This window comes from Micromonospora orduensis, assembly GCF_006228125.1.
Lineage (GTDB): Bacteria > Actinomycetota > Actinomycetes > Mycobacteriales > Micromonosporaceae > Micromonospora > Micromonospora orduensis.
Map to the genome: position 1 here is coordinate 1 of NZ_VDFY01000230.1, position 96832 is coordinate 96832.

The window sequence follows — 96832 nt, forward strand, 5'->3', positions numbered from 1 at the left end:
GCCCGGCCCGGCGGACCCGTACGCGCCGATCGACCCGTACGCCGGCGCGCAGCCCCCACCGGGCCAGCCGGTGCCCGGCTACGCCTCCCCCGGATATCCCCCGCCGGGGTACGCCCCGCCGGGTTATCCGCCGCAGTACCCCGGTTACGGCTACCCGCCACAGCCGAAGACCAACGGGATGGCCATCGCGGCGCTGGTGCTGGCCCTTGTCGGTTTCGCGTCCTGCATCACCGCGCCGGTCGGCGCGATCCTCGGCCACGTGGCTCAGAAGCAGATCCGGCTCACCGGTGAGGGCGGCGAGGGGATGGCGAAGGCGGCCATCATCATCGGCTGGATCCTCACCGGGCTCCTGGTGCTGCTCATCATCTTCTACGTCGTGGTGATCGTCCTCGCGATCACGACCGGTGCCAGCAGCGACAGCGGCTACTGACGGCGCAGCGCCGAGAGGTCGGGGTGGTCACCAGTGGTGCCCACCCCGACCCCGCCGGTCACTCCGGTGGGGTGAACGACGAGTTACGGCTCATGCCGGCGGCCCGCCCCTTGGCGGCGATCACGAGCGCCATCTTGCGGGACGCCTCGTCGATCATCTCGTCGCCGAGCATCACCGCACCCAGCTTGCCGCCGGCCTCCGAGGTGTAGTGCTCGTACGCGTCGAGGATCAGCTCGGCGTGGTCGTAGTCGGCCTGCGCCGGCTGGTACACCTCGTTGGCGGCGTCGATCTGGCCCGGGTGCAGCACCCACTTGCCGTCGAAGCCCAGCGCCGCCGAGCGCTTCGCCACCTCGCGGAACCCGTCCACGTCGCGGATCTGCAGGAACGGGCCGTCGATGGCCTGCTTGTCGTGCATCCGGGCGGCCATCAGGATCCGCATGAGGATGTAGTGGTACGGGTCGCCCGGGTAGTCGGGGATCAGCGCGCCCACCACCAGCGACCTCATGTTGATCGAGGCCATGAAGTCGGCGGGACCGAAGATGATGGTCTCCACCCGGGGCGAGGCACCCGCGATGGCGTCCACGTTGACCAGGCCGGCGGCGTTCTCGATCTGCGCCTCGATGCCGATCCGGCCGACCTCCAGGCCGAGCGTCTTCTCGATCTGGGTGAGCAGCAGGTCCAGCCAGTGCACCTGCTCGGCGTTCTGCACCTTGGGCAGCATGATGCAGTCCAGGTTCGCGCCGGCGCCCTCGACCACCTCGATGACGTCCCGGTAGGTCCACGGGGTGGTCAGGTCGTTGACCCGGACCACCCGGGTCTTGCCGGCCCAGTCGCCCTCGTTGAGCGCGGCCACGATGTTCTTGCGCGCGTCCGGCTTGGCCAGCGGGGCGACGGCGTCCTCCAGGTCGAGGAAGACCTGGTCGGCCGGGAGGCCCTGCGCCTTGCCGAGCATCTTGACGCTGGAACCGGGTACGGCGAGGCAGGACCGGCGGGGACGACCGACTGCGGCCATGGATGCACTCCTTCCAGCGTCCGGCGGGCACGCCGACGCCACCTGACGACAGATCCGAGAAACTTAACGATCCCAAAGGGCGTAGTGACGCCACGGTAACCTCGCGCCATGACCGGGGTGAATGGACCTGTGGAAGATCTCACTGGGCGTCGACTGGTGGTGGTGACCGGGGCCAGCTCCGGCATCGGGCTGGCCGCCGCCGAGCACCTGGCGTGCCGTGGTGACCAGGTGGTGCTTGTCGGGCGCGACCCGGCCCGCCTCCAGGCCGCCGCGGAACGCGTACGGGAGGCCTCGGGTGAGCGTCCGGAGCTGTTCCGGGCCGACTTCGCGGTGCTCGACGACGTACGCGGGCTCGCCGAGCGGCTGCGCGACGCGTACGACCGGATCGACGTGCTCGCCAACAACGCCGGCGCGATCGCGCTGCAACCGCTCACCACCGTCGACGGCTTCGAGATGTCGATCCAGGCCAACCACCTGGCCCCGTTCCTGTTGACCAACCTGCTCGCCGACCGGATCGGCCGGATCGTGGTCACCGCCTCCGGCGCGCACCGCTTCGGCAGGCTGAACCCGGACGACCTGAACAGCCCGCTGCGCCGCTACCGGCCGATGGGCGCGTACGGCACCAGCAAGCAGGCGAACATCCTGTTCACCGCCGAGGCGGCCCGCCGCTGGCCGCACATCCCGGCGTACAGCTTCCACCCGGGCGTGGTGCGCACCCGGTTCGCCAACGACAGCAGGCTTGTCGCCTTCGGCATGCGGGTCCTGCCGTTCCGCAGCCCGGAGAGGGCCGCCGGGACCCTGGTCTGGCTGGCCAACCAGGACCCGGCCCGGCTGGTCCAGGGCGGCTACTACTACAACCGCCGACCCCGCCGACCGTTCCGCAAGGCCGCCGACCTCCGACTCGCGGCCCGGCTCTGGGCCGCCAGCGCCGAGGCGGTCGGTATCCCCGCGTAGCCGGAGCCTCACAGGGGGTGTGTTCACAATGGACTTACTGATACGGTCGGTGCGGTCCAGTGATCAACGCCGATTTGTGAGGGAGACCCGCATGACCGAGCAGGTTGAGGCCTTCGAGCCCGTGGCATCGGACGACTACGACCAGGAACTGACCTGCCTGGAGCCGCCGGTCGAGTCCTGAGCAGTCGTGCGTGTCCGTGTGTCGCGGCTGGTCGTCTTCCTGTGGCGCGATGGTCAGCTCGTCTGTGACGATCCGCTGCGGCACCGGCAGATCGCGTTGACTGTCGAGGCGGAGCGGCTGCTGCGCGACTACGCCGACTGGGCCGAGCCCACCGGCAGGCTCGCGCAGCAGCTCCTCGCCGCGCACGTCCTCGTCGCCGAGGGTTCGTCGGAACACGCCCAGGAGGAACGTCTCGCCGCCTGGCGCGACCTGGGCCCGGCGGCCACCTACTACCACCTGGCCAGCCGCACCCTCGGCAGAGACGTCTTCCGCTCCGCCGCCGAGGACGCCGCAGTACTGCGCGCCAAGACCACCCAGCCGGATCCGGTCAAGGAATACGAGGGGCCCCGCACCGCCCTGCCCCGCACCGACCCGCCGGCCGTCGACTTCACCCGGGTCCTCGACGCCCGGCGGTCGACGCGATGGTTCGATCCCGAGACCCCGGTGCCGCTGTCGGCGTTCGCCGCCCTCCTGCGGTGGACGGCCGGGGTCCGGCGCGAGGTGGATGTCGCCGGAGTCGGGACGGCGTTGATGAAGACCGTGCCGTCCGGCGGATCCCGCCATCCGGTCGAGGTCTACCCGGTGATCCGCGACGTGGCGGGGGTGGAGCCCGGCGTCTACCACTACTCCGTACGCCGCCACGAGCTGGTGCGGCTCGCCGACGCGAGCGGCGAGGACCGGCTGCGCGAGTGGTGCGGTGGGCAGCCGCACGCCGCCCAGGCCGGCTTCCTGCTGATGTACGCGGCGGTCCTCGACCGGACCGTGTGGAAATATCCGGCGGCGCGGGCGTACCGGGCGCTCCTGCTCGACGTCGGCCACCTGAGTCAGACCGTGTACCTCACCGCGACCGCGCTCGGTCTCGGGACGTTCTTCACCGCCGCCACCCGCGACGAGCCCGTCGAGGACACCCTCGGGCTGTCCTGGTCGGAGGAGATCTTCCTCGGGGTGTCCGGCGTCGGCGTGCCGCATCCCGCCGAACGGGACCGGCAGGCGGCGATGCTCGACGGTGGCGAGGCGGCCTTCTCCTTCCCCCCGGACGCCTGGCACGGACGGGGCGAATGACGCCGAGGATCACCGTCGACCTTGCCCGGCTCGACGCGAACATCGCGCGGTATGGCGCCCTCGCCGACGAGGCCGGCGTCGCCCTGCGCGCACACGTCAAGGGGCACCGCACGCCCGAGATCGCCGCCCGGCAGGTGGCCGCGGGCGCGGTGGGCGTCGCCGTCCACTCCGCGGCCGAGGCCGAGGCCTACCTGGCGGTGGGCGTGACCGACGTCGTGGTGGCGTGGCCGTGGCGCGACCCGTGGCGGTGGGACAGGTTCGCCCGGCTCGCGCGGCGCTGCGCGGTGACGGTGCACGTCGACCACCCCGACACGGTGGCAGGCCTCGGCGCGGCGGCCGTGGCGCACGGCGTCGCACTCGACGTACGGATCGAGGTCGACACGGGCCTGCACCGCGGCGGTGTCGACCCGGAGGCGGCCGGGAAGCTGGCCGGGTCGATCGCGGGGACCGACGGGCTGCGCCTGGCGGGCGTGACCGGGTACGTGGGAATCACCGACCCCGCTGCCGCCCGCGGCCGCGTCGACCTGGGCCGCCACCAGGCGCAACTCCTGGTGTCGGTCGCGCGGCGCATCCGGGCCACCGGAGCGGCCTGCCCGACGGTGAGCGTCGGCGGTACACCGACCCTGCTCGGCGCGCTGGACGTCGCCGGCGTGACCGAGGTCTGCGCCGGCGCGTACGCCCTGCTCGACGGCGGGCTCGCCCGGCTGGGCGAGTGCGACACCGAGGCGGTCGCGATCGCCGTCACCGCGACAGTCACCGGTACCGACGGGCCGGTGCCGCGCACCGACGCCGACGAGCTGCTCGCGGGCGCCGACCAGACCTGGATGAGCGGTGTCGTGATGACGGGCCTCGACGGCATGCCGGTCCACGCGGGCTCGGTGTGCGTGGGCGACGAGGTGCGGGTGCTGCCCGGGCACGTCTGCCCGGTGGTGGCCCGCCAGCCGCTGCTGCACGTGCTCGACTCGGGCGAGCCGGTGGCACAGTGGCGGGCGCTGGTCCGCCCGGACCGGGCATGACGGACACGGTGGCCGGCGCTGGTCCACCCGGACCGGGCCTGAGCGACACGGTGGTGGCCGGGGATCGACAGGTGGATCCGCTGCGCGAGCGCCGGTTCGTCCTGTTCGCCGCCGCCAGGACGATCTCCGTCTTCGGCAACGCCATGGGCCCGCTCGCGCTGACCTTCGCCGTGCTCGACCTGCCCGACGGGTCGGCGCCGGCGCTGTCGCTCGTGCTCGCCGCGATCTCGGTGCCCAGGATCGCGTTGATGCTGCTCGGCGGCGTCATCGGCGACCGGCTGCCGCGCCACCTCGTACTCGTGGCGGCGGAGCTGATGTGCGGCACGGCGTACGCCGCGATGACGGTCCTCGTCCTGGCCGGGCGGGCGGGCGTCGCCACCCTCGCTCTCTGCGCGGCCGTCGCCGGCACCGCCTCGGCGCTGCTGCTGCCCTCGCTGAACGGGCTGACCGCCGAACTGGTCGCGTCCGGGGCACGGCAACGTGGCAACGCCGTGCTGCGGCTGGGCACGAACACCGCCACGGTGGCGGGCTTCGCCGCCGGCGGCACGCTGATCGCCTGGCTGGGGCCGGGCTGGGCGCTGGCGCTGGACACCGCGACGTTCGCCGTCGCCGCCGGGCTCCTCGCGCGGCTCCGCCTCGACCGGGCCCACCGGACGACCGGGCGGAACCTGCCCGCCCAGCTCCGAGACGGTTGGCGCGAGTTCGTCCGGCGGCGCTGGCTGTGGCAGATCGTGCTCGCCGCGGCGGTGGTCAACGCCGCCGTCGGGGTCACCTTCGGGCTCGCGGGGCCGCTTGTCGCCCGAACCCACCTCGGTGGCGCGGGCGCGTGGTCCGCCGTCCTCGCCGGGTACGCGGTGGGCATGTTCGCCGGGGTACTGGTCGCGATGCGGGTCCGTACGACCCGGCCGCTGCGCGTGGCCGTGCTCGCCGTGTCGATGCTGGGACTGCCGGCGCTGTTGCTCGGCTCCGGCGCCGCGCTGCCCTTCGTGGTGCTCACCGCCGTACTGGCCGGCGTGGCGTTCGACGTCTTCGGGGTGCTGTGGGAGACGACAGTCCAGTCCGAGGTGCCGGTCGAGGCGATGTCCCGCGTGAGCGCGTACGAGTGGCTGGGAGCGGTGGGTCTCGGGCCGCCGGTCATGATCGCCGCCGGCTTCGTCGTACCCGAGATCGGCGTACGGCCGGCCCTGCTCTGCCTGGCCGGGGTGATCTTCGTAGCCGCGCTCGTCCCGTTGGTCAGTTCCTCCGTCCGGCACTACGAAAGGCAACCCGATGGCCGAGTACATTGACGCCTTCGCCACGGCGTACGACCGCTTCTGGGCGCCGTACCCGGAGCGGATGGGCGAGGCGTGGCTGCGCCTGCACGCGCACCTGGCGCCAGGAGCCGAACGGAGCCTGCTCGACGTCGGCTGCGGCACCGGCATCGTGGCCGCCCGGTTCGCCGCCGCCGGCTACCGGGTCGTCGGGGTCGACGTCTCGGCGGCGATGATCGCCCGCGCCCGCGAACGGCTGGCCGGCACCGACGCGGTGCTGCTGACCGCGGACGCCACTGACTTCGAGGTGCCGCGCCCCTGCGCGTTCGCGCTCTCCACGTACGACATCGTCAACCATGTGGGTGAGCTCGACCGGGTCCGCGCCTACCTGCGTCGCGTCCACGCGGCGGTCCCCCCGGGCGGCTGGTTCGGCTTCGACATGTCCACCATCAGAGGCCTCAGCGCCGACGTCCCACCGGTCAGCCGGGAAGATGGCACGGCCTCCGTCGTGGCGGCCCGTGGCCCGCTCGACGGCGAGCGCCGCCCGCTGCACATCACCGGCGAGCTGCGCGGCGACGACGGCCGTACGACCCCCTTCGCCACGACGATCACCAACACCGCCCATCGGGTCGCCGACGTGCTCGCCGCCCTGACGGACGCCGGCTGGGTGCCGAAGCACGTCACCGCCGTCGACGACCTGCTCACCGACGTGCCGGACCCGGAGGCGCTGCCCCGGGTAGCGGTGATCGCCCACCGCGCCTGACGCCCCCGTCCCGCCGCCACCGGCACGGCTCGTCACCAGCGCCACGGCCGTCGGCATCGATGGGTAGCGTGGCCGCCATGCTCACTCTCGTCGCGGTTGTGGAGTACCCCAGCGGGGCCGAGGCCGCCGGTCAGCACTACGAGGACACCGTGCTGGCACTGCTCGGCCGGCACGGCGGCGAGTTGGAGCGGCGGCTGCGCGGCACCGACGGGCAGTGCGAGGTGCACGTCATCCGTTTCGCTGACCGGGCCGGGTACGAGTCGTTCCTCGTCGACCCGGAGCGGGCCGCGCTGCGTGCCGCCCTCGGCGAGGCCGCCCCGAACACCAGGGTCATCGAGGTGCACGAGGTCTAGGGGCTGGGAGAGCCGTCTCTTCCCTTACTTCATCACGGCTCAGCAGCAGAAACAAGACTTGATCTTGGCTGGTGCGGAGGCCAGGGTCGGTGCATGGATTTCGATGCGACAGCCACCGCCCGGCGGGCTCTGTGGATCGGGGGCGGACAGTGGGCCGGAAAGTCCACGGTCGCCGTCACGCTCGCCCTGCGGCACGGACTGACCGCCTACCTCTACGACAGGCACGACGCGCGCGGCCACGACGACCGGCGCATCGCCGACCGGGTCCGGCGCGGCGAACCGCCAGCAGGGCCCGACCCGGAGACCACCTGGGTCCGCACCGACCCGACCCGGATGGCGGCCGACACCCTGGCCGCCTTCCCCCGTCGCTTCGCCTGGGTGCTGGACGACCTGAGCGCGCTGGTGCCCGGCCGCCGCGTGGTGGCCGAGGGGTGGGGGCTACGGCCGGAGCTGGTGGCACCTGTCGTCGATTCGGTACGGCAGATGGTGGTGCTGGCACCCACCGACGAGTTCCGCGCCCACCAGATGGCGCGGCTGCCACGGGCCAGCTTCGCCGTACCGGGCCTCAGAGACCCCGATCAGGCCCTGCGCAACCGCTGGGCGCGGGACGAACTGGTGACGGCCGACGCGGTGGCCCAGGCCGAGCGGCTGGGCGTACGGGTGATCCCGGTCGACGGGACGCTCGACGGCGACCAGTTGACCGACCTGGTCGCTGAGCAATTCGCCGCGTACCTCTGAACGTCGTCAGCCGTCCAGCGGGGCCGGGTCGGCCGGTAGCGGCGTGGGTGGTGTGACGCGACGGCCGGCCCGGGCACCACCCAGCACCACCACCGCGACGCCGACCAGCAGCAGCGCCATCCCCAGCAGCGCGTACGGGCGGGGCAGCTGGCCCAGCCACGCCCACCCGAGCAGCGCCGCGCCGGGCACCTCCAGCAGGATCAGCACGCTCACCGTGGTCGCCGAGATCTTGTGCAGGGCGTAGTTGAACATCGAGTGTCCGAGCAGTTGGGCGCCGGCCACCAGGGCCAGGATGGCCAGCCAGGTGCGCGGGTCGAAGCCGACCAGTCGTACGCCACCGAGAAGGCAGACCACCAGCAGGATGAGCGCGCAGATGCCGTAGCAGATGGTGGTGTAGGTGGTGGTGCTGATGCTGGCCCGGGCGCGTTCACCGAAGGCCGTGTAGACGGCGGCGAAGATGCCGCCGGTCACCGCCAGCAGGTCACCGACGACTGCCTTACCGGACACGCCCACGTCGGCGCCGGTGGCGATCACCGCGCCGCCGGCCGCCACCGCGACGCCGATCCACACCACCAGGGGCAGCCGCCGTCCCTGGGCGCGGGCGATCAGCCCCTGCCAGATGGGCTGGGTGGCGCCCAGGGCGGTGGCCGCGGCGACCGAGGTGAGCTGCGCGCTCGGCACCCAGGTGGCGAAGTGCGCGGCCAGCGCGACCCCGGACAGGACACAGAACAGGCCCTCGCGCCGGCCGGCGCCGACGGTCAGCCGGCGGAACTCGGCCCGGCGCCGAGCCAGGGAGAAGGGGCTCAGCACGGCGACCGCGAGCAGGTTGCGCCAGAACGCGATGGCAAGCGCCGGAGCGGCGGCGTACGCGATCAACGGCCCGGACGACGACACGGCGACGACGGCCAGGCCGACCGCTCCGGTGGTCAGCGGGTCCAGGGACGGGCGGTCCGAAGGTGGGGGCACGGGGAGTAATCCTCACACGTATGACGGGCAACACGGACGGTCAGCGCTCCGTTACCATCACGCGGTCACGCCGGCGACCACGACCGCCCGGAGGCGTTCCCCCATGCCCAGCTACCAGGCGGTTCTGTTCGACTTCTTCGGCACGCTTACCCGTTCGGTGCAACGCGGCGTCGCCCACCTCGGCACCGCCGAGTTGCTCGGCTGCCCCACCGACACGTTGACCGAGGTGCTGGACCGCACCTACTACGAGCGGGCCACCGGCCGCCTCGGTGACGCCCAGGCGACGCTGCGCTGGGTGTGCGCCCAGGTGGGCGTACACCCCAGCGACCATGCGCTGCGCGCGGCCGTGGCGTCCCGGCACCGGGCCGTCCGCGCGGACACCCGGCTGCGCGCCGACGCGGTGCCGGTGCTCGCGGCCCTGCGCGGACGCGGCCTGCGCACCGGCGTGATCAGCGACTGTACGCACGAACTGCCGGCGTTCCTCCCGCAGCTCGCGGTCGCCCCGCTGCTCGACGTGCGGGTCTTCTCCGTGCAGGTCGGACAGTGCAAGCCGGATCCGGCGCTCTACCTGACCGCCTGTCGCCGGCTCGGGCTGGCGCCGGCGGACTGCCTCTACGTCGGCGACGGCGGCAGTCAGGAGCTGACCGGGGCAGATCGGGCCGGGATGACGGCCGTCCGGCTCGCCGCGCCCGACCTCGGCGAACACATGGTGTTCAACGCCGACCGGGACTGGCACGGGCCGGTGCTCGGCACGCTGCGCGAGGTGCTCGACCTCGTCGACTCCGACGTCGAGGTGGTCGGTGCGGCCTGACGGCCCGGCCACCGGTCTCAGCGGCGGCGGACCCGGTGCAGGCGGAACGGCTTGCGGGTGGCCCGCACCGCCGGTGTGGCGCGGGGCGACTCGGACTGCGCGTCGGACGGCAGGTCGGCGCCGGCCAGCGGCGCACCGGCCGGAGCGAGCCGGTTCACCGCGCAGCCGTCGGCGGCCCACCGTGCGACCAGGTCAGCGGTCGGGCCGGGCGCGTTCAGGCGCTTGCCCGCCACCAGCGGCGCGGTGGTGTCCCACGCCTCGGTGCCCGGGCGCACCCGGGACACCCGGGCCGGCCAGGTGACGATCCGGCCACCGTGGTCACCGCGCAGCGTGACCTGCGCCTCGGTCGCGTCGGCCAGGCCCGGCGCGGCCTGCTCACCCGGACCGCTGACCACGAAGAGCGCGCCCTCCAACGGGGCGCACCAGAGCGCGAGCGCCGGCCCGCCAGCCACGCTGACCCAGGCCACGGCGGCCTTCTTCATCGCCTCGTCGACCAGCGGCGTGCCGCCGGGGGCATCCTCGTCCGTCACACCCGCATTCTCCCGCATGGACGGCTGCCCGCCCGGTCAGCCCACGAAGGGCGGCACGGCGATCTCGCCCCGGGCCACCGGCATCACCTGGCCGGAGACCGTCGCGCCGACCACCACGCCGCCGGCGGCGGTGACCGTGCAGGCCAGCGCGGACGGACGGTTCATCTCCACACCCTGGCGGACCGCGTACTCCGACATCCCCTCACCGGGCAGCAGGCCACTCGCCACCAACCAGACACCGAGACCGAGCGCCGCCGAGCCGGTCGCCGGATCCTCAGGTACGCCGAGCCCCGGCACGAAGACCCGGGCGTGCGCGGTTTGCGCTGCGGCGTCCCAGGAGAAGACGCTGACGTGCGCCACCCCGTACCGCTCCGCCGCAGCCGGGTTCACCCGTGCCCGGGCCAGCGCCTCCGGCCGCACCGGCAGATAGGGGAACTCCAACCCGCAGCCGGCCACCCGGGGGGCCGGTCCGGCGTGGTCGTCCGCGTCCAGCCCGGCGATCTCCAGCAACGGCTCGGCGTCCAACTCGGGGCCGAGGGTGGGGGTCCCACCGGTAAGCGTCGCGCCGGACGCCGTCACCTCGATCGGCAGCACCCCGGCACCGCACTCCTGAGTGATCCGCCCCACACCGAACATTCCGCGTCGGCTCGCGGTCACCGCCGCGCCGACGCTGGGATGCCCGGCGAACGGCAACTCCTCGACCGGAGTGAAGATCCGGGCCCGGTAGGTGGCACCGACCTGCGTCGGGGGCAGCACGAACACCGTCTCGGAAAGGTTGAACTCCAGCGCGAGCGCCTGCATCTGCTCCGTCGCCAGCGCCTCCGCGCCGAACACCACGGCCAGCGGGTTGCCGGCGAACGGGCGGTCGGTGAAGACGTCCACGATCTCGTACGCCAAGGTCGACATGTTGATAAACACTAGGCGCTTAGGCTGGTGCCCGTGAGCACGCCGACCCGGGTCTACATCGCCCGCCTCGCCGGAGTCGCCGTCTTCGATCCGAACGGTGACCAGGTGGGCCGGGTTCGTGACGCCGTGGCCCGGCTCCGGGCGACCAAACGTCCCCCGGAGGTGGTGGGCCTCGTCGCCGAGATGCCGATGCGTCGACGGATCTTCCTGTCCATCAACCGGATCACGTCCATCGACGCGGACGCCGTGGTGCTCGGCTCCGGCACCCTCAACCTGCGCCGGTTCGAGAAGCGTCCCAACGAGCTGCTCGTCCTCCAGGAGCTGCTGGACCGGCGGGTGAGCCTCGATCCGGGCGGCCAGCCCGGCGCGGTGGTGGACGTCGCGATGGAGTGCAGCCGGGGCGGCGAGTGGTCGCTGAGCCGGGTCGCCGTCCGCGAGCAGACCGGCCGGCTCAGCCGCAGAGGCCACCTCCACCAGGTCGAATGGGACCGGGTGCGCGGCCTCAGCGGCATCGCCGACAACCGGGGTACGGCGAACCTGCTCGCCGTCCTGGAGGACATGCGCCCGGCCGACCTGGCCAACGCCCTTCAGGACCTGCCCGACTCGCGCCGCAACGAGGTCGCGGCGGCGCTCAACGACGAGCGGCTGGCCGACGTGCTCAGCGAGCTGCCGGAGCACGACCAGGTGGAGATCCTCGCCGCGCTGGACCGGGAACGGGCCGCCGACGTCCTGGAGGAGATGGACCCGGACGACGCCGCGGACCTGCTCAACGAACTGCCCCCGCCGGAGCAGGACGTCCTGCTGGACCTGATGGAGCCGGACGAGGCCGACCCGGTGCGTCAGCTGCTCAAGTACACGCCGGGCACGGCGGGCAGCGTGATGACCTCGGAACCGGTCATCCTGCCGCCGGACGCCACAGTCGCCGAGGCGCTCGCCCGGATCCGGGAACCGCAGCTCTCCCCCGCCGTCGCCGCCCAGGTCTTCGTGACCCGCGCCCCGCAGAACACGCCGACCGGCCGCTACCTGGGCATGGTGCACTTCCAGGCGCTGCTGCGCGAACCCCCGGCCGACCTGCTCGGCAAGGTGGTGGTCAACGACATCGACCCGCTGCGGCCCACCACCCCGCTGCCGGAGATCACCCGCCGGATGGCCACGTACGACCTGGTGGCCATGCCGGTGATCGACCGGAACAACCGGCTTGTCGGCGCCGTGACCGTGGACGACGTGCTGGACCACTCACTGCCCCGGGACTGGCGCGACCGGGACGCCCTGAGCGCGCCGGGCGCCACCGACGCGGCGTTGGACGGCGCGGATGGCTGAGCAGCGGCGGGCCGAGCGGCTTGACCAGCCGCGCGAGCCTCGAGGAGTCAAGCTGCCCCGGTTCGACGCGGAGGCGTTCGGCAGGTGGTCGGAGGGCATCGCCCGGGGCATGGGCACCGCGAACTTCATCGTGATCATGACGGTGGTCATCACGATCTGGTTCCTGTGGAACACGTTGGCCCCGGCGGAACTGCGCTTCGACCCGTACACCTTCACGTTCCTCACCCTGGTGCTGTCGTTGCAGGCCAGCTACGCGGCGCCGCTGATCCTGCTGGCTCAGAACCGGCAGGCCGACCGGGACCGGTTGGCGGCGGAGGAGGACCGGCGGCGGGCCACCGCGCAGAAGGCCGACACCGAGTACCTGGCCCGGGAGATCGCCGCGCTGCGGATCGCGCTGGGCGAGGTCGCCACCCGCGACTTCCTGCGCTCCGAGCTGACCCGGCTCGCCGAGGAGCTGGACGAGGCGGGGCAGCGCCGGCAGCGGCTGGAGCGCCGCCAGCAGGAGAAGGACAGCAGGCAGGAGCGGCGTGCCCAGCGGGCGACCGACGGTGTGGGGCTGGAGGAGCCGCGCGACGACCTGGACGGCGACTTCGCCCGTGACACCCGGCCGGACGGCACCGGCCCGCGCCGGTCGGAGAGCTGACCAACAGGTAATCGATTGGCTCACACCGCGCCGGGCAGAGGCGGCAGCGGATGCCCCTCGACGTAGCATTGCGGGCATGTCAGCACCCGTCAGCACCGTCGAGGACGCGATCCAGGCCGCCCTGGCCACCGTCAACGACCCGGAGATCCGCCGGCCCATCACCGAGCTGGGCATGGTCCGCTCGGCCACGATCGCCGACAGCGGGGTCGTACGGGTCGAGCTGCTGCTCACCGTCGCCGGCTGCCCGCTGAAGGACAAGCTGCGCACGGACATCACCGCCGCGGTCGCCGCGGTGCCCGGGGTGACCGGTGTGGAGATCGACTTCGGTGTGATGACCCCGGAGCAGCGGCAGTCGTTGCAGTCGCAGCTGCGCGGCGGCGGTGCCAGCGAGGAGCCGGTCATCCCGTTCGCCCAGCCCGGCTCACGGACCCGGGTGTACGCGGTCGCCAGCGGCAAGGGCGGCGTCGGCAAGTCCAGCGTGACCGTCAACCTGGCGGCTGCGCTCGCCGCCCGCGGGCTCTCCGTGGGTGTGGTCGACGCCGACATCTACGGCCACTCGGTGCCCCGGATGCTCGGCGCGGACGCCCGCCCCACCCGGGTCGAAGACATGATCATGCCGCCGCAGTCGCACGGCGTGAAGGTGATCTCGATCGGCATGTTCACCTCCGGCAACGCCGCAGTGGTGTGGCGCGGCCCGATGCTGCACCGGGCGTTGCAGCAGTTCCTCGCCGACGTCTACTGGGGCGACCTGGACGTGCTCCTGCTCGACCTGCCGCCGGGCACCGGCGACGTGGCCATCTCGCTGGCCCAGCTGCTGCCCAACTCGGAGATCCTGGTGGTCACCACCCCGCAGGCCGCCGCCGCCGAGGTGGCCGAGCGGGCCGGCGCGATCGCCCTGCAGACCCACCAGCGGGTGGTCGGCGTCATCGAGAACATGTCCTGGCTGGAGCTGCCGGACGGCTCCCGGATGGAGATCTTCGGCGCTGGCGGTGGCGCGCAGGTCGCCGAGTCGCTGACCAAGACGATCGGCGCGCAGGTGCCGCTGCTCGGGCAGATCCCGCTGGACACCCGCGTGCGGGAGGCCGGCGACGCCGGTAACCCGATCGTGCTGGCCGAGCCGGAGTCGCCGGCCGCGCAGGCGCTCGGCACGATCGCCGACCGGCTGGCGCTGCGCCGCGAGTCGCTGCTCGGCAAGCCGCTCGGCCTCAAGCCCGCCGGGCGCTGAGCACCCCCTGATCGACGGACGCCCCGCCTGCCACTCGGGCCTGCGGGGCGCGTTCGTGCAGATGCCGGGTCGGTGTCAGGTGGCGTCGTCGTAGCTGACCCGGGGGGCCGGCGCCGAGGGGGCGCCGGTGGCCGTGCCGGGACGCGCGCCGTTCGACCGCAGGTCGGCGGCGTTGGCCACATCCTTCAGGTCGTCGTGCACGCCGCTGACGTCCGCCCGCAGGTTGTCGTAGACGCCCTGCAACGGCTTGCGGATCGCCGCCTCGTCCTCCTCGCTGAGGAGGTGCTTGCGGATGAACGCCTTGGGATGCAGATCTTCCAGCTGGATGTCGGTGCCCAGCTCGCGGCTCAGGTCGCCGGTGGCGTTGCGGGCCATGTTGCGCAGGTTACGCACCAAACGCAGGCCGTCGGTGATCACCGCGGGCAGCCGGTCACCGAAGATCAACAGCGCCAGGAGCAGCAGCGCACCGATCTCCCACCAGTTCAGGTTGTCGAGCATCCCGCGGGCCTCCTCTCGGCGTCAGAGGCAAGACTACGCACGTGAGGCCGCTTTCGGGCAGGGGGTGCGCCGCTGTTCACTTGGCGTCCGCGGCGAGGGTGACAGACGTGTTCTGCCGATCGGAACCACGCCTGAACTCGACAGTCACCACCGAGCCGGGCGCGAACTTGCGGACCAGGGCGATCAGATCGGTCGGCTCGGTCATCGGTCGGCCGTTGAGCTTGAGGATCACGTCGCCGACCCGCAGCCCGGCACCGGCCGCCGGCCCGGACGGCTCGACCGCGGCCAGCCGTACGCCGCTACCGGCACCCGCCCCCGGGCCACCCACCTGGGCGCCGATCACCGTACGCCGGGCCTTGCCGGTGCCGATGATGTCCTGGGTCACCCGCTTGGCCTGGTTGATCGGGATGGCGAACGCGAGGCCGATGTTGCCGGCCTCCTGCCCCTCGGCGACCAACGACTTGATCGTGGAGTTCACGCCGACCACCCGCCCGGCCCCGTCGACAAGCGGGCCGCCCGAGTTGCCGTGGTTGACCGCCGCGTCGGTCTGGATCGCCGCGTAGTAGCGCACCGGCCCACCCGGCTCACCGGCCTGCATCGTGCGGTCCAGGGCGCTCACGATGCCGGCGGTGACCGTGTTGGCCAACGAGAGTGGCGAGCCGACGGCGAGCACCGGGTCGCCCACGGCCAGCGCGTCGGAGTTGCCGAACTCCACCGGCCGCAGCCCCGTCCGACTCACCTTGATCACCGCGATGTCCGATTCCGGGTCCTGACCGACAACTGTCGCCGGCGCGGTGCTGCCGTCGTTGAAGACCACCGAGGCCTTGCCGCTCCCTCCGGCCAGCACGTGGTCGTTGGTGATCACGTGGCCGTCGGCGCTGGCGATGAACCCGGAACCCTCACTCGTGCCGCCGAGGCTGCTCACCCGCACGGTGACCACGCTGGGCAGGACCCGTTCGGCCACCCCGGCCAGCGACTCCGGCCTGCGCTGGGCCAGCGCGGGCGGCTGCGCCGCCTCCTGACCGAGGACCGTCGCGGCGGCCCCGCCACGCACCGCGAACGCGTACCCCAAGGCGCCGCCGAGGGCGCCCGCGAGCAGGGCGGTGATCAGCGGGATGAGCAGCAGATGACGCAGCGCGGGGCGGCCCGGCGCCGCGTCCGGGTCGGTGACCGGCTCCGGTTCGGTGCCGGCTGCCACCACGGCGGGGACCACCACCGCGGCCGGCGCCGCCGGATCCCGCCACGGATCGGCAAGCGCGTCCGACCACCAGGGCGACGGGTCGACGCCGGACCCGCCCGGTGCCGGCGACCCGGCGTACGGGGCGGCCACCGGTGGCGGGCCCCCTGCCGCCGGTACGCCGCCCGGCGCCGCCACAGGGGCGCTGCCGGCCCCCGGCGCGCCCGGTGGCCCCACAGGCGGGACCCCTGCCCCGGGCGGTCGCACCGGCGCCGGAGTCTCACCGCCCCGGCGCCAGTCCCAGCCGTCGGTCACGTCGGTGCCTCCCAGTCCGTCCCCGGATCCCGCGCCGCGTCGCCCGGCCACGGTCCGGTGTGGGCGCGGCTGACGGGATACCGCCTCCAGGATTGCACGGATGCGCGCGGTGGAGTCAGCGGTTGCCCCCGGTGATCGCGTACGACGGAAGCCGCGGCTGCGTCCTGGAACGGTCGCCTCTACGCTCACAGTGCCAACCCGCCCCCGCACCACGCACCGCCCCCGGAGGTGCCCCATCGCCACGGTCGCCGGTTCCGGCAATTCGACGACCCAGGCTCAGCAGTTCGCCGAGTCGTACGTCACCGAGGATCTCGTCCTGCGTACCGCCCGCAGCCTGGCCCACGAGGTGGGCCTCGACGCGGTCACCCCCGGCGCCGGCGCGGCGCTGCGGCTGCTCGCCGCCGCTGGCAACGCCCGGGCGGTGGTGGAGATCGGCACCGGCACCGGGGTGAGCGGTGTGTGGCTGCTGCGCGGCATGCGCGCCGACGGTGTGCTCACCACCATCGACCTGGAGGTGGAGCATCAGCGGATCGCCCGGCGGATCTTCGCCGAGGCGGGCTTCGCCGCCGGCCGCACCCGGATCATCACCGGCCGCGCGCTGGACGTGCTCCCCCGGCTCGCCGACGGCGCGTACGACCTGGTCTTCGTGGACGCCGAGGCGACGGGATTCCACGCCTGCGTGGAGGCCGCGTTGCGACTGCTGCGCCCGGGTGGCGTGCTCGCGCTCAACGGCGTGCTGGCCGGCGGCCGGATCGGTGACCCGGCCGCCCGGGACGCCGAGACGGTGACGGTCCGCGAGACGATCAAGGCGGTCCGGGAGTCGGAGCACTGGATCCCGGCGCTGCTCCCGGTCGGGCACGGGGTGCTCGCCGCGGTGAAGTGCTGACTGTCAGTCGACGCTGGCCAGCCAGCGCAGCAGCGAGCGCACACCCCAGCCGGTGGCGCCGCGGCTGACCTCGGCCTGGTCGCCGTCCGCCCAGGACGGGGCCGACATGTCCAGGTGCAGCCAGCGGTCCCGCAGGTCGCCGGTGAACTCGCGCAGATAGAGCGCGGCGGTCACCGAGCCGGCACCCTGCGCCGGCGCGCTGTAGAGGTCGGCGATCTCGCTGCCCAGGTATTCGACGTAGTCGGTGTGCAGCGGCATCCGCCACGCGGACTCGCCGGCCGCCTCGACGGCCGCCAGCACGTCGGCGGCCAGCTCGTCGTTGTCGCTGTACAGGGCGGCGGTGCGCTTGCCCAACGCCACGGCGTTGGCGCCGGTGAGCGTGGCCAGGTCGAGCAGCAGGTCGGGCTTGAGCTGCTGCACCGCGTACGCCAGCGCGTCGGCCAGGACCAGCCGGCCCTCGGCGTCGGAGTTGGTCGTCTCACTGGTGATGCCGCCGTAGTGCCGGACGATGTCGCCGGGGCGGAACGCCGAGCCGCTGACCATGTTCTCCGCGAGCGGGGCGAGCATGGTGATCCGGATCGGCAGTCGCAGCTCGGCGGCGCCGAGGGTGGCCGCGACGACGGCAGCCGCGCCCGCCATGTCCTTGCGCATGAGCTTCATCGCCGGGACCGGCTTGATCGAGAGGCCGCCGGTGTCGAACGTGATGCCCTTGCCGATCAGCACCACGTGGGTGCGCGCGTCGGCGGGATGCCAGTCCAGTTCGACGAGGCGGGGACCGCTCGCCGAGCCGCCGCCCACGGCGAGGATCCCACCGAAGCCCTCGGCGGCCAGCTCGGCCGGGCCACGGACCCGCAGTCCCAGGCCCGGAAGGTCGGCTGCGGCGGCCGTCACCTGCTCGGCGAACCACTGCGGGTTCTTCTCCGAGGACGGCATGTTTGTCAGGTCGCGGGCGAGTCGGGTCATCGCCGCGGTGGTCCGGGCGGTGGCGACTGTCGACTCGTACGCGGCCGGGTCGGTGAGCAGCAGGTCGACGCCGCCGAGCGCGGGCGTGGTGCCGGCCTCGGTGAGCCGGAACCGGTACGAGGCGAGCAGCAGGCCCTCGGCCAGGCCACGGACGACCGCCGGGGTCACCTCGGTCGGCAGCGCGATGGTGATGTGCGTCTCATCGGCGCAGGAGCGCGCCAGTGCGGCCCCGGCGGTACGCCAGGCCGCCTCGTCGCCGTCGCCGATGCTGAGCAGCAGCAGCCGTCCGGGGGTACGCCCGGGGCGGAGCTGGGTGCGGATCTCGCCGGCCCGCCCGGTCAGCCGGGCCACCGGCGTCAGTGCGTCCGCCTCGTCGGCGGTGCCGTCCGGGGGTGCCACGGCGGTCGGCGCCGGCACTGCTGACGCCTCGCCCCCGGTGGCCTGACCGGCCGGACGGACGGGCAGGACGAGGACGTCGAGCCGATCGGACTCGGCGACGAGACGGATGTCGAGCACGCGGAACCGCACCTCCAGGAAGTGTCGCGGAGCGGATCCGGGCTGGCCGGTCCGCACCGATGAAGACCCTGAGCCACCGGCGGTACCGGTGGCTCAGGGTCTGGGGAATGATCCGGGCGGCGTGCACCGCCCGGGCCACTCCTCACTCAGCCGGCGGCTGCCTTCAACGCGTCACCGAGCGCGTTGGCCTCGTCGGGAGTCATCTCGACGACGAGCCGGCCACCGCCCTCCAGCGGGACCCGCATGACGATGCCCCGACCCTCCTTGGTGACTTCCAGCGGACCGTCGCCCGTCCGCGGCTTCATCGCCGCCATGTTGTCTCCCCTCAGACCTACACCAGGGTCGGTGGGTTGCCCCACAGCCACTTCGTCTCGACCGCCCGCAACCGTCGCGGAGGTGTCGACCAACGATTTTCCCTGATAAACACCGCCGGACCCAAACCGGAGCAGCATTGATGTAACAGCATCTAGCTTATCTTGAGAAGGCCTGTCACAATGTGCGGTCATGCAGGCACGGTCGGCACTCTTCGACCTGTACGGCGACCACCTCCGGCCCAGGGGTGGCCGGGCACCCGTCGCTGCCCTGGTCAAGCTACTGGCACCGTTGGGAATCGCACCGCCGGCCGTTCGCACCGCCGTGTCCCGGATGGTGCGCCAGGGCTGGCTCGACCCGCTCCGTCTGGCATCCGGACCGGGATATTCGATCACACCAAAAGCCGCCCGCCGACTCGACGAGGCCGCCGCCCGGATCTACCGGACCGGCCGCGTCACGTGGGACGGACGGTTCGATCTGCTCGTCCTGGAGGCGCCCGGCTCCCGCCGGGACCGGCAGCGGCTCGCCGCCACCCTGAGCTTCCTCGGCTACGGCACCCTCGACGAGCAGACCTGGGTCGCCACCCGGCCCGGCGAGGACGTCGACCTGCTGCTCGCCGAGGCCGGCATCCGGTTCGAGCGGTTCACCGCCTCGCACTACTCCGGCACCCCCGGGGCGATGGGCGTGGTCCGTCGGGCGTGGGACCTCACCGAGATCGGCCACGCCTACGAACGCTTCGTCGCCGACCAGCGCCCCCTGCTCGCCTCGGTCACCGTCCGCAGCAGCGACGAGGAGGCGTACGCGGCCCGGTTCCGGCTCGTGCACGCGTGGCGTACCTTCCTGTTCCGGGACCCGCAGCTGCCCCCGGCGCTGCTGCCCGAGCGCTGGTCCGGCACCGCCGCGGCCAGTTTCTTCGACCGGCACGCGGCCCGCCTGCGTCCGGCCGCCGACCGGTACGTCGAGCAGTGCCTCGACGCCGGCAACCGCATCGTCCGACAGAAGGGTCGTTAGACACGTGACCGAGCCGTTGCTCGTCGACCGGACCGACGCCGTCGTCACGCTCACGCTGAACCGGCCGAACGCGATGAACGCGCTCGACGTGGCGTTGAAGGAAGCGCTGCGGGACACGCTGGCGGAGCTGGAGACCGACAGGTCCTGCCGGGCGGTCGTACTGGCCGGGGCGGGCGGGTCGTTCAGCGCCGGTCAGGACCTGCGCGAGCACGTGTCGACGCTGGAGAACAGCTCCGCCGACCCGCTGGGCACCGTCCGCGCGCACTACAACCCGATCGCCGCGCGGCTGGCCAACCTGCCCAAGCCGGTCGTCGCCGCCGTCCGGGGGATGGCCGCCGGAGCCGGTGCCTCCCTGGCGTTCCTCGCCGACATCCGGATCGGCGGCCCGAGCACCAGCTTCCTGATGGCCTTCGCCAAGGTCGGCCTCGCCGCCGACACCGGCGCGTCCTGGACGCTGCCCCGGCTCGTCGGCCACGCCAAGGCGGTGGAGCTGCTGATGCTCGCCGAGCCGGTCCGCGCCCAGGATGCCTGCCAGCTGGGCCTGCTCAACCGGCTGACGGACGACGACGAGCAGGTGCTGCCGGCCGCGCAGGAACTGGCCGCACGACTGGCCGCCGGCCCCACCGTCGCGTACGGGGCGATCAAGCGGCAGCTCTCCATCGCCGACGCCGGCACCCTCGCCGACGCCCTCGCGGCCGAGGCGCAGGCACAGTCGATCTGCGGGGCCACCGACGACCACCGGGCGGCCACCCTCGCCTTCGTCGGCAAGCAGAAACCGGTCTTCGAGGGACACTGAACGCGATTCGCACCTCGGCCTTACCGTCCTCGAACACGGGCCGCCTAACGTCGGCGTCCATGAGCGATCGTGAAGCGGTGGCGCACCTGCTGCGCCGGGCCACCTTCGGGCCTACCGCCGACGAGGTGGACGCGGCCGAGCGGGCCGGACCGGCGGCGACGCTGGATCGGCTGCTCGCCCCCGGGCGGGTCGACCGGGGCGCGGCGGCCACTCCGCCGCCGGCGCTGCCCGCCGACCCGTACGCCGCGCTGAGCAAGGAGTCCACCCGCGAGCAGCGGCAGAAGGCCAACGCGGAGCGCCGCGAGCAGCTCCAGCAGGTCACCGAGTGGTGGCTGGACCGGATGGTGGCCGCCGAGGACGGGCTGAGCGAGAAGTTGCTCTTCTTCTGGCACGGGCACTGGGCCACAAGCGCGCAGAAGGTCAAGTCCGCGCGGACGATGCTGGGCCAGTTGGCGACGCTGCGCCGCCACGGGCGGGGGCCGTTGGGCCCGCTGGTCGCCGCGATGGTGCGCGACCCGGCCCTGATCATCTGGCTGGACGGGCAGAAGAACACCCGCAAGGCGCCGAACGAGAACCTGGCCCGCGAGCTGATGGAGCTGTTCACCCTCGGCATCGGCAACTACACCGAGGCCGACGTGAAGGCCGGCGCGCGCGCCCTGACGGGCTGGGTGGTCGACAGGCGTACCGGTGTCGCCCGTTTCGAGGCCAAGCGGCACGACCCCGGCGAGAAGACCATCCTCGGGCAGAGCGGCCGGTTCGACGCCGAGGCGTACGCCGGACTGCTGGCCGCCCAGCCCGCGGCCGCGACGTTCGTGGCCGGGCGGCTGTGGTTCCGCTACGCCGGCGCCGACGTCCCGGCGCCGGACGGCCTGGCCGGTACGGACACCGTCGCGACCCTGCGCGCGGTCCTCACCGCGCCGGCCTTCGCGCAGAGCCGGGGCACCCTGGTGAAGCAGCCGGTGGAGTGGCTGGTCGGCGCGCTGCGGCAGCTCGGCATCCGCCCGTCCGCGCTGCCCGAGCAGCAGCGCAGGCAACTGCTGGGCGGGCTGAACGCGCTGGACCAGGTGCCGCTGCGACCGCCCAGCGTGGGCGGCTGGCCGGCCGGGGCGGCCTGGCTGACCACGTCGTCGTTGCAGGCCCGGCTCCGGCTGGCCGGGATGCTGGCCGCCGCCGCGGCACCGGCGGTGCTGGACCGGCTGACCGCCGCGCCCGCCGCCGGCCGACCCGACGCGCTGGCCCGGCTGCTCGTCGTCGACGGCTGGGGCGCCCGCACCCGCGCCGCCCTGACCCCACTGGCCGGAGAACCCCGCAAGCTGCTGGCCGCCGGCCTGGTCAGCCCCGAATACACAGTCAGCTGAGCGGAGGAGTCGAGAGATGGACACCCTGACCCGACGGAGGTTCCTGCTCACCAGCGGAGTGGTCGGCGCGGGCGCGCTGGCCGCCGGGGCCGGCGCGTACAGCCTGCGGGACCTGCTGGACACCGCGGGCGACCACGACCCACAGTCGCACACGCTGGTGCTTGTCACCCTGTACGGCGGCAACGACGGCCTGAACACCGTCATCCCGTACGGCGACCCGGCCTACCTGGCGGCCCGCCCCGAGCTGGCGTACCCGGACTCGGAGGTACGGCGGTTGGACGACGGCTTCGGCCTCAACCCGGCCCTGGAGGGCCTGCACCAGCGCTGGTCCAACGGGGGGCTGGCGATCGTGCGTGGGGTCGGCTACCCGAAGCCGGACCGCAGCCACTTCCGCTCCATGGACATCTGGCACACGGCGCAACCGGACCGGCCGGGCACCACCGGCTGGCTGGGCCGTTGGCTGGACCGGGCGGGTGGCGACCCCCGGCTGGCGGTCTCCTTCGAGCCGGCGCTGCCGCCGCTGCTGGCCGGGGAGCGCAGCGCCGGCGCCGCGGTGCCGGTGGCCGACCGCAAGGCCGCCAAGGGACTGTCGGCGCAGACGCTTGCCGCGTTCGCCGCCCCGGAGGCGGGCGAGTCGGCGGCCCGGGGACGCGCCGCCGCCTGCTTCGCCGACCTGCGCTCGGTGGACGAGATGATCCGCCAGGTACGCGACTCGGCCGACCCGGACGCGGCGGACCCGGACGGCGAGCAGGCGCCCGCCACCGCCACCGGCGGTGCGCGCACGCCGCTTGACGCGCAGCTGGACCTGGTGGCCCAGTGCGTCGAGGCGGGGGTGTCCACCCGGGTCTTCTCGGTGTCGCTGGGCGGCTTCGACACGCACGCCGACGAGAAGCAGTTGCAGGCCGTCCTGCTGGGGCAGGTGGACCGGGCGTTGACCGGGTTCGCCGACCGGATGGCCCGCAGCGAGGCTGGCCGCAAGGTGGTGGTGGCGGTCTACTCCGAGTTCGGCCGCCGGGTGAAGGCCAACGCCTCGGACGGCACCGACCACGGCACCGCGTCGGACATGCTGCTGCTCGGCGCCGGGGTACGCGGCGGCTGGCACGGCGAGGCGCCCAGCCTCACCGACCTCGACGACGGCGACCTGAAATACACCACCGACTTCCGGGACGTCTACGCGACGCTGCTGGAACGGGTGCTGGGCACCGACCCGGGCCCGGTGCTCGCCGACTGGCGGGGGCGCCTGGACAAGCTGTTCTAGTCGTCCTCTTCCGGGTCCTGGTTGGCCTCCGCGCCCAGCACGAACGCCTGCATGGCCAGCTCGTCGCCAGACGGTGACACGAAGGCGGGCAGCTCACGGGGGCCCAGCTCCTGCACGTAGGACCAGAACAGGCGGACCGCCTCGGCCGGGGTGTCGGCCTCGATGGGCAGGTCGAGGCTGACCAGCCAGGTGCGTCGCGTCGGCGGCGGGCCGAGCTGGTCGGCCAGCGCCCGGAAGGCCGCCGGCTCCAGTGCGGTGACCGGCCCGTCGAGGGTGAGCAGGTCGGCCGGCACCGGCTCGTCGAAGGCCCGCCGGGTGTACGCGACGACGAGCGTCGCCGGCTCCACCGGGGCCTGCGGGTCGTCCGGGTCTTCGGAGTGTCGCTGCGCCGGCATGCTGACCCGGCCGAGCGCGACGAGCCTGGGCGGCGCGTCGGCGAGCACCGCCACCCGGTCACCCGGCCGGGGCCGGCCGACGTCGGTAAGCCCGGTCAGCTCCAGCGTGTCGTGGTGCACGAGCCGCTCGGCCTCGTACCGCTCGGCGGGCAGCAGCACGGCCCAGGTGCCCGTCCCGTCGGCGTTGCCGGCCGCACCGGCCCGGTGCGCGGTCTCGGTCGTCATGCCTGCCATCTCATCACGCCGCCGGGCCGAGGGTGACGTGACAGCCGACGATGTGATCGTCGACCATTCCGGTGGCCTGCATGAGCGCGTACGCGGTGGTGGGGCCGACGAACCGGAAGCCCCGCTTCTTGAGTGCCTTGGCCATCGCCGTCGACTCCGGGGTGATCGGCGCCAGCTCGGCGAACGAGGCGGGACGGGCGGGCCGCCGCTCCGGCGCGAACGACCAGAGCAGCGTGGACAGGCCCTCGGGCAGCTCCAACGCGGCGCGGGCGTTGGCGACCGCCGCCTCGATCTTGGCCCGGTTGCGGACGATGCCGGCGTCGGCGAGCAGCCGGGTCACGTCGGCGTCGTCGTACCGGGCGACGGTGGGGATGTGGAAGTCGTCGAAGGCGAGCCGGAACGCCGGACGCTTGCGCAGGATGGTCAGCCAGGACAGGCCGGACTGGAACGCCTCCAGGGTCATCCGCTCGTAGAGGGCGTCGTCGCCGTGCAGCGGCCGCCCCCACTCGGTGTCGTGGTAGACGGCGTAGTCGGGGGTGCTCGCTCCCCAGGCGCAGCGGGCCAGCCCGTCGGCGCCGATCACCAGGTCAGTCACCTCGACCACGCTAGGCCATCGCACCGACAGCCCATTGCCACCGGCCGCCCGGCTGCCTATGGTTCTTGTTACCGGCCGGTAGGACGGGTCACCCACAGGTGCTCCCCCGCCGCCGACGGGCACTGGAGGTGGCGCGATGAAGGAGTTCCCGGACGTCATCGCCTGGTCGATCCCGGCCTTCCTGCTGCTCATCGTGCTGGAGCGGGTGTCCTACCTGCTGCACCGCGACGACGACGAGGTCGGCTACGGCGGCGCGGACACCGCCACCAGCCTGGCGATGGGGCTGGGCAGCGTCTTCACCGACCTGCTCTGGAAGGTGCCGATCGCCGCCGCGTACGCGCTGCTCTACGCGCTCACCCCGCTGCGGGTGGCCGAGGTCTGGTGGACCTGGCCGCTGATCCTGCTCGCGCAGGACTTCTTCTACTACTGGTCGCACCGGGGCCACCACGTGATCAGGATCCTGTGGGCCTCGCACGTGGTGCACCACTCGTCGCAGCGGTTCAACCTCTCCACCGCGCTGCGCCAACCGTGGACCGGCCTGACCAGCTGGCTCTTCTACATCCCGCTGATCCTCATCGGCGTACACCCGGCGGTGGTGGCGTTCTGCGGATCGGTCAACCTGCTCTACCAGTTCTGGATCCACACCGAGCGCATCGACAAGATGCCGCGCTGGTACGAGTTCGTGTTCAACACCCCGTCGCACCACCGGGTGCACCACGCCTCGCAGGGCGGCTACCTGGACCGCAACTTCGGCGGCATCCTGATCGTCTGGGACCGCTTGTTCGGCTCGTTCGCGCCGGAGCGGGAGCGCTGCGTGTACGGGCTCACCAAGAACGTCGGCAGCTACAACCCGGTCCGGGTGGCCTTCCACGAGTACGCGTCGATCGGCCGGGACCTGCGCTCCGCGGCGAGCTGGCGGCAGCGCGCCGGGCACCTGTTCCGGGCGCCGGGATGGCAGCCGACGCCGGGCGCGCTCAGGGCAGCCGGCCCTGCTCGACCAGACGGGCGAACCTCTTCAGCGCCTGGGTGAGGCCGAGCTTGGAGCCGGGCCACAGCACCGGCCACGCCAGCCGGCCGGCCCGGCCGCCCGGCAGATGGAACCACTCGTGCCAGACGACCTGGGTGCGGGCCCGGTCCAGTTGGGTGCAGCGCAGCACACCCGGGCCGCGCAGCAACTGGCCGTAGTGCACGACGCCGATCTCGTACGGCTCGTCGACCCGGACGACCCGCATCTCGTCACGCAGGGTCGCCCGCCCGAGCGCGGTCACCGCCTCGATCCGGCTGCCCTCACGGCCGTCGCCCTCGACGACGCGCACCCGGGTGAAGGGGATCCAGTCGGACTGGCGCTCCCAGGCCAGCAACGCCGCGAAGACCCGTTCCGCCGGGGCGTCGACGATGACGGTGGCGGTCACCTCGCCGGCGCCGGGTTGGGCCGCCTCCCGGAGATCGTCGGCGCCCTCCGGGCCGGTCACGCCGACTCCGACCGGACCACCGCGTCGTTCCGGCTGGTGTCGTCGTCGGCGGGGGCCACGCCGTCCGCGTCCGCCGCCGAGGAGGTGGCGTCGGCCCGCCCGTCGGCGTCGGTCGAGCCGAGCGGGGCCGCCGGCTCGACGTCGTCGGCGGGAGTCGCCCCGTCGATGGGGGCCGCGCCGTCGGCGTCGGCCGGGGAGGAGGTGGCGTCCGGCTGCTCGGCCGCGCTGGCCGACTGTTCGCGGGCCTTGCGCAGCACGTCCGCGTCGGCGGTACGGCCCTCACGCAACGCGATGACCTCCGACTCCAGTACGCCGATCAGCTCCGACTTGTAGCCGATGTCGTACGCGGCGCGACGCATCGCCTGGTCGACCTGAGCCATCCGGTACCCGCGCAGGCCGGTGTCGAAACGGACCGCGCCCACATCGGATTCGCGCAACGGCCGGGTGCCGGGCAGCGGCACGGCCTGGGAATCCGGCTCGGCCGGCACCAGGCCGGGATCGCGACCGCTGACCAGCACCGTCACGCCGAAAACCACCGCCGCGACGGTCAACGCCACGACCAGGAGGAGCAGAAGCTGACCCATGCACTGATCGTGGCACGACCGCCGGCCGGTAGCGACCCCACCACCCCGATCACGATCGGCGTCCACGGCGCACTGCGGTGCGGCCGTCCGACCGGCTAGCGTCGGGACGCACCGACGCGGCGGCGCCGGTGCGGATCTTCAGGAGGCGGGCATGGCCGGGGCGCTTCGGCTGGGTGGGCGGACGTTCGCCCCGGACGAGCTGGTGGTGATGGCGATCGTCAACCGCACACCGGACTCGTTCTTCGACCGGGGCGCCACCTTCGCCGCCGACAGCGCGCTGCGCGCGGTCGAGCGAGCGGTGGACGAGGGCGCGGCCATCATCGACATCGGCGGGGTGAAGGCCGGCCCCGGCGCCGAGGTGGACGTCGCCGAGGAGATCCGGCGCACGGTGGACACCATCGCCGCCGTCCGGGCCGCGTTCCCGGAGGTGGTGATCTCCATCGACACCTGGCGCGCCGAGGTGGCGACGGAGGCGGTGGCCGCCGGCGCGGACCTGCTCAACGACACCTGGTCGGGCGCCGACCCGGCGCTGGCCCGGGTGGCCGCGCAGACCGGCGCGGGCCTGGTCTGCTCACACGCGGGCGGGCTGGTCCCGCGGACCCGCCCACACCGGGCCGCGTTCGACGACGTGGTGGCCGACGTGGTCGCGACGGTGGCCGGGCTCGCCGAGGGCGCGGTGGCGGCGGGGGTACGCCCCGACGGCATCCTCATCGACCCGGCGCACGACTTCGGCAAGAACACCCGGCACTCGCTGGAGATAACCCGCCGGCTGGACGAGCTGACCGGGACGGGTTGGCCGGTGCTGGTGGCGCTCTCCAACAAGGACTTCATCGGCGAGACGCTCGACCTGCCGGTGACCGAGCGGCTGGAGGGGACGCTCGCCGCCACGGCGGTCTCCGCCTGGCTGGGCGCCCGGGTGTTCCGGGCCCATCAGGTGGCGCCCACCCGCCGGGTGCTGGACATGGTGGCCTCGATCCGCGGTGACCGGCCGCCCGCGGCGACCCGCCGGGGTCTGGCCTGACCGGTCGTCGCCGTAACCGGCCGCGAACGGTCGGGCGGACCGGCACGATCGCCGGAGGCCACGACGGTCACGTCCAGCGCAGGATGTTCCTACGCCAGGCGTAGAGGATGCCCAGCGCCAGCACCGCCACGAACACCGCCATCTCCACCACCGTCACCAGGCCGAAGCCCGGCCGGTCGAAGACCACCGCCCACGGGAAGAGAAACACCGCCTCGACTGCGAACAGCACGTACAGGTAGGCGTACACGTAGTAGCGGATCTGCATCTGGGCCCAGTCCGCGCCGACCGGGTCGAGCCCGCACTCGTAGCTGGTCCGCTTGCCGGGTGGGTCGGCCGGACGCGCGGGCCGTAACACCCGGTTGGCCGAGAACGCCACTACAAAGAACAGGACGCTGGCGAGCAGAAGGAGCCCGAGCGTCGCGTACGAGCCCAGGTAACCGGTCACATCGGGCAGCCTACCGGTCAGCCGGAGCGGCCGTCCCAAACACGTTACGGATTTGTTTCCGGACGGGACTAGTGCACCGGGGCAACTGTTACCGAATACTGGACTCCCACCCATGTCACCGGAGGACAGATGGCCCGCGTGAAGGTCTCGCCCGATCGCCGGGCCGCAGGGCCGCGCCCCGCAACACTGCTGGCGGCCTCGCTGGCGGTGGGTCTGCTGGCGGCGCTCGCCGTGGCGCCGGCGCTGGCGAGTGCGGCGGCGCCGCGCGCGTACCCGGTCGTCGTGGCGGCGACCGACCCGGTGAGCGAACCGGAGACGAACCCGGAGACCACACCGGCGCAGGAGCCCACCCCGACCGGGGACCCGGGCGGCAATCCGGTGCCCACCGAGCCGGCCCCGGAGACCACCGCGCCACCGCCGGAGACGACCCCGCCGGCGCCGGTGACCACCGCACCGGAGGTGCCCCCGGCGCCGACGACCACCGCCCCCGCGCCGGGCGGCACGAACGGGCCCTCGACCCGTCCGCCGGCCCCGCCGGGACCTCCCGCCGGTCCCCCGGGTACGCCGCCGAGCCCGCTCGGCGTACAGGTCACCACCGAGGACATCACCCTCACCCGGGCGTACTGGAACGCGGCCAGCACGGCGGCCACGCTGCGCGTCACGCTTAGCAACACCGGCACGACGACGCAGCGGATTCGACTCTCGTACACCCTGCCCGCCGGCCTGACCGACGCCGGGACGAAGGGCTGCGCCGCCGTGGGTGGCGGCACCTACCGGTGCGGGGCCTGGACGGCCGGCGTGGGCGCGCGGTTCAGCAGCCTCCTGCGGCTCCGGGTGGCGGGCGACGCGTGGAAGCTGATGCCCCTGAGCGGCTCGGTCCGGGTCACCGCGGACGCGCCGGGCGTGACCGGCGAGGCGACCGACAACCAGGGCTTCGCGGTGCTCTTTCCGCCCGGCCCGCCGGTGCCCGGGATCTCGCTCGACGCCGACGAGGTGGCCTTCGACATCAGTGGCGCGGCGAGCACCCTCGCGGTCCAGCTCGGCAACACAGGCACGGTGGACGCCGCCGGCCGGATCGAGGTGGTCCTGCCGGCCGGGGTGAGCGTCCCGACCGCACCGGACGGCTGCGTGGCGGTCGACCTCACGCGGGTCCGGTGCGGCGCCGGCACGGTGCCGGCGGACGGGACCACCGAGCTGCGGCTCCCGGTGGAGGCGACGCCCGAGGCGCAGCGCGAGGCGCCGCTGTCCGGCGCGGTGATCGGCCAGCTCGACCCGCGCAGCGGCCCGACGCGTCAGGTGCAGATGAGCTTCCGGATCACGGCCGCGGCGGCCCTGGCCACCCCTGTGGTGTCGCCGCCCGCGCCGACCGGCTCGCAGGGCGTACTCCCGGCCGGAGGGGCCACCGGTAACGGCGGGATGTCGTCGGTGCAGCGCACCGCGATCATCCTGATCGCGGTCTCCGCGCTGCTGGTGGTGCTGGCCCTCACGCTCGCCACCACCTCGCTGCGGCGCCGGCTGCGTGACCCGGCGCCGGATCCGAGCCCCGCGCCCACGGACTGACGGACGTCGTTCGGCGCGGGATCCAGGTGATCTGGATTACGGCGTGCCGGGCGAAACGTCGTAATAGCGCGCAAATCACGGCCCATTCCGGTCCCAGTCGGCGGACCTCCGGGGAGGCTCGGGGGTCTGTTCGACGTAGGCTCTCGGGTGAGGAACGACAGCGACCGGACCACCTGGGGCGGTGCGGTGCAACGTTGCGTCAAGGAGGTCCCGTGGCCGGGCAAGGCGAGGTCACCATCATGTTCAGCCGCCCGCGCGACCGCGCGCAGCGAAGCGAGGTGCAGGCACAGTGACCAAGCAGATCCGTCAACTCGACCGGGTGGTCATCCGGTTCGCCGGTGACTCCGGTGACGGCATGCAGCTGACCGGCGACCGGTTCACCTCGGAGACGGCGCAGCTCGGCAACGACATCTCCACGCTACCCAACTTCCCCGCCGAGATCCGGGCCCCCGCCGGGACCCTGCCCGGTGTGTCCAGCTTCCAGGTGCACTTCGCCGACTACGACATCCTCACCCCGGGCGACGCGCCAAACGTGCTGGTGGCGATGAACCCGGCGGCGCTCAAGGCCAACCTGGCCGACCTGCCGCGCGGCGCGGACATCATCGTCAACACCGACGAGTTCACCAAGCGCAACCTGACAAAGGTCGGCTACCAGACCAGCCCGCTCGACGACGACTCGCTGGCCGGCTACGTCGTGCACCCGGTGGCGCTGACCTCGATGACGGTCGGCGCGCTGGCCGCGTACCAGGTGTCCAAGAAGGACGCCGAGCGGTCGAAGAACATGTTCGCGCTCGGCCTGCTCTCCTGGATGTACTCCCGGCCGTACGAGTCGACGCTGCGCTTCCTGGAGCGCAAGTTCGCGGCCCGTCCGGAGCTCGTCGCGGCGAACGTGGCCGCGTTCAAGGCCGGCTGGAACTTCGGCGAGACGACCGAGGACTTCGCGGTCCGCTACGAGGTCAAGCCGGCGAAGATGCACCCGGGCACCTACCGCAACATCACCGGAAACGCGGCGCTCTCGCTGGGTCTGGTGGCCGCCGGGGTCCGCTCCGGCCTGCCGGTCTTCCTCGGGGCGTACCCGATCACGCCGGCGTCGGACATCCTGCACGAGCTGAGCAAGCACAAGCGGTTCGGCGTGCTCACCATGCAGGCCGAGGACGAGATCGCGGCCGTCGGCGCCGCTCTTGGCGCATCTTACGGCGGGTCGCTCGGCGTGACCACCACCAGCGGCCCGGGCGTCGCGCTCAAGAGCGAGACGATCTCCCTCGCGGTGGCCCTGGAGCTGCCGCTGGTGATCGTGGACGTGCAGCGCGCCGGCCCGTCGACCGGTATGCCGACCAAGACCGAGCAGGCCGACCTCAACATGGCGCTCTACGGCCGCCACGGCGAGGCGCCCGTCGCGGTGATCGCGCCGAAGTCGCCGTCGGACTGCTTCTTCGCGGCGCTGGAGGCGGCGCGGATCGCGCTCACCTACCGCACTCCGGTGATCCTGCTGTCCGACAACTACGTCGCCAACGGCTCCGAGCCGTGGCTGTTGCCGGACGTGGAGTCGCTGCCCGACCTGCGGGTCGAGTTCGCCACCAGGCCCAACGGCGACGACGGCACCACCTTCCTGCCCTACCTGCGCGACCCGGAGACGCTTGCCCGCCCGTGGGCGATCCCCGGCACCGCGGGGCTGGAGCACCGGATCGGCGGGCTGGAGAAGGCCGACAAGACCGGTGACATCTCGTACGACCCGGCCAACCACGACTTCATGGTGCGTACCCGGGCCGCCCGCATCGAGACGATCCCGGTGCCGGACATCGAGGTGGAGGACCCGGACGGCGACGCCCGGGTGCTGGTGCTCGGCTGGGGCTCGACGTACGGGCCGATCGGCGCGGCCTGCCGCGGCCTGCGCCAGCGCGGCCTGTCCATCGCCCAGGCGCACCTGCGGCACCTGGCCCCGATGCCGGCCAACCTCGGTGAGGTGCTGCGCTCCTACGACAAGGTGGTCATCCCGGAGATGAACCTGGGCCAGCTCGCCCACGTCATCCGGGCCCGCTACCTGGTCGACGCGATCAGCTACAACCAGGTCCGCGGCCTGCCGTTCACGGCCGCCGAGCTGGAGACGACGCTGGAAGAGGTCCTGAAGAATGTCTGAGCCCGTCGCTCTCAAGCTCACCGCGAAGGACTTCAAGTCCGACCAGGAGGTGCGCTGGTGCCCCGGTTGCGGTGACTACGCGATCCTGGCGGCGATCCAGCAGTTCATGCCGGAGCTGAACATCCCCCGGGAGCGGACCGTCTTCGTCTCCGGGATCGGCTGCTCGTCGCGCTTCCCGTACTACATGAACACGTACGGGATGCACTCGATCCACGGTCGTGCCCCGGCGATCGCGACCGGCCTGTCGGTGTCCCGTCCGGACCTGTCGGTCTGGGTGGTCACCGGCGACGGCGACGCCCTCTCCATCGGTGGCAACCACCTGATCCACGCGCTGCGGCGCAACGTCAACCTCAAGATCCTGCTGTTCAACAACCGGATCTACGGCCTGACCAAGGGTCAGTACTCTCCCACCTCCGAGGTCGGCAAGATCACCAAGTCGACGCCGGCCGGCTCGGCGGACGCCCCGTTCAACCCGATCTCCCTCGCCCTCGGCGCGGAGGCCAGTTTCGTCGGCCGGACCATCGACTCCGACCGCAAGCACCTCCAGTCGGTGCTGCGGGCCGCCGCCGAGCACCAGGGCTCGGCGTTCGTGGAGATCTACCAGAACTGCAACATCTTCAACGACGGTGCGTTCGACCAGCTCAAGGACCCGACCACCCGGGACGACTACCTGATCCGCCTGGAGCACGGCCAGCCGATCACCTTCGGGGCCGACGGGCGGTTCTGCGTGGTGCACCCGCCGGGTGGCTTCGGCCTGGAGGTCCGGGAGACCAGCTCGGTCCGTCCGGAGGAGATCGTCGTGCACGACGCGACCGTCACCGACCCGGCGTACGCGTTCGCGCTGTCCCGGCTGCCCGGCCTGGACCTGCGCAACACCCCGATCGGGGTGTTCCGCTCGGTGGACCGGCCGTCCTACGACAGCGTGGTGCAGAGCCAGCTGGCCGCCGCGAAGGCGGAGGTCACCGAGACTCCCGAGCAGCAGCTCGCCGGGCTGCTGGGCAGCGGCGACACCTGGACCATCCTCTGACCCGCCCGACCTGACGAGAGCGGCCGTCCCCGACCCGGGGGACGGCCGCTCTCGGTTTTGACGGGCGCTGCCTCAGCGCTGGGCCGAGGCCGGCACCCAGAGGTTGTCGATCTCCTTCTCGGCCGCCGCGAGGCTCGCCTCGTGCAGCGGGATCAGCTCGGCCATCGCCGGTACCGAGGGCGCCAGGGTCAGCTCGGCGTGGATGAAGCGCGGCTCCAGGCCGGTCATCGACAGGCCGTGCGGGAGCCACTGCTCCGCGTGGTCCCAGCCGTGCCGGGGAGTGCCCTCGCCGTAGCCGCCACCCCGGCTGGCCAGCACCACGAACTCGCGTCCACCGAGCAGGCCCTCCTGCGTCGTCGGGTCGTAGGTGAGGCCGGCGACGATCAGGTGGTCGACCCAGGACTTGACGCTGCTGGGCGCGCCGTAGTTGTAGAGGGGCAGGCCGAGCAGCACCACGTCGGCCCGCTTCACCTCGTCGACCAGCCGCTCGCTGAGCTCCCAGGACTCGCGCTGGGCCGGGGTGTGCTGGTCCGGCGGCGTCATCCGAGCCAGTCCGCCGTCCGCGTCGAGGTGCGGAAGCGGCTCGGCGCCGAGGTCCCGGTACTCCACCGTGCCGTCCGGGTGGGCCGCACGCCATGCGGCGGCCGCGCGCGCGGTGAGCCGCCGGCTGATCGACCACTCGCCGCGGATGCTTGAGTCGATATGCAGTAGGTTCATCATTCCCCCTCTAGGGATCGTCTGTGTAGCGCCAACTATTTATAGCAGGCAGATGTTCCAACTCCTCGGTAGACTGGGTCACATGTCGGCCCTGGCCCCAGATCCCTCGGAGCACCGCTCGGGCGCGCTGCTGGACCACCTCGCCCGGCGAATGCGGCTGCGATCCGAGTCGGTTTTGGCGCCGCTGGGCCTGCGACCACGGCATCTGGTCGCGCTCACCGTGCTGCGCGACGGCGGCGGCAGCAGTCAGCAGGCACTCGCCAGCACCCTGGAAATGGACAGCACGAACATCGTCGGGCTGCTCAACGACCTGGAAGCGAAGCACCTGATCGAGCGTCGACGCTCACCCGAGGACCGCCGACGACACGTCGTCGAGCTGACCGAAGATGGTGCGAAACACCTCAAAGAGGCCGAATGCGCCCTGGCCAGCGCCGAGGACGAGGTGCTGGCCGCACTGGAGCCCGCCGAACGGGAGACGCTCTACGAGCTGCTCCGGCGGGCCGCCTCCACGACACCTGTCATCTGCACCGAAGCGCTCCGCGCGGACGTCGACAACTGCTGACGCCGCTGCGGCAGGGGGTCAGACCGTCGCGGTCGACTGGGGGCGGTCGTCACGTACGTGCACCAGCATGTCGCCGGTCTCGATCACCGCACCGGCCCGATCGGCCAGGGTGACCACCTTGCCCCGACGTACCAGGGCGATCACCAGCGACTCCAGCTCGCGGGGCGACCGACCCACCTCGTCCCGCTCCGCCGACCGCATCGCCAGCGCCATACCCTGACCCGGGGTGAGCAGGTCCTCCACCACGTCGATCAGCGGCGGCGCCGAGGTGGACAGGCCGAGCAGGCGACCCGCGGTGGCCGAGGAGACGATCACGTGGTGCGCGCCGCTCTGCTTGAGCAGCGGCGCGTTCTCCGCCTCACGGGCCGCCGCGATGATCCGGACCTGCCCGGCGGTGAGCTGCCGTACGGTAAGCGCCACAAGCACCGACGCGTCGTCGCTGTCGGTCGCGATGATCACGGCCTTCGCGTTGTGGACGTGCGCCTCGTTCAGCACCGACGACCGGGTCGCCGACCCCTCGATCGCCACCAGACCGGCCGAGGTGGCCTGCCGCAGGGCGGCGGCGCTGCGCTCCACCACGACGATGCGGGAGCGGTCCAGACCGTTCTCCAGCAGGGCGGAGACCGCGCTACGCCCCTTGGTGCCGTAGCCACAGATGATGACGTGGTCCTTCACGGTTCTCCTCCACCGCGACAGGCGACGGCCGGTCCGGTACTGCTCGGTCAGGACTTCCAGGGTGGTGCCGACCAGGATGATCAGGAAGAGCACCCGGGCGGGCGTGACGAAGAGGACGTTGACCATCCGGGCCGACTGGGAGGCCGGCGTGATGTCGCCGTAGCCGGTGGTGGAGAGCGACACGACCGCGTAGTAGAAGCAGTCGAGCAGGGTCAGGCCGTCCTCGTTGACGTCACGGTAGCCGTCCCGGCCCACGTAGACCGCGGCGACCACGGCGAAGACCAGGCCCAGGGCAGCGGCGAGCCGGAGGCTCAGCGCGCTCAGTGGGCCCCGGCGCTGCGCGGGAAAATGGATCACCGTCGAACCTGCTCCCCCGCCGTCGCATGCACGAGCACAACATAGCGGGTACGCCGCAGACCGCACGTCCGGGTTGCGCAGGGACAACCGAGCCCGGCCCCGCGCGCCGAGCGGCGGCGCGCGCCCGCACGGGCAGCCGGCTGGCCCGGCAACGGGCATGATGGGGATGTCCCCCGGACGACGACCGCGAGAGTGAGGCCCGCATGTCGTTGCTGCGACGAGTGATCGGCGGGGTGCTGCGGCGCCACCGCCAGCGTCAGGGCCGCACGCTGCGCGAGGTGGCCGAGTCGGCCGACGTCTCGGTGCCCTACCTCTCGGAGGTCGAGCGGGGCCGAAAGGAGGCCTCCTCGGAGGTGCTGGCGGCGATCTGCCGAGCGCTCGGCATCAGCCTCGCCGACCTGCTCGGGGAAGCCCGCGACGACATGCGCAGGGTCGAGCCCCGCCTCCCGGCCGCACCGCGCGCCGCGCTCACCCACCTGGAGCGGGTCGACGCGACTCGACGCGAGATCGGCAACGCCACCCTGCTGGTGGGTCCACTCGGCGGCAGGCTGGTCCTGCAGCGACTGCCCAAGGCCGGCGAGCCAACCATGCGTGTCGGCGCGACGGCCTCCGCTGGTGGCTCGCACCCCGGCCCGCGTACCCCTTGCCTGGCTGGCGGCGGGTCGACCTCGCTGGGCGCGCTGCGGCTGACCGCCGCGTAGGCCGCGCGGGTTCTGCCGTCGGCGGATCTGCCGGCGGCAGAATCACTGGGCCGGCCACCGCCGTCGCCCGCACGCTGGAGGGGCCGGTCCACCGGGCGGTCCCCACCGCCCGCCGGCACGGTGGAAGGCGGCGGCACATGATCGGGTACGGCGTGCGGATGCTGGACGGTGGGCAGCCGTCCTTCGGTGATCAGGTGTTCGAGCGGCTGCTGCGGGAGCGGATCGTCTTCCTCGGCACCGAGGTGACCGAGGAGTCGGCCAACCAGATCTGCGCGCAGATCCTGCTGCTCGCCGCCGAGGACGCCGATCGGGACATCTACCTCTACATCAACTCACCGGGCGGTTCGGTGAGCGGGGGGATGGCCGTCTACGACACGATGCGCTACGTCCGCAACGACGTGGCCACGCTGGCACTCGGGTTCGCCGGCTCGATGGGGCAGTTCCTGCTCTGCGCGGGCACGGCCGGCAAGCGGTACGCGCTGCCGCACTCGCGGATCATGATGCACCAGCCGTCCGGTGGGATGGGCGGCACCGCCTCGGACATCACCATCCAGGCCGAGAACATGCTGCACGTGAAGCGGACCATGCAGGAGCTGATCGCCCAGCACAGTGGACGGACGCTTGATGAGATCCAGCGGGACTGGGACCGGGACCGCTGGTTCACAGCCGAGCAGGCCCGGGAGTACGGGCTCATCGACCAGGTGCTCGCCCGGGCCGAACAGCTGCCGGGGGTCTGACGCGTGGCTCCTACGTCACCCGGCCCCGCGCGGTAGGCAACGACGCGATCACGCTGGCGCTCGGGTTCGCCCGCACGACGGGGCGGTTCCTGCTGTGCGCGGTCACAGCCGGCAAGCGGTACGCGCTGAGCGGGCCGTCGGCGGGAGGCTGCACCTCGACCAGGCGGGCAAAATAAGTGGCGGCGGCCCGTTAGGGTCACCTCCATGCGTCGATTGATCCCTGTCCTGTCGATCGCCCTCGCCGCTCTCGTAGCCGGCTGTGGCACCACCTCCTCGGGCGACTCCGCAGCGACCACGCCGAACGCGACACCGTCCAAGCTCGACCCGGTCGCCACGATCCAGCAGGCCATGAACCGCAGCTTCTCCGGCACGGTCACCATGGACGCCTCGGTCAAGGCCGGCTCCAAGGCCCTCACGCTCAACGGCAAGATGGACCCCGCCGCGAAGGCGCTCCAGGTCACCGGCGAGGCACCGGAGCCGATGGAGGCCCGGCTGATCGGCGACACCGCCTACATCAAGATGGATTCGGGTGACGGCGGCAAGCCGTGGAAGAAGCTCGACCTCACCAAGCTCAAGCCGGGCAGCTCCCTGCGGCAGTCCTTCGACCTGAAGACGCAGACCGGCATCGTCGGCGGCATCGTGTCCGCCGAGGAGACCGGCGGCGGCCGTTACACAGGCACCGCCGACCTGAACAAGGCAGCCACCGCCGCCGGCACCGACGGCGGAATGCGGGAGGGCCTCGAGTCGTCCGCGAAGCTCGCGAAGGAACCGACGGCGATTCCGTTCGAGGCCACTGTCGACGCCGAGGGCCGCCTCACCGCGCTCTCCTACACGATCGCCACGAAGAGCCTCGGTGACCTGGTCACCGACATGCGGATGAGCGGCTTCGGCGAGACCGTCACCGTCACCGCCCCGCCCGCCAAGGACACCGAGGCGGCCGCCGAGGAGATGTACAAGTACTTCTGACGCCGCTCGCCACGTCTTCGAGATCCGCGCGGTTTCGGGGAAGGTGTCGCCTCCGGCCATCGTGAGGCGGCACCTCCCTGACGTTACGCAGATCTTGTTCTGCCGTCAGCTACGTCGTCGCGCGTAACAATCCGCGGGGCCGGTTCGTCCCTGAGGCAACCAACCACAGGGAGAGCCCATGTTCGCCGCCTACGTAGCCGTCACGATCCTCGCCTCGGTCTTCACCGGCATCGCCGCCACCACGTACCTGATCGGCCACGCCTATCCGAAGGCCCAGGCCGACTCGCCGCCACCGGCCTCGTGCTGTACTTCGTCGGCGCCCTCATCGCGCACCTGCGCGTGGGTTCCCGCCAACTCGTCGGATGGGCCGTCTTCTTCACCACCGCCGTGGCCGCGCTGGCGGTGAACTGGCCTACCACTGGTGAACAGACCGACGTCGGTGGACGCCCTGTGGCACCATCGCGGGGTGCTCCAGTCGATCGAGATCACGGCCATCCTCGCCGTGCCGGAGTCACCGTTGCACAACCTCCACTGGAGCACGAGACTCGAACTGAGCATCGACTGCTTCATCTGCGAGCGCACCGGCCGCACCACGATCTTCGAACTGGGAGCGGAACGGGCCATCTGCTCCGGGGACAGCCGCACCGGACAGCACTACGCCGCCGCCCGAATCTCCGCCTTCGACCGCGGCGTAGGCAAGGACCAGATCAGCCTCCGGGCGGTCGTCGACTACTGGTGGGCACCGTTCCACGACGCCAAACGCGATGTCGCCGCCACGGCACTCACGCGTGCCGGTGGACCGCCGTGGGTCCGGCTCCACCTCGGCTACCACTGCCCCGAGCGCGCGGAGTCAGGCACCTTCTCCGACCAGACCAACCTCGTCCGGCCGTCGCCCACCTCCTGCGAGCACTGCTCAGCGCCGATCGCCGAGATGCGACAGGTGCCCCATGTCCGGCTCCTCGTCTAGTTTCGTCACGCTGTCGGCGGCGCTGTGACGCATCGGCGCCGAAGTGTCGGCCCTGGATACATCCGTTGCGTGAGGCATTTGTTGATCTTCGAGGTGCCCCCGGCAGGATTCGAACCTGCGACACACGGTTTAGGAAACGTACGACACACCCGGCCGGGAGGTCTCCGAGGAGGTCCCGTTGCGCCTGGTCGGAGGCTCGCGGCTTGCAGTCTTTGCAGGTCAAGCCGTGTCTCTGCACATCCTCGGCCGGTAGCCGTTTCCGATCGCTTCCGGCGGCTTCCGGAGACCTGTGCGGACCTCCGGCGGACCTTCGATCTTGACTGCAACGTACCGGGTAGGGGTATCGACCGTAAGTGACCTTGCCGCGATGGGCATGCGGGATCAGAGATCCCGATCTACCCCGTAGGCACGCAACAGCGCCTTGACGGCCTCGGTCGCTCTCAATGCCTGCTGGTGCGCTCGTATCTCGTTGGCCGTCAGAAGTTGCTGATACAACGCGAACGTTACGTCATCGGGATCTGCTTGGTCGGAATGAAGTCTCAGGAATTGATACCAATCCTTTATTCGGACGCCGAGCACCTCTATCTCGTTGGTCCGCTTAACCCAATCTGTCATGAGGCCCTCAGCGCGTGCCACGCGGCCAAAATTGCCGCCCCCATCATAGGCGGGTACGTCCGAGATCAGATCAGCTTTGCTGGGATATGGGTGGGCGCCATCCGGACTTGCAATACCGACATCACCACGGGTTCGCCGCAGGTGTTGCCAATAGTAGTTGCGGTATTCCGCTGCCCATTTGGCCGATGCCACGAAGGGCTCGGCGGCGACAGGCGAGCCCGAGAGTACGTTGTCCAGATACCAGGGCACGACCACTAACAAGTCGTGATCCGCACAGGCCGCTGCCGTTGTGATAAATCTGAAGCTGGGTTCGCCCTCCTTCGACAGCAGGAACCAGCCTTTAAGCTCAATTCCTAGAGCGATCTCGATTCCGGCCGAACTGGCTCCCTTTCGGACGAGTCGAACGTCGGGGAAAGCCTGAGACTGCCTTTCGAAGGTGTAGCCTAGCCACTCGTCATCCGGATCCCAGAGCGCCCGCTGCTGGTTGAGAGCCTTGACTACTTGGCCTTCAATGCTTGCGCCAAGGAGAGTGTTAAGGCTGTAGAGATCCGTCGCATTTACGCCACTAATATGATTGTTGAATTCGAAGAATGCGGGAAGTCCCAGCAGAACTGTGCGTAGCCGCTGCTGAAGTATGGTCTTTGCGTCATCCTGTCGGAGGACTGGCTCCAGCGGCGGGGCGACCTGCTCAGCTTCCACATCCGCTCCTTGTCGGGGATGAGTGGTGGCATGAGATGCTATCGCCCCGGACGGCGCAGCGTGGCCCGGGCTAGCCCTCAGTTGCTGCCGCGTCCTCCGCCGCTGGATCTGCCTGCACCAATGCAAGCGAGAGCCGCTCCTCGGCGAGTTCGGCGAACGCTGGGTCAATCTCGGCTACGTAGGCCTGACGCCCCAACGCAACGGCGGCGACAGAGCCAGAGGCCAGTCCCCCGAACGGCTCCCAAACGATGTCGCCTGGCTCTGTGACGGCGCGAACGATACGCTCCATGAATTCAAGGGGCTTCTGGTTGAGATGCGCCGCGCTGCCTGCGGTCGGCTTGTAAACCCGAGGAGCGGCCCGGCGCAGAGTTCCCTTCAAACGCTCTGCGTCGTGTAGCGATGGACGTTGCCAGACGTTAGTAATACCGTGCTGATGAGTCCATCGGTAACGGAGGCTATCCCACTCCTTGGCGGTTATGGCCGTCACGCCATCCAAGCTGAAATACGGCCATCCCGTGTTTGCGCCTCGTGCGTTGGCGTACTCGGCGAGTCGTTCGACCATCTCACCGGGAGGCCAGTACCACAGCCAGTCCTGCGTTAAGTATTTCCTGGTTGCGGCGTTCTTTACCCCACACGCCTCATTAGCTTTGTTGAGGGGGATTCCAGCTCGCTGCCACTCATGCCTAAGCCAGCGCTGCACTGGCATGGGGCCATCCGGGCAATTGACGGCGAATCGCCGCTGGTATAGGACGCAAACCTCCGAGACGACAGGAAAACGACGGATCGTTTTACCATTGACGTTGCCGGCGATGTGTCCAATGCCTTTATCCCACGTAATGGCCTGAACATAATCCCAGCCCATTGATTCAAGAAGTGGGTGAACGTTCGCCCAGCCTATCTCGGTGTTCCAAAACCATAGCGTAGTTGATGGATGCGCCTTAGAGGACCATGCCTCAACGTGCGGACGGTACCAGTCGGTTAAGCCTTCTGGTCCCACGGTGTCGCCGTGGAAGCCGCGTACACCGTAAGCGCCATCGCTAATGATGGTTCGTGGCGTCGGCCATCCATCGTAAGCGCCAAGAACGTCACCGTGATGAAGCCGATACCGACTGTTGGTCATGACTCTTCCTCCCGGCCTGCGATGAGCCTAAGGTCTCGCGGGATACCTATGGGGGCAGGGGCGCGGCGAGTCCTGCGGCTCATCGTGGTGTAGCCTCACCGTTCACTGACCCTAGCCTTTCTAGTACACATGTACGACACCTAGGTGGCGTCGAGTACTGGCGATGTCAGGGCCTTCTGCCCGCCGGTGCCCTAGCTCCACGCCTCCTGTGCCGGGAGCCGGTCCCGGTCGCTCCGCCCGCCCGGAGCCGATCGGCACGGTAGAGACCACGCTAGGGCTGTTAGATGTGGTGCCGCCTCCGGAGCGACCGGAGGCGGCGAGGTTTGGCCGGTGCTACTGTCCGGCGTCCACCTTCCGCGCCGCGAGCCGGAGAGCTTCCGAGACGTTGCGGACCTTGCGGGAGTTGAAGGTGCTCTCGGCGTAGACGTACCGCCCGCGCTCATCCCAGACCAGACGCAGTTCGGTGCCGCCGATCTTGGCGGTGAGGATCTCCTCGCCCTTGAAGCGCCGAATCTTGGACTCGACCTTCATCGCGGCCAACTTCTCGGCGACGGTAGCGGCCTTGGTCTTCCCGTCCGCCCGGAGCGGGACGTTGATCGTCATCCCGGCTCGGGAGGTGCCCGCACGGCCGACGTACTCGGCGGACGCCCGGTTGAGTCCCGGTCGGCAGATCCAGCACCCCGCCCGCTCCTCCGAGTCGGCCGGGAGCGAGTCGTGGCCCCGGTCGCTGTGCTCGTTCTCCCACTGCGCCTCCTCGTGGCACGGCACGCACAGCTCTACCGCCTTGGCGGTGTCCCGGTCGTTGGAGTCGCCGGAGCCGGAACCGATCGAGCGGGTACCGCACGAGCGGCAGGCGTTCTTGCGGGCGGGCTTGGCCGCAGCGGCGGATGCCGGCTCGGTCGAGGTCTCCGCCGGAGCCTCGCTCCCGGCACCCTCCTCGGTGGGCGTAGCGGGGGTGGTCTTCGCGTAGATCAACCCGATGAGCTTGTCCTTGGTCATCTTGGCCGATGGCGACAGCCCCAGCTTCCGCGCGGTCTCCCGGAGCTGCGCGGCCGTCTGCTGCGACAGCGGCGTCTCCGCCTCCTCGCGCGGGCCGGTGTTCTCCGGCAGGTTGCTCAGCTTGCGGATCCGAGCCTGGATCGTCTTGGTCTGCTCGGCGAGCGGTAGCGCGGTCAGCCGCTGGAACTCCTCCGCCGGAGTCTCCTTCCGGCCGTTCGGGAGCGGGGTGTGCTGCGCGGCCTTGGTCGTCTTGGCGGCTGCGGCCGGGCGGCCCGCTCCGCGCTTCACAGTCGTGGTCATGGTTGGCCCTCCTCAGAGATCGATGGTGTGGTGGCCGCAGTCGAGCACGTATGCGGCGGTGGGGTCAGTGGCTCGATTGGTCGTGTACTCCCGGACCACGCGCCGCTCGGTCGCGCATTCCTGGCAAGGCCGCGTCTCCTCCTTGGCGACGTAGCCGGGCGCTGGCGCGGTCTCCCGGAGCGCCACCTCAAAGGTCCGGCCGTCCGAGAGGAGGATGCCGAAGCAACGGTCACCCTCCTCGTGGGCCACGTCCCAGACGGTCACCTCGCCGGCAACCGGGAGCGGTCCGGCCGCAACGCGGTCCATCAGCGCGTACGCCAGGACCTCCGTCACCCGAGCTGTGTCGATCTTGTCCATCTCGGTCCCTCCTGAAGTTGATCTTGATCAGGACCGACTATCGACCAAATCTGGCCAGATGGAAACCGTTTCCATCAACGCTCGGCGCGTCGTGTGGTTTACCTGCACAAACAACGAACGCCACCGGCCGCAAGGGAACGTCTGCAAATGTGGGTCTCGTTGGCGAGGCTCCACGCTAGGGCCGTTTCCTGGCGCATGTGCTGCACCCCCAACCCGAGGCGGTTGGGGGTGCGAGCGTCAGCCGGTGTAGGTGCGAGCGCGGTCCGCCGCCACGGTGACCTCAAACTTGGAGGTCGGCACGGCGCTGTCCGCGAACGTCAGCACCAGCTCCTGCACGGCCGGGCCAGGGCCGTAGGTGGTCCGGAACTTGGCGCTGACCAGCGTCACGTTCAGGTTGACCTCGGTAACGGTCGGGTGGGTCTGTGCCATCTCTTTCTCCTTCTCTTGCGTTACTGCGTGCCGGTCGGCCGCAGGGGTCGGACGTTGCTGGGCTGGGGTTTGGGCGCCGCAGGTCGAGCCGCGAAGATGTGCGGCGCATCCTCATCCGGCGGGATCAGGTGGGCGTAGAACTTCTGCGTGGTCTCGTAGCTGGCGTGCCCCATCTGCTCCGACAGCCGCTCGATCTTTCCGCCCGCGTCGAGCCACAGCGCGGCGAACGTGTGGCGGAGGTCGTGCAACCGGGTGGCCTCCGGCAAGCCCGCGGCAGCCAACGCAGGCTTGAAAACGTTGCGGTAGAACGCACCCGGCTCCACCGGCTCGCTCCAGTTCAGCCGGAACCCACCCCGGACCTTCCGCCCGTCCGGCCCGGTCGTGTAGGTCGCTCCCGGCTTCCGGTTCGGGAACAGCGGAGCGCGCGGCTCCTCGGCTCGCTCGTGGGTGCCGGACAGGTACTCCGCGAGGTCCGCCGCGAGCCACGGCGGCAGCTCCACCCGACGGGTGCTCTCCTCGCTCTTGGGCGTGTCCTCGACCCAGCCGCTCTTGGTCTTCCGGCGGGTGCGATGCACGTCCACGTACCCGCGCCAGGTCTCCTTGGCCCGCCACAGCTTGACGTCCGCTACGTCCAGACCGGCCAGCTCTCCTGCCCGCAGCCCGGTGTACGCCAGGAACCGCACCATGAAGCCGTACGGCTCGGGTGCCGCTGCCGCGAGCGCTTCCACCTGGCTCGCGTCCAGGAACACCGCCCGGAACTTCGGTTGCTTGTTGGGCTTGCGGCCGGGAGTCCGCCGGAGGATCGCCGGGTTGGCCGGCAGCACCCCATCCTCCGCCGCTAGCTCCAAGACCGCTCGGAAGGCCGCATAGACGTTGCGGACGGAGTTGGCCCGGCTCATCCGGCGAGGCGAGCGGCTGTCTGCCGGAAGGCACCCGCCCTTCATCAGCCTCGCCCGGAACTCCCGACAGTCGCTCGCCCGGATCTCCGAGACCGGCCACCCCCGGAAGAACTCCCGCGCGTGGAGCAGCGCCGAGCGGTACCGCTCCGCCGTGTTGGCCTTGACCGTGGCGGAGACCTCCTCGATGTACTTGTCCGCGTAGGCATCAAAGGTGGTCTTGCGGTCGGTCGGGCTGACGCGACTCTCCGACTTGAGGTTGCGCAGGATCCAGTCGTTGGCCTCCGCCTCGGTGGTGAAGGTGCGGCGAGGTCGGTGCTCCCGGCCGTTGACCTTGTACCGCCAGCGGACCTCCCACTGCCCGCCGGAGGTCTGCTTGGGGATGGGTAGCTTCCTCATGCCGCGCTCCTCACGGTCGCCGGTCGCTCGCAGGTCGGGCACCAGACCGAGGAGCCGGGTACCGCTGCGGGGTAGTAGTCCCGGACGCACCCGCACGACAGGACGGCCGAAGTCGGGCGCTGCTGGCTGATCTGCTTGTTCTCCTTGGCCCGCCAAGGCGTGACGTTGACGGACCGCTTACTGGCGCGGGGGTTCATGCCAGACCTCCTCGCGTTGCGGCGTTGTAGATCCGGCGGACCGTCTTGGTGTGCCACGGTCGCCCGTTCGGGCTCGCGACACCCTCCCGATGGAGGCGAGCCGAGATGGCGGTGAAGGTCAGGCCCGCCCGGTGCTCGCGGACGATGCGGTCAACCAGGGCCGCGTCGAGGCTCACGACTCCACCTCCGCCGAGCGCTGGTAGATGGCGCGGACCGCTGCTGGGCGCCACCTCGGCGAGCCGCCGGGAGTCTCGACGTTGTCCGCGTCGAGCTTGGTGGCGATGCCCGCGTAGGTCTCGCCCGCTCGGCGTAGCTCCACGATCCGAGCGGCTACCTCCTCGGGCACGGTGGACTGCCGGCCGAGCCGCTTGCCCTCTGCCCGAGCGCGGGCCAATCCCTCCCGCGTCCGGCGGGAGATGAGCCGCCGCTCCTCCTGGGCTACGGCAATCTTGATGTTGGCGGTGAGCTGGGTCTCCTCATCGGCGCTGTCGTAGCCGTCGCAGGACAGGAGCCGCACGCCCGCGTCCCTGCACTCCGCTTGGAGGTCCGCGCCATCCTTGACCGAGCGGGTCACCCGGTCGATGGCCCGGATGAGCATCGCGTCCGCAGCGCCCATCTCAACGGCCGTGATCGTGGCCGCCCGCCCGAGCATCCGCGCGGTCCGTCGGGTCGAGACCACATCCATCATCACGGTCACGAGGTCCCAGCCGTTGGCCTCGCTGTACCGGCTGAGGTAGTCGATGCCCGCCCGGAGGCCGTGGCCGTGGCGGCTCTGCTCCTCGGTCGAGACTCGGACGTACCCGATCACGCGCAGAGGTGTGTCGGTAGGTGCGCCCGTTTGGCCTCTCCCGGCCTGCGGGCCGTTCCGGCTCCGCCCGGAGGGGGTCACCCCTCCCGCACCGCTACGGCCACGCGAGGCGGCCTCGGTCTTGCCCATCACTCCTCCTGGTCGGTAGACGGTAGACGTCAAGTTCGCAAAACGGACATCTACCGTCTACCGTACGCCACGTCCACTATGGACAGTTATGACCGGGCTCCGCCGCTGAAATCCGTGCAGGGCAAGGGATCTAGCGCCAGCTGTCCGGCAGCTTGTCGTCCGCCGGGACGACTCGGACCGGCTCGCCGCTCCGGTCGTAGACCTCACCGGAGACCGGCGTGCCGGGATCCTCGCTCCAGGCGAACGTCCCTTGCCGCCGCTCGACCGGCACGGGAGGTGCGGCGGTGGCCTCCGCCTTGACCGCAGCCTCCACCTCCTCAACAGATCCGGAAAACTGGCGCTTGAGCACCTCGCTGCCGATGGCTCGGACCTCATCCTCAGATGCCAGCTCGAAGATGCTCTGGATCGTCTGCTCCCACGGCTTGAGCTCCAACGACACCTGGATCTCGCCCTTGAAGCCCGCCCGCTCCAGGGCCCACGTGATCGCCTTTAGCCGGTCGGAGGCGGACACGCGAGCATCCCGAGCGATCCCGAGCAGCATCTCCATCAGCTCATCCCGAGCCTCCCGCAGTTGCTCCTCCGCCTTCCGCCGGGCAGGAGTTCCCCTGGCCGCTCCGTGCATCGGGCAGACCGTCGCCCCGTCAACCGCCCACCGCTTACACCGCTTCCCGGACCGCTTGGAGGTAGCCGTACATTGCGCCATCCGGCCACGGCCGGTCTTGCTATCCACCTTCCGAGCGCTATCAACCACCGAGGACACCACCCTCACCTCCCCACCTTCCGCATAGCCCGAGCGATTGCAGCCCTACAGCGCTCCGGTCCGGCCCACAGCAAGACCTCATCCGCAGCCGAGAGCCGTTCGGCGACCGGCCGACCTCCATCGGTCGCTACCCGAGCCGCCGCCTCGATCCGGTCGATCAACTCCACTTTCATCCCTCCTCGCGTCGTACGTCGGCGGGGCCCTAGAGAGGCCCCTAGCCGTACTTGGTACGCCCTCAAGATCGCGTAGTTGGTCCGTCGTAGCTCCGCGAAATTGGGAACGACCAGGGCAAACACATCAAGATCCGCTAATCCGTCGTAGCTCCGTCGTTGCTCGCGTCGTAGCTCCTCCGCTCAAGATCGGCGAAGTTGCGCGCGACCAGGGCAAATACCGAAACCGTCGTAGCTCCGTCGTTGCTTCACCCCGCCACCTCGCCCGGCTCCCGGACGTACTGATAGACCGCAGCCGTAGACCCGGAGGTGCCACCCTTCTTGCCCGGGATCTTGACCGCGCGCTCCGCCTTGACCATCGCCTCCAGTTGCCGCCGGACCTTGGCCTCAACCTGGTCCGACTCCACCCGAGCGCCGCCGTAGATGGCCTTCACGACCTGCCGGACGGTCATGCCCTCCACGGGACCGGCCTGGAGCGCCATCAACGCCGTCACCTTGGGGCTGATGGTCTCGGAGCGGCCGACCGAGTGAGAGTGCGAGATCATCAGCGGTCCGACCTTCCCGAGCGGCTGCTTGAGGTGCTTGACCTCGACCTCCTCCGCGCCCGGCAGGCCATCGAGGAAGATGACCGAGCCAGCACCCGCCGTCAGCCACCGCGAGCCGAACACGTCGGCCAGTTCGTTGGGGGTCTTGTTCTGGCCGTTGGACTTCCGCTGGTGGTGCAGGCCGACCCAGTTCATGCCCCGCGCCAGGACCTCCTGCATGGCCAAGTTCAGACCCGAGCCGGTGGCGTCGTCTGACAGTGATGTCGCGAGATCCTTGTAGCTGTCCACGTACACGTCCGCGATGTCGCTGCCGAACTCCGCGCGGATCCAGTCCGCGAGCGCGGCAGGAGAGGACAGGATGTCCACCGGCACCGGGCCGTTCCACACCTCCAGCCGTTCCGCGAGGAGATCCCGGTGCTCCTCGCCGACCATCCGCCCCAGCGACCGGGCAGCCTGCGCGGGCCGGTCCATCGCCAGGTACAGCGCCCGCCCCTCCGCAGGCACGACGGGCAAATCCCACAACGCCTCGCCGAGACCGATCCGAGCGAGTAGGAGCTGTTGGAGCGTCGTGGTCTTACCGACACCGTCGCCGCCAGCAATGAGCAGCGCCTCGCCGGTGATCCACAAGACCTTCTGCCCCTCGCCCCAGATGGCCGGCAGACCCTCGCCCAGCTCGGCCAGGAACTCCGCCCCGGACATCCGGCGGCTGCGCTTGGACAGGCTCAGCAGCTCCTTGTACCGGCGAGCGTCGAACAGCTTCTTGGCCTGGTAGCGATGCTCCATGTCCTCGGCGAGCCGGAGCACAGCGGACGTACCGGCGTCATCGCCTCCGCCAACCTCCGTCGAGCCGAGGAGGTCGCACCAATCCTCCTCATCCCGAGCACCGAACTCGTGGACCGTCTTGGCGACTGCGGCGCCCAACATCCGGTTGAACTCCGCGTGCGCCTTGGCCAGCGACTCCCGCCGAGCCTTGCCGTCCACCCCGGAGACCTCGGCCAAGAACTGCTTGCGGAAGATGCCCACCGCGGCATGCAATCCTCGGTGTCCCTTGGCGCTGTCGCGGACCGCCTGCCACAGACCGTCCCGCGTGAGGTCGTGCGCTCCGTCGGCCCCACGCAGGGACAGCTCTCCGGCCGTCTTGACGATGACGCTCGCCATCTGCCGGCACGGTTCGGCGGAATCCTCGGCGACCCACGCGGCAACCTCCGCCTCCGGCAGCTCCGGCGCACCCTCGCCGGAGATCGGGTCATCCCGCAGCAGGTACCGATCCCACTCCTCCGGCAGCCACGGCAGCTCCTCCGGCTCCGGGATCTCATCCGCCACCTCGATCCCGTCCGGGCCAAACCACCGGTACCGCTCGCCGCTCGGGTGGAGCGATGGAGCGCAGATGGCGTAGCGGTGTCCGTACTGGACGAACTCGATGCCGCCGCCATCGTCGGCGGCAGGCTTCCCTCGCCTCCGCGCAGGCTGGCACCGGAACAGATAGATGCCCGAGGTCCCATCGATACGGGAGCTGGAGCGCCAGGTGGGCGGGAGAGCACCGAGCCGGTCTTGCAGCCGCTGGAAGGTCTCGGCTCCCGGCTTGTCGTCGTAGGCGTCAACGTCCACGCCGATCAGGCCCGGTCCGAGGCGGAGAGCGATGTTGCCGACCGGCAGCGTCACCCCGCGCTCCTGGTCCACCGTGAACCGCCCGGACCCAACCCACGCCTCGACCTGCTCCCGGCTCGGCTGCGGGTTACTCCACCCCGTCACGCCATCGGGCACCGGAGCCTTCTTGCTGGGTGGTAGCGGGATCGGACGCCAGAAGTTTGGATCCGCCTCCGCGTAATCGCCAGCAGCGACCTTGTACGGGGTGCTCATCGGTCCGCCCGCCGTGCATTTGCGTCCTTGGACAGCGCTAGCGCGGTCGGCGTGGTGTCGAGGATGGCGCGCACCTCTGCCAAATCCTCTTGGATCTCGCGGAAGTAGGCAGCCCAAGCCGCACGGACCTCCTGGCCCTCATCAATTACGACACTCACCGTTCCGCCGTAGCGGCAACTCGTATCGTCGCGTAGCATTAGCGCTACCTCCAATGGTGTTTAGGTGCCCCCGGAATTGCCCGCCGGGGGTGCCGCCATTTAGCGGCGAGCCTTCTTCTGTCGGTTCTCGATTGCCTCAGCCACGAGCCGACGCGTGACCCAGGAAGCTGGACGGTCGTCCCGCTCCGCTTCTGCCTCGACGTAGGCCAGTTGTTCGTCGGTAAGGTGGACCGCCACTCGTCCAGCGAACTCACGCGGGCGGCCACGCTTCCTCTTGGTCTCTTGCATTTCCGGTCCCTCCCTTTACCTGTCCTCGAATGGCACCCAGCAGGTATCGCACACAATCTCGTCATCCTCGTTGAAGCCTGCGAACTCGCCTTTAGGTATGAACTCCCCGCAGTCGGCACAGCGACTGCCCGAGCGAGTTACGAATTGACCCGGCGGCACATAGATAGATTCAATGGACATGCCTCAGCCCTCACTCCTCCAATAAGTGAGGTCCTGGCATCCCTGTGCTCCTTGGACCTACGTCGAACTATATACGCATTTTAGGAAACGCGCTTATTGGTCGGTAATGGCAATTAATGGGCCGGTTTCCAGCTCCGGCGGCTCCTCCTCGGTCTCCTCGCAGCCGGGACCGTGGTCTAGCACGTAGTCGAGGGTGCCGCCGTCGTCCGCGTCCGCCTCGACGGACCACCGGCAAGCAGGTCCGCAGGCCATGACGTCGGCGAGGCGGGCCAAGGTGGCCTCAGTGTCGGCTAGCCGGACCTCCCAGAAGGCACCATCGAGCGCGCTGACCAACTCGCCCACGTCGAGGCCAGCGCGGTAGTAACTCAACGGGACCGGCACGAGGAGCTGGCGGATAAATGTTGAGCGGTACTCCTCCGCCCGCCGGTCCCATTGGGATGCGCTGTCCTCGACCACTACGTGAACCGCCAGCAGTTCGGCGCGCATTCGGTCAGGGTCGATTTGGTACAGGACAACGTGATTCGGCAGCGCCGCCGCCATTCCGCAAATTCGGTAAGATTCAGACACGAGACCTTGCCTCCTCCTTCACCGGTGAAAAGTGCCCCGCTCGGACTCGCACCCCGAGCGGGGCACCACCATTCAGGACCGCTGGCCGCGAGAGGCCATGACCTCCTGGAGACCGCCGGACAGACCAGCGGCAACGTTCGTCGCCGGACCGTTCAGCAGCCGTTCCCGAGACTCCGCCGACTCCAGCGACCGCAGTGCATCACGGACCGATCCGAACAGTTCGTCAGCGTGGCCCCGCATGCTGTCCGCCGGGTTGATGTTGGCCGGGGCGGCGAACATCTGCCCCGATCCGGCCGAGCGCGCCGGAGCCGTGGGTCGGCCTTCATTCAGGCCATCCGAACGGTGCCCGGAGAGGTCGCCGAGGAGCGTCGGCAGCCGGTCCCGCATCACCGGGAACCGATCCAGCTCCTTGTCCTGGAGGTCGGCCAGGTCCGCCGTCTTGAGCTGCTCCCGCTGCTCGGCGTCGGCGTGCATGTTCTCGGCCATCTCCCGCACTTCCCGAGCTTCCCGGTCCGCCTTCTGGATGGCCTGCCGGAGATCGGCCGAGGAGATCCGTCCCCGCTCCGCGTCGGCAGCCGCCTCGGCCAGCTCCGCGCTGATGTCGCGCAGGCGGAGAGTGGTCTGGGTGGCCCGCTCCCGGTCCGCCTCGACGCTCTGCCGGAGCTGGTGCCGGCGCTTGGCCTCCAACTGCGTCTCGTACTGGTGAACCCACTGCTTGAGAGCCTTCTGCTCGGCCGGGGTGCTGGCGTTCTCCAGCCGCTCCCGAGCCGCCCGCAGCGTCACCTGCGGGTGCGATCCGGTCATCGCCGCCCGAGCCTCCAGCGACAGCATGCCGAGCTGAAGCTGCATTGCCGCGTTCTCGTCCATTGCCATTCCTCCTGTTGGTTGTTCTGTCATTCCTGGATGCAGCGCTTATCGCGCTGCTGACTGAGCCGGGTTGGCCTCAAACATCGCGTCGAGGTCGGACCGGCGAATGCGGTAGTGACTGCCGGGCTTGTCGTTCGCCCGGAATGCGCGGAGCTGGCCGGCACCGATCCGGTCGCGCAACGTGCGCTCGGTCAGTCCCGTGTAGGTGGCGGCATCCGGCAGCGATAGCCAGCCCGGCTCAATCTGCGTCTTCATGAGCGCTCCTCGGCTTGCGTCGCCGGGAGGAGGGCATAAAGAAACCCAGGCCGCCCCGACGAATGATCATCGGCTGCGCCTGGGTGTTGGATTCTCCGCGCTCTATCGGGTTGTCGGCTTTACAACCCAGCTCACGGATAGGCGGTTTATCAACAGGCCTTGCTACCGCCTACGCCTTCAATATCAACTCTGCTCGCGTCGCGCTCTCAGCGCGTCCCATTCACGGAGGAGCGTACCCGGTTCCGGCCGTTTCCGCTATTGCGCGAAAAGGGCATATCCGCCAACTCCCGGCGTAGCGCTCGGACAGCTACCCGCCGGGGGTACCGCCTCTCTGTGGGCGTCCGTCGAGCTGTTGCGGACCGGGAACGGACCTCGGATCTTATGAGCCTCGATAGGTGCCGAGCGTCTGCCCTGCTAGTAGTGGTGCCCCCGGCAGGATTCGAACCTGCGACACACGGTTTAGGAAACCGATGCTCTATCCCCTGAGCTACGGGGGCGCGAGGGCCTAGTCTAGCGACCTGGGGGTTCACCTGGGGTGGCAGGGAGTGGCCCGCGTTCACCCACGTCAACCGGACCGCCGTTCTCCCAGCCCAGGACCACACCCGGAGCACACGAACCCCGGTTTGCGACCGGCGGTCGGCCGCAGTGACCCACGTTCGCACCGGTTGACCCCCGTTGGCATCCGCTGGAGAGCACACACCGCGCACATCATCGAAGATCATGATGCCACCGACTCCCCGGCCGAGAAGTCGGCTGGGGAGTGGGCGCTACGGCGGCAACCCTCCGCGAGCCTCGGGCGCTGACTCAGGCCACGATGCGGACACAGGGGCAGCGTTTGGCATGAGTCCCGCACGAGGCTCCGCGCCCGGATCAGCCACGGGCTGCGCTGGACCCGCTCTCGCCGTTTGCCCTCCCGTGAGTTCCCCTGAGTCGGGATCTTGTCGTTCAGGTGGTGCGCCAGACGGCGGCGAGTGCTGCCACGTCGGGGACTGTGGATCTAACGGTGTTTCCGGCCCGACCCGCCAGGCGTTGTGCCTGGTGAGGAGGGTGCCGTGATGACCGCGACACAGAACGATCAGGCTGGACGTAAGAAGCGGGCGGAGCCGTCGGCGGAGGCGAAAGCCGCCGTCGAACTGGTCCGGGCGGCCAAGGAACAGGGTCTGTCGCTGACCGGCCCGGATGGGTTGCTCAGGCAGTTGACCAAGACGGTCCTGGAGACCGCGTTGAACGAGGAGATGACCGATCACCTCGGTTATGCCAAACACGAACCCGACGGTGCCGGCTCGGGCAACATCCGCAACGGCACCAGGGCGAAGACGGTGCTGACCGATAGCACCGGGCCGGTGCAGATCGACGTTCCGCGGGACCGGGCGGGCACGTTCGAGCCGCAGATCGTGCGCAAGCGGCAGCGGCGCCTGTCAGGGGTCGACGAGGTCGTGTTGTCGCTGTATGCCAAGGGTTTGACGACCGGGGAGATCTCGGCGCACTTCGCCGAGATCTATGGGGCGTCGGTGTCGAAGGAGACGATCTCGCGGATCACTGACAAGGTGATCGAGGAGATGACCGACTGGTCGCACCGCCCGTTGGACGAGATCTACGCGGCGGTGTTCATTGACGCGATCGTAGTCAAGGTGCGCGATGGGCAGGTCGCGAACCGGCCGTTCTACGCCGCGATCGGGGTGACCCTGGACGAGGAGAAGGACATCCTCGGGTTGTGGGCCGGCACCGGTGGTGAGGGCGCGAAGTTCTGGATGAGCGTGCTGACCGACCTGCGTAACCGGGGTGTGAAGGACGTGTTCTTCCTCGTCTGCGACGGCCTGAAAGGCGTGCCAGAGGTCGTAACGAACGTGTGGCCGCAGACGGTGGTGCAGACGTGCATCATTCATCTGATCCGCAACACGTTCCGGCTCACCTCGCGCAAGTACTGGGACGCGTTGAAGCACGACATCAAGCCGATCTACACCGCCGTCAATGCCCAAGCGGCCAGGGCCGCGTTCGACGACCTGGCGGACAAGTGGGGCGATCGGTATCCGGCGGTGATCCGGCTGTGGGACAACGCCTGGGCTGAGTTCATCCCGTTCCTCGACTACGACGTGGAGATCCGCAAGGTGATCTGCTCCACCAACGCGATCGAGTCGTTGAACGCCCGCTACCGGCGGGCCGTGAAGGCCCGCGGCCACTTCCCCAACGAACTGGCCGCGTTGAAGTGTCTGTACCTGGTGACCCGGTCCCTGGACCCGACCGGAACAGGCCGAACCCGATGGACGATGCGCTGGAAACCCGCGTTGAACGCCTTCGCCATCACCTTCAGCGACCGCTTCCCAGCCGCTGAAACCTACTAACCAAGATCGCCGGAAACACCGTTAGCGAGACAGCCCCTATCGGGGCGAGCCGAGGTAACGACGGGGGCCGGCCGAGGGGGACGCCAAGGACTCATCGGGGCCGCACTCGCGGACTTCGTAGCGTCCAGGGTTTGCGCGGGGTTGATGGGTGCCGAACTAGACAGTCCGGGTCATGTCCTTCGGCAAAGATGAGCAGCGCGGTCAGACAGCCAACGCGGCCGGGAAGCGCGCACATCGGCGTACGTACGGCCGCAGGCCGCCGATGTGGGGATTGAGTCGGCACTTGAACGACGAGGGCGATCAGGAGCGCGGCGGCGCCCGTTCAGCGCGTACCCGGGGGCGAGCATCAGTGGCCGCAAAGGGTACGGCGAACCGGCCCACCATCGGCCATAGTGGGCGGCAGGACGAGGTGGCGGGCACCGCCGTCGCGGTGCCCGCCATTGCGCTTCGACCTGGATCAGGCGTGGATGCGGTCCTTGCGGCGTAGCCGGGTGGCGCCGAGCATCAGGGCCCCGGCGGTGAGCAGGCCACCACCCAGGGACAGGGTGCTGGCGGTCCGGTCGCCGGTGACCGGCAGCTCCTTCTTGCCGTCCTTGTCGTGCTTTCGGTGGTCGTACTTGCCGTCGCGGATGCAGATGGTGACGGTGTCGGGATCGGAGACCACCGTCTTTCCGTTGTACTTGCCGGTCGCGCGGGCGGTGTTGACGACCTTGCCCTTCTTGACGTCGGCCCAGTCCACCACGTGCGGGTTGACGGCGTGGCAGTCGGTGCTCGTGCCCGGCGCCAGCGTCGTGTTGTTGCAGACGACGGGCCCGGCGGTCGGGTCATCGACGGCGACGTCCGTGATGGTGACCGTGCCGGTGTTGGTGACCCGGTAGGTGTAGAAGATCTTGTCGCCCTTGGCGGCGTAGCCGTCGTTGTCGCACGTGTGGCGGCAGTCCGACTCGACCCGGGCCTTCTTGTCGATGGACAGGCTGACCTGCGCCGGCGGCTTGGGCTTGGTGGTGACGGTGAAGGTCGCCTTGTTGGACGGGACCGTCTGCTCGCCGAACAGGCCGAACGCCTGCGCGGTGTTGACGATCTTGCCGTTCTTGACGTCCTGCTCGGTGACGGTGTAGGTACCGGTGCAGGTGGTGCTCTCACCCGGCGCGAGCGAGGTGTCCTGGCAGGTGATGCCGGTGACCTTGTCGTCGGTGACGGTGATGTTGGTGATCGGGTCGGTCGTGCCGGTGCTCTGGTTGGTCACCGTGTACGTGTAGGTGACCGTCTGACCCGCTTTGACGTGCGTGGCCGGGCTGCCGGTCTTGGTCAGGGCCAGCTTCGGGTTCACCTGCGGGTTCGACGCCGCGCAGGTGTGGGTGAGCACGAAGAAGTCGGCGGTGCCCGAGATCACCGCGGTGGCGCCCGTGAGCGTCCATCCCGCGGGCAGCCGGATCCACGCCTTGCTGGTGCCGAGGTTGTTCACGATCGCGCTGTTGGGATCGGTGGGGATCGTCCGGGTAACGGGGCCGCCGGGGGTGCTGAACGTCGCGGTGACCGACTGGAACGTGCCACTGGTCTGCGGGTTGCCCGGCAGGTTGAACACCCACACGTCTTCGTTCGCAAAGGGCCCCCCGCCCAGGTTCGGGTCGCAGTTCTGGGTGAAGTTCGCCGCCGTCGTCGGCACGTTCCCCGGATTGATGCTGATCGTCGACGCAGCGGCAGCCGGTGCACCGTTGGTGAGCAGCACGGCACCGACCAGCAGCACCAGAGCGGCCAGCCGCGCCCAAGCGGCAGCCGGTCCGGGTCGCGCGATGGTTCTCTTCATGAAATCCCCCGTATCGTGAATCTGGACATTCCAGGCAACGAGCAGCGGGATTGCACGTCACGCGACGGCGCGATAAATCCCTCCGATGATGGACACCGCCGAAGGATCATCGAGGAACCGATCGAGAACTTGGAAGGTTGGCTTATCCTGGACGGCACTCGGCATCGCCTCGGTTGCCAGGCAGCAGCAACAGCTCTCCTGCGTCCGGGGCAGTTGTGCCAGCCTCGCCCTTGCTGTTCGACACCACCTGGTGCTGCAGTGCCGGGTAAGGCGTATCGGGCGAAGTGGTCCGACCAGCTACCTCCTGGGGCCTCCTTCACCCCAGCCGACGACGGAGATGCCGCAGTCACGGCCTTCACGGTTCCCGCCGACACCGTCCCGCTGAACACGTCACCGTTCGAGCAAGGCACCGACATCGTCGTCGCCGAGACGCCCCGGCAGGGGACCATCGTCGCGAAGGTCACTGCCGATCAGGGCAAGCTCGAGGACTGGTACGCCGTCACCGCCGCCCTCGCCCCCACCGCGGTCGTGCAGGGATACCGCGAGATCCCGACCGGCTTCGACGCCGGCGCCGTCATCGTCCTCGTCACCGCCGGGCTGCTCATCACTGCCGCCATGGGCTTCTTCGCCTTCGCCATGTCCACCGTTGACCGCAGGATCGCCACGCGCCGCGCCAACGTCCCCCTGGCGGTGATCGGTGCGCCCCGGCGAACCCTCGCCGCCGCGGACGTCACCGAGTCAGTCAGCGGTCTGATCCTCGGTCAACTCGTCACCGCCGCAGCCGTCATCCTCAGCGGCGGGGCGGCAGCAGCGGTGCTGGCACCGCGAGCTTCGCTGACCTGCTCGACACCGTCAGGCCCATGCTCACTCTTGCCGCCGCCGGGGTCATTCTCGGCACTCTGATCGCCGCCCTGGCCACTACCCCCGCACTCTTGCGCCACGAATAGCACTCGCACACCGAGCAGGGGACTGTCATGCCTGGGGCCGCGCCGTTCATCGGACGCGGTCTCACACCGCGCATCCATCGCCACGCCACGTGCATCGCGGACACCCATGGCGGGCCCCGTTCTCTACGCTGCTCTCATGGCGGCGTGTCCCGAGCTGACCAGGCCGCTCCCCCACGTGGAGTCCGGTCACGGTCTCTCCGGGGCAACCCCGGGGACGCGATACTCACCTCGGCACCACACCACAGGTGCGTCGGCACGCTCCGCGAGCCTGTGCACCCGTACGACCGGGCATCGTCGGGACACGCCGCCACCCCTACTGGCCTGCCCGTGAACACCATCCACGCCTTGGCCACCGCTCTCGCCGACGCGTTCCTTGCCGGCGCGGGCTGGCGCCGTGGCGATCTCGTCGACCAGGGTGGACTCGTCCTCGGGGTCCGGCGGCGATGGCTGTGGCCGGTCGCCGACGCGGCGCTGGTCGCCTACCTGCACCCACCCACCGACCGGCCACGCGAGCTGGCCACGTTCCTGAGCACCCTCGACCCGCTCCGCGCGGCAGTCACCGCCGCCCGCCAGCACCGGCGACCGATCGTCATCCGCGCGCGGCCCGTGACGCCGACCCGCACCGTCCGCCGACCCTGGCACACCCCTGTCATCGACACCGTCGGCGACCTGGCCGCGATGCTCGACCTGAGCATCGAACACCTCGACTGGTACGCCGACCGACGCGCCATGAACCGACGCGCCCCCGCCCACCGACTGCACCACTACCACAACCGGTGGACCGACCGGGGCCGGCTAATCGAGGCCCCCAAGTCTCGGCTTCGCGCCCTGCAACGCCGGCTCCTCGCCGAGGTCCTCGGCCCCATCCCGGTCCACCCCACCGCCCACGGCTTCGTACCCGGCCGCTCCGCACACACCTTCGCCGCCACCCACGCCGCGCAACCGGTCGTCGTCCGGATCGACCTGCTCGCCTTCTTCACCCACATCCCCGCCACCCGCGTCTACGGCCTGTTCCGCACCGCCGGCTACCCCGAACCCGTCGCCCACACCCTCACCGGACTCTGCACCACCCGCACCCCACACCCCGTCCTCCGCCGCGCACCCACCGACCTGGCGCACCGGGCGGCCCGGCTCGCCGCGCTGCGCACCGGCCACCTGCCCCAAGGCGCGCCCACCTCACCGGCACTGGCCAACCGGTGCGCCTATCGACTCGACCGACGCCTCACCGGCCTCGCCGACGCCTTCGAGATCACCTACACCCGGTACGCCGACGACCTCGCCTTCTCCGGCGACCTCACCACCCGACGCATCGACGACCTGATCGCCGCCGTCACCGACATCGCCCGCGGCGAGGGCTTCCAAGTCCACCCAGCCAAGACCCGCGTCCGTGGCCAGGCCGACCGGCAACTCCTCGCCGGACTCGTCGTCAACCACCACCCCGCCACACCCCGCGACGAGTACGACCAACTCCGCGCCATCCTCCACAACGCCGCCCGCACCGGCCTCGCCGCGCAAAACCGGACCGGCCACCCCGACTTCGCCCAGTACCTCATCGGACGAGTTACCTGGGTCGGTCATCACCACCCGGCACGCGCAGCCAAACTCGCCACGCTGCTGGCCCAAGCTCTCGCGGCACCGTAAACTGACGCGGCACGGCAACTTCACCGGATCACGGCAAGGGACGCATCGCACGACCGAAGCAGGTCCTGAGCAGGACTTACGCCCGCCCTGCTGATCTTCAGCAAGCGAGCACAGCAACACCCGCGTGCGACGCACTAATGTGAACATGGAATAGGAACCCGCAGGTCATCAGCCTATGGGTACAGATAGAGCGTCGTCTTAGGAAACCGATGCTCTATCCCCTGAGCTACGAGGGCGCGAGGGCCTAGTCTAGCGACCTGGGGGTTCACCTGGGGTGGCAGGGAGTGGCCCACGTTCACCCACGTCACCCGGACCCCTGTTCGCCCAGCCCAGGACCACAGCCCGAGTCTCCATGTGACTCCGGTTGATCTTGGCGGGCAGGGTGGATCGGCCGACGGGACTCGGTCGCGTCGGCGGAGAGCGGTCGGATTCAGGCTGCGGCGCGAATGGCTAACGCTGGCCGGACGAAGGTCTTGCGGTCACGGACAAGCGCCCAGAGGACATCGACGCGTCGTCGGGCGAGGGCGAGTATGGCTTGGCGGTGGTTCTTTCCTTCGGCGCGTTTCTTCTCGTAGTAGGCGCGCGATGTTGGGCATTCTCTGGCGGCGGTAAACGCGGCCATCCACAGAATGTGGCGCAACCTTCGGTGATAGCGGCGAGGCTGCCGATGGTTCCCGGAAACCGTGCCGGAGTCGCGGGAAACAGGTGCCAACCCCGCGTGCGCGGCCAGTTTCGCGGGGCTGTCGTACTCGGTCATGCCGGCGGTGTGCACCAGCAGTTCGGCAGTGAGCAGGGGTCCCATGCCGGGCATGCTGCTGATGATCGGCGCGAGGGAGTGCTGGTCGAGCTGCTCGGCGATGAGGTCGTCGACAGCGGCGATGCGTTGTTCGATGGCGAGGATCTCGGTGGCCATCTGCCCGACGACCACGGCGGCGGCACGTTGGCCGGGCAGGGTGACGGTCTGATGCCGGGCGGCGGCGACCATCGCCTCGGCGACCTGGACGGCGTTCTTGACGTGCCCGCGGCGGAGCAGGGTGGTGATCTGGTCGACGCCGGCGTGCCGGATCGCCGCCGGTGTCTGCCAGCAGGCCAGGACCAGCATCGGGGCTTTGCGGTTGAGTTCCACTGCTCGCTCCAGTGCCGGACTGATTCCGGTCAGTAGTTCCTGCAACCGGAACAGGGTCGCGACACGCTGACCGACGAGGTCCGCGCGGTACCCGGTCAGCACGGTCAACTCGGCGAGGAGCCGGTCGGAGGGTTCCAGGATCGGGATGTCGGGGCGCATACGGATGGTCTGTGCGATGACGACCGCGTCGCGGGCGTCGGTCTTGTTCTCTCCGGCGAACGCGGCGGCCATGTGGAACGCGACGGTGCCGGAGACGTAGCGGACTTGGACCTGGCGCCGCCACAGCAGGGTCAGCAGCAGCGCCGACAGGCCGGTGGTGACGTCGACCGCCCAGCACACCGGACGGCCGTGGGTCGAGACCTCGGCCATGACGGTGAGCAGGCGGCGGGGGCATCTCCTCCCGTGAGCCAAGCGATCTCGACGAAACACACGCAGCCATACCCACCGCCTCCTGGGCATCAGGGTCTACGGCCGCCAGGGCCGCGCCCGTTCAACTCAGCGCGCTCGCGCGGCGAGAAGTGGGTGGCACCTCGAAGCTCAGCCATGACCACGGCGGAACACACTTCAGCCATCCCCACTCCCGGCCCCGCGGGCACGGCGCCCCCGAGCCTGCCGCTGTCGCCGGCCGGCACCCCGGACAGGATGTGCGAGGAACTGGATCAAGGGTCTGGCAGCGGCGGCGTCGTGATGATCAGCACGTCTGGCCGACTCTTCTCTTACGGGAGGGTAGGTTCGGTGCCGGTGGGCCCGAGTGTGGCCGGGCGACTCCTGTGGCGGTTCTGACGAGTCCGGGCGATGAGGCCCGCAGACCGTCCAGGCCGATTGTTGCTGATCTGTGAGCATTTGCTTCCCCCGTGGTCCGGGGCGGGAGCTGTGCGCGTCCGCGAGGCGCCCGAGTGGAAATGGCTGTATGTCTTCTGTGCTGTCCGCGGCCGTCCGGCCGCGCCTGTCCCGTCCGTCCTGGCTGTCGCCGAAGGTGTTCCGCACCGAGGTCCTCGCCGGCCTGGTCGTCGCCCTCGCGTTGATCCCGGAGGCGATCTCCTTTTCGATCCTGGCGGGGGTCGACCCTCGGGTGGGACTGTTCGCCTCGTTCACCATGGCGGTCACGATCGCGATCTGCGGCGGCCGGCCCGCGATGATCTCCGCCGCGACCGGCGCCATCGCCCTGGTGGTGGCGCCGCTCGCGAAGGGGTACGGACTCGATTATCTGATCGCGGCGGTGATCCTCGGCGGCGCGATCCAGGTCCTGCTCGCGGTGCTCGGGGTGGCGAAGCTGATGCGGTTCATCCCGCGCAGTGTCATGGTCGGCTTCGTCAACGCCCTCGCGATTCTGATCTTCGCCGCCCAGGTCCCGCACCTGCTCGGCGTGCCGTGGCTGGTCTACCCGCTGGTCGCCGTCGCCCTCGCGATCATGGTTGGACTACCCCGACTCACCCGCGCGGTTCCGGCGCCGCTGGTCGCGATCGTGGCGTTGACCGCGGTCACCGTCTTCGCGAGCGTGGCGGTGCCGACCGTGGGTGACGAGGGCGCGCTGCCGGACAGTCTGCCCACTCTCGGCCTGCCGCAGATTCCGTGGACCCTGGACACCCTCACCCTGATCGCCCCCTATGCCCTGGGGATCGCGCTGGTCGGGCTGATGGAGTCGCTGATGACCGCCAAGCTGGTCGACGACATCACCGACACCCCGTCCAGCAAGACCCGCGAGTCCTGGGGCCAGGGGGTGGCCAACATCGTCACCGGGTTCTTCGGCGGGATGGGCGGCTGCGCCATGATCGGCCAGACGATGATCAACGTGAAGGCGTCCGGTGCCCGCACCCGGCTGTCGACGTTCCTGGCCGGCGTGTTCCTGCTGATCCTGGTCGTGGCGCTCGGCGACGTGGTCGCGGTGATCCCGATGGCCGCGCTGGTCGCCGTGATGATCATCGTGGCGGTGTCGACGTTCGACTGGCACTCCGTCGCCCCGGCCACGCTCAAGCGGATGCCGTACGGCGAGACGATCGTCATGCTCGCCACCGTGGGCACCACCCTGGCCACGCACAACCTGGCCGTCGGCGTCGTCGTCGGGGTGCTCACCGCCATGGTGATCTTCGCCCGGCGGGTCGCCCACCTGGTCGAGGTCACCAGCGTCCTGGACCCCGACGGCGGCACCCGCATCTACTCCGTGCACGGGGAGTTGTTCTTCGCCTCCAGCAACGATCTCGTCGGGCAGTTCGACTACGCGACCGACCCGGACAACGTGGTCATCGACATGACCCACGCCCACGTGTGGGACGCCTCCTCCGTCGCCGCCCTCGACGCCATCACCACCAAGTACGCCAGCCGGGGCAAAACCGTCGAGATCATCGAACTCAACAAGCCCAGCGCCCGCATCCACGACACCCTCGCCGGGCAACTCGGCGTCGGCCACTGATGGCCGCCGCCACCAGCCGCGACACCGGGCCGGAGCAGCACGCCTCCGGCCCGGCCACCGGCCGCCTCATGCAGATCGGCGAAGCCGCCGAACGGGTCGGACTCAGCATCCGCACCATCCGCCACTACGAAGAAGCCGGCCTGACCGTGCCCTCCGCCCGCAGCGAGGGCGGCTTCCGCCTCTACACCGAACCCGACCTCGACCGCCTCGCCGTCGTCAAACGCATGAAGCCCCTCGGGTTCACCCTCGACGAGATGCGTGACCTGCTCGCCGTCCTCGACGCCCTCGACACCGCCACCGGCACCGACCGCGCCGAACTGCTCGACCGACTCGGCATGTTCCACACCGCCGCCACCACCCGCGTCACCGCCCTGCGCGACCAACTCGCCATGGCCGAAGGCTTCGCCGACACCCTCCGCGGCAAACTCGACCACCACGGCGGCCCGGCGGGCTGACCACCGCCCCGGCCGACCACTCCTGAGCCGCGGTCCCGCGGTTCGGGGTCATCGGTCGGCGTCGGCGACCGTGCTGAGGCCGGGGTGGGCGGCGGTACGTGTCATGACCGCAATCAGCACGGTCGCCACCGCTACGTGCAGGGCACCGAGGATGACCCGGGTCGCGACGTCCATACCGGAGGTCGCGAGCGGCGCGAAGGACACCAGCAGGACCCCGAGCGCGGTGATTGTCCAGACGAGCCGGGCGGACCGGGGCAGCACCCGCTCCAAGAGTGCGAGCAGCGCCCAGCCGGCCAGGGCGGCGGCAAGAGCGACGATCACGACGGGAGCGAGACCGATCTCCAGTCTTTCCCGCCCGGGTGGCCCACCGGTGACGGTGAGGCGGTGCCCCAGCAGCGGGACGGCAACCATCCAGAGGGCGGCGGCCACGCCAACGGCCCCGACAACACCCCAGATCCGGCGGCTGCGGTTCATGTGGCAGCCGACGCCGGACCCACCACACCGTGCAGGAACACGTCAACCAGCGTCTCGACCGGAGTCTCCGCACTGCCGTGCCCTCCTCGACGGCCCAGGAGGATGCCGACGGCGAGCTGCTCGACCGGCAGTCGCAGCGCGATCGTCTACGACCGGACGAAAACGGTCGTGCGCCGGCACGTCGCCCCCGGACAGGCGGTGCCACTGCACCCGGAGGCGGTGGCGTTCGCCGGGCACTACGACTTCGACATCGACGTCCTCGCCGCCTACCGCCCCACCGGCAAGGGCCGGGTCGAGCGGCAGGTCACCATCGTCCGCGACCACGTCCTGGCCGGCCGGGGCTTCTCCTCCCTCGCCGACCTGGATGCCGCCTTCATGGCGTGGGTGCCGATGCGCCGGGCTCGGACCCACCGCACCCATGGCGAGGTCATCGGCGTCCGCGCCGCCCGCGACCACGCCGCCCTGCGGCCGTTGCCGGCTCGGCCATATGTGGTCGCCGTCCGGCATCTGCGGCATGTCGGCAAGGACTGCCTGGTCGCCTACGACGCGAACCTCTACTCCGTCCCCGCCCGCAGGGCCCGGCACCGGCAACTGGTCGAGGTCCGGGCCTCGACCACCACCGGCGACACCCCACCCCAGCGCACCCGCCCCGCACCCGGCGGCGGTCCGCTGCAGGCGCTGCTGAACCGGGCCGCCGCGGCTCAGGTCGTCGTCGACCGGCGGCCGCTGTCGGTCTATGACCAGATCGCCGGCACCGCACCGTTCACCACCGCATGCAGCTATCCGAAGGGCCCGACCTCGTGAGTGACCTCGTCGCCGACCGCATCCGGGCAACCGCCACCCGCCTCGGCCTGCCGCACTTGGCCCGCACCCTGGCGGACCTCACTGCCCGCGCCGACACCGAGGCTATGGGCTACCTGGACTTCCTCGACCTGGTCCTCGAAGAAGAGCAGGCCGTCCGCGACGAGCGTCGCTTCCGCTCAGCGTTGCGCCTGTCGAAGCTGCCGCATCACAAGACCCTCGAGGAATACGACTTCGCCTTCCAACCTGAGCTGGACCCGCGCAAGATCCGAGACCTGGCCACCCTCGCGTTCGTGCAGGCCAAAGCCAAACGTCGCCCTGCTCGGCCCACCCGGCGTCGGCGAGACCCACATCGCCGTCGCCCTCGCGGTCGCCGCCTGCCGAGCCGGGTTCACCGTCTACTTCACCAGCCTCGACGACATGGTCCGCCACCTCACCGCCGCCGACGACATCGGACGCCTGGCCCGCAAGCTGCACACCTACCTACGCCCCAACGTCCTGGTCATCGACGAGGTCGGCTACCAACCCCTCGAACGCGCCCAGGCCAACCTCGTCTTTCAGGTCATCTCCAAGCGATACGAGAAGGGCTCCACCCTGCTCACCTCGAACAAGAGCTTCGGCGAATGGGGCCAAGTCTTCGGCGACGAAGTCCTCGACACCGCCATCCTTGACCGCCTCCTGCACCACTGCGACGTCGTCGCCATCAACGGACCCAGCTACCGGCTCAAGAACCGCCTCACCGCCATCGACGGCCAAGCCAACGTCGCCTGACATCGATCCACTTATTCGCCATTCCACCAGCTACCCGGCCTCGCGCAGGCCACGCGCTTCGAGATGCTCCTCAATCCCCGCCGTCATTCGCGTGAACTCCGCAGCCAAGTCGACGCCGTATCGGTCAGCAAGAACCAAGACCGACCAGAGACAGTCAGCCAGCTCATGACCGAGCCGCTCACGAGCGTCAGTGATCTCACGGCGCCCGTCGACAGCCATCACGAGCTTCGCAAGATCCCCAACGTCACCGACAAACCCCAACGCAAGATCGCCGGTGCTCCACGCCCCACGACCCACCGCAACGTTGTGACGGTCATACAACTCAGCGATCGCAACCGCTCTCAACCTCAAGCTCTCAAGATCCATAACCGCAACCTACAGCGGCAGTTGCACCTGATCCCGTTCATTCGTACCTACCTGGACCCCTCAACCCGTACGCCGGCAGCGACTGACGGCGACGCCCGCCATAACCGGGGCGGGTCGCCGGTAACCATGGCGCAAGTAGGCCCGGCGTGATCGGGGTGATCACGCGCGCGCTACTCCACGTCGGGTTCTGGCAGGGCGCGCAGCCCCGGAATGGGAGAAAAGACGATCCAAACCACGCCTAGAAGCGCACCAAAAACCGCAATCCAAACAGCGGGCTCCAACCCTATCGTGGCTCCGAGAGCACCGCCGATCAGGGCTCCGATCGGACGGATGCCGTAGTTGACGGTACGTCTCGCGCCCTGCATGCGCGCCAACATCGACTTCGGCGTGGCGGCAGTCTGGACCGCCCCTGCATTGATGTCGAGCATCACGAGACCCATCCCGGAGACGAACTCGGCGGCGAACAGCATCGCCAGCACGACGAGATCAGGGCCAGTTGCAAAGGGTACCAGGATCAGCGGCGCGGGAAATATGATGTAAGCGGCCAGGAGCGTCGGGCCGATACCGAACCGGCGGGTCACTCGCCCTGTGATGACGGCACCGAGCAGCCCTCCGGTGGCACCTAGACCGAGGACGATTCCGAGCGTTCCAGCGCCGACTTCCAGCTCGGTAGTGGCGTAGAGGATGAACAGTGCTTCGAACATGTAGTTGAAGAGGTTGAGCGTAGTGCTTGCCAAAAGAATGGACCGGAGAGTCATTGAGCGTGCGAGATACCGCAATCCGGCGATAGCGTTACTCAGCCCGCCCTTCTGGGTGGACGGCGAATGCTCGACTGCTTTGGTCCGGGCAAGCAGAAGTGCTGAGAAGAGATACGATGATGCGTCCACGACAACCGCGACCGGCGCGCTCAATAACTGCACGAGAATTCCGCCGACGCTGGGCCCGGCCACCGACGACACAGCTTGGGAGCCATTGATCAGGGCGCTTGCCTCGAGGTAGTCATCTCGGGCCACCAGCGCGACGAACAGGCTGCTGTAGGCGACCTGGAAAACCACCGACAGGGTGCCGACGGCAAACGCGACTGCATACAAGTGCGGCAAGGTCAGTGTATGCGTGAACCACAGCAACGGGACGGCAGCGAGTAAGAGCGCGCGGCCGACATCGGCAGCGATCATGATACGGCGCTTGTGCGGGTAGCGATCCACCCACGCGCCGGCAATCACGGAGAACAGCAGGTTCGGGGCGAGCCCGGCGGCTGTCAGATAACCCATCTGCGCCGGCCCGGCACCGGTGGCCAACACGGCAAGTAGTGGGATGGCCAAGGTGGACACCTGATCACCGAACAGCGACACCGCCTGAGCCGACCAGTAGCGACGGAACGCCGTCTGACGCATCAGCCTCGGTAGCCAGCGCTGGCGGCCAGGCCGGGTCGCATCCGGGATGGCGGTGAGGTCAGGCACGGCATGCCTTTCCATCGCTGATGGTCGCCGCGATGCCCATGCTCACCCACTGCACAGGGCTGGCGCCAATGGACCGAGCGGTAGGGAGGTCGTGCCGAGTCAAGAAGTCTCCATCTCGCAATTTCCGTTGTCGACTAGGCCAACGTCGCCGAAGTGGCATGCAAGACATCGCTGCCGTTCCCCATTACCGCGTTCCATTCAATCGGCTCGTCCCCCATGTGGCGATGCAGGCCTCGGCGTAGCTTGGCATCGAATGCGTCATTCCATTCGATGGCCACCGCGAGATCCGTTGCTGCGCGTCAACGCCATGAGATCGCTCGACCAACCAGCCTTCGGCTTTCTGCTAACACCGAAAGGAAGGGGTCGAATCGCTCTCGCCATATTTGTGGCGGCATCGATATCAGCCCGATCCCCTTCCCCGAAGCAGGAACCCAAATGGACTCATCCACAGCGGATGCATATAAGCTTGAGGCTTGGTGAGATTAAGCTCACTGCGCGACCTCATGCGATGCTAACCCTCGAGGAAGCGAATAGCAACCACGGTCGATCGAGGCGTTGAGGCGTCACCGCGCCTTTCCGGCCGACGTTGCAGTTCACGCTGCTGGACACGGGCCTAAAGGATCGGTCAGCCCCATTTCTGCAGGTCGGTGGGTTGGGCGTCGGCGGCGGGCAGTGGTGTGACCCGATGGGCGGTCTCGCGGCCGGTTCCTGCCGTTGATGGTGCGGGTGATCCCGGTGGCTCTCCAGGGGATACCGGCTCCCACCGAGGGTTACGGGGTCCGCGACCAGGGTCAGGGCTTCGGGGAGTCCTCGGTGCTCTGCGGCGTGAAGATAGCCATGACCATCGTAAGGCTTCACTGGCTTGAGCTGCCTCCACAAGGGTCGTCCGCTGCACGACGCTCCCGTTCAACCGGGCCAAATCGGGAGAACGCAACAGCTCTGGTACTGCGTAGGGTTGGTCCGGCGTCTCGTCCCTCGAAGGCCCCCCGAACGCAGCCGGACGGGTACTCTTCGGACGATCAGCACGACGGTGAGTGCGACCCGGGCGGGCGCAGTCACGTGCACCGGGCGGCATTGAGGAGCGGCGCATCGTGGAACCCCCGTATGAGACGTTGGACGGGGTGCTGCGCCGCGGCGCTGCCGCATGGCCGGACCGCCCGGCCCTGATCGGAGAGGCCATCCGACTCTCGTACGCCGAGCTCGACGCCCGAGTCGGCGCGCTCGCCTCGGCGCTGTTGGAGGCAGGGCTGGAGCCCGGCGACCGCGCGGCCGTCATGGCGGACGGTACTGCCGGGGCGGTGCTCGCGCTGGCCGCAACGATGCGCGTCGGTGCCTGCGCGGTTCCGATCGACGCGGCCCACCCCGATGCCCGACGTGCCGAAGCAATGCGCGATGCCGGATGCCGGATGGTGGTTTCTCCCGGCCTCGTCGCCACGACCGTAGCCACGCCTGCCGGAGCAGGGCCGGACACTCCGGCATACGCGATCTACACATCCGGGTCGGCCGGTCGCCCCAAGGCCGTCGCCGTCGGGCACGCCGCGGCGGTCCGGCATGCCGCCGCGGCCGCCGAGTGCTTCGGGCTGACGCCGGATGACCGGGTCCTGCAGTTCGCGTCGCTCAGCTTCGACGTCGCTCAGGAGGAGATCTGGCCCACCTGGTCGGCCGGGGGCACGGTGGTGACACGGCCACGTGAGGTACTCCATGCCGCGGCGCTCGGCCGGCTGGTCGCGGAGTACGGCCTCACTGTCCTCCAGCTGCCAACTGCGTACTGGCGCGCGCTCCTGGCGGATGCGGCGCTGATCCATCCCTCCGACCTTCGGACACTGCGGTTGGTGGTGATCGGCGGGGAAGCCGCGTCGCTTGCCGATGTCCATCGGTGGCGCGACAGCCCGTTCCGCGACATTGACCTGGTCAACGGCTACGGGCCGACGGAGTGCGTGGTGACGGCGACGGCGTTCCGGCTCACGGGGACTGATCCATTGCCGGTCACCGGCGGTGGCCTGCCGATCGGTTCGGCACTGCCGGGCCGTCGGCTGTGGATCCTGGACGACGCCGGTCACCCAGTGGTCCCGGGAGCGGCCGGTGAGCTGTACGTCGGCGGCATCCTCGCCGACGGCTACCTCAACCAGCCGGAGCTGACCGCGGACCGCTTCCGCGAGATCGAGATCGACGGTGAGCGGCACCGTACGTACCGGACCGGTGACCTCGTTCGCGAGTGTGAGCCCGGCGTCCTCGAATTCCTCGGTCGGCTGGACAACCAGATCAAGGTGCGCGGCTATCGCGTCGAACTGGAGGAGATCGACGCGGTCCTGCGGGACTGCCCCGGTGTCCAGGACGTCGCCACCGTGCTGATACCGGCACCCTCCGGCGAGTCGATGCTGGCCACGCTGATCGTCGGGGACGCCGCATCGGTGACCCGCGAGGCGTCCCGTCGCCTGCCGGCGTACATGATGCCCGCGGCGACCGTCACCGCCGAGCGACTGCCGCTCACCACCGCCGGAAAGGTCGACCGCCCCGCTGTTCAGGCCCTCCTGGTCAAGGCCCTGGCTACGAGGCGGTCGTCGCGAGTGGGAAGCCCGGCCTGATGCAGCTACGGGGAACGTGCCAGGGCTGCCGTGGCTGGACAACCATCACCGCCTGACCATCACCGCCGGCAACACCTCTCAGCCCGTCCCTGGGTGGACACGGGACGGGCATCAACCGGAAGGGAAGGAATTGTTCAGACACCGTTCGGCAAAGCTTGCCGTCACTGTTGAGCCATCCGACGACTTCATGCGCACCCCGCGCCCGGCCCAGAGGGCATGGTGGCTGCAGCGGGCCGGGGAGGAACTGGTCGACGATCTCACCCATCTCGACGAACTCGGTACGGCGCTGGTTACCGGCTCCGATCGTCCGGAAATCACCGGCGGATGGCAGGACAGCGACGCCCACTATGCGGCCGACGAGTTGATAATCGAAGGCCAGCAGGTGATGCAAGACTGGGAAGCACCACTGATGCGCGCCATGGCGGCCAAGGTCGCGGCAACCGGTGGCGACATCCTTGAAATCGGCTTCGGGATGGGAATCTCGGCCACATACATGCTGGATGCCGGCATCCGCTCCTATACGGTCCTGGAGGCCAACGAGGACGTCGCCCAAGCGTTCGCGGGTTGGCGCAAAGGTTTTCCGGGAACAGACACGAAGCTGATACCCGGCCCCTGGCAGGAGACACTGCCGACGCTCGGCCTCTACGACGGGATCTTCTTCGACACCTACCCGGCCGATGAGAACGAGTACCGGGAATATGTTGTCGAAGACGTCACCTTCGCCGCTCACTTCTTCCCGCACGCGGCGGCTCACCTACGACCGGGTGGCGTGTTCAGCTACTACAGCAATGAAATCGATTCGCTAAGTCGACGGCATCAACGGCGGCTTCTCGAGCACTTCAGCGGCTTTTCCGTCGAAGTCGTACGCGGCCTTGTTCCACCCGATGACTGCAACTACTGGTGGAGCAGCTCAATGGCGGTCGTGCAGGCGATCAAATAATCCAGCCGAAAGCCAGCGGAACCTGCGCTGACAGTAGCGGGGCTGCGCGGAAGCGCACCTCAGGGCTGTGCGGCCTGGCGGAACCCTTGACATCTGGTCCGTAGACTGCCCTGCGGCGTTGCGTGGGCGGCCACGACCTCGGGTCTCGGGCTGTGGTGCCGTAGCGTGGGTCGCGGGAACGGTGCCGGAGGGTCACCGCCGTTACCTTCGGGAACGGTCGACATCATGCTGGGTCGCCCGTCGTCGTCGGCTTCCGACCGACTCCGACCAGTGCTTCCCTCGGCATGGCCGCCGTCCAGGCGCCCTGCGCGGCGTCGTAGCCGACTCGCACCTCGCGGCGTGCCGGTTCCCATCCGTCGTACCGGAAGGTGTCGCAGGCCAGCTCGAATGCCCGTCGAGGGCCGTGCTCCGGCCCGTACTCGTCCACCAGCCCGACGAGGCCGTACATGTTGACGAGATAACGGCCCAACTCGAGTTCCGCCTGCTCCTTGGTCGGGCCCGAGACCACGAACGAGTCGTCCATGGACAACAGCTGCACGTCGCCGAAGCCGGCCGAGCACAGGTAGGACTCGGTCTCCTCGCGATCGAAGTGGCGGTGGTCGTGGCCGGTCGCCGAGTAGACGTCGACCACCTTGCTGAACCAGGTGTCCACCGGCGAGCCCGTCGGGAAGTCGTGCAGCACGAAGACGCCCCCGGGTTCGATGACCCGGAACGCCTCGTCGGCCACGCGCTGCCGGTCGGCGACCGGGATGTGGTGGGTGCCGTAGGCGAGCAGCACCCCACCGACCGACGCGTCGTGGAAGAGCAGCTTCTCGGCTCGTTGGCGGAGAGCCCCGATGCCCTGATCCCAGGCGGCCTCCACCATGAACGGCGACGCGTCACAGGTGATGACCAGCGGCCTGTCCTTGCCGAGCAGCGACATGACCCGGTCGATGAGCCCGTCGCCGCCCAGCAGATCGAGCACGATGTCGGACTCGGCCCGGCTGTGGGCGGTCAGGATGTCGGTCAACTGGTCGATGCCGTGCATCCGGGTACGGATGGACTGCTGCGCGAGGACATAGCTCTCCCCGCGCCCTCCTTCGGCTGAGGTGCCGAAGTCGTCGCCACTGTCGGCGGCCTCCACCGCCGTTCGCTGCTGCTCCGCGACCCGAGCCGGGTCGACGCGGTCGCGCAACTGCGGATACTTCTGAACAAGCGCCTGGACCTGTCCGTCGATGTCCCAACCGTTCACAGTTCTCACAATCCCTCTCCCCATTTTTGGGGCTCTCTCACGGCATGGTGGAGCCGCTGGCACCTGTGGATGCCGGGTGTACGTGACAGGTTCCGAAAGGCGTGGACGGAACCCTCATGAGTAGCCGATCGCCGGGAAGACCAGGTCCAGATAGCGTTCGCCGCGGTCAGGAAGCAGAGTGACGACGCGGGCACGCGCGGGCAGCAACGGCAGGAGCCGGTAGGTGGCGGCGATCACGGCACCGGAGGAAGCGCCGGCCAGGATTCCCTCCCTCGTCAGGAGGTCGTGGCAGGCGGCTATGCAGTCCGGCTCGGTCACGTGCACGACCCGGTCGATCAGGCCCATGTCGATCAACTCCGGACGGCGACTGGCGCCGATGCCGGGCAGCCGCCGGGGACCGGGCGGTCCGCCGAAGATCACCGAGCCGACGCTGTCGACGCCGACAACGATCAGGTCCGGGTACTCCCTACGCATCCGGCGGGCTGTGCCCACGATCGTGCCGCCCGTGCTGACCGCGACGACCAGGACATCCGGTGCCCCCTCGAGGTCATCGATGATCTCCTCGGCGGTCTGCAGGTAGTGCGCGGCCTGATTGAGCTCGTTCGCGTACTGGTTGATCCAGAACGCGTCCGGATCGCCGGCGACGATCTCGGCGACCCGGCTGATCCGAGAGTTGAGATAGCCACCGGCCGAGTCCTGCGTGGTCACCATGTCGATGCCTGCGCCGAGATTGCGGAGGATCGCCAGGTTCGCGGGCGAGATGTTGGGATCGATCACGGCCGTGAAGTTGATGTTGTAGATCCTCGACACCATCGCCAGCGCGATGCCGAAATTTCCTGACGTGCTCTCCACCAGCTTCGTTCGGCTGGTGATGACCCCGCTGCGAAGACCCTGTTCGATGATGTGTTTCGCCGGCCGGTCCTTGATGCTCCCGCCGGGGTTCAGGAACTCCAGCTTCGCGAGAACCTCGACATCGCCGGTGGGGAACAGCCGGCTCAGACGTACGACGGGTGTCCGGCCGATGCAGTCAAGGATTGAATCGTGGATCATCGAACTGCCTTTCAAGGTCGAGCGGATCTCTGCCTCCTATTTCTCCGTGCCCGTCAGCAGGTTCACCTCGTCGTCCGCTGTCGACGAATGCCTGGTGCGGCGGTGAGCAACTCCTCGAGATCACCCAATCCGTACCAGGGGCGAGCGGCGGTCAGTGTCCGGCCCCCGATGACGACTTCGGGGGGCGCACCCGGGTCACCGAGCCCGGTCAGCACCAACCGCGCCTCGGAGAAGTCCGCGTGGAAGGTTGCCGGGGTCGGCGTGATCACGCAGTTCACGTTCACCGCCGCGGCCCCCAGCAATCCGCCGCGGGTGTTCTCGACGACCAGGCAGTCACTCGGATCGGCCCCGGCCGACGTCACGGCCAGGGCGAACAGCCCGGGCATCCGCTCCTCGGCCGGCATCTCGGCACCGGAGACCACCACGATGTCGGCCATCATGTCCGGGTCGAACGCGAACGCCATCACGAGATCCATCGAGGAACGCGGCTGCCCCGAGGCGACCACGACACGCCACCCCTCAGCCAGCGCCTCCCGAGCGACCCGGCGGACCCCGGTGCGAGCGCGGGAACCACGGGTTCGGGCCATGTCCAGGCAGAGTTCGGTCCGGCGCCGATGCCACCCGGCGACCCGTTCCGGCCAGCGACCGTCATCGACCGGCTCCCCGAGCGCAGCCCGGAACAGAGGATTGTCCCGAAGCATCAGGAGATACTCGTGGTCACTCGCCGCTCCCAGTTCCGCCTGGCAGGCGGTGGCGGAGATTCCCCAGTCGATTCCCTCCTCCTGCCACACCCGGTTGAGCGCGAGCCTCCTCCATTCGACCTCGTGGTCGACCAGGACTCCGTCACACCCGAAAATCAGTGCTTTCATCACACGCCGGCCCATCTTCTCGAATCAGTGGTGCATCAGCTCTCCGTCGGTGGTCCCGAGCCGTCCGGAGCGCTGTGCCGCTGCATGTCGAAGAAGAACCGGTCGACCGTGAGGGCCTCCCCGCGCTCGCGGGCCACGCGGAACACGTGATCGCCGACGACCAGGTCCAGCACCCCCAGCCCGAACGGGGAGAACACCACCGGCCGGTCGACCGGAATCGTGAATCGATCGGTGAGCAGGTCGTACAGCGTGGCGGCGGCCGGATCGACGCCCTCGTGTGCCTGCTGGGCCAGGTGCAACGACGTGTTCGCCTGCAGCACATGGTTGCGGTCGTCCACCACGTTGACCACCGAGTCGATCACGTCGACCGCGAGGTCCCGCAGGGATACGTGCAGCACCAGTGGGTTGTGTTCGAGCCACCGTCCCGCACCGACATGCGGCGCGGAGGCTGTGGTGGCGAAGACGACCACGTCGCTGTTCTCCAGAAGTTCTTCCGCACTCCTGTGGACGACGATCGGCGCCCCGGGATGCGCGCCCCGCAGATAGCCGGCGAACCCACTGGCTGAACTCGCCACCAGGTCGAACACACCGATCTCGTCCAGTTCCCAGCCCAGGGCGCGCAGGTAACGGTCGATGTAGCGGGCGATCAGTCCGGTGCCGACAAAACCGACGCGCCGGGGGGTGGTCCTTCGCTGGCCGGTCATCGCCCGCATGGCCACCGCCGCCGAGGCGGCCGTGCGGGCCGCGCTGACGATGGAACCTTCCAGGCAGGCGTACGGGAAACCGGTCCTCGGGTCGTTGAGGATCAGCACCGCCGAGGCCCGCGGAAGCCCCGCGGCCAGATTCGCCGGGAAGCTGGAGATCCACTTGATCCCGTCCACGCCGACCGGGTCGCTGACGGACGCGGGCAGCGCGATGATGCGAGCGTCGGGGCGGTCCGGGAACCGGAGGAAGTACGAGGGCGGATTGACCGTCGAACCCGCGCCGTGCAACAGGTACGCCTGCTCCACCAGATCGATGAGTTCGCGCTCGTCGCCCTGCAGGGCCTGGTGAACGGCCGCACCGGGCACGACGGCGAATTGCGGCACATCTCGCTGATCGGTCACGATGCCGTCATCGTCCGTCCGCGGCGGCGGCGGTCCGGTCTCGGAGGCTCTTGGGACGCATGTCCGTCCAGAGTTCCTCGATCCGCTTCAGGCAACCCTCGCGGCTGTCCGGTTCGCCGACCGCTCGCCAGCCGGCCGGGACCGGCCGCTCCGCGGCCCAGATCGAGTACTGCTCTTCATCGTTGATCACAACCAGCCACCTGTCGGTGACATCGGCGTTCGTCACAGTCGGACCTCCAGTTCACCTTGATCGGTATGCGGGATCTCCGCGTCGGCCAGGAAGCTCAGGGCGGCGTGCGCGAGAACGTCTGTGACGTCCACGACGGGGACGCCGACGTCGACCGCGGGAGCGATCACGGACAGCTCGGTGCAGCCCAGCACCACGCAGTCCGCGTCGGGATGGGCGCTCAGCAGTGCTCGTACGCACCGGGTGAACTCGGCACGGGTCGGATCGGCCGGTTCTCCTCGCTTGACCCGGTAGATGAAGTCGGTGACCTGCCGCTGCCCGTGCTCATCGGGGTACGTCGCCCTGGTGGCCGGGGCGAGGAGCGGTTCGAAGCTCCTCAGCGTCGCGGTCGCCTCGGTGGCCAGTATCAGCGGCCGGGAGAGGCCCCGGCGCTCCAGATGCGCGGCGGCCTCCAGCAGCAGATCCACGATCGGGACCCGGGACTCACGCAACAGCTCGGCGCGATAGATGTGCGTGGTGGCCGACGGAATGGCGATCAGGTCGGCTCCTGCCACACACAGCTTGCGAACCGCCTCCCGCAGTGCGGGCAGCGGACTCGGTCCGCCGGCCAGCTGATGGTCGATCCGGCTGGGGATCCGTTCCGCGACCAGGACGACGGCTGTGTAGTCCTCGTCGGTCACCGCCGGGCACAGGTCGAGGATCCGCCGGTAGAAGTGCGCCGCCGCGTACGGCCCGACACCGCCGACAATGCCGATCCGGCTCATGCGTCGCCCCCCGAGGTCGTGCCGCGGGCGGCGGCAAGAGCGGTGTCTACGGCGTCGCGCAGCCGAGCGGCCACCGTGGCCACGTTCGTCTCGGTGAAGAGGTCGTGATGATTGCCGGGCAGGAGACTCACGTGTGTCTCGCCGCGGGTCAACGTCCGCCAACTCTCGGCTCTGACCACCGGACGGGAGAGCGTGGGATGCTGCTCCGTCGCTTTGAACAACCAGATGTCCGCCTCGACCTCGGCCGGTCGGAAGCGATCGGCCGCGTGACCGTTGGCGGTGAAGACGTCGTACATCCGGCGTAGCGTCGGAGTCTGGACACCGGCCGGCAGTTGCCCCCGGTCGACGAGATACCGGGTCAGTCGGGCGAGGACGGTCTCGACATCGGCCTCTCCGGCACCCGCGTCGGCGGGGATCTCCGCCTCGCCCATTCCATAGGACAGCGAGAACCTCTCCAGATCCGGCACGTCGTCGAACCGGTCCTCGGTGGAGTCCACGCCGAAGGCACGGGCGTCGATCACGCCCACGAACGCCACGTCCTCGCCGGCCCTCTCCAGCAGCCGGGTCATCTCCAGGGCCACGTTGCCACCGAACGACCAGCCGGCGAGCAGGTACGGCCCGCGCGGCGCCAGTGCCCTGACCTCGGACAGGTATCGCTCGGCCATGGCGGTGATGTCGGTCAGCGGAGCGTCGTCCGTGTTGTACCCGACGGCCTCGATCCCGTAGACCGGCCTCCACGCTCCCCACTGGCGGGCGAGCGCGAAGTAGCCGCACGCGTCGCCGGACTGTGGGTGTACCAGGAACAGCGGAGTGCCGGCGAGGTCGGGTGCGGTCAACAGCACGGCCAACCGGTTCTGGACGGGTCGCCCGGCCCGCACGGCCAACGCCTCGATCGTGCGGTGTTGGAAGATCGCGTTCAACGGCAGGTCGACGCCCAGCTCCGCACCGAGTGCGCCGATCAGTTCCACCGCCTTCAGCGAGTGGCCACCGAGTTCGAAGAAGTCCTGCCGTACCCCGATCGGGCTGCGCCCGAGGACCCGCTCCCACACGGTCACCATGCGCAGCTCGGTGCTGTCCCGTGGTTCGAGCACCTCCGCCCGGGTGTCGAGCGGTGGCGGAGTCCGCCGCACGAGTTCGGTCCGGTCGACCTTGCCGTGCGGTGTCCGCGGTAGTTCCGCTGCTTCTACGAACCGTGACGGGTGATAGGCCTGGGGCAGGGTGTCGACCACCGCGGCACGGAGTGCGGCGGCGTCGAAGGGGTCGGCTACGACGTGGGCCACCAGTTCGACCCCGTCCTTCTCGCCGACGACGACCACGGCGGCGGCGCGTACCGCCGGCACAGCCAGCAACGCCGACTCGATCTCACCGGGCTCGATCCGAACCCCGCGGACCTTGACCTGGTGGTCCAACCTGCCCAGGTACCGGACCTCGCCGCTGTGGTCGATACGCGCCAGATCCCCGGTTCGATAGAGACGCTGCCCCGGATGGAACTCGTCCGGCACGAAGCGGCTCGCGGTGAGTGCGGGGGCGTCCAGGTAGCCGGCCGAGACACGTGGACCACCGATCGCGAGTTCACCGACCGCCCCACGTGGCAGCAACCGTCCTCGGGAATCGAGGATGTACACCCAGGCATCGGGCAACGGCCTGCCGGCGGGTATGTGCCCGGTCCGCAGGTCGGCCCCGCTGACCCGGTGGAAGGTGGTGGTCATGGCGCATTCGGTGGGTCCGTACTGGTTCACGACCTCGACGTGGTCGCCCAGGTCGAGAGCCGCCGCCGCCACCGTCGCCGGCAACTCCTCACCGCTGCTGAGGATCAGCCGGAGCCCGGGGCGACGGGTCCCCTGTCCGACCTCCCTGACCAGCGCACCCAGCATCGACGGCACCACGGCCAGCAACGCGGTGATGTGGTGGTCCGCCAGTGCCCTCGCGATGGCGCGTTGGTCGCGAGCCTCCTCGTCGGACAACAGGACGAGGCGGCCACCGGCCGCGAGAGTGCCCAGGATCTCGCGCACGCTGGCGTCGAACGACAGTGCCGCCAGTTGCAGCACCACATCGTCGGGGCCGAGCCGGTACTCCCTGATCATGTGCCGCAGGTAGCCGGCCGCGGCGCCATGCGTGGTGGACACGGCCTTGGGCGTCCCGGTGGATCCCGACGTGTGGGTGACGTACGCGATGTCGTAGGGGGCAGGTCCACAGGTGGTCGGATCTGCCGGGCGGGCGTCGTGGGGACGGATGATCCGCACGTCTTCGGGCAGGGCCGGATCGCCGACCGGCCGGTCGGTGACGACCAGCGGCAGACCGGCGGTCAGGCGACGAAGCCGAGCGGGCGGTTGGAGGGGGTCCAGGGTCAACAGCGTGGCCCCGGTACGCATGACGGCCAGCATGGCCACGACGAGCGCCGCCGACCTGGGCAGCAGCACACCGACGAGTACGCCGCGACCAGCGCCTTCCTCGTGCAACCGGGCGGCGAGGGCAATCGCCTGACCACGCAGTTGGTCGCCGGTCAGGGTGATGCCACCGGCGGTCAAGGTCGGCGAATCTGGTCGAATACCGGCGTCGACCAGCTCGGGCAACGTGGTGTCGGGCTCGGTCCACTCCGCGAGGCGCGCCTCCTGTCGGGACGGCAGGGGCGGCAGCACCTCGTCCGCTCCGGCGAGCGGCAATGATCCGAGCGCCACGTTCGGCGTGACGACGACGGCGGACAGAACCCGACGAAATACCGACACCACCACCGCGGCCGTCGCCGGATCGTAGAGGCGCGTGGCGTACTGCAGGGATCCGGCGATGCCGCCCGCCTGCCGCGACAGCGACATGCTGAGGTCGACCTTGACACTGACCCGGCTGGTGTCCAGTTCCTCGGCGGTCACGCCGGGCAGGTCGATCGAGTTCGCGCTGCCGACGTCGAGTGCGAACTGGATGCCGAACAGCGGGTGCCGAGCCAGGTCGCGTTGTGGATCGAGCTGCTCCACGAGCCGCTCGAACGGCAACTGCTGGTGGTCGTGCGCGTCCGCGATGTCCAGGTGCAACGTGGCCAGCAGGTCGGTGAACCGGTGGCTGGCGCCGACATCGATACGCAGGACGATGCTGTTCAGCAACGGGCCGACGAGCTCGGCGAACTCGGGTCGGCTGCGCCCGGCGCCGGCGATCGGCGTGCCCAGAACGACATCGGTGGTGCCGGACAGCAGCCCGACGGTCACCGCGAACGCCCCCAGCAGGACGCCGAACGGCGTCGTTCCGCTTTCCCGGGCCAACTCGTCGACCGCCCTGGACGTCGCGGCGTCCAGCTCGAACCTGTGCTCTGCGCCGTCCTCCACGAAGACCGTCGGTCGCGGGCGGTCGGGGAGGATCTCGGTTGCCGAGGCGGCCGCCAGACGCTGCCGCCAGTAGGCCACGTCCCGTCCGTCATCGGGACGCGAACGCTCCCAGCGGGCGTAGTCGGCGAACTGGACCGACGCCCGCCCTGCCGGCGTGTCACCGGCGGCCAGTGCCCGGTAGGCCGCGCTGAACTCCCGCCACAGGATGGACATGGAGGACCCGTCCACCAGGCTGTGGTGGAGCACGAACGCCAACACGTAGTCCTCGCCGGAACGTCCCAACCTGGCTCGGACCAGTGGCCCCTCGGCCAGGTCGAAGGGCTCGGCGGCGCACCTGTCGGCGAAGGCGACCGGAGTGTCGTCGCCCAGTTCCACAACCTCCTGCCACAGCGGAAGGACCGGACCGACCACCTGCCCGGAGCCGTCGCCGAAGCGGGTACGCAGGATGTCGTGCCGCGCCACGACCGACAGCAGGGCATCGTGCACCAGCACGGGGTCGACCGCGCCACGCAGGATGATCGTCGCGTTGACATGGAAGTCGGTACGTGACGTCCGCAACTGCTCGAGGAACCAGAAACGCTGCTGTGTCGAGGACAGCGGGGCAGCGCCGTCGACAGCCGGCCCGGCTGGCGCCGGTCCGGTCGAAGCTGTGTGGTCACCGATGAAGTCGCACAGCGCACCTACCGTCGGGTGGGCGAACAGCTGCCGCATCGGGATGTCGACGCCGAGCTGTGCGCGCACCGCGGCCACGAGCCGGGCGGCCAGCAGCGAATGGCCGCCCAGGGCGAAGAAGTCGTCGTCCAGGCCTATTCCGTCGAGCTTCAGCACACTCGACCAGATCGCCGCCAGGTGACGCTGCAACGGGGTCTCCGGCCGTGCCGACCGGCGGTCGACAGCCGGTAGGGGCGTGGGTAGCGCCGCCCGGTCGAGCTTCCGGTTCGGCGTCGAGGGAAGCCGCTCCATCGCGACCACCACGGTGGGGATCATGTAGTCCGGCAGGACCTCGGCCAGGTCCTGCCGCACCTGCGGCCAGCGCTCCCCGTCCGGGTTGTTCCACACGACGTAGGCTGCCAGCGTTCGTTCGACGCCCTGGCCGACGGGGCCCACGGCGGCGTCGACGATGTCGGGGTGTTCCCGCAGCCGCGTCTCGATCTCCTCCGGCTCGATCCGGAAGCCACGGATCTTCAGCTGGTTGTCCGCTCGCCCCAGGTACTCCAGGGAACCGTCGAAGCGGCGGCGAACGAGGTCTCCCGTGCGGTACATACGCGCACCCGGCAGGGTCGGATCGGGTACGAACCGGGCCGCAGTGGTGGCCGGATCACCGAGATAGCCGCGGGCGAGTCCGCTACCGCCGATGTACAGCTCGCCCGGAGCCCCCGGCGCCACCGGCCGGCCCTTCACGTCGAGCACCAGCAGTCTGGTGTTGGCCACCGGCTCGCCCAACGCCGGCGGGGCACTCGCGGCGGGAGGAACCAACTGCTGGGTGGAGTTGATGGTGGTCTCTGTCGGGCCGTAGGAGTTCCACAAGCGCTCGGTGCGGGCGGTGATGTCGCGGGCCAGGGCGGCGGGCAGGGCCTCCCCGCCGGAGAACGCCCGAATCGGGGCACCCTTCCATCCGGAGGCGATCAGCAGTGACCAACCGGCCGGGGACGACTTCATCACCGTGACCCCGGCGTCGCTGATGACCTCCCCGAGGCGCCGGCCGTCGACGACGGTGTCCCGGTCGACCACCTCCACGCGGGCGCCTACCGCGAGCGGTGCCATGAGCTCCAACACCGACCCATCGAACGAGATCGAGATGGTCGCCGCCACCGTGTCCGTCTGCTCCAGCCCCACCAGGTCGATCCAGTCCGCGGCGATGTTCGCCAACCCCGCGTGCCGGAGCATCACACCCTTCGGGCGGCCGGTGGAGCCGGAGGTGTAGATGACATAGGCGAGATTCTCGGGATCCACCATCTCGGGCTCGACGACGGCAGCCCGGGCCTCCGTGAGAGTCAGCGCCCTCGCCCCGGCCTCGCTCCAGGCCACCAACTTCCTCGTGGCGCCATCCGTCAGGACGACCGACGTACGACTGTTCCGGAGCATGTACTCGACGCGCTTCTCGCCGTACGAGGGGTCCAACGGGAGATAGGCCGCACCGGCCATCCAGACGCCGAGCAGCGCGGCCACCATGACGGGCGAGCGCTCCAGACAGACACCTACCGTGTCGTCCCTGCGCACTCCCGCGGCGCGGAGTTGCTCGGCTATCCCGGCCGCGACGGCCATCAGCTCCGCGTAGGACAACACCTCGGTCCTGTTGCCCACCGCCGGCGCGTCGGGGCGGCGCTGCGCCTGTTCGATGATGCGGTGCAGCAGGACGGGGCCCTCGGCCCGCTCACGCCCGGCGATCACCGGCGGATCATCGACGCCCACCAGCACCGATCCGATCACCGGGTCGCGCGGACGACGGGTAGCCACATCGAGGAGCCGGCAGTACAGCTCGACCACCTTGTCGACGGTGGCCGCGTCGAACACGTCGCTGGCGTAGGCGACGACGCCTCGGGCCCCGCCGTCCGGCAGCCCGTAGCTGAGAAACAGCTCGAGGTCGAACTTGGCGTACTCCACCGGGAAGTCGACCCAGGACGCACTCAGCTCTGGCCACCGGGGCAGCGGCGGTTCGCCCTTCTGCACCGTGATCACCGTCTCGAACAACGGGTTGCGATTGCGCGCCGTCGATCGGCCGAGCCGCTCGACGACCTCGGCGAACGGCACCCGCTGCCGGGCGAATCCCTCCAGCGCGGTGTTCCTGGTGCGGCGGATGAGCTCCACGAAGCTCGGCTCGTCCGTCAGGTCGACACGTAACGCCACCACGTTGAGGAACGGGCCGATCACGTCCTGCAACTCGCTGTCGGAGCGGCCGAGTACCGGCGTGCCGACGACGACATCGGGCTGTCCGCTGAGCAGGCCGAGAAGCGCGCTGAACGTCGCCGTGTAGACCATGAACTCGGTCGCGCCACAGTCGCTGGCGAGCCGCCGGACGCGCGCGGCCAGGGCCGCCGGTACGGCGAACGACATCTGCGCGCCCGGCCGACCCCCCGCCTCGCGTCGTGGCCGGTCCAGCGGAAGCTCCAGCTCCGGCGCTCCGGCCAGCGCCCGTACCCAGTACTCCAGATCCGAGTCGGACGGCGCCTCGGCCGTGGCGGCGACGTCGGCGTACGTCAGCCGCGGGCGCTCCAGCACCGGCGGCTCGCCCGCCCGCACCCGGCGGTACTGGTCGGCGACCTCACTCCAGAGCAGCGACATCGACGGCGCGTCGACGACGATGTGGTGCACGACCAGCACGACGAGCCAACGTCGTCCAGCCATCTCGTAGACGTGGACGCGCATCGGCGGTTGGGTGGCGAGAAGCAGCGGTTCGGCGGCAGCCTCGGCCGCGAGGGCGGCAGGCTCGGTCTGGTCATGAGCGTCGCACCGCAGGACCGGGACGGCTTCCGGCGCGTGGACGATCGGCAACGGGGCTCCGCCCTGATCCGCGAAGCCGGTCCGCAGCACCGGATGCCGGGTCGCCACGGCGGCGACGGCCGTCCGCAGGCAGTCGACGTCCAGTTCACCGATGAGCTGGACGGCCTCCGCCACGTTGTACGCGGCCGAGTCACCGAGAATCCGGTTCACCAGCCAGAACCACTGCTGCTGCGTGGACACGTGACGGGCGGGATCACCCTGCCCCGAGATCCCCGCGACGTTCGGCTCCGTGTTGTCGGCGAGGCGCGACCGAGCGGTCCGCAGGCGGTCCTGGAGTTCACTCATCGGGCGCTCCCTGATGCTCGCTCAGCAACTCACGCTCGACGGCAAGCGCCAGTCCCGCGATCGTCGGATTGTCGAAGAGCAGCACGAGCGGCAGGTCGAGGTTCAACGCACGCCGCAACACGCTGATGACGCGGGTGGCGAGCAGGGAGTGCCCACCCAGTTCGAAGAAGTCGGCCTCGGCGTCGGTCGCGGGAAGGAACTGCCCCCACGCCTCCGCGACCAGCAGCTCGGACTCGCCGCGCGGCGGACGGCCCGTCGCGGCCACCTCGGTCGAGGGCGCCGGCAGACGATTCCGGTCCACCTTGCCACTTGCGGTGAGCGGCAGCTCCGAAAGGACGATCAGCCTTGCCGGGAGCATGTACCCGGGAAGCCGCTCGATCAGGAAGTGACGCACCGCCTCGGTGTCGACCGTGCCGCCGTGGCCGACCACGTACCCGAGGAGCTGCTTGTCACCGGGTTGCGCCTCGAACACCGTCACGACCGCATCGGTGACGTCGGTGTGCGTGACCAGGGTTCGCTCGATCTCGCCGAGCTCGACCCGGTTGCCGCGGATCTTCACCTGGTGATCACGCCGACCCAGGAAGATGATGGCACCGTCCGGCCCGTGCACCGCACGGTCCCCGGTACGGTAGAGCCGCTCTCCCGGTACGGCCGGGTCGGGCAGGAATGCCTCCGCGGTCTTCGCCGGATCGTTCCAGTAACAGCGGGCCAGCCCGACGCCGCCGACGTACAGCTCTCCCTCCACTCCGGGGGGCACGGGCATGCCGGACTCGTCGAGCACATGCACCCGGTAGTTCGTCAGCGGCCTGCCGATGGGGATCACCGGCAAGGCGGCGTCCTCGGGCGAGCAGGTGTGGATGGTGGCGTCGATCGACGCCTCCGTCGGGCCCCACTGGTTGTGCAGTGAGCAGTCCGTGTCGAGGAACACCTCGTGGAATCGGCGAACGAGCTCGGGACGCAACGCCTCGCCGCTGGAGATCACGGTTCGCAGCGTCGGCGGTGGGCTCCCGGCCACCTCCTCGAGGAACAGGCTGAGCATGCTCGGCACGAATTGGAGCACCGACACCTCGTGTGCCGTGGCCGCGCGCGCGATGGCTCGTGGATCACGGTGCAGGCCGCGTTCCAGCATCACCACCCGACCGCCGACGATCAGCGGCCAGAAGAGCTCGACCGCGGAGTCGTCGAAGCTCAGGACCGTCTTGTGCAGTACGCCCTCGCCGGGGCGCAGCTGGTGACGCTGTTGCATCCAGCGCATCCGGTTGACCCAGCCGCGGTGCGGGTTGGCCACGCCCTTGGGCTTCCCGGTGGAGCCCGAGGTGTAGTAGATGGAGACGAGATCGTCGGGATCGACCGGGACGGTCAGCGGGTCACCGGCATCACCGGTCACCGCGATCACCTCGACGTCCAGGCCGTCCACCGGGCCGCACGGTGAGACGTCGACGACGCAGTGACCGGCTCTGGCCTCAGCGAGCATCGTGCGTACCCGCGCGGGCGGGAGATCCGGGTCCAGCGGAACGAACGCCGCCCCGGCGTGCAGCACACCGAGCAGCGCCACGAGCAGGTTCGGACCGCGGTCGCACCAGACACCGACCGGCGAGCGCGCGCCCACTCCCCGTTCGGCGAGGGCGCGGGCGAACCCACGGGCCGCCAGATCGAGTTCGCGGTACCGGATCCGCTGGGACCCCGACTCGACCGCGATGGCCTCTGGTGTCCGATCGGCCTGCGCCTGAATCAGCTCGTGCAGGGTGTGGGCGATGTCGAGATCCTCTTCGAGGTCGCCGGCCACCCGAAGCGGACCGTCGGTCATGCCGAGCGCCGAGGAATCCCGGAGCCGGCGAACCGTCCCCCCGGCCGGCTGATTCTGACCGTCGGCAACGTTCAGGGCAGGGGTGGCTCGAGGCTCCGCATGAGCCGTGGAACGGGAGTCGCGCGAAACCACATTCAGCTCCTAAGTCTGCGACGGAACAGATCCGGAAGGGCGATGGAGGGGCGGCCGCGAGTGGAGGCCACTAGGTCGCGTCGATCCGGCTGTCGGGGTCGGCGGCCATCACCGTCAGCGACGCGACAAGCTCTTCGACGAGAGCGTCGACCAGCGCGGCGGCGAAGCGGTCCGAGCGGTATTCGACGGTGCCGGCCAGCCCCCGGGGCTCGCCACCGCTGGTCAGCTCCTCCTCCACCAACACCTCGATGTCGAACTTGGCCGCCGTGGCGGCCCGGCTCTGGAACTCGAGATGGACCGGGCCCATGTCCAACGTGGGTTCGACGCGGTCCTCGACGGAGAAGAGGATCTGGATCAGCGGGCTGCCGAACCGCCGCCGCGCGGGGTTCACCGCGGCGACCACCTTCTCGAACGGCGCGTCCTGGTTGGCGAACGCGCCCAGGTCGGCCTCGCGGACCCGGCCCAGCAACTCGGTGAACGTCGGGCTTCCCGAGGTGTCGGTACGCAGCACGACCGTGTTGGTGAAATAGCCGACGAGCTCGCTCAGCGCTTCGTCCGACCGTCCGGAGACCACGGTTCCCAGCGGCAGATCGGTCGCACCGCCGAGCTTGGTGACGGCGGCGGCAAGAGCGGTGTGAACGACCATGAACAGGGTCGCCCCGGTCTGCTGTGCCAGCTTCACCATGCCACGGTGAGTATCCGCGTCGACTCGGAAGCCTCGGGTGCGGCTCGGGCCCGATCGTCCCGTACGTGGTTCGGCGGCGAGCCCGGACTCCTGCGGTAGCCCGCTCAGTCGGGCTCGCCAGTAACTCAGTTGGCGAGCCATCAGGCTGTCCGGGTCGAACTCGTCACCCAGGACCTCGTGCTGCCACAACGCGTAGTCGGCGTACTGGACGGGCAACTCCAGCCACCGCGGAGCGAGTCCGGCGGCGCGGGCGGCGTACGCCCGGCTCAGATCCTGGCAGAATATCGCCTCCGACCAGCCGTCGAAGGCCACGTGGTGCACGACCAGCACCAACCGGCCACGGTTCGGCCCCGTCCGCAGCACCATCCCGCGCAGCGGGATGTCCGTTCTCAGGTCGAACGTCCGGGCGACGAACACCTCCTCGGCCTCGTCCGCCTCCTGGTCGCCGGTCCGCTCGTCGATCAGGAGCGGACCCAGGTCGGCGAGGGGCGTCACCCGCTGTTCGGGGACTCCGTCGGTGTCCGGAAAGACGGTACGCAGGCTCTCGTGCCGCCCGACGACGTCGCGTAGCGCCTCCCGCAGGGCCAGCTCGTCCAGGTCACCGGAGAACTGCCACACCAGCCGGACGTGATAGGAGGTGTCGGACGGGTCCAACTGGTTCAGGAACCAGAGACCGCGCTGGGAGAACGACAGTGGAATCATGTCCTGGTCACTCCTCGGATGCCTTCACAGCAGCTCGCCTTCGCGAGTCCGGCGCCGTAGTGCCGGTCGTGAGGAGCGTCTGCGGCCGGCCAGCGTGCTCGCGAGACCGGCCACGGTCGGCGCGTCGAAGATGTCGCGGACCGAGACCTCCGCGCCCATCACCGCACGGACGCGGTTGAGCAGGCGGGTCGCCAACAGCGAGTGCCCGCCCAGCTCGAAGAAACTGTCGTCGGCGCCGACCCTCTCGACGCCCAGGATCTCGCCGAACAAGGCGCACAACTGGTGCTCCTCCGGGCTCGACGGCTCCCGGCCGCCGCCGGAGTGGTCCGGCGCCGGAAGCGCCCGCACGTCGAGCTTGCCGTTGCCCGTGAGTGGCATCTCGGCCAGCTCCACGAACGCGGCGGGCACCATGTAGTTGGGCATCGACTCTTCCGCCGCCGTCCTGAGCGAGGAGACCGGCAGGTGGCCGTCGGCGGTGAAGTACGCGACGAGCCGCCGGTCACCGGGCCGATCCTCGCGGACGATGACGGTCGCCTGGTCGACCCCGGGCACGGACCGAAGGTGGTACTCGATCTCACCGAGCTCGATCCGGAATCCGCGGATCTTCACCTGGCCGTCGGCGCGGCCAAGGAACTCCAGCTCGCCGTTTGGGTTCCAGCGGACCAGATCACCGGTGTGGTACATCCGCTGTCCCGGCGGGCCGAACGGGTTGGGTATGAATCGTTCCGCGGTCAACGCCGCGCGGCCCGCGTATCCCCGGGCGAGGCCCGCGCCGGCGACGTAAAGCTCGCCCGTCACCCCCGCGGGCACCAGCGCCAGCCGGTCGTCGAGCACGAAGACGGAGGTGTTGATCAGCGGCTTGCCGATGGAGGCTCGACCGGACGGGCCGGTCACGTCCTTGTCCAGCAGGGCGATCGACACGTCGTCGGAACATTCGGCGGGACCGTACACGTTGGCCAACGGCACCCCGGGCACCTGCCGGTGCCACCGGCTGACCAGGTCGGGCGTCAACTCCTCGCCGTGGGCGAGCATCAGCCTCAGGCCGGCCATCCGGTCGGCCAGCCGGGGGGTCTCGTCGCATGCCTCCAGTACTGCCCTCAGCAGGGACGGGACGATCTGCAGCACAGTGACGCCCTGGTCGGCGCAGCATTCGGCCAGCGCGACGGGATCACGAGCGAGGTCGTCGTCGACCGTGTGGATGCGGCCTCCGACGGCCAGGAGCGTGAGCGACTGCCAGATCGAGACATCGAACGTCAGCGGCGCGTTGAACATCAGGACGTCACGCTCATCCAGCTCGTACAGCTCGATGATCGCGCGCAGGTGGTTCGCCAGGCCCCGGTGCGGAACCAGGACACCCTTGGGCCGGCCGGTCGAGCCGGAGGTGAACACGGCGTAGGCGAGCTCGTCCCGGCTCGGCTGACAAGTGAAGCCGGCGGGATCGGCGAGGCCGGAGCCCGGCGCCAGGACCTGGACCGGAAGAGCCGCGGCAGCGGCGATCGACTCAGCCCGGTCGAGCAGGTCCGTCGCGGCCAGCAACAGCCCGACTTCCCCGTCCTCCAGCATCTGCCCGGCGCGGGAGACGCCCGTGCTCACGTCGACCGGCATGAACCCACAGCCTGCGCCGAGCACACCGAGCACCGCAGCTACGTACCAGGGTGTCCGATGGGAGAGCACTGCCACCAGCGTGTCCGGCCTGGCGCCGGCGGCCCGTAGTTCGCCGGCGATCCGGGCGGCGGTCCAGGCCAGCTCGCGGTAGGTGACGTGTTCCTTCTGGCCGGAGACCGCGATCGCCTCCGGTCGCTGCTCGGCGATCTGCCGCACCAGCGCGACCAGATCCAGTGGCGGCTCGTCCGTGACCGGCCCGTTCCACTCCTTCAGCTGTTGGCGCCGTTCGGCGGCGGTGAGCAGGTTGAGCCGGCCGATCGGGACGTCCGGATCGGCCGACGCCACCGTCAACAACCGCAGCAGCCGAGCACCCAACTGCTCCACGGTGGCCGGGTCGAACAGATCCGTCGCGTACTCGAAGACCGTCCGCACGCCCGCGACGCTGCCGTCCTCGCGGAGTTCCTGGAAGAAGTCGACGGAGAGGTCGAACTTGGCGGTGTTCACCGGCTCCGGGAGCGGGGTGCTCACCACATCCGCCAACCGCAGCTCATTCGTGGTCTCACCGTCGTCGAAGGCGAAGAAGACCTGGAAGAGCGGATGGTGGGCGCTCGAACGCTCGGGTTTCACCGCCTGTACGACACGTTCGAAGGGCACGTCCTGGTGCGTGAAGGCCGCCAGATCGGCATCGCGGGCCCGGTCCAGCAGGTCGCCGAAAGTCGGGTCGCCGGACAGGTCGAGGCGCAACACCAGGGTGTCGACGAAGAATCCCACAAGCGGTTCCAGCGCGCGGTCGTTGCGCCCGGCGAACGCGGTCCCGAGCACGACGTCCGGGCCGGCACCGTACACCGACAGGACCGCCGCCAATGCCGCGTGCAGCACCATGAACAGCGTGCAGCCTCGCTCGGCGGCAAGCTCGACCAGGTCATTGTGCAATCCTGGCGGGATGGTCAGCTCCGTGGTGCGGCCACGGTAACTGGCCACCGACGGTCGCGGCCGGTCCAGGGGCAGGGTGATCAGCTCCGGCGCCCCGTCCAACGTCTCGGTCCAGTACCGGAGCTGCTCGGCGGCCAGCTCGCTGGGCTGTTGGTCCGTGCCCAGCAGAGCCTGCTGCCAGATCGTGTAGTCGACGTACTGGACCGGCAGCGCGGCCCAGTCCGGAACCGTGCCCGCGATACGGGCCCGGTACGCCGTGGACAGGTCACGCGCCAGCAGGCCGCCCGACCAGCCGTCGCAGGCGATGTGGTGGATGAACAGGGCCAGGTGACTCACCCGAGGACCGCTGATCAGCAGCGCGGCGCGGAACGGAGGCTCGTTCCGCAGGGCGAACTCACGATCGGCCAGCTCCCGGACGACGGAATCGACCTCGGGGGCGGCGACCTGGCGTACGGTCAGCGGCGTCGTGAGGGCGGCGGGGTCCAGTACCTGTTGCGCGGGCTCGCCGGCCTCCTCCGGGAAGATGGTGCGCAGAGCCTCGTGCCGGATCATCACGTCCCGTAGCGCCCGGCCGAGCGCCTGCTCGTCGACCGCGCCGTCGAGCCGCCAGAGATACGTCAGGTTGTAGGCCGATCCCGATTCGCCGTAGCGATGCAGGAACCACATCCGTTGCTGGGCGAACGAGAGCGGGATCCGTGCGGGCCGCTCGGCCCGCAGGAGCTGAGGTCTCCTCTCGGCGGCGGTCGTCATCGGGAACCGCTTCCGGAGCCGAGCAGCCCGCGGATCGTGTCGGCCAGCTCAGCAACCGCCGGGGGTCGCAGGAGGCCGTGGTAGTCGGTCGGGATCGACGCGACGGTCAGGTGCGGCCCGCCGAGCGAGCTCCAGCCCCACGTCCAGTCCTGATCCGGCGGAGCATCGACCGCTCCCGCTCGCACCAGGAGCACCGGATGGTCCGCCTCCGGGGGTTCCCTGTGCCCGGCGACGGGATGGTCCTCGGACGCCGCGGTGTCGGCCGCAGGGGCGAGCGCTTCGTCCTCGCCGCCGACGAGGCCCGGCGACGGGCCGTCCAGCAGAATCAGCGCGGTCACCGGCTCTCCCCTTCGACGCAGGACTGCTGCCGTCTCCCTGGCCACCAGCCCACCGAGGTCCCAGCCGACGAGTACCGGCGCTCGGTGCCCGGCCGCGACGATCGCGGTCGCGTGCCGCTGGGCCATCTCCACGAACGTCGCGGGAGGCGTTCCGCCGTGCAGGCCGGGCGATTCGATGCCGAGCACCGGACTTCCGGCGGAGAGCAGTTCGGCAAGTTCCGCGTAGCAGTCGGTGCCGCCCTCTCCGGGGTGGAAGCACACGATCGGCGGACCGCCCGGATCCCGGGCCGGCTGGAGCAGCACGAGAGGAGAGCCCTCCGACGGCCCCCCGCGCACCAGGGCGGTCATGGCCGCCGGCGTCCGCGCGCTCAGCACCGAGGCCATCGAGAGCTCGATGCCGAAGGCTGCCTTGACTCGGGAGATCAACCGGATGGCATGCAGGGAGTGGCCGCCGAGGCTGTAGAAGTCGTCGTCCGGAGAGATGTCCTCCATGCCCAGTACGTCGGACCAGACCGCCGACATCCGCTGCGCGAAGGCGTCGCGGGGGCCTGCCAGCTGGGCCGTGCGCACCTCGATCGGAGGCAGAGCGGCCCGGTCGACCTTGCCGTTGCGGGTCAACGGAAGCGCGTCGAGGAACTGCCACGCCTCCGGCACGAGTGCCGGTGGAAGCTGGCGGCCGAGTGTCTTCTTCAGCGCCTCGGCCTGCACGCCGTCGTACCCGTCGCCGCGCACGACGTAGGCGTCCAGGTGGGTGACCAGGCCCCCGTCATCCCGGCGGGCGATGACGGCGGCGGCCTCGACGCTGCGCTGACGGAGCAGCAGCATCTCGATCTCCTGCAGCTCGATCCGGTAGTCGCCCAACTTGACCTGGTCGTCGAGTCGACCCAGCACCTCGACCCCGGCACCGGGCACCAGGCGACCGAGGTCACCGGACCGGTACCGCCGTGTTCCACGCTCGCCGAAGCCCGCTCGCCCGGCCTGGACCTCGTCGAGATAGCCGATTCCTACCCCGGGGCCGGAGATGACCACCTCTCCCGGAACCCAGGCCGGGACCGGGTGCCCTGCCTCGTCGACCACGGTCAGTGCGCAGCCGCCCAACGTCGTCCCTACCGGGACCGAGGCGCATCGCGGATCGACCGGAAGCCGCACCATCCGGCAGGACGCGCCGATCGTGGTCTCGGTGGGGCCGTACTCGTTGTAGACGCGCAGTCGGGGATTCAACTCGGCCACCCGCTCGGCCAGCCCTGGCGGAAGCGATTCGCCGCCCAGGACCAGGACCTCGGTCGGCAGCCAGCCGGACGCGGGCGCGGTGCCGGCGAGCAGCGCCGACAGACGCGACGGCGCGATCTTCAGCGCCTCCACCGGCCGCTCTCCGAACTCGGCGGCCAGCATCTGCGGATCAGCGGCCGTGTCCGCGTCGACCAGCCGTACGCACCCGCCGCTGGTCAGGGGAAGGAAGATCGCCGTGTACGCGAGATCGGCCGCCATCGTCGAGACGGTGGCGACACTCGCCCCGTCCCGCAGATCGAGTTCGGAGCGGCTGGCGGCCGCGTAGTGGGCCAGCTGGGCATGCCCGACGACCACCCCCCTGGGCACTCCTGAGGTGCCCGACGTGAACATCACGTACGCCACATCCGTCTCGCCGACCGGCCTCGGTCGTGCGGTGACGGTCGACGGCGGGCACGGAGGAAGTGGGACGGCGTCGACCGAACCGGTGAACTCCTCGAGGGTTCCCGGAACCAGCACCAGCTCGGGATCCCACTGCCGCAGGATCGCCTCCGTCCGGCCCCGCGGCCACGCCGGGTCCAGCGGAACGAACGCCGCACCTGCCAGCCAACAGCCCAGGATCGCCGCTGGCGTGCCCGAGGTCGCCGGGACGAGAAGGGGCACCTGGTCGCCCGGGCGGACCCCGTGATCGTGCAGCACGGACGCGATCGACTCGGCCCAGGCCGCCAGCTGACCGTAGGTGATCACGTCCTCACCACAGCGGACCGCCGGATCGCCGGGAACACGGTCGGCCTGCCGCAGGAATCGGAGAAGAACCGAATCCTGCGGTGCCGGCTGGGGCGGCTGCTGCTCGACCTGGTCAGTCAGCAGCAGTCGACCGACGGCCTCGTCAGGGTCGGCCAGCGCATCGGCCAGCAGCAGCTCCCACGCTCGCGCGTAGGCGGACAGATCCGATCGGGTCGTGCTCCCGCAGGTCGCGGTGACGGCCAACGTCAGCTTCTCCGGGGCCGCCCAGCAATCCAGGTGCAGCCGTCCGGGAACGTCGCCGAACTCGGCCGGCTCCGGCTCGACACTGTGGAACCACGGGTCCCACTGGTACCGGAACGAGGTCTCGGGCCGGACCGAGGGGTCGCTCAGGTGCTCCTCGGCGGCTGCCGTGGCCAGCGCGTCCTCCGCGGTACGGGCGGCCAGCGCGAACACCGCGTCGGCCCCGATCGGCAGGCGCAGCGACACCGGCCGCTCGAGAAGTCCCAGAACGCGCCGCGATTCCGGGGCCGCTCGGCCGTCGGTGACCACCGAGATCGGCTGATCCACCGAGCGGGTGTACCGCGAGCGCAGCGAGGCCCAGGCGGCGAGAAGCACCGCGGGCTCGGACACCTGCAGACGGTGGGCGAGGGTACGCAGGGCGGACAGGGTGGCGTCATCCGGCCTGATGACGACGGTCCACGTACCGTCGCCGGGTTCTTCGACCCCGACAGGGCTCAGGAACGGCACGCCATTGGAATCGGACCGCGGATCGACAGGCGGTTCCGCCCACGGGAGCCGTGCGTCCGGCCGGGCCGCACCGTCGGCGTAGTGGGGCGGCCCGCCTGCGGCGGTGTCGGGCGTACCGTCCAGCAACAGCCCGAGGAGCAGACGCCAGGTCACCTGATCGACGCTCAGCCGAGGCAACCCGAGTTCGAGTCGCGTGCCGTCCGGCACCGGCGTGTAACGGACCGACAGGCTGCCCGCCCGCATCACCAGATCGCCCTGGTCCGTCTTCTCCTCGACGACCGGGCCAGGCGGATCCACCACCCGCAGCGGCATCGGCCGGCCCGCGACCTCCACATAGCTGGTGCGGAGGATCTCGTGCTCTGCCGTCACCATGGCCAGCCGCGAGGCGATCTCCACCGGCGCCAGGGCGATCGGCACCTGGACCGTACGGGTCGCCCGCTCCGCGAAGCCCCCGCGCAGGCACGCTGCCCGCTGCTGTGGGGAGAGCGGGAACCCTTCGGCCGCCGGTGTGTTCGCGGTCATCATTGCCTTCCCGAAGTCGGTCGTATCCATCGGTCGTCGCCACCAGCACCCCCGCGTGGGACGCGGCAGAGGGCGCTGTGCCCAGGGCAGACGGGTACGTAGTCGATGAGTGGGAGATGTGCCGTCCTGCGGGGGTCACGAACCCTCTACGCGCACGCGCGTCGCGGATCCGGCCCAGCGGGCATCGCCGAAGTCGCGCCTCTTGCCGTGCTAGGGCCTCACTACCGCGAAAGGCCAGTCCTCGGGCTCGTCGGTACGAGAGATCAAGGGCAGGTCACGGATGTCGTCGTGGTTGAGGACCCACATCAGGAACCGGTCGACGCCCATGCCGAAGCCGGAGGTCAGCATCGGGAGTTCCTGCTTCATGCGGACGTACCACGCGTACTCACGCTCGTCCACGCCATGCAGCGCCATGGACTTGCGCAGCCGGTCGGCGTCGGTGTGCCGCTCGCCGGAGCCGACCACCTCGCCGATGCCGAAGTACAGGTCGGCGCCTCGGGCGATCCTGAAATGATCATCGCTGGAGGCCTGGTAGAACGGGACCGCCAGGCTGTCGAAGTGGTGCACCCAGAGGAACTCGCTGACCCGGTCCAGCAACAACTGCTCGCCCTTGCGAGTGAGCGTGCGCCACGCACCTTCGTCGCGGACCGTCCCATCCACGTCAGCGACGCGCGCGACCGCCTCTTCGAACGTCAACTGCTCGAAGCCGGCGCCTTCGGCCATCCTGATCAGGTGGGAGACATCTCCACGAGCCGCCTCCAGACGCCCGCCGACGTTGTCCAGGATGGCACCGGAGAGTGCCTTGACGTAGCCGGTCACGTAGGAGATCAGGGCATCCAGGTCTCCGGGGATCTCGGCCTCGCTGTGCGTGTACTGCCCGAGATGGGTTTCGTCCGGCTGCTCCGCACGGAAGGACGGCATGATCGTGTAACACCCGCCCGGCGCGACACGACAGCCGTACTCAAGGGCGAACTGCATGGAATCGGCGAGGTAGGTATGCACTCCGCTCACCGTGACCGGCACCGGCTCCGAGTCACTGCCGAGCGCCGTCGGGCACGTCACCGTTCGCGTGGTGATCGGGAGGAAGAGATGCTTGAGGCCCTGCGCAGAGGCGTAGCGGACGGTCTCCGTGTGCACGACGTCATGGAGGTCGGCGATCAGCCCGTACCAGTCAGATCGTAGATCGTTGATGACCGTCATGGGGTCGTTGCAGTCACGACGGTCTGCCGGACTGATGGAGACACGCTTGGTGCCGAACGGCGTCACAGACCATCCTCCTCAATCATCGTGCGAGTCTCCGGGGCCGGAGCGATGTTCTGGTTGTGCCGCAGCAGGTTGTCCGGGTCGTAACGTCTCTTGACCGCCGCGAGCCGTCGGTATCGACCGGCACCATATACGTCGACAGACCCGAGAGCCGGCTCGTCCTGCACGTAATTCACGTACGAACCGCCGTAGTGCCATTCGGCGAGTCTCGCGATACTGCGGCGAGACCAGGCGGCCTCTTCGTCGTCGTCGTTAGGATCAATCCAGTGGGCGGAGGCGGTGTACATGTATGGCGCCCCCCGCGCCGGAAAAGCAGATTCCTCGTCCGGAACGTCCGTGATCGCGCCACGCAGATATTCGAAGTCGACGCAGGAGAGCGGCGATCGGATCTCCTCGGCGTTGCCTATCATCGCGTCGGCCGTAGCGGGACCGAGTTCACCGAGATAGCAGGACTTGGTGAAATAGCGGCGCCCATGCGGTTCGCTGTGATCACCGAGGGCTTGGAGCTCGGCGAAGGACAACACCCGTTCCAGTCCCCCCGCCGGAGCGCATTCGTCGAACAGCGGCCCGACGGCACGTTCTCCGCCGCGCCGGTCACCGAACCAGGCCGCGGTGAGTTGCAGGGCGGGACGGCCACGGAGCTGCGCGGGGATCCAGTCCTGATCCGAGGCGATTTTGAACGCCCCGACGGCGTGCAGGTCCGCCGGCTGGCCTTCCGCGAACTCCCGGTACGCGGCCAGAGCGCCGGCGGCGTCGTCCAGCGGGTAGATCCCGGTTCGGTGGACGACCGGACCGATCGGTCGCAGGCTAAGTGTGAACCGGGTGACGATGCCGAAGTTGCCGCCGCCACCTCGCAGCGCCCACAGAAGCTCGCTGTGCGCACTGTCGGAGGCCTCGACTATCGAACCGTCCGCCAGCACGACCTCGGCAGCGAGAATGTGGTCACAGGTCAGGCCCCATCGGCGGGCGAGCCAGCCGTACCCGCCTCCCAGGGCGAGTCCACCGAGGCCGGTGTGCGAGACCACTCCGGCGGGACAGGCGAGCCCGTGAGGGGTGGTGGCGGCATCGAGATCTCGGAGCAGGCATCCCCCCTGCGCCCGCGCGAGCCGAGCCGACGGATCGACCGAGACGTCTCGCATCAGCGACAGGTCGATCATGACCGAATCGTCGGAGACCGCCTTGCCTGCGACGTTGTGGCCACCCCCACGCACTGTCACCGCGAGGCCGGCAGACCGCGCGTAGCGCAGCACCGACGAAACTTCGACAGCACTCACGCACCTGGCAATCAGTGCCGGCCGTCGATCGTGTACCGCATTCCAGACGCGTCTGTGATCGTCATAAGAAGCGGCAACCGGCGTGATGAGCCGATCACCCAGAAGTGAATCGAGAAAAATTTGCCGACCCCCGTGTCAGACAAAATAAGCCCTTTTCGAAAACCGATGGCTGCTTTCGCCTACTCTCATCGAGAGCATTCCACCGGCCGAGCAGAGAGAATAGTTCCGCTATCGGCGGATATCAGCACCATCGACAACGATGGCCAGCGTTCGCGGGCGAGCTACCCTCGCCCGCTCTACGACAAATCGGCACATCCTCCGGCGCCTCCACAGAGATCGAAAACCGCTGCTATTTGACCATGGATGAGCAGCGCCTGTCGAGACCCTCGGGAGTAGATGCTCGGCTATCGTGTGCTGCGCCGGGACGTTTACGCAGGTCAGCCGCCAAGGTGAGGGACAAGATCCCACGGGTTCCCCGAAGGCCGACCCCCTCAAGATCACTTTGCCTTGGATTGCCCGACCCTTCCGCGTACCTGCTGGTCAGTGCGCTTCACTCGAAACACTTGGGGGTGTCTGACCGGCCCCGCCCGAGGCTCGGCCAGCTCGGCCGGCCCTACGGCCTACGGCCTACGGCGATCTCCCCGACTCTGGTGATGACCCCGGCCGCCGCGTCACGAGCGGCGTCCACGGCGACAGAGCCAGCCTCTGCGGCCCGTGACGCCACCGCCGGCAGCGGCGGAAGCCGATCCGCCAGGACCAACGCGAAGGCTTTAGGTGATCTTGCTGGGCGACCGGCCCGGCCCAGACGGCCCGGCGCGGAGAGTGGTCCTCCGCGCCGGCCGCCGCATCAGATGGGTCAGGAGGTCACGCAGTTGGCCAACACGCCCGGGCCGGTGCCGGTGCCCTGGAAGCCGAAAGTGGTCGACTGCCGGCCGAGGATCCGACCGTTGTAGCTCACGTTTGTGAACCGGACGCTTCCGGTGGTGCCGCTGGCCTGGGCGTTCCAGGTGCCGGTGACCGCGGCGCCGGCGGGCAGCTCGATGGTCACGGTCCAGCCGTTGATATCCGACTTGCCGGCGGTGACCGTCACGTTCGCGGTGAAGCCCCCGGCCCACTGGTTGAGCGCCACCGACGCGTAGCAGCCGTCACCGGCCGGCGGCGAGCTGTTCGGCGGGGTGGTCGGCGGGGTGGTGGTCGGCGGCGTGGTCGTCGGCGGGGTGGTCGTCGGCGGGGTGGTGCCGTTGTTCAACGCGGCGAGCACCGCGTCGTACGCCGGCTTCTTCGCGCCGCTGCTGGTGAACAGCAGGGGGGTCTGGGACGACCGCCAGGAGTCGCTGTCGCGGATTCCCCAGACCGTGATGCCGTTGCAGCGGGCGACCGCGAGGCAGTCCTCCACCACACTGCGGTACGTCGCCGCCGAGGCGCCCTGGATGTCCAGCTCGGTGATCTGCACGTCCACGCCGAGCGCGGCGAAGCTGGACAGTGTGGTGCGGTAGTTGCTCACGTACGGCGAGTCGTTGTTGAAGTGCGACTGGAAGCCGACGCAGTCGATCGGCACACCACGGGACTTGAAGTCCCGCACCATGGTGTAGACGGCCTGGGTCTTGGCGTGCGTCCAGTTGTCGGTGTTGTAGTCGTTGTAGCAGAGCTTCGCGCCGGGGTCGGCCGCCCGGGCGGCGCGGAACGCCGCCTCGATCCAGTCGTTCCCGGTGCGCTGCAGGTTCGAGTCACGGCGCGCGCCAGAGCTGCCGTCGGCGAACGCCTCGTTCACCACGTCCCAGGCGTAGATCTGGCCCCGGAAGTGGGTCGCCACCTGCGTGACGTGGTTCAGCATCGCCTGCCGCAGCGCGCTGCCGCTCATGTTCTGCATCCAGCCCGGCTGCTGGGAGTGCCACGCCAGGGTGTGCCCGCGGACGTTCATCCCCCGACTCCGGGCGTGGTTGACGATCTGCTCGGCCGAGCCATAACTGAACTGGCCCTGCTGCGGCTCGGTGGCGTCGATCTTCATCTCGTTCTCGGGCGTCACCATGTTGAACTCGCGGTTCAGGATGGTCGTGTACGCACTGTCGGAGAGCTTGAACGCGGCCACCGCCGTACCGAAGTACCGGCCCTTCTCCGCGGCCGACGCGCCGAGGGTGGTGCCGGCGGAGGCGGGTGCCGTCAGCACCAGCGCCATGCCGGCGGCGAGAGCACCCGCGCCGGTCAGCGCGATGGCGGCTCTCGATGCCGCCCTCCATCTCGCGTTTCTCATCGTGCGACTCCTTCTGGATGGTGGTGTGGAAAGGGGGTCAGACGACCGAGCACGTGGCACCGTTCAGGGCGAACGACGAGGGCTTGCCGGTGTCGCCCTCGTGGGTGGCCTGGAAGCCGATGTCCACCGACGTGTTCGGGGCGAGGGTCGCGTTGTAGGAGACGTTGCGGGCGGTCACCGCGCCGCTGGTCGGGGAGTACTGCGCGTTCCAGCCGCCGGTGATGCGCTGCCCGCTGGGCAGGGTGAAGGTCAGCGACCACCCGTTCACCGCGGCGGTGCCGGTGTTGGTGATGGTCACGCTCGCGGTGAGACCGTTGTTCCAGGCGTTGACCGTGTACCCGACCCGGCAGGCACCCGTGGTGGGCGGCGGAGTCGTCGGGGGCGGAG

General features: G+C 69.9%; 84 protein-coding genes, 1 tRNA gene and 2 pseudogenes. 39 read left to right on the plus strand and 48 right to left on the minus strand.

Going from position 1 to position 96832, the window contains the following annotated elements; genetic code table 11:
• On the plus strand, window positions 1-430 hold a 430-nt coding region (locus FHG89_RS25740), incomplete at its 5' end, for a DUF4190 domain-containing protein (protein WP_139586990.1).
• 58 nt (window positions 431-488) lie between these two features.
• Here FHG89_RS25740 and FHG89_RS25745 read toward each other — a convergent pair.
• Window positions 489-1442 carry an HpcH/HpaI aldolase/citrate lyase family protein gene (locus FHG89_RS25745; RefSeq protein ID WP_139586991.1) on the minus strand — a complete coding sequence of 318 codons (954 nt, stop codon included), beginning with the start codon at window positions 1440-1442 and terminating at the stop codon, window positions 489-491.
• A 129-nt stretch (window positions 1443-1571) separates the two neighbouring features.
• Between FHG89_RS25745 and FHG89_RS25750 the strand changes: the two genes are divergently transcribed.
• The 7 genes from FHG89_RS25750 (at window position 1572) to FHG89_RS33960 (ending at window position 7798) form a co-directional block, all read left to right on the plus strand.
• A complete protein-coding gene (locus FHG89_RS25750; protein WP_139586992.1) occupies window positions 1572-2396 on the plus strand; it encodes an SDR family NAD(P)-dependent oxidoreductase in 825 nt (274 codons plus the stop codon).
• Window positions 2397-2583: 187 nt separating this feature from the next.
• Complete coding sequence (locus FHG89_RS25755) at window positions 2584-3678, plus strand: SagB/ThcOx family dehydrogenase (protein ID WP_139586993.1); 1095 nt, start codon at window positions 2584-2586, stop codon at window positions 3676-3678.
• Entirely contained in the window at window positions 3675-4694 is a 1020-nt protein-coding gene (locus tag FHG89_RS25760; RefSeq protein WP_139586994.1) for an alanine racemase, read from the plus strand. The genes FHG89_RS25755 and FHG89_RS25760 overlap by 4 nt, the downstream gene beginning before the upstream one ends.
• The gene (locus tag FHG89_RS25765; protein ID WP_139586995.1) at window positions 4691-5980 is read left to right on the plus strand and encodes an MFS transporter; all 1290 of its coding nucleotides are present in this window, start codon (window positions 4691-4693) and stop codon (window positions 5978-5980) included. Before FHG89_RS25760 ends, FHG89_RS25765 begins: the two co-directional genes overlap by 4 nt.
• Window positions 5964-6707: a class I SAM-dependent DNA methyltransferase gene (locus tag FHG89_RS25770; protein ID WP_139586996.1), complete on the plus strand. Its 744-nt coding sequence runs from the start codon at window positions 5964-5966 to the stop codon at window positions 6705-6707. Before FHG89_RS25765 ends, FHG89_RS25770 begins: the two co-directional genes overlap by 17 nt.
• Window positions 6708-6784: 77 nt before the next feature.
• A complete protein-coding gene (locus FHG89_RS25775; RefSeq protein ID WP_244295854.1) occupies window positions 6785-7060 on the plus strand; it encodes a hypothetical protein in 276 nt (91 codons plus the stop codon).
• Between the two features lie 93 nt (window positions 7061-7153).
• The gene (locus FHG89_RS33960) at window positions 7154-7798 is read left to right on the plus strand and encodes a hypothetical protein (protein WP_139586998.1); all 645 of its coding nucleotides are present in this window, start codon (window positions 7154-7156) and stop codon (window positions 7796-7798) included.
• Between the two features lie 6 nt (window positions 7799-7804).
• Here the strand turns inward: FHG89_RS33960 and FHG89_RS25785 are convergent, their stop codons facing one another.
• A complete protein-coding gene (locus FHG89_RS25785; RefSeq protein WP_139586999.1) occupies window positions 7805-8764 on the minus strand; it encodes a DMT family transporter in 960 nt (319 codons plus the stop codon).
• A 103-nt stretch (window positions 8765-8867) separates the two neighbouring features.
• Between FHG89_RS25785 and FHG89_RS25790 the strand changes: the two genes are divergently transcribed.
• Entirely contained in the window at window positions 8868-9575 is a 708-nt protein-coding gene (locus FHG89_RS25790; protein WP_139587000.1) for an HAD family hydrolase, read from the plus strand.
• 17 nt (window positions 9576-9592) lie between these two features.
• On the opposite strand, the gene FHG89_RS25795 is transcribed toward FHG89_RS25790, so the two are convergent.
• Together FHG89_RS25795 and FHG89_RS25800 are read right to left on the minus strand one after the other, a co-directional pair.
• Window positions 9593-10123: a hypothetical protein gene (locus tag FHG89_RS25795; RefSeq protein WP_139587001.1), complete on the minus strand. Its 531-nt coding sequence runs from the start codon at window positions 10121-10123 to the stop codon at window positions 9593-9595.
• A gap of 18 nt (window positions 10124-10141) precedes the next feature.
• Window positions 10142-11011 carry a PhzF family phenazine biosynthesis protein gene (locus tag FHG89_RS25800; protein ID WP_139587002.1) on the minus strand — a complete coding sequence of 290 codons (870 nt, stop codon included), beginning with the start codon at window positions 11009-11011 and terminating at the stop codon, window positions 10142-10144.
• A gap of 33 nt (window positions 11012-11044) precedes the next feature.
• Here FHG89_RS25800 and FHG89_RS25805 point away from each other — a divergent pair, with 33 nt between their 5' ends.
• From FHG89_RS25805 to FHG89_RS25815, 3 genes are all read left to right on the plus strand, one after another.
• Window positions 11045-12331 carry a magnesium transporter MgtE N-terminal domain-containing protein gene (locus FHG89_RS25805; RefSeq protein ID WP_139587003.1) on the plus strand — a complete coding sequence of 429 codons (1287 nt, stop codon included), beginning with the start codon at window positions 11045-11047 and terminating at the stop codon, window positions 12329-12331.
• The gene (locus FHG89_RS25810; RefSeq protein ID WP_139587004.1) at window positions 12324-12974 is read left to right on the plus strand and encodes a DUF1003 domain-containing protein; all 651 of its coding nucleotides are present in this window, start codon (window positions 12324-12326) and stop codon (window positions 12972-12974) included. The genes FHG89_RS25805 and FHG89_RS25810 overlap by 8 nt, the downstream gene beginning before the upstream one ends.
• 76 nt (window positions 12975-13050) lie before the next feature.
• On the plus strand, window positions 13051-14199 hold the full coding sequence (locus tag FHG89_RS25815; protein WP_139587005.1) for an Mrp/NBP35 family ATP-binding protein: 1149 nt from the start codon (window positions 13051-13053) through the stop codon (window positions 14197-14199).
• Between the two features lie 75 nt (window positions 14200-14274).
• On the opposite strand, the gene FHG89_RS25820 is transcribed toward FHG89_RS25815, so the two are convergent.
• Both FHG89_RS25820 and FHG89_RS25825 read right to left on the minus strand, forming a co-directional pair.
• Entirely contained in the window at window positions 14275-14697 is a 423-nt protein-coding gene (locus FHG89_RS25820) for a twin-arginine translocase TatA/TatE family subunit (RefSeq protein WP_139587006.1), read from the minus strand.
• 76 nt (window positions 14698-14773) lie between these two features.
• On the minus strand, window positions 14774-16204 hold the full coding sequence (locus FHG89_RS25825) for a S1C family serine protease (RefSeq protein ID WP_425280220.1): 1431 nt from the start codon (window positions 16202-16204) through the stop codon (window positions 14774-14776).
• Between the two features lie 301 nt (window positions 16205-16505).
• On the opposite strand from FHG89_RS25825, the gene FHG89_RS25830 reads away from it, so the two are divergent.
• Window positions 16506-17075 (plus strand): O-methyltransferase, encoded by a 570-nt coding sequence (locus tag FHG89_RS25830; protein ID WP_139587067.1) that lies wholly within the window; start codon window positions 16506-16508, stop codon window positions 17073-17075.
• A 3-nt stretch (window positions 17076-17078) separates the two neighbouring features.
• Here the strand turns inward: FHG89_RS25830 and FHG89_RS25835 are convergent, their stop codons facing one another.
• Window positions 17079-18554 (minus strand): leucyl aminopeptidase family protein, encoded by a 1476-nt coding sequence (locus FHG89_RS25835; protein ID WP_139587008.1) that lies wholly within the window; start codon window positions 18552-18554, stop codon window positions 17079-17081.
• A gap of 146 nt (window positions 18555-18700) precedes the next feature.
• Window positions 18701-18868: a DUF3117 domain-containing protein gene (locus FHG89_RS25840; protein ID WP_007455245.1), complete on the minus strand. Its 168-nt coding sequence runs from the start codon at window positions 18866-18868 to the stop codon at window positions 18701-18703.
• A gap of 190 nt (window positions 18869-19058) precedes the next feature.
• Here FHG89_RS25840 and FHG89_RS25845 point away from each other — a divergent pair, with 190 nt between their 5' ends.
• Genes FHG89_RS25845 through FHG89_RS25860 form a run of 4 tightly spaced genes read left to right on the plus strand, consistent with a single transcriptional unit; the run spans window position 19059 to window position 23289 of the window.
• The gene (locus FHG89_RS25845; protein ID WP_139587009.1) at window positions 19059-19877 is read left to right on the plus strand and encodes a PaaX family transcriptional regulator; all 819 of its coding nucleotides are present in this window, start codon (window positions 19059-19061) and stop codon (window positions 19875-19877) included.
• Between the two features lie 4 nt (window positions 19878-19881).
• Window positions 19882-20673, plus strand: coding sequence for an enoyl-CoA hydratase/isomerase family protein (locus FHG89_RS25850; protein WP_139587010.1), 792 nt, complete (start codon window positions 19882-19884; stop codon window positions 20671-20673).
• Window positions 20674-20732: 59 nt separating this feature from the next.
• A complete protein-coding gene (locus FHG89_RS25855; protein ID WP_139587011.1) occupies window positions 20733-22031 on the plus strand; it encodes a DUF1800 domain-containing protein in 1299 nt (432 codons plus the stop codon).
• A gap of 16 nt (window positions 22032-22047) precedes the next feature.
• Window positions 22048-23289: a DUF1501 domain-containing protein gene (locus FHG89_RS25860; protein ID WP_139587012.1), complete on the plus strand. Its 1242-nt coding sequence runs from the start codon at window positions 22048-22050 to the stop codon at window positions 23287-23289.
• Here FHG89_RS25860 and FHG89_RS25865 read toward each other — a convergent pair.
• Both FHG89_RS25865 and FHG89_RS25870 read right to left on the minus strand, forming a co-directional pair.
• The gene (locus FHG89_RS25865) at window positions 23286-23909 is read right to left on the minus strand and encodes a hypothetical protein (protein WP_139587013.1); all 624 of its coding nucleotides are present in this window, start codon (window positions 23907-23909) and stop codon (window positions 23286-23288) included. The two genes, FHG89_RS25860 and FHG89_RS25865, sit on opposite strands and share 4 nt — an antisense overlap.
• 13 nt (window positions 23910-23922) lie before the next feature.
• Window positions 23923-24504 carry a DNA-3-methyladenine glycosylase I gene (locus FHG89_RS25870; RefSeq protein WP_139587014.1) on the minus strand — a complete coding sequence of 194 codons (582 nt, stop codon included), beginning with the start codon at window positions 24502-24504 and terminating at the stop codon, window positions 23923-23925.
• 136 nt (window positions 24505-24640) lie between these two features.
• Here FHG89_RS25870 and FHG89_RS25875 point away from each other — a divergent pair, with 136 nt between their 5' ends.
• Entirely contained in the window at window positions 24641-25534 is an 894-nt protein-coding gene (locus tag FHG89_RS25875) for a sterol desaturase family protein (RefSeq protein WP_139587015.1), read from the plus strand.
• Here the strand turns inward: FHG89_RS25875 and FHG89_RS25880 are convergent.
• Window positions 25479-25976, minus strand: a complete 498-nt coding sequence (locus FHG89_RS25880; RefSeq protein WP_139587016.1) for an SRPBCC family protein — start codon at window positions 25974-25976, stop codon at window positions 25479-25481. The genes FHG89_RS25875 and FHG89_RS25880 overlap by 56 nt on opposite strands.
• The gene (locus FHG89_RS25885) at window positions 25973-26560 is read right to left on the minus strand and encodes a DivIVA domain-containing protein (protein ID WP_139587017.1); all 588 of its coding nucleotides are present in this window, start codon (window positions 26558-26560) and stop codon (window positions 25973-25975) included. Before FHG89_RS25885 ends, FHG89_RS25880 begins: the two co-directional genes overlap by 4 nt.
• 151 nt (window positions 26561-26711) lie before the next feature.
• On the opposite strand from FHG89_RS25885, the gene folP reads away from it, so the two are divergent.
• Entirely contained in the window at window positions 26712-27581 is an 870-nt protein-coding gene (gene folP, locus FHG89_RS25890) for a dihydropteroate synthase (RefSeq protein ID WP_139587018.1), read from the plus strand.
• A 67-nt stretch (window positions 27582-27648) separates the two neighbouring features.
• On the opposite strand, the gene ndhC is transcribed toward folP, so the two are convergent.
• Window positions 27649-28026 carry an NADH-quinone oxidoreductase subunit A gene (gene ndhC, locus FHG89_RS25895; RefSeq protein WP_139587019.1) on the minus strand — a complete coding sequence of 126 codons (378 nt, stop codon included), beginning with the start codon at window positions 28024-28026 and terminating at the stop codon, window positions 27649-27651.
• Window positions 28027-28155: 129 nt separating this feature from the next.
• Between ndhC and FHG89_RS25900 the strand changes: the two genes are divergently transcribed.
• From FHG89_RS25900 to FHG89_RS25910, 3 genes are all read left to right on the plus strand, one after another.
• Entirely contained in the window at window positions 28156-29586 is a 1431-nt protein-coding gene (locus FHG89_RS25900) for a hypothetical protein (RefSeq protein WP_139587021.1), read from the plus strand.
• Between the two features lie 289 nt (window positions 29587-29875).
• Window positions 29876-31723: a 2-oxoacid:acceptor oxidoreductase subunit alpha gene (locus FHG89_RS25905; protein ID WP_139587022.1), complete on the plus strand. Its 1848-nt coding sequence runs from the start codon at window positions 29876-29878 to the stop codon at window positions 31721-31723.
• Window positions 31716-32750, plus strand: coding sequence for a 2-oxoacid:ferredoxin oxidoreductase subunit beta (locus FHG89_RS25910; protein ID WP_139587023.1), 1035 nt, complete (start codon window positions 31716-31718; stop codon window positions 32748-32750). The genes FHG89_RS25905 and FHG89_RS25910 overlap by 8 nt, the downstream gene beginning before the upstream one ends.
• A gap of 72 nt (window positions 32751-32822) precedes the next feature.
• Here FHG89_RS25910 and FHG89_RS25915 read toward each other — a convergent pair whose 3' ends face one another.
• A complete protein-coding gene (locus FHG89_RS25915; protein ID WP_244295855.1) occupies window positions 32823-33467 on the minus strand; it encodes an FMN-dependent NADH-azoreductase in 645 nt (214 codons plus the stop codon).
• 82 nt (window positions 33468-33549) lie between these two features.
• Here FHG89_RS25915 and FHG89_RS25920 point away from each other — a divergent pair, with 82 nt between their 5' ends.
• A complete protein-coding gene (locus FHG89_RS25920; RefSeq protein WP_139587025.1) occupies window positions 33550-34029 on the plus strand; it encodes a MarR family winged helix-turn-helix transcriptional regulator in 480 nt (159 codons plus the stop codon).
• A gap of 18 nt (window positions 34030-34047) precedes the next feature.
• Here the strand turns inward: FHG89_RS25920 and FHG89_RS25925 are convergent, their stop codons facing one another.
• On the minus strand, window positions 34048-35061 hold the full coding sequence (locus FHG89_RS25925) for a potassium channel family protein (RefSeq protein ID WP_139587026.1): 1014 nt from the start codon (window positions 35059-35061) through the stop codon (window positions 34048-34050).
• Window positions 35062-35264: 203 nt separating this feature from the next.
• Here FHG89_RS25925 and FHG89_RS25930 point away from each other — a divergent pair, with 203 nt between their 5' ends.
• The 5 genes from FHG89_RS25930 (at window position 35265) to FHG89_RS33110 (ending at window position 38432) form a co-directional block, all read left to right on the plus strand.
• Window positions 35265-35762: a helix-turn-helix domain-containing protein gene (locus tag FHG89_RS25930; RefSeq protein WP_139587027.1), complete on the plus strand. Its 498-nt coding sequence runs from the start codon at window positions 35265-35267 to the stop codon at window positions 35760-35762.
• 137 nt (window positions 35763-35899) lie between these two features.
• Entirely contained in the window at window positions 35900-36499 is a 600-nt protein-coding gene (locus tag FHG89_RS25935) for a ClpP family protease (RefSeq protein ID WP_139587028.1), read from the plus strand.
• A gap of 204 nt (window positions 36500-36703) precedes the next feature.
• Window positions 36704-37465, plus strand: a complete 762-nt coding sequence (locus FHG89_RS25940; protein ID WP_139587029.1) for a hypothetical protein — start codon at window positions 36704-36706, stop codon at window positions 37463-37465.
• Window positions 37466-37643: 178 nt separating this feature from the next.
• Complete coding sequence (locus FHG89_RS25945; protein WP_425280219.1) at window positions 37644-37871, plus strand: hypothetical protein; 228 nt, start codon at window positions 37644-37646, stop codon at window positions 37869-37871.
• A 15-nt stretch (window positions 37872-37886) separates the two neighbouring features.
• A complete protein-coding gene (locus FHG89_RS33110) occupies window positions 37887-38432 on the plus strand; it encodes a hypothetical protein (protein WP_167517521.1) in 546 nt (181 codons plus the stop codon).
• 381 nt (window positions 38433-38813) lie between these two features.
• Here FHG89_RS33110 and FHG89_RS25950 read toward each other — a convergent pair whose 3' ends face one another.
• The 14 genes from FHG89_RS25950 to FHG89_RS26015 all read right to left on the minus strand — a co-directional run bounded on the left by FHG89_RS25950 (window position 38814) and on the right by FHG89_RS26015 (window position 51527).
• Window positions 38814-39746, minus strand: coding sequence for a hypothetical protein (locus FHG89_RS25950; RefSeq protein WP_139587030.1), 933 nt, complete (start codon window positions 39744-39746; stop codon window positions 38814-38816).
• Window positions 39747-39816: 70 nt separating this feature from the next.
• On the minus strand, window positions 39817-40866 hold the full coding sequence (locus tag FHG89_RS25955; RefSeq protein WP_139587031.1) for a DNA methyltransferase: 1050 nt from the start codon (window positions 40864-40866) through the stop codon (window positions 39817-39819).
• A gap of 333 nt (window positions 40867-41199) precedes the next feature.
• Window positions 41200-42165 carry a hypothetical protein gene (locus FHG89_RS25960; RefSeq protein WP_139587032.1) on the minus strand — a complete coding sequence of 322 codons (966 nt, stop codon included), beginning with the start codon at window positions 42163-42165 and terminating at the stop codon, window positions 41200-41202.
• A 12-nt stretch (window positions 42166-42177) separates the two neighbouring features.
• Window positions 42178-42522: a hypothetical protein gene (locus tag FHG89_RS25965; protein ID WP_139587033.1), complete on the minus strand. Its 345-nt coding sequence runs from the start codon at window positions 42520-42522 to the stop codon at window positions 42178-42180.
• A 237-nt stretch (window positions 42523-42759) separates the two neighbouring features.
• A complete protein-coding gene (locus FHG89_RS25970; protein ID WP_139587034.1) occupies window positions 42760-42951 on the minus strand; it encodes a hypothetical protein in 192 nt (63 codons plus the stop codon).
• 20 nt (window positions 42952-42971) lie between these two features.
• Window positions 42972-44246, minus strand: a complete 1275-nt coding sequence (locus FHG89_RS25975) for a tyrosine-type recombinase/integrase (protein WP_139587035.1) — start codon at window positions 44244-44246, stop codon at window positions 42972-42974.
• A gap of 193 nt (window positions 44247-44439) precedes the next feature.
• Entirely contained in the window at window positions 44440-44619 is a 180-nt protein-coding gene (locus FHG89_RS33115) for a recombinase family protein (protein ID WP_167517522.1), read from the minus strand.
• Entirely contained in the window at window positions 44616-45251 is a 636-nt protein-coding gene (locus tag FHG89_RS25985; RefSeq protein WP_167517523.1) for a recombinase family protein, read from the minus strand. The genes FHG89_RS33115 and FHG89_RS25985 overlap by 4 nt, the downstream gene beginning before the upstream one ends.
• A 259-nt stretch (window positions 45252-45510) precedes the next feature.
• Window positions 45511-45927, minus strand: coding sequence for a hypothetical protein (locus FHG89_RS25990; RefSeq protein WP_139587038.1), 417 nt, complete (start codon window positions 45925-45927; stop codon window positions 45511-45513).
• A 631-nt stretch (window positions 45928-46558) separates the two neighbouring features.
• Complete coding sequence (locus FHG89_RS25995) at window positions 46559-48715, minus strand: bifunctional DNA primase/polymerase (protein WP_139587039.1); 2157 nt, start codon at window positions 48713-48715, stop codon at window positions 46559-46561.
• A 719-nt stretch (window positions 48716-49434) separates the two neighbouring features.
• Complete coding sequence (locus FHG89_RS26000) at window positions 49435-49827, minus strand: hypothetical protein (protein ID WP_139587040.1); 393 nt, start codon at window positions 49825-49827, stop codon at window positions 49435-49437.
• 153 nt (window positions 49828-49980) lie between these two features.
• Window positions 49981-50775, minus strand: coding sequence for a hypothetical protein (locus FHG89_RS26005; RefSeq protein ID WP_139587041.1), 795 nt, complete (start codon window positions 50773-50775; stop codon window positions 49981-49983).
• Between the two features lie 45 nt (window positions 50776-50820).
• Entirely contained in the window at window positions 50821-51030 is a 210-nt protein-coding gene (locus tag FHG89_RS26010) for a helix-turn-helix domain-containing protein (RefSeq protein ID WP_139587042.1), read from the minus strand.
• Between the two features lie 421 nt (window positions 51031-51451).
• Window positions 51452-51527: transfer RNA gene (locus FHG89_RS26015), tRNA-Arg, on the minus strand.
• 558 nt (window positions 51528-52085) lie between these two features.
• Between FHG89_RS26015 and FHG89_RS26020 the strand changes: the two genes are divergently transcribed.
• Window positions 52086-53372 (plus strand): IS256 family transposase, encoded by a 1287-nt coding sequence (locus FHG89_RS26020; protein ID WP_139587043.1) that lies wholly within the window; start codon window positions 52086-52088, stop codon window positions 53370-53372.
• Between the two features lie 457 nt (window positions 53373-53829).
• Here FHG89_RS26020 and FHG89_RS26025 read toward each other — a convergent pair whose 3' ends face one another.
• On the minus strand, window positions 53830-55179 hold the full coding sequence (locus FHG89_RS26025; RefSeq protein ID WP_139587044.1) for an LPXTG cell wall anchor domain-containing protein: 1350 nt from the start codon (window positions 55177-55179) through the stop codon (window positions 53830-53832).
• Between the two features lie 15 nt (window positions 55180-55194).
• On the opposite strand from FHG89_RS26025, the gene FHG89_RS26030 reads away from it, so the two are divergent.
• Together FHG89_RS26030 and FHG89_RS26035 are read left to right on the plus strand one after the other, a co-directional pair.
• A complete protein-coding gene (locus FHG89_RS26030; RefSeq protein ID WP_139587045.1) occupies window positions 55195-56082 on the plus strand; it encodes a hypothetical protein in 888 nt (295 codons plus the stop codon).
• Between the two features lie 389 nt (window positions 56083-56471).
• Window positions 56472-57767: a reverse transcriptase family protein gene (locus tag FHG89_RS26035; protein WP_167517525.1), complete on the plus strand. Its 1296-nt coding sequence runs from the start codon at window positions 56472-56474 to the stop codon at window positions 57765-57767.
• Window positions 57768-58197: 430 nt separating this feature from the next.
• Here the strand turns inward: FHG89_RS26035 and FHG89_RS26040 are convergent.
• Window positions 58198-59277 (minus strand): annotated as a pseudogene (locus tag FHG89_RS26040) (IS110 family RNA-guided transposase); the annotation flags it as partial.
• 526 nt (window positions 59278-59803) lie between these two features.
• Between FHG89_RS26040 and FHG89_RS26050 the strand changes: the two are divergent.
• Window positions 59804-61303, plus strand: a complete 1500-nt coding sequence (locus FHG89_RS26050; protein ID WP_139587047.1) for a SulP family inorganic anion transporter — start codon at window positions 59804-59806, stop codon at window positions 61301-61303.
• Complete coding sequence (locus FHG89_RS26055) at window positions 61303-61758, plus strand: MerR family transcriptional regulator (RefSeq protein ID WP_139587048.1); 456 nt, start codon at window positions 61303-61305, stop codon at window positions 61756-61758. Before FHG89_RS26050 ends, FHG89_RS26055 begins: the two co-directional genes overlap by 1 nt.
• 48 nt (window positions 61759-61806) lie before the next feature.
• Here the strand turns inward: FHG89_RS26055 and FHG89_RS33965 are convergent, their stop codons facing one another.
• The gene (locus tag FHG89_RS33965) at window positions 61807-62232 is read right to left on the minus strand and encodes a DUF6069 family protein (RefSeq protein WP_139587049.1); all 426 of its coding nucleotides are present in this window, start codon (window positions 62230-62232) and stop codon (window positions 61807-61809) included.
• Between the two features lie 102 nt (window positions 62233-62334).
• Between FHG89_RS33965 and FHG89_RS26065 the strand changes: the two genes are divergently transcribed.
• From FHG89_RS26065 to FHG89_RS33120, 4 genes and pseudogenes are all read left to right on the plus strand, one after another.
• A complete protein-coding gene (locus FHG89_RS26065) occupies window positions 62335-63036 on the plus strand; it encodes a transposase family protein (RefSeq protein ID WP_139587050.1) in 702 nt (233 codons plus the stop codon).
• A pseudogene (locus FHG89_RS34215) lies at window positions 63006-63275 on the plus strand (ATP-binding protein); the annotation flags it as partial. The gene FHG89_RS26065 and the pseudogene FHG89_RS34215, both read left to right, overlap by 31 nt.
• Before the next feature lie 109 nt (window positions 63276-63384).
• The gene (locus tag FHG89_RS34220; protein WP_280116089.1) at window positions 63385-63804 is read left to right on the plus strand and encodes an ATP-binding protein; all 420 of its coding nucleotides are present in this window, start codon (window positions 63385-63387) and stop codon (window positions 63802-63804) included.
• 63 nt (window positions 63805-63867) lie between these two features.
• Window positions 63868-64320 carry a hypothetical protein gene (locus tag FHG89_RS33120; RefSeq protein ID WP_167517526.1) on the plus strand — a complete coding sequence of 151 codons (453 nt, stop codon included), beginning with the start codon at window positions 63868-63870 and terminating at the stop codon, window positions 64318-64320.
• Between the two features lie 20 nt (window positions 64321-64340).
• On the opposite strand, the gene FHG89_RS26080 is transcribed toward FHG89_RS33120, so the two are convergent.
• Window positions 64341-65564 carry an MFS transporter gene (locus FHG89_RS26080; protein WP_244295869.1) on the minus strand — a complete coding sequence of 408 codons (1224 nt, stop codon included), beginning with the start codon at window positions 65562-65564 and terminating at the stop codon, window positions 64341-64343.
• A gap of 1157 nt (window positions 65565-66721) precedes the next feature.
• On the opposite strand from FHG89_RS26080, the gene FHG89_RS26085 reads away from it, so the two are divergent.
• On the plus strand, window positions 66722-68215 hold the full coding sequence (locus FHG89_RS26085; protein WP_167517527.1) for an amino acid adenylation domain-containing protein: 1494 nt from the start codon (window positions 66722-66724) through the stop codon (window positions 68213-68215).
• A 16-nt stretch (window positions 68216-68231) separates the two neighbouring features.
• Complete coding sequence (locus FHG89_RS26090) at window positions 68232-69155, plus strand: class I SAM-dependent methyltransferase (protein WP_244295859.1); 924 nt, start codon at window positions 68232-68234, stop codon at window positions 69153-69155.
• A 223-nt stretch (window positions 69156-69378) separates the two neighbouring features.
• On the opposite strand, the gene FHG89_RS26095 is transcribed toward FHG89_RS26090, so the two are convergent.
• From FHG89_RS26095 to FHG89_RS26165, 15 genes are all read right to left on the minus strand, one after another.
• A complete protein-coding gene (locus FHG89_RS26095; RefSeq protein ID WP_167517528.1) occupies window positions 69379-70395 on the minus strand; it encodes a class I SAM-dependent methyltransferase in 1017 nt (338 codons plus the stop codon).
• A 105-nt stretch (window positions 70396-70500) separates the two neighbouring features.
• Entirely contained in the window at window positions 70501-71436 is a 936-nt protein-coding gene (sbnA, locus tag FHG89_RS26100) for a 2,3-diaminopropionate biosynthesis protein SbnA (RefSeq protein WP_139587055.1), read from the minus strand.
• A gap of 62 nt (window positions 71437-71498) precedes the next feature.
• On the minus strand, window positions 71499-72305 hold the full coding sequence (locus tag FHG89_RS26105; RefSeq protein WP_139587056.1) for an HAD family hydrolase: 807 nt from the start codon (window positions 72303-72305) through the stop codon (window positions 71499-71501).
• 35 nt (window positions 72306-72340) lie between these two features.
• Window positions 72341-73411, minus strand: a complete 1071-nt coding sequence (sbnB, locus tag FHG89_RS26110) for a 2,3-diaminopropionate biosynthesis protein SbnB (RefSeq protein ID WP_139587057.1) — start codon at window positions 73409-73411, stop codon at window positions 72341-72343.
• A gap of 7 nt (window positions 73412-73418) precedes the next feature.
• Window positions 73419-73637, minus strand: a complete 219-nt coding sequence (locus FHG89_RS26115; RefSeq protein WP_139587058.1) for an MbtH family protein — start codon at window positions 73635-73637, stop codon at window positions 73419-73421.
• Entirely contained in the window at window positions 73634-74362 is a 729-nt protein-coding gene (locus FHG89_RS26120) for an aspartate/glutamate racemase family protein (protein WP_139587059.1), read from the minus strand. Before FHG89_RS26120 ends, FHG89_RS26115 begins: the two co-directional genes overlap by 4 nt.
• Complete coding sequence (locus FHG89_RS26125) at window positions 74359-81462, minus strand: amino acid adenylation domain-containing protein (RefSeq protein WP_139587060.1); 7104 nt, start codon at window positions 81460-81462, stop codon at window positions 74359-74361. The genes FHG89_RS26120 and FHG89_RS26125 overlap by 4 nt, the downstream gene beginning before the upstream one ends.
• Entirely contained in the window at window positions 81455-83269 is a 1815-nt protein-coding gene (locus tag FHG89_RS26130; protein ID WP_139587061.1) for a non-ribosomal peptide synthetase, read from the minus strand. Before FHG89_RS26130 ends, FHG89_RS26125 begins: the two co-directional genes overlap by 8 nt.
• A gap of 202 nt (window positions 83270-83471) precedes the next feature.
• Complete coding sequence (locus FHG89_RS26135) at window positions 83472-84788, minus strand: condensation domain-containing protein (protein WP_139587062.1); 1317 nt, start codon at window positions 84786-84788, stop codon at window positions 83472-83474.
• Window positions 84789-84812: 24 nt separating this feature from the next.
• Window positions 84813-88076 carry a non-ribosomal peptide synthetase gene (locus tag FHG89_RS26140; RefSeq protein WP_139587063.1) on the minus strand — a complete coding sequence of 1088 codons (3264 nt, stop codon included), beginning with the start codon at window positions 88074-88076 and terminating at the stop codon, window positions 84813-84815.
• Window positions 88073-91657 carry an alpha/beta fold hydrolase gene (locus FHG89_RS26145; RefSeq protein WP_139587064.1) on the minus strand — a complete coding sequence of 1195 codons (3585 nt, stop codon included), beginning with the start codon at window positions 91655-91657 and terminating at the stop codon, window positions 88073-88075. Before FHG89_RS26145 ends, FHG89_RS26140 begins: the two co-directional genes overlap by 4 nt.
• Window positions 91658-91867: 210 nt before the next feature.
• Window positions 91868-92923, minus strand: coding sequence for an amino acid--tRNA ligase-related protein (locus FHG89_RS26150; protein WP_244295861.1), 1056 nt, complete (start codon window positions 92921-92923; stop codon window positions 91868-91870).
• Complete coding sequence (locus FHG89_RS26155; protein WP_167517530.1) at window positions 92920-94296, minus strand: FAD-binding protein; 1377 nt, start codon at window positions 94294-94296, stop codon at window positions 92920-92922. The genes FHG89_RS26150 and FHG89_RS26155 overlap by 4 nt, the downstream gene beginning before the upstream one ends.
• Before the next feature lie 754 nt (window positions 94297-95050).
• Window positions 95051-96445, minus strand: a complete 1395-nt coding sequence (locus tag FHG89_RS26160) for a glycoside hydrolase family 10 protein (RefSeq protein ID WP_139587066.1) — start codon at window positions 96443-96445, stop codon at window positions 95051-95053.
• Between the two features lie 37 nt (window positions 96446-96482).
• Window positions 96483-96832, minus strand: a 350-nt coding sequence (locus FHG89_RS26165; protein WP_208761115.1) for a cellulose binding domain-containing protein, incomplete at its 5' end; no start/stop codon positions are given.

Coding starts and splice junctions, on each gene's coding strand:
- FHG89_RS26065 (WP_139587050.1), top strand. CDS start 62,335: ATGCCGACGGCGAGCTGCTCGACCGGCAGTCGCAGCGCGATCGTCTAC.
- FHG89_RS26140 (WP_139587063.1), bottom strand. CDS start 88,076: ATGACGACCGCCGCCGAGAGGAGACCTCAGCTCCTGCGGGCCGAGCGG.
- FHG89_RS25965 (WP_139587033.1), bottom strand. CDS start 42,522: ATGGACAAGATCGACACAGCTCGGGTGACGGAGGTCCTGGCGTACGCG.
- FHG89_RS25990 (WP_139587038.1), bottom strand. CDS start 45,927: ATGGAGATGCTGCTCGGGATCGCTCGGGATGCTCGCGTGTCCGCCTCC.
- FHG89_RS26135 (WP_139587062.1), bottom strand. CDS start 84,788: ATGATTCCACTGTCGTTCTCCCAGCGCGGTCTCTGGTTCCTGAACCAG.
- FHG89_RS26145 (WP_139587064.1), bottom strand. CDS start 91,657: ATGACCGCGAACACACCGGCGGCCGAAGGGTTCCCGCTCTCCCCACAG.
- FHG89_RS25940 (WP_139587029.1), top strand. CDS start 36,704: ATGCGTCGATTGATCCCTGTCCTGTCGATCGCCCTCGCCGCTCTCGTA.
- FHG89_RS25900 (WP_139587021.1), top strand. CDS start 28,156: ATGGCCCGCGTGAAGGTCTCGCCCGATCGCCGGGCCGCAGGGCCGCGC.
- FHG89_RS25935 (WP_139587028.1), top strand. CDS start 35,900: ATGATCGGGTACGGCGTGCGGATGCTGGACGGTGGGCAGCCGTCCTTC.
- FHG89_RS25765 (WP_139586995.1), top strand. CDS start 4,691: ATGACGGACACGGTGGCCGGCGCTGGTCCACCCGGACCGGGCCTGAGC.
- FHG89_RS26005 (WP_139587041.1), bottom strand. CDS start 50,775: ATGGACGAGAACGCGGCAATGCAGCTTCAGCTCGGCATGCTGTCGCTG.
- FHG89_RS25885 (WP_139587017.1), bottom strand. CDS start 26,560: ATGGGTCAGCTTCTGCTCCTCCTGGTCGTGGCGTTGACCGTCGCGGCG.
- sbnA (WP_139587055.1), bottom strand. CDS start 71,436: ATGATCCACGATTCAATCCTTGACTGCATCGGCCGGACACCCGTCGTA.
- FHG89_RS25860 (WP_139587012.1), top strand. CDS start 22,048: ATGGACACCCTGACCCGACGGAGGTTCCTGCTCACCAGCGGAGTGGTC.
- FHG89_RS33120 (WP_167517526.1), top strand. CDS start 63,868: ATGCTCCTCAATCCCCGCCGTCATTCGCGTGAACTCCGCAGCCAAGTC.
- FHG89_RS25875 (WP_139587015.1), top strand. CDS start 24,641: ATGAAGGAGTTCCCGGACGTCATCGCCTGGTCGATCCCGGCCTTCCTG.
- folP (WP_139587018.1), top strand. CDS start 26,712: ATGGCCGGGGCGCTTCGGCTGGGTGGGCGGACGTTCGCCCCGGACGAG.
- FHG89_RS25930 (WP_139587027.1), top strand. CDS start 35,265: ATGTCGTTGCTGCGACGAGTGATCGGCGGGGTGCTGCGGCGCCACCGC.
- FHG89_RS33960 (WP_139586998.1), top strand. CDS start 7,154: ATGGATTTCGATGCGACAGCCACCGCCCGGCGGGCTCTGTGGATCGGG.
- FHG89_RS26080 (WP_244295869.1), bottom strand. CDS start 65,564: ATGCGTCAGACGGCGTTCCGTCGCTACTGGTCGGCTCAGGCGGTGTCG.
- FHG89_RS25915 (WP_244295855.1), bottom strand. CDS start 33,467: ATGAACCTACTGCATATCGACTCAAGCATCCGCGGCGAGTGGTCGATC.
- FHG89_RS25995 (WP_139587039.1), bottom strand. CDS start 48,715: ATGAGCACCCCGTACAAGGTCGCTGCTGGCGATTACGCGGAGGCGGAT.
- FHG89_RS25970 (WP_139587034.1), bottom strand. CDS start 42,951: ATGGCACAGACCCACCCGACCGTTACCGAGGTCAACCTGAACGTGACG.
- FHG89_RS25845 (WP_139587009.1), top strand. CDS start 19,059: ATGCAGGCACGGTCGGCACTCTTCGACCTGTACGGCGACCACCTCCGG.
- FHG89_RS26025 (WP_139587044.1), bottom strand. CDS start 55,179: ATGAAGAGAACCATCGCGCGACCCGGACCGGCTGCCGCTTGGGCGCGG.
- FHG89_RS25855 (WP_139587011.1), top strand. CDS start 20,733: ATGAGCGATCGTGAAGCGGTGGCGCACCTGCTGCGCCGGGCCACCTTC.
- FHG89_RS26050 (WP_139587047.1), top strand. CDS start 59,804: ATGTCTTCTGTGCTGTCCGCGGCCGTCCGGCCGCGCCTGTCCCGTCCG.
- FHG89_RS25795 (WP_139587001.1), bottom strand. CDS start 10,123: ATGCGGGAGAATGCGGGTGTGACGGACGAGGATGCCCCCGGCGGCACG.
- FHG89_RS25865 (WP_139587013.1), bottom strand. CDS start 23,909: ATGACGACCGAGACCGCGCACCGGGCCGGTGCGGCCGGCAACGCCGAC.
- FHG89_RS26020 (WP_139587043.1), top strand. CDS start 52,086: ATGACCGCGACACAGAACGATCAGGCTGGACGTAAGAAGCGGGCGGAG.
- FHG89_RS25820 (WP_139587006.1), bottom strand. CDS start 14,697: ATGCTCGACAACCTGAACTGGTGGGAGATCGGTGCGCTGCTGCTCCTG.
- FHG89_RS25945 (WP_425280219.1), top strand. CDS start 37,644: ATGTTCGCCGCCTACGTAGCCGTCACGATCCTCGCCTCGGTCTTCACC.
- FHG89_RS25770 (WP_139586996.1), top strand. CDS start 5,964: ATGGCCGAGTACATTGACGCCTTCGCCACGGCGTACGACCGCTTCTGG.
- FHG89_RS25840 (WP_007455245.1), bottom strand. CDS start 18,868: ATGGCGGCGATGAAGCCGCGGACGGGCGACGGTCCGCTGGAAGTCACC.
- FHG89_RS26160 (WP_139587066.1), bottom strand. CDS start 96,445: ATGAGAAACGCGAGATGGAGGGCGGCATCGAGAGCCGCCATCGCGCTG.
- FHG89_RS25745 (WP_139586991.1), bottom strand. CDS start 1,442: ATGGCCGCAGTCGGTCGTCCCCGCCGGTCCTGCCTCGCCGTACCCGGT.
- FHG89_RS25960 (WP_139587032.1), bottom strand. CDS start 42,165: ATGACCACGACTGTGAAGCGCGGAGCGGGCCGCCCGGCCGCAGCCGCC.
- FHG89_RS25775 (WP_244295854.1), top strand. CDS start 6,785: ATGCTCACTCTCGTCGCGGTTGTGGAGTACCCCAGCGGGGCCGAGGCC.
- FHG89_RS25975 (WP_139587035.1), bottom strand. CDS start 44,246: ATGAGGAAGCTACCCATCCCCAAGCAGACCTCCGGCGGGCAGTGGGAG.
- FHG89_RS26130 (WP_139587061.1), bottom strand. CDS start 83,269: ATGACCGACGGTCCGCTTCGGGTGGCCGGCGACCTCGAAGAGGATCTC.
- FHG89_RS26125 (WP_139587060.1), bottom strand. CDS start 81,462: ATGAGTGAACTCCAGGACCGCCTGCGGACCGCTCGGTCGCGCCTCGCC.
- FHG89_RS25815 (WP_139587005.1), top strand. CDS start 13,051: ATGTCAGCACCCGTCAGCACCGTCGAGGACGCGATCCAGGCCGCCCTG.
- FHG89_RS26055 (WP_139587048.1), top strand. CDS start 61,303: ATGGCCGCCGCCACCAGCCGCGACACCGGGCCGGAGCAGCACGCCTCC.
- FHG89_RS25760 (WP_139586994.1), top strand. CDS start 3,675: ATGACGCCGAGGATCACCGTCGACCTTGCCCGGCTCGACGCGAACATC.
- FHG89_RS25955 (WP_139587031.1), bottom strand. CDS start 40,866: ATGACCAACAGTCGGTATCGGCTTCATCACGGTGACGTTCTTGGCGCT.
- FHG89_RS26120 (WP_139587059.1), bottom strand. CDS start 74,362: ATGAGCCGGATCGGCATTGTCGGCGGTGTCGGGCCGTACGCGGCGGCG.
- FHG89_RS25810 (WP_139587004.1), top strand. CDS start 12,324: ATGGCTGAGCAGCGGCGGGCCGAGCGGCTTGACCAGCCGCGCGAGCCT.
- FHG89_RS25800 (WP_139587002.1), bottom strand. CDS start 11,011: ATGTCGACCTTGGCGTACGAGATCGTGGACGTCTTCACCGACCGCCCG.
- FHG89_RS26000 (WP_139587040.1), bottom strand. CDS start 49,827: ATGCGCGCCGAACTGCTGGCGGTTCACGTAGTGGTCGAGGACAGCGCA.
- FHG89_RS25920 (WP_139587025.1), top strand. CDS start 33,550: ATGTCGGCCCTGGCCCCAGATCCCTCGGAGCACCGCTCGGGCGCGCTG.
- FHG89_RS25790 (WP_139587000.1), top strand. CDS start 8,868: ATGCCCAGCTACCAGGCGGTTCTGTTCGACTTCTTCGGCACGCTTACC.
- FHG89_RS26010 (WP_139587042.1), bottom strand. CDS start 51,030: ATGAAGACGCAGATTGAGCCGGGCTGGCTATCGCTGCCGGATGCCGCC.
- FHG89_RS26105 (WP_139587056.1), bottom strand. CDS start 72,305: ATGAAAGCACTGATTTTCGGGTGTGACGGAGTCCTGGTCGACCACGAG.
- FHG89_RS33965 (WP_139587049.1), bottom strand. CDS start 62,232: ATGAACCGCAGCCGCCGGATCTGGGGTGTTGTCGGGGCCGTTGGCGTG.
- FHG89_RS25910 (WP_139587023.1), top strand. CDS start 31,716: ATGTCTGAGCCCGTCGCTCTCAAGCTCACCGCGAAGGACTTCAAGTCC.